Origin of the sequence: Comamonas sp., assembly GCF_036643215.1 — a bacterium.
Classification (GTDB): domain Bacteria; phylum Pseudomonadota; class Gammaproteobacteria; order Burkholderiales; family Burkholderiaceae_C; genus Comamonas.
Genome location: NZ_JAVXSJ010000007.1, coordinates 55,623 through 151,021, shown reverse-complemented (window position 1 = coordinate 151,021; position 95,399 = coordinate 55,623). Strand labels below are relative to the sequence as shown.

Sequence of the window (95,399 nt, the reverse complement as noted above, 5' to 3'; positions counted from 1 at the left end):
ATCCATCCAGATCTTGCCGTCGCGGTCGGACATCGAGGGAACAACAGGGCTCATATAGCCATCCTCTAATGGGTTGTCAGTGGTCGCCGCCGCGGGTTGAGCGGATGGCGCTTGTCTCCTGAGGCAACCATTCTAGAGGGAGGTTTACGTCGGCGTCTGGGTGCTTGTATCAGGTGCGTTCTGGGCTGCATCATCCGTTTGCTGAGGGCGCTGCAGCTCCCACTTCATCAGACGACCATTGACAAACTCGCAGGTCACGGATGAGTTGGTGCCGTCGGTCCAGCGATAGATTTCAGGCGACTGGCCTTCTTCGGACAGTCGCTGGCCTAGCGAACGCGTCATGGCAATCACATGTACCAGCGCGACCTTGGGCCTGAGCTTGACGTTGAGCATCACGGCGCTGCCCACATAGCCAATGGGGCGGTTTGAGGCCTTCTTCATGATGGACATCAGGCGTGTGAAGTGCAGCAGCCCCCACATGATGATGCCGCCGGCCACGGCTGCAACGCCGGGCCAGCTAGCGGACTGATAGGCCGCGATCATCAGCACGATCAAGCCAATGGGAACAAAAATATTGCGCAAATTCATGGGCTTATTGTCTTACGAGGGGGCGGTCCGGCGCTTGCGGACAGTGCGTATGCCCGTGCGACCTGGTCAATTCAAAGATTCATCAAAAACAATAGCTGCTAGCGCTATTGAATGAAGCATTTCAAGTCATTCATGGGTTGATTTACATGAAAGACAAGCGCAAGCAGCTATCAAAAAAGTATCAACCAATGCCCCGCACGATGTTCATGGCTTCGTCCACGCGCTCTACGGCATGAATAGTCAGGCCGGGAATGGGCTTCTTGGGTGTATTGGCCTTGGGGACAACAGCGACAGTGAATCCTAACTTTGCAGCCTCCTTTAAGCGCTCCTGCCCGCGTGGGGCGGGGCGCACTTCGCCAGCCAAGCCGACTTCGCCAAAGGCGATAAATCCTTTGGGTAGTGCCTTGCCGCGCAAGCTGGAAGTGATTGCTAGCATCACTGCCAAGTCAGCTGCAGGCTCATTGATGCGAACACCACCCACGGCATTGACGAATACATCCTGATCGGCACAAGCCACGCCCGCATGGCGGTTCAGCACGGCCAGCAGCATGGCCAGTCGGTCCTTGTCCAAACCCACAGACAGCCTGCGGGCCTGCGGGCCGCCTTGGTCGACCAGTGCCTGAATCTCTACCAGCAGCGGGCGTGTGCCTTCCAGCGTCACCATCACGCAGCTGCCGGGCACGGGCTCGCTGTGCTGGCTTAAAAAGATGGCGCTGGGATTGGTCACGCCCTTGAGGCCTTTTTCCGTCATGGCGAAGACGCCAATCTCGTTGACGGCTCCAAAGCGGTTCTTGATGGCGCGCACCAGGCGGAAATTGCTGTGCGTGTCGCCCTCAAAGTACAGCACCGAGTCCACCATGTGTTCCAGCACGCGGGGGCCGGCCAGCGCGCCGTCCTTGGTCACGTGGCCCACCAGAATGATGGTGATGCCCGTGGTCTTGGCCGCACGCGTCAGGTGCGCTGCACATTCGCGGACCTGGGCCACAGAGCCGGGGGCGGACGAGAGCTGGTCCGAATACACGGTCTGAATCGAGTCGATCACCACCACGGCGGGCTGGGTGGCTTCTACGGTCGCCAGAATTTTTTCCAGCTGAATTTCGGCCAGCACATTGACCTGACTGTTATCCAGCCCCAGCCGACGTGATCGCAGCGCCACCTGTGCGCCGCTTTCCTCGCCCGTCACATACAGCGTGGGCAGGCCAATGCGGTGCAAAGCATCCATGGCTTGCAAAAGAAGTGTGGACTTACCTATTCCAGGGTCTCCGCCAATCAAGACCACGCCACCTTCGACCACGCCACCGCCCAGCACGCGGTCCAGCTCCTCAATACCACTGGGGGTGCGGGCAACGTCTTGTGCCTCGATGGCCGATAGCGGGGTGACCGGCTGGGCATTGGCCAGACCTGCATAGCCTTGCGGTTGGCTCAGCCGGTTTTTGCCGCCCGATGCGGACTCGGCCACGGTCTCGATCAGCGTGTTCCAGGCGCCGCAGCTGGGGCATTTTCCCAACCAGCGCGGGCTGCTGCCGCCGCAGGCATTGCAGGTGAAAGTGGTTTTCTCTTTGGCCATGGGCGGCAACTATACCGATAGCCTTGTGCCCCAATTGCCAGCCTGCAATGCTAAGCGGGCGACAAATTAAAGAGCAAATAACCATGAAAGAAGAAGATTTTTATAACTTCTTCGCATGAGGCCAGTATTTGCGCTACAATTCACTCATCGACACAGACACTGTGTTGCTAACAAATTACCGCGCGATGGAGCAGTCTGGTAGCTCGTTGGGCTCATAACCCAAAGGTCGGAGGTTCAAATCCTTCTCGCGCAACCATCAAAAAAGCCTTCTGGAAACAGAAGGCTTTTTTCGTTGTGGCGGTGAAAAGCCGCCACAACCTAATCCAGAGATACCGAGGAAGCGCCGCCGCGCACCGAGGGTGTCGTCCCCCTCCGGAGCGAAGCTCCAGAGAGGGGGAAGCGGCGAAGCCGCTCAGGGGGAGCTTACGGATACAAACCGCGCATCTCACGGGCGTGAAGGATGCGCTTGCAGGCCACGATGAAGGTGGCGGTGCGCAGCGACACCTTGTTTTCCTGCGCCACGGCCCAGACGCCGGCAAAGGCTTCTTGCATGATGCGCACCAGGCGGGCGTTGATCTCGTCCTCGCTCCAGAAGAAGCTGGAGAAATCCTGCACCCACTCAAAGTAGCTCACGGTCACGCCGCCGGCGTTGGCAATCACGTCGGGCAGCACCAGTACGCCCTTGCCAGTCAGGATGTCATCGGCCTCGGGAGTGGTGGGGCCGTTGGCGCCTTCGATCACCAGCTTGGCCTTGATCTGGTCTGCGTTGTCCTTGGTGATCTGGCTTTCCAGTGCCGCAGGGATCAGGATTTCGCAATCCACGCCCCAGAAGGCCTGGTTGTCGATGCTTTCGCCGCCGCTGAAGCCGCCCACGCCGCCGTTCTTCTGCACATGCTCCAGCAGTGCATTCACATCAAAGCCTGCAGCGTTGTAGATGCTGCCGGTGTGATCTTGCACGGCCACGACCTTGGCACCCGCCTCGGCAAACAGCTTGCCGGCGGTACCGCCCACATTGCCAAAGCCTTGCACTGCCACGCGTGCGCCCTGAATGCTCAGGCCGCTGAGCTTGGCTGCTTCAATACCTACGGTAAACACGCCGCGGCCCGTGGCTTCCACACGGCCCAGCGAGCCGCCCAAGTCCACTGGCTTGCCCGTGACCACGCCTGTGGCCGTAGCGCCGGTGTTCATGGAGTAGGTGTCCATCATCCAGGCCATGATCTGGCCGTTGGTGTTCACGTCAGGGGCCGGAATGTCCTTGGATGGGCCAATCAGCAGGCCGATTTCGCTGGTGTAGCGGCGCGTCAGGCGCTCCAGCTCACCCTTAGACAAGGTGCGCGGATCAACACGGATACCGCCCTTGGCACCGCCGTAAGGCACGTTGACCGCCGCGTTTTTGATGCTCATCCAGGCCGACAGCGCCATTACTTCCGACAGCGTCACATCCTGGTGAAAGCGCACGCCGCCCTTGCCGGGACCGCGGCTCAGGTTGTGTTGCACGCGGTAGCCTTCAAAGTGGGCGATGGTGCCGTTGTCCATCTCGATGGGCACGTCCACGATCAGGATGCGCTTGGGGCGCTTGAGTGTTTCCACCCAGCGGGCCAGCGAACCGAGATAGGGAGTGACCCGATCTACCTGCTGAAGGTAGTTACCCCAGGGGCCGATATGGTCGGAGTTGAGGTAAGAGGGCAGAGCGTGCGCCGAGAAGGGCGCGGAAGAGTCTTTGGCTTGCATGGTGAATGCCTAGTTGACTGAATGTGAGCAAGTACTTTGTGAGTCCTTGCTATCTGGGCTTTCAAGTGTGCGCGTGGCGGGTTTTTCTGTCCAAGGCTTGATGCGAACTGTTCTATGCGTTTTGTGCATAACTGCGTAAAAGGTCAGAATCCTCGGTCAAAAGTGCTGGATTTACGACATGGAAATACGAAATTTGCCATCATCACCCCATGTCTGAAAACAAAGATAGCCATAGCGGCTGGAACGGCCCCGCGCCATTTGCCAACACTCCGCCTATCGGGCTTGCCCCTGAATTGCAGGCGCAAGAAGACGTGCTGCCTGACTGGAATACGCTGTGGCCCGATCTGCCCGAAGACAGCTACGCGGCGGCCGATGCGCTGTGGTGGTCGCGCAAGCTGGGCAAGCCGCAGGCGCTGGGCGCTGATGTGGCGCCGCTGATGGCTGATGAGTTTGATGCCCGTGCCGTGCAAAGCGCACTGGCCCGCACCTGGGGCTGGTGGCCTGCTGACCGTGCACCGCGCTACTGGAAGTCCGGCGGCCCCAGCCGCAATGCTGCGCTGCTGCATGTGCCCCTGCCCGAGAACGGCATTCACCAAGGCGTGGCGCTGGCACCCGTGCCAGAAGCCGTCTTCAATATACGCGGTGCCGAGGCAGAAATCGCCCTGCGCATTGGTCGGGACATCAGTGCCGAACAAGCTGCCGCACTTGATTACGACAGTGCGCTGGCGCTGGTGGATGGCGTGACCGTCGCTGTGGAATGGGTCGATGTGCGCTGGCGCGATGGCCTCAAAGCCCCGGCGCTGGCCTTGTTGGCAGACGGCCAGTGCCACGGCGGGCTGGTGCTGGGCGAATGGCTGCCTGCATCCACCATCACCGGGCGTGACTGGGCCAAGCAGTTGTGTACCGTGAGCGTGAATGGCGGCGAGCCGCAGCGCTTTACCGGCACGCACAGTCTGGGCGACCCCGCCTGGCTACTGCTGGACTGGCTGCAGCATGTGGCGCGTGAATACGGCAGCGTGCCCGCTGGCACGGTGGTGACCACCGGCACCTGGTGCGGCTGCATGCCGCTCAACGCCGGTGACCGTTTTGAGATGCAGTTTGAAGGTCTGGGCCAGCTGGGCTGGCAGTTCTGATCTGCAAAAACAAGAGCGGCTAGCGCCTGTCGAATAAGAGTTTTAGATGCATTTAAATCTGAAACCCATCAACAGCATACGCTAGCCGCTTTTGTTTTAAGAGCGATTGCCCTGCTGCGCTTACTTCACCTTGATCTTGTCCATTGCAGGCGCACCGGGCGGGTACTTCAGATCCAGATTGTTCAGTACCTCGCGGAGCATGGTGGCAATCATCAGGTTGCGGTGCGTTTTTGAATCGGCGGGCACGATGGTCCACGGCGCCCAGGGCGTGTGTGTGGCGGCCAGCAGCTTTTCGTAGGCCTGCTGGTAGTCATCCCACTGGGAGCGCACTTTCAGGTCGCTTTCATCAAACTTCCAGTGCTTGCACGGGTCATCCAGACGCTCTTGCAGGCGCTGGCGCTGCTCGTCTTTGCTGATGTGCAGCATGAACTTGAAGACGATGGTCCCCGTCTCGCTGAGCATGCGCTCGAAGTCGTTGATCTGGGCGTAGCGCTGTGCCTGCTGCTCGGGTGTGATGAAGCCGTTGACCACGGGCACGAGCACATCCTCGTACTGACTGCGGTTGAAGACCACTACCTCACCGGCACCGGGCACCTGCTGGTGAATGCGCCACAGATAGTCGTGCGCCTTTTCCACCTCGGTCGGCGCTTTCCAGCCCACGGTGCGCACGCCCAGCGGCGTCATCTGGCCGAATACGCCGCGCAGCGTGCCGTCCTTACCTGCTGCATCCATGCCTTGCAAAATGACCAGCAGTTTGAAGTTGCGGTCGGCATAAAAAATGTTCTGCAGACCGTCTAGCTCCTTGGCCAGCTGAGCCGCAGTGTCCTTGTCGTGCTGCTTGCCTTTATTGGCTGAAAAGGGTTTGGCTGCGGGGTCAAAATTTTGCAGATTGACAGGCGGGGGCTCTGCGGAGAGGCGACTGTCGCGCGGCTCGCCCGGTTGCCATTGCTGCCAGAGCTTGCGCAGCGCTTTGTTTTGAATCTCGAACGGATAGACGCTGTGTGCAGTCGGCGCTACGACCAGCGCTGCTGCCGAAGTTTTTGTCGGAACTTTTGCTGCGGGCTTGGGTGGCGCTTTGCGGGCTGATTGAGCGGTTGGTTTAGCGACTGATTTAGCGGCCGGTTTTTTGACGGCAGGCGCTGCAGGTGCGGCGGTCTTGGCTGCGTCTACAGATTCACTCGTAGGAAAGGGCAGGCTGGGTTTAGAGGGCTGACGGGGCATACGAAAAACTCCTGTTCAGTGCGAAGGTTCAGTTCGGGTGGATGCTATGAAATATCTAGCTGCAAGCGCTTAAATATTCAGTGCTAAAGCCATTTTTGCCTGTAAACCGGTTCTGTCCATGTCAGTCTTTCCCTGCTTCGCGTTCGCGCAAAAGCTGCACAAAACGCCGCGCGGCAAGGCCTTGTGTGCGTTCTTTGGACCAGACCCAGTCTACAAACAAGGTCGTGCCATTGCTGAGGTTTTGCACCGGTATTTCCATCAACGCACCGGCGCTGATTTGCGCCTCTATCAGCCCCTTGGGCAGCCAGCCCCATGCCATGCCCGCACCGATGAGCGACAGCGCTGCCTGATGGCTGTCTGTGCGCCACAACTGGCGGGCAAATACAAAGCGTGGGTCGGTCTGCTGCGGGTCGCGGCTGGCGACCAGAACCTGCCGTGTGGCGGCTAGTTGCTCTACTGACAGGCGGGCCTGCGGGCCATGCTCGGCCAGTGCCTGCTGCCAGGGGGCGAATTGGGGCGACATCACGGCCACGAGTGTCTCGCGTCCCATTTCCTGAAAGCCCTCGCGGCCATCCATGGCCGGGCGCTCAAAGACCAGCGCCAGGTGGGCGCGGCCTGCGTGCAGCAGCTCCAGCGCATCGGTCTGCGGGGCGGCCAGCACCTCGATCGCAAGGGCCGGAAATTCCTGCACCAACTGGTTCAGCGGCTCGCTCCAATGCGTGGACAAAAGCTCTGGCGCAATGGCCAGCGTCAGCCGCTCCTCCAGCCCCGCGTGCAGGGCTTGTGCCTGCCAGTTCAGCAGCTGCAACTGCTCGGCCAGCAGACGGGCCTGCGGCTCCAGCGCGCGGGCGGCGGCGGTGGGCACAGGCTCGCGGCCACGGCGGTCAAACAGTTGCAAATCCAGCTCGGCTTCCAGCTGGGCAATGGCCATGCTGATGGCGGATGGCACGCGCCCCAGCTTGCGGGCGGCGGCGGAAAACGAGCCTTCATCAAGCACGGCAAGAAACAGGGGAACCTGATCGGCGGTGAATGGCATGGCGTTATCTGTCAGAAAAATTGAAAGGAGATGACTTTTATCTTCAGTTTTCAGAACATACACTGCAGTCCATGTCTCAACAAGCCTCCGCGATGGCATCCGCTTCTTCTTCTGCCGCTCACACTGTTCATTCTTCTTCGGCTGTGCCCCGCAAGGCCACCGGCCTGCAAGGCGCCAAGCGCCGCATCATCTATGTGTCTCTGTACGAGGCGATTGCCATCGCCGTCTCCAGTCTGATCTTTATTGCCATAGGCCAGAAGGCCAGCGACTCCGGCATCATGGCCGTGGCCGCATCGGTGATTGCGATCTGCTGGAACCTGAGTTTCAACCACCTGTTTGAAAAGTGGGAAGCGCGCCAGACTGTCAAGGGCCGCTCCGTGCTGCGCCGCGTGGTGCATGCCATCGGTTTTGAAGGCGGTATTGCCGCCATGCTGATCCCGCTGATGGCCTGGTGGTTCAACATCACGCTGTGGGAAGCTGCGGTGATGGAAGCCGGCCTGCTGGTGTTTTTCATGGTCTACACCTTTGCCTTCAACTGGGCGTTTGACCGCCTGTTTGGTCTGCCCGCATCAGCACAGGCACTGACACAGTAAATTTGTATTGAATAGGCCTCTAGCGCTTGTCCATCAAGCGCAGGCAGCTATAAAAAAAGCGTGTTCCCGGTTGTCGAGAACACGCTTTTTTGTGGACGAAGCCCGTGGCTATCAGCGCAGCAGGCTGAGCATGCCCTGCAGCAGGAAGGCGTTGATGATGTCGATAAAGAACGCGCCGACCAGCGGCACGATCAGGAAGGCCTTGTGCGATGGGCCGTACTGATTGGTAATGGCCTGCATATTGGCCACGGCCGTGGGTGTTGCACCCATGCCAAAGCCGCAGTGGCCGGCGGCCAGCACGGCTGCGTCGTAGTTCTTGCCCATAACACGGAAGGTCACGAAGACCGCATACAGCGCCATGACGACGGTTTGCGCGGCCAGAATAATCATCAGCGGGCCAGCCAGGTCAGTCAGCTCCCACAGCTTGAGCGAGAGCAAGGCAATGGCCAGGTAGATGGACAGTGCAGCGTTGCCGAACACGTCGATGGCGCGGTCAAAGACCTTGAAGCCGAACACATAGTCCAGCACGTTGCGGATGACCACTCCACCGCCCAGTGCCCAGACAAAGGTGGGCAGCTGAACGGCTGTGCCCTTGGTCAGGCCAGTCATGAACTCGGCAAAGGCCAGGCAGGCGGCAAACAGAGCCAGCGTTTCCACAGCGGCATCGGCCGTAATCAGGCGCGGTGCGTTGCTGGGGGATTCGAAGTTGGCCACCTCGCTGCCTTCGCTCACAGTGGGGGAAGCGTCGCGCAGCTGCTCGGACTCGGTCAGCGGCTGGGCCAGCTGGTTGCGGGTGATGAGGCGCTTGGCCAGCGGGCCGCCCAGCAGGCCGCCAATGACCAGACCAAAGGTGGCGCAGGCAATACCCAGCGTGGTGGCGCCGGTCAGGCCGTACTGGCTCTCCAGCACCGAACCCCACGCGCCGGCTGTGCCGTGGCCGCCCACCAGCGTGATGGAGCCTGCGACCAGACCAATCAGCGGATCAAGCCCCAGCAGCGAAGCCAGGCCTACGCCGACGATGTTCTGCACCGTAATGAAGACAACAATCACGCCCAGGAAGATGAACAAGCCCGAGCCGCCTTCACGCAGCTTGCTGAAGTTGGCGCTCAGGCCAATGGACGAGAAAAACACCAGCATGAAGGCCGATTGCAGGCTGCCCTCAAAGCTCAGAGACAGGCCCGTGATCTGGTGCAGGGCGAAGATGGTGGCCGCCACCAGCAGGCCGCCAGAGACGGGCTCTGGGATGTTGAAGTCACGCAGAAAGCGGATGTGCCGTGTCATGAGCTTGCCAAGCAGCAAGACCAGCACGGCCATGATGAGTGTGTAGTACGCGCCGAAGGTCACGTTCATAAAAATCTCCAGAGAATTTCACGCGGCGACTGGGTGAGCTGCCTGAGCGGCGGGCGCAAACGTCTGTGCGTGGGTGAGCACGATGGCCAGCCACCTGAAGGTGATGGTGCCAAGGTCTCAAAAATACGGACTGTCGGTACTTGTCCCGTCATAGCGACAGCGGGGCTGCAAATGCAGTTATCGGCGCCAGTTGGAACGTCGTGCGCGTCGCATGTGGGCGCGCACCATACCCGAAATATGCTTGAAATGAGATGCCTGCATTCGTAGTTGACGAAATCACCTTATGCGCTGCTGATTTTTCGAGGGCAAATGCTTACATCTGGTATAGCAGCGCGTGACAAGACAAGGCGAAGCAAGCTGCTTTGGAGTCATGATTCAGCGCCTCGCCTTAGAATGACGGGCTTCGCCCCGAGGAGCGCTGCAGCTTGTCATCTTCATGCATGACCTGTCAGGCTCGGGGCTGCAGATCCTGCATGCGATCTGCCCGTATGTGCAACGGCGCTCACCTGTTTTCGATTCTGTTTCTGGTTTTCTCACAGGTGAGCTGATGTCTGCTGCTGTTCCCGCTACTGCTGTTTCTTCCGTGCCCCCCATGCGCCTGTCGGGCCTGGAGCCCGTCTTCATTGGCGAGGACACGCTGTTCGTCAACGTGGGCGAACGCACCAACGTCACCGGCTCCAAAGCCTTTGCGCGCCTGATCCTGAACGAGCAGTACGAAGAAGCGCTTGCGGTGGCCCGCCAGCAGGTGGAAAACGGCGCTCAGGTCATCGACGTGAACATGGACGAGGCCATGCTGGACAGCAAGGCCGCCATGGTGCGCTTTCTGAACCTGATCGCCTCCGAGCCCGATATCGCCCGCGTGCCCATCATGGTGGACAGCTCCAAGTGGGAAGTGATTGAAGCCGGTCTGCGCTGCATCCAGGGCAAGGGCATCGTCAACTCCATCTCCATGAAGGAAGGCGTTGACGAGTTCAAGAAGCACGCCAAGCTGGTCAAGCGCTACGGCGCCGCTGCCGTGGTGATGGCGTTTGACGAAAAGGGTCAGGCTGACACCTTTGCCCGCAAGATCGAAATTTGCGAGCGTGCTTATCGCATCCTGGTGGACGAGGTGGGCTTTCCGCCCGAAGACATCATTTTCGATCCGAACATTTTTGCGGTCGCCACGGGCATTGAAGAGCACAACAACTACGGCGTGGACTTCATCGAATCCGTGCGCTGGATCAAGCAAAACCTGCCGGGTGCCAAGGTGAGCGGTGGCGTGTCCAATGTGTCCTTCTCCTTCCGCGGCAACGACCCGGTGCGCGAAGCCATCCACACCGTGTTCCTGTACCACGCGATTGCTGCGGGCATGGACATGGGTATCGTCAATGCCGGCATGGTGGGCGTGTACGACGACCTGGACCCCGTGCTGCGCGAACGCGTGGAAGACGTGGTGCTGAACCGCCGCCCCGATGCGGGCGAGCGCCTGGTGGAAGTGGCCGACACCGCCAAGAGTGGTGCCAAGGACGAGAGCAAGAAGCTGGAATGGCGCGGCACGCCCGACCATCCCAAGACCGTGGGCGAGCGCCTGAGCCATGCGCTGGTGCACGGCATTACCGACTTCATCACCGAAGACACGGAAGAGGCTTACCAGCAGATCGTGGTGCAAGGCGGTGGTCGCCCGCTGCACGTGATTGAAGGCCCGCTGATGGACGGCATGAACGTGGTCGGCGACCTGTTCGGCGCGGGCAAAATGTTCCTGCCGCAGGTGGTCAAATCGGCCCGCGTGATGAAACAGGCCGTGGCCCACCTCGTGCCCTACATCGAAGAAGAAAAGCGCCAGCAAGAAGCGGCGGGCATGGACGTGACCAGCCGCGGCAAGATCGTGATCGCCACCGTCAAGGGCGACGTGCACGACATCGGCAAGAACATCGTTACCGTGGTCTTGCAGTGCAATAACTTCGAAGTCATCAACATGGGCGTGATGGTGCCCTGCCACGAGATTCTGGCGCGTGCCAAGGCTGAGGGCGCGGACATCATCGGCTTGTCTGGCCTGATCACGCCCAGCCTGGAAGAGATGCAATACGTGGCTGGCGAGATGCACAAGGACGACTACTTCCGCATCAAGAAGATTCCGCTGTTGATCGGCGGCGCCACCTGCTCGCGCGTGCACACGGCTGTGAAGATTGCGCCCAAGTACGAAGGCCCGGTGCTGTACGTGCCCGATGCCTCACGCAGCGTGAGCGTGGCCACCAGCCTGCTGGGTGAGAACAAGGACAGCTATCTGGCCGAAGTCGAAGCCGACTACGACAAGGTGCGCACTCAGCACGCCAACAAAAAGAAAACACCGCTCTGGACGCTGGCGCAAATCCGCGCCAATGCCACTGTGGTTAACCACGCACCGGTGGTACCGCGCACCATGGGCCGCCGCGTGTTCAAGAACTTTGACCTGGCCGAGATCGCCCAGTACATCGACTGGGGCCCGTTCTTCCAGACCTGGGATCTGGCAGGCCCTTATCCCGCCATCCTTGATGATGAGATCGTGGGCGAGCAAGCGCGCAATGTGCAGGCCGATGCCAAGGCCATGCTCAAGAAAATCATCGAAGGCCGCTGGTTGCAGGCCAATGGCGTGATGGGCTTGTTCCCTGCCAACCGCGTGGGCGACGACATTGAGTTCTACACCGACGAGTCGCGCAGCGAAGTGCTGATGACCTGGTACGGCATGCGCCAGCAAACGGAAAAGCAGATGGTGGACGGAGTGATGCGCCCCAGCCGTTGCCTGAGCGATTTTGTGGCCACCAAGGAATCAGGCATCAAAGACTACGCAGGCCTGTTCGCTGTGACTGCAGGCATTGGTGCAGAGAAGAAGGACAAGGAATTTGAAGCCGCGCTGGATGACTACAGCGGCATCATGTTCAAGGCCCTGGCTGACCGCTTGGCCGAAGCCTTTGCCGAATGCCTGCACCAGCGCGTGCGCAAGGATTTGTGGGGCTACGCCGAAGATGAAACCCTCAGCAACGAGGAACTCATCAAAGAGCAGTACAAGGGCATTCGCCCCGCTCCCGGCTACCCCGCCTGCCCCGACCACACGGCCAAGATCGATCTGTTCAAGGCGCTACAGGCCGACGACATCGGCATGACGCTGACTGAGAGTCTGGCGATGAACCCTGCATCGAGCGTGAGCGGCTTCTATATCGGCAACCCTGAGGCGGTGTACTTCAACGTGGGCCAGATTGGTGAAGACCAGCTGGCCGATATGGCTGAGCGTCGAGGCATGGATATTGAGGAACTGCGCCGCTTCCTGGCGCCAAACTTGGGTTAATCCGCCGAAGTTTTTTCCGACCATCAAAGGCCACGCATTGCGTGGCCTTTTTTGTTCATTGTGCAGGGCATGGGCTTGCGCAGAAAGCGGTGGGCGCGCCGCTAGCTTTTGGAGAAGAGCTGCTGCCATTGCTCTTCGCCCAGGTCGCAGTGATGGAAGACCAGAGGGGTCAAAGACGTCGGCGGTGTAGGGACGCTGCCGCCAAGCGTGCATGTAAAAAACTGACGGCTTTCCGCTCCTGCGCTGGGTAGAGTGTTTTGCGAGCTCGCGCTCACACCGCTGCGTCTTTGCAGCCTCCAGACCCAGATGGGTGCAGAGAGGTTCAGGCGTTTCTTTCACGACTGCTATCCGACCCATGAGCTCAACCTCTTCTCATCTCACCGTGCTGGAAGCCAGCAACTGGATCAATGGTCAGCGCAGCACCAAAGGTGCACGAAAAAACTCCATCAACCCGGCAACCTACGACGTAATTGGACATTACCCCGACGATGGCCTGGATGCTGCACAGCAGGCCGTCATTGCGGCGAAAGCGGCATTTAGAGAGTCTGCCTGGGCGCATGACAATGAACTGCGTTCTATCGTGCTGGAGCAGCTGGCGCAGGCGTTTGAACGCAACCGTGACCGCCTTCTAGAGGTGCTGGCGCTGGAGAACGGCAAGGTCAAGGGCGAAGCCGCTTTTGAGATTGACATGGTGCCCAGCAAGCTGCGCTATGCCTCGGCCAATGCGCGCCTGGAAGGGGGTCGTGTGGTGACGCCAAAGCCCGGCAGCATCTCCATGATCCTGAAGCAACCCATGGGCGTGGCTGCGGTGATTGCTCCGTGGAATTCGCCCGTGGTGCTGACCATCCGCTCGCTGGCGCCTGCATTGGCGGCAGGTTGCACCACGGTGATCAAGTTGCCGAGCCAGGTAGCACAAACTGCCAGTCTGATGGCCGAGATCATGGCTGAGTCCAAGGACCTGCCCAAGGGCGTGATCAACCTGTTTTTTGAAAGTGGCCCGGAGGGCTCCTCCTATTTGGTTGAGACGCCCGATGTGCAGGCCGTGAGCTTCACCGGCTCCACCCGCACAGGCCGCGCCATCAGCGCGACGGGGGCGGTACACCTGAAGCGATTTGGCATGGAGCTGGGTGGCAAGACGCCGATGATCGTGTTTGAGGATGCGGGCCTGGACGAGGCCCTGCCGACGATTGAGAAAGCCCTGACGGTGTTTGGAGGCCAGTTCTGCATGACGGGCTCGCGCTTGCTGGTGCAGGACACGGTATACGACATCGTGCGTGACCGCATGGCCGAGAGGCTGCGCAATGTCAAACCCGGTCCGGCCTCGGATTCTGAAAGTGACATGGGACCGCTGATTGACCGCTCCAATGTGGAGCGCGTAGATCGCGTGGTCGAGGCTGCGCTGGCTGCTGGTGCCAAAGCCATTGTGCGCGGCGGCCCGATCACCGAGGGGCCGTTGTCCAAAGGTGCTTTCTTCCGCCCAGCTCTGCTGGAGGTGTATGACAACAAGCTGCCGATCATCCAGGAGGAAACCTTCGGTCCGGTGCTGAGTATTCAGCGCTTCAGCACAGAATCACAGGCACTGGAATTGGCCAATGACAACGAATACGGTTTGGCGGCCAGCGTGTGGACGCGTGATGTGGAGCGTTCTTTGCGCATGGCACAAGGGCTGGATGCTGGCTCAGTCTGGATCAATGATTGGGCCAAGGTGTACGACGGCACCGAGGAAGGTGGCTTCAAGCAATCAGGCCTGGGCCGCCTCAACGGATTGGCCGCGATAGAAGACTTCATTGAATACAAGCATGTTGCGCTGAAGACAGGGCTGAACAAATAGCAGATGCAGGGTCTGCGGATCTGAGGAGCTGTCTCTGACAGAGGTTGACAATTCATGCGGGCGAGTCTGTCTCGCACTGGATTTAGAGTGTGCGTTTGATTTTTATTCACTGGTTCTAAGGAGTCGAGATGACACAAGGCACGGATTTGATCGCTAATGCGCTGAAAACCAAGCATCCCAAGGATGTGCTGCAGGCCTTCCTGGTCAACAGCGGCAAGGAAACCGTCAAGCACGCCGCTGAGGCGCTGGTGGCGGAAGATGCGGTCTATATTTCGCTCAATTTTGAGAACCCCGAGCTGGAGCAGATCGAGCCCTGGACTGGCACGCGCAAAGGCCGCCAGATTTACATCGATACCTTCTCCAACGTGGGTACTTATTGGGAAGTGAATGACTTTCAGATCACCGATCTGATCAGCGAAGGTGAGACGGTGGCGGTGTTCGGTCAGTTCACCTACACGTCGGTAGAAATCGGTCACCGCTTCACTTCGCCATTGGCCATCAAGGCCACGGTCAAGGACGGCCTGATCACCTTCTTCCAGTTTATGGAAGATACCTACGCTTCGGCACGCTCCTTCCGTAAGAGCGGCAGCTGGGAAATTCAGAACAACGGGCGCACCATCACGGTGGGGTGAGCTTCGCTCATGCGCATGTGAAAAAGGCAGGCCTCGGGCCTGCTTTTTTTATTCTCTTGCAAGCTTTTGCTAATGCCGTTGGGTCTGTGCTCGGCTGTCTGGATGCGCCAAGTTGCACCGCTGTGGTCGTTGCGCTGGCATGAGTGATTTCATGCAGTTTTTAGCTGAAACCCAATAATGGCAAGCGCTGTAAGCTATTGATTCAGTAGCGATTTCATGCGCCTTAACATTTCCTCGGCCGGTTTGCGATTGGCATGAAACATGCTTTCTATCTGCTCAAAGCAAACAAGCAGGGAGGAAGCGCATGGAATTGGTGCCATTGACTGCCATAGACAAGGCAGATACCGGATGGGTGATGGTCTCGTCAGCATTGGTGCTGCTGATGACTTTGCCGGGCATCGCCTTGTTTTATGCGGGGCTGGTGCGCCGCAAAAATGTGGTCAACACCATGGTTGCCATTTTTGCCGTGGCCTGTGTCGTGACACTGACCTGGTTTGGTCTGGGTTACTCGCTGGCGTTCACTGCGGATTCGCTTTGGCTGGGCAATCTGAGCCGAGCCTGGTTTACGGCTTTGCACTTTGACGGCAAGCGCAATCTGATCTCCGTCAGCCATCTGGCCCCACACCTTCCTGAAGCCGCCTATGCCCTGTTTCAGGCGGCCTTTGCCATCATCACTACATCGCTGATTGTGGGCGCCGTGGTGGAGCGAATGCGCTTTGCTGCATTGCTGTTGTTTGCTGCGCTGTGGAGCGTGCTGGTTTATGCACCGATTGCGCACTGGGTGTGGGAGAGCGGGGGCTGGCTGAACCAATTGGGTGCACTGGACTTTGCAGGCGGTGCCGTGGTGCATGTGAATGCCGGTGTGGCGGCGCTGGTATGCGCCTTCATGCTGGGCCGCAGGCGCGGCTATGGGATGGAAGCATTTGAGCCCAATAGTCTGGGCTGGACGGCGATGGGAACGGCCCTGTTGTTGTTTGGCTGGTTTGGTTTCAACGCAGGCTCGGCACTATCAGCGGATGGGCGTGCGGCACTTGCCTTTGTGGTCACGCTGGTGGCTGCCTCAGCAGGTGGGCTGGCATGGTTGCTGGTCGAATGGCTGATGCGCGGTGCTCCCACCTTGCTGGGCCTGCTCTCGGGCATGGTCGCTGGGCTGGTGGCCATTACTCCGGCTGCTGGCTTTGTGCAGGTGGGCAGTGCGGTGTGGATTGGTCTGATTGCTGGCGCGGTTTGCTTCTGGGGTGCGACCTGGCTCAAGCGTCGTTTAGGCGCTGATGACTCGCTGGACGTGTTTGGCGTGCATGGCGTGGGCGGCATCGCTGGCTCGATCTTGACGGCAGTGTTTGCAGACCCCTTGATTGCGGGCACCGGCACCACCGTGCTCAACCAGTTGATTGCTGTGCTGGCCATAGCGGCTTACAGCGCTGCAGGCACGGCTGTGATCTTGCTGCTGATTCGTGTGCTGATACCGCTGAGAGTGGACAACGTGCAGGAAATAGAAGGGCTGGATATTAGTTTGCATCTGGAGCGCCAGCACTAAATTTGATGGAAGGAGGGCGTATGGAGGACAGCGAAAGAGTGGCCATCGCAGCGCACCTGCATGTGGTGCTGCGTCGCAAGACTGGCCGCGTGACCGATACCGAGTGGATGGCCTGTAACCAGCCTTATGCGCAGGCTATGGTGGAGTTCGCTAGGCACCATGCGAGAGCGCGTCAGGATGGAGAGCTGGAGCGACTGGCGCAGCGGCTGGAGGAAAGCTGGACGGCCCCCAAGCCTCGACCGGCATCTTCACCGCCAGCAGAGGATTCTGTCGCTATGAAGGCTGCCGACATACTGCGCACATCGGCGCGTTATATCGGCGGGCTGCGCTGAGCGGTTGAGTGCAACAAAGCACAAGGCCAGCATTGCCGCTGGCCTTGCATGAGTTGTGCGCCGAACTGCCGTTAGCCGATGTTGATCAGGCGCAAAGCGCTATAAAAAGGAATGGCTCACTTGGCCTTTAGTTCAGCAATATAGGCCTCGCGTGCTTTCACTCCATCAGCGGTGAAATCGGTGAAGACACCGTCTATGCCCAGGCGGTAGTACGCAAGGTATTCCTGTATGGGCTCGCCCTTGAAGATGCCGGCCAGACGGCTGGCTTCGCTGCGGAAGGTGAAGCTGTGCACTACCAAGCCTGCTTTGTGGGCATTGGCAATCAGACCAGTGTCCTTCAAGGTGTTCACATCCTTCAGGCCTGCACCGTCTTTGTAGGGGACGACCGAGTGCGCGATGACCTGAGGCTTCCACGGGCCGATGCCATCGGCATAGGTTTTGATCTCTGCCAGTCCTGCAGGGGTCTGCATGACGGCAAAGGTGCGTGCATCACCGGCCAGTGTCCAGCTGTAGGGGCGACCGCTGATGAAGGTCCACTCGTCGTTGGTGATGTAGCCGACGGAGCCATCCTTGAAGTTGTAGTCATTGCCGTCAATGAGTTGCACGCCCTTGGCCTTCATGCCCGCTTTGCGCAGGTACTTCAGGCTGTCGGGGTCAAAGCTCTGGATGTAGATGGGCGCATCCGGGGTATTGAACCTGTTTTGCTCCAGCAATGCCATCACGGCATCTTCAAACGGGTGGCTGCCCGTGCCGCAGCTGTTGGCGATGGCCTGCTGGTTGTTCCAGTACGGATTTTTGGTCTCTGCATAGACAGAGATGGTGCGGCCTGCGGCCTTGCCTTTGGCTGCTGCGATGTCGATCACATCCTGAGCGCTGATCAGCGGCAGCTTGCCATTCCATTCGGTGGGGCGGTCGGCGCGGTTATCCAGTGTGGTGCCGCCCAGCAGCGTACGCAGCTCATGCAGGGTGAAGTCGGAGATGGACCAGTCGCCGGTGTGATCTTCCCCATCGACGACCAGGGGCTGGAGCACAGACTTCTGGTTGCTCGGGTTGATCAGGTCACTGAGATATTGCGCGGGGCCGTTCTCGGGTGTGGCGGGGTACTTCACGTTGACCAACACGCCAGGGGTGGTGCGCTTGCGTGCGGCGACATAGGAATTGATCTTTGCGACGTCGGCGATATTGGTGCTATCGCTCAGCCAGGCGTTGTGGCGCGCCACCAGAAAACAGTCACGGGTCATGTGCATGTCCAGCTCGATCATGTCAGCGCCCGCATCAATGGCTTTCTCATACGCCATCTGGGTCTGCTCGGGGTACAGGCCCGAGTAGCCCCGGTGGGCGATGACCTGAGGCTGCTTTCCGTCCAGTGTCAAAAACTGCGGCTTAGGCTCTGGTTTGATGGCTGAGCCCCCATTTCCGCCACCGCCGCAGGCTGTCAAGGCAAGCGCAGCAAGCAAGATGAGAGCGGGGGAGGCGGGATGGTTTGGGGTCATGGATGCAATCATGGGTGAGAGGCCTTTGATGCTTGCGGCGTTGTATGAATCCTGAGTGACAGCACCTGAAAACACAAGTGGGAGCATGGCGGAGCCATGCCCCACTTGTGTTGTTCAGAATGAGGCCTCAAAGGCCCAGTTTTTTCGCGACGTAGTCAGCGTCCTTGTCGCCGCGACCTGACAGGTTGACGAGGATGTGCTGATCCTTGCCCAGCTTGGGGGCTTCGCGCATGGCCCAGGCCACGGCGTGTGCGCTTTCCAGCGCGGGGATGATGCCTTCCACGCGCGACAGCGTCATGAATGCATTCAGGCATTCCTGATCGTTCACAGACTGGTAGTCCACGCGGCCGATATCCTTGAGATAGCTGTGCTGCGGGCCCACGCCGGGGTAGTCCAGACCGGAGGCAATGCTGTGCACAGCAGCGGGCGTGCCATCGCCGTTTTCCAGCACATAGCACTTCATGCCGTGAATTTCGCCGGGTTTGCCCATGGTGAGGGTGGCTGCATGGCGGCCGGGTTTGTCCACGCCTTCGCCAGCAGGCTCTACGCCGACCAGATGCACGGCTTCATCCTTGAGGAAGGCCGTGAAGATGCCCATGGCGTTGCTGCCGCCGCCTACGCAGGCCGCCACATGGTTGGGCAGCTTGTCATGCTTGTGCAGGAATTGCTCGCGTGCCTCGCGGCCGACGATGGACTGGAAGTCGCGCACCATCATGGGGAAAGGGTGAGGGCCGACCACAGAGCCAATGGCATAGATGGTGTTGACGGGGTCTTGCAGATAGACCTCAAAGGCGCTGTCCACCGCTTCCTTGAGGGTTGCTGCGCCGCGTGTGACGGGCACCAGCGTGCAGCCCAGAATGCGCATCTTGGTGACGTTGGGGTGCTCTTTTTCGATATCCACCTGACCCATGTGAATCTCGCAGGGAATGCCAACCAGCGCGCAGGCCGTGGCAAGGGCCACGCCATGCTGGCCGGCACCGGTTTCGGCAATCACTTTTTTCTTGCCCATGAACTTGGCCAACAGCGCCTCACCCAGGCAGTGATTGATCTTGTGTGCGCCGGTGTGGTTCAGGTCTTCGCGCTTGAGGTGAATCTGCGCGCCGCCCAGTTGATCGGACAGGCGCTTGGCGTGAAAGATGGGGCTGGGGCGGCCCACATAGTCGGCAAACAGCGAGGCCAGCTCATCCTGAAAATCTTTGCGCTTGACGATCTCTTCGTAGGCTGCAGAAATTTCATCCATGCACTTCTTCAGATCGGGCGGCACCAGCTGGCCGCCATAAGGGCCGAAGAAGCCGCTGGCATCAGGCATGGCCTGTGGGTTGAGAGTCATGACTTGTCTCCTTGTATGTTTTGCAGCAAAGCTGCATTCATAGCACACAGTGGGCCAAACGCACGTGCAGGCAAGCCCGAATGGAGTCCCAGTGAAATAGGCTTGCAGCCCTTTATTGGAAAGCGCCGACAGCTATTGTTTTGATATTTTCAGAGCCAATGTCTTTGGCTGAAACACAATAGAGACATGAAAGCCAGCTCTGCCCGCGACATTGTTTTTACCCACGCTCTGGAAACTGCAGCTCCGCACGAAGCGCTGCCCACGCCAGAGCGTTGCACCGCTATCACGCAGGAATGCCTGCACGCCCAAGGCAATGCCAAAGGCAGTGGCCGCGCCGCCTTTGAGCGTTTTTTACATGAACGTGCCAAACGCGTGATTGCGGCGGCGCAGCTGCCTGCCGATATCCGCGCAGTGGCATTGCAGGGGGCAGGCGTCTCGCGCTGGATGGTGCTGGCCGTCTTGCTGGGGGCGTTTGCACTGGGCTTTGCGGGCCATGCGATTACGGATCCGCACCGTGTGGACCTGCTCTCGCCGTCGTTAATCGGCATTGTTTTGTGGAATGTGCTGGTCTATGTGCTGCTGTTGGTGAACTGGGTGCGCAGCCTTATCAAGCGCAAAAAATCGGTGGTGATGCCGCTTGAGCCCATGCAGGGCCAGACCACACAGGTAGATCAGGCTGCGGCAGCGCCCAGTGGCTGGCTGCAGAAATTGCAAGCCAAAAAATGGAGTGTTTCGCGTGGGACAGGGCTGCGGAAAATGGCGCTGAATTTTGAGCGCAACTGGTGGCAGATCAACCAGCGACCACGCCATGCGCAGTGGGCTTTGACCATCCATCTGGGCGCGGCCATGTTGGCGCTGGGTGCGCTGTCATCGCTGTGGCTGACAGGGCTGACCAACGCCTACCAGGTGGGCTGGGAAAGTACGTTTCTCTCGCCATCCGCAGTGCAGACTTGCCTGAATATTCTGTTTGCTCCCCTGCAGTATCTGCTTGGTACAGCGCCTTGGGCTCTGGCTGACGTCACGGCGCTGCAAGGCTGGGCCCCCAGTGGTGTACCTGCAGTGCCTGCAGGCTTTATGCAGTTTCTGGAGTACCCCACGGTAGGCCAGCTCTGGGTACAGCTCTACAGCCTACTGCTGGGCCTGATGGTGATTGCGCCGCGCCTTGTGCTGGCGCTGTGGCAGGGCGTCAAGGTCTGGTGGCTGAACCAGCATCTGGCTCTGCCGCTGCAGCAGCCCTATTTTCAAAAGCTGCAGCGCGACTGGGCGGGGCGTGCCACCGCCTTGCAAGTACAGCCCTATAGCCTGGATATCACGCCCGAGCGCGAGGCTGCTTTGCACAGCCATGTTGCACAAAACTATGGTGCGGGTGCTCAGCTCACAGTGCTGCCCGCGCTGGCTTATGGATCGCCTTTGTCCGTTGCATCGAATGGCAATGCTCAGCAAGTGCTGTTGTTGAACTTAGCGGCCACGCCTGAGGTGGAAATTCACGGTGCCCTTCTGGCGCAGGTGCTTAACCTCTGGGGGCCGCAGACCGATGTCTGGCTGTGGGCTGCAGACTTTCGCGCCCGCAACACGGGTGCCCCGGCGCGGGTGCAGGAGCGGGAGCAGCTGTGGAAAGAATTTGTACGCAGCGCCGGCCTGAATGCCACCCTGGTGCCTGCTGTAGGAGTTTGAGATGACTGACGGCAATATTCTGGTTCTGGGAGACAACAGCATTCAGTGGTGCCTGCTTTCGCACACCAATATCGGAAAAACCACGCTGACGCGAACCCTGATGGCGGACGATGTGGGTGAGATTGCTGATGCCGCCCATGTGACCAGTCAATCCAAACGCTACCTGCTGCAAAAAACGCAGCAAAACGATGAGCTCTGGCTGTGGGATACACCGGGTTTTGGTGATTCGGTCAGGCTGTACGAACGCTTGCGGCAGCAGGGTAATCCGCTGGGCTGGTTCCTCAGCAATGTCTGGGACCGCTGGCGTGACAAACCGTTTTATCTGAGCCAGCGAGCATTGCTTGCAGCGCGCGACCATGCGGATGTGATGCTGTATCTCGTCAATGCTGCAGAAGACCCGGCGGATGCGGGTTACTGGAGTGCCGAGATGAATATTCTGGCTTGGCTGAACAAGCCAGTCATTGTGCTTCTCAATCAGGTTGGCAGCGACACCACGCAAGCGCAGACGCTGCAGGATTTGCAGCGATGGAAGAAGGCGACGCAAAGCTTTCAGACCGTGGTGCGTGATGTTTTGGTGCTGGATGCCTTTACGCGCAGCTGGTGGCATGAGCGCAAGATGATGCAGAGCATCACGCCGCTGCTGCCGCAGGCCAAACAACCTGCCTATCAGCGCTTGCTGGATCAGCGTGCCCTGCAGCAACAGCAGCGCGAGCAGGCCAACCTTGAGGTCATGGCCGCGCAATTGCTGGCTGCGGCCCGCTTGCATGAACAACTGGAGCCTGAACAAGGGAAGCTGCTGGAGCGTGCCTGGCAGAGTCTGAGCCAGCTCACCAGCAAGCTGGGAAAGACGGCTGCAGATGAAGACAGTTTGAGCGGACCCGCCAAAGCGGCGGTGCAACGCTTGATGCAGAAGCTGCGCCAAGCCGATGTGCAGGCCACTCAGCGCCTGCTTGAGATTCATCAGCTTGACGGCCAAACCGCGAGTCAGATACAGGAGCAGCTACGTAGCCAGCTGAAGATCAATAAGCCCGTAGATGCACAGGCGGCTAGCCTGTGGGGTGCACTGACGGCAGGCGCAGCCACAGGCTTGGGTGCTGACTTGATGGCCGGTGGCTTGACGCTGGGCGCCGGTGCCTTGGTGGGCGCACTGGTCGGTGCCATCACTTTTGGTGGTGCGGCATGGGGTGCGAACAAAATGTTCGATCAGGAAAAGCAGAGTTTTCAGCTCTCGGCGGACTATCTGAACGCCACGGTGAGTCAGGTGCTGCTCAAGTACCTGCTGGTCTCGCATTTTGGCCGTGGCCGGGGCCGCTACACCAGTCCGGCAGCGCCGCAGCAGTGGAGCGATCTGACGCAGACCGTAGTTCAGTCACAGGCTGAACAATGGGCGGCAATCTGGACGCTGGCGCGTGATGACGCAGGTGCTGAATCAGCGACAGAAACGACAACCGAAACAGTGACGGAGGTGCAGCGCGCCACGCATGATCTGTTGCAGCAAAGCTTGCAGCAGATCATGACCAAGCTCTACCCCATGCTGAGTGATGAGGATGCGTTTAAAGGCGAAGAAAGCGCACCGTAAAACGCGCTCCGCCGCGATCTGAAGTATCGGCACTGACATTGCCGCCTTGCGAGGTGACCAAGGCTTTGACGATGGAAAGGCCCAGTCCCGAACCTTCTCTGCGGCGCTTTCCCGGGGCCTGCGCAAAGCGCTGGAAGGGGTGGGCCTGAAGGTCTGCGTCAAGGCCAGGCCCGGCATCGCTGACGCTGAGTGTGACCCAGTGCCGGCCTTGTTGATCGGGCTCGGCGTAGACCTGAATGCCCAGCCAGTGGCCGCTGCTGGCGTGGCGCAGCACATTGCCGATCAGGTTGGTGGTGATCTGGCGCAGTCGGTCTGCATCGGCGCGAATGTCCGTGCTGCCGTCACCGTCCTGCATGGGAAGGTCCAGCGACAAAGCCATGTCGAACTTTTGCAGCTGCGGGTGCAGTTCTTCCACCACCTCGCCAACCAGCGTTGCCAGGTCAATGCGCTCTTTGCGCAGGGACAGCTGCCCTGCATCAGCCATGGAGAGGGTGTGCAGATCGCCCACCAGTCGGCCTAGATGCTCAACCTGGGCCAGCAGCATCTTCATCTCAGATTGGCTGGTGTCGATCACACCGTCGCAGATGGCATGCAGCCTTGCCTGCAGAACGGTCAGGGGGGTGCGTAGTTCGTGAGAGATAGATGCTGTCGTGGCCAGTCGTTCAGCTTCAAATGACTCCAGCGAATCGACCATGCCATTGAAGGCGTCGATCATCTCTGCCATCTCACCATGGGCATTGCCTTTGACTGCGCGGTAGCCCAGTTCGCCACGCTTTACATGGGTGGCGACTTCGACCATGGAGGCCAGTGGGCTGGTGATGCGCCGCGAAATCCAGAATCCCATGGCCATGCCGAAGGGCAGGCTCACAGCAAGACCGATCACCAGAGACCATTTCTCTCCAAAAAGGCGGTCGCCTTCCCAGTATTCAGAATAGATTTGTAAGGCTCTGGGGCTGTCTTCCAGGTCGTGAGACTTCAGTGTTTCCAGCTCGGCCTTGATGGGGCTTGGCAGGTGGCGGTAGAACTCCCGGTACTGCAGCTCAGAAAACGCCAGTACGCCAATGGCCAGAGAGGCAATGGCCAGCAGGACCGCAGCAGTGATCCACAGGCCAAAGCGAACCCAGATGCGGTTCAGTCCCAGGGCCATAGACGGTAACCAATGCCGCGCACGGTTTCGATCAGGCCGTCCTGGCCAGCCAGTTGCAGCTTGCGCCTTAGCTTGGAGAGGTGAGAGTCGATGACGCGCTCCAGCGCATCGCTTTCAGGCAGGCAATTTTCAATCAGGTAAGAGCGTGAAAAGCAGCGCCGTGGCTGGGCGGCCAGGCAGGCCAGAAGGCGAAACTCTGTGAGAGTGAGTGACAGCGAAACAGGATTGCCCTGATCGTCATAAACGGCGGCGCTGTGGGCTTCGACATCAATTTCGATGGGGCCGACACGGAGAGGGGCTGCTACTGGTGCTGGCTTGGCCTGTGTACGGCGCAGCACGGCACGCACGCGTGCTACGACTTCGGGGGGGTTGAAGGGCTTGACCACATAGTCATCCGCCCCCATGCGCAGTGCCAGCAATTTGTCCACATCGTCAGCCAGTGCGGTGACCATGATGACCGGCACATCGCCGTCGCTGCGGATCATCTTCAGCACATCTACGCCATCGACCTTGGGGAGGTGGATGTCGAGCAGCACCAGATCGGGGCGCAACTGGCGAAAGCTCTGCAGCGCTTCTTCTCCGTCATGCGCCATGCGAATGCGCAGGCCGTCGCGTTCCAGATAAGCGCTGAGTACACCGGCGATATTGGGCTCATCCTCGACGACGAGAACCAGAGGTGTCGAAGTGGGCTGAGAAAAGCTTGTCATGGTTTTGTGTGCAGAAAAGTCATGCATCTAGCGGACCCACTGAAACTTGTTATCCAGACATTATGGTCTCAGCGGCTGCAATAAGAAAATGCAGACCGATCTCCATAATTCCTCCATAAATCCTGCAATCAGGCGAAAACTTCTTACCGTTCAATGGCGAAATGGATAGTTGTTTCTGCCTTCCACGGGTTTTCTGGATGAGAACCCATAGCTTGATCTAGCAGCGCTGTGAAATCTCCCTTCCAAGCTTCGCGTCTTCGTATCGGTAGTCTGTGCCTGTGCGCCATGTCATTGCTGGCAGGGTGCGCTGCGCCTATTGAGGTACGACTGGATTCGGGTGCACCAGCGCAGTGGCAGCAAGCATCTGCTCAAAAAATGAGCAATTCCGAGTTGGCGCAATGGTGGCGGGGCTGGAGTGATCCGGCGCTGAATGCTCTGGTTGATGAGGCGTTGGCCCAGAATCTCGATGTGGCGCAGGCCGTTTTGCGGTTGCGTCAGCAGCGTCTGCTGGCGGATACGGCGGGCTCGGCATTTCTTCCCGTAGTTGGCGCTGGAGCGCGAACGCTTCAGGACGTCGCAGCAGTTGATACCTACTTCCATGCCAGCATTGATGTGAGCTGGGACTTGGGCCTGTTTGGTGACGCAGAGGCTGCGCGTCGCTCCGGCTCGGCGAGCGTGCTGGACGCTGCTGCGCAGTTGCACGCAGCGCGGGTGGCCTTGGTGGCCGATGTGGTTCATCGCTATCTCGACATCAGGCTGGCCCAGGTTCAACGCAACCTGGCGCAACAGCAGTTACAACAGGCACAAAGACAACTGCAGCTGCTTGAGATTCGCCGTGATCAACGCCTGACGGATACCCAGACACTGGAGCAGCAGCAATTGCAGCTGCGCACCCAAGAGGCGCAGTTGGCACTGTTGAATGAAAGCCACAAGCGCGCAGCCCATGCATTGGCTGCCCTGTTGGGGCGAGATCGCCCTGAGTCGCTGTGGCTGCAGCCCAAGGCTGATGCGGCGTTGCCCACTTTGCAGGCCATAGAGGTGCTTCCCGCCGATTTGCTGCGAAAACGGCCCGATATTCAGAGTGCTGAAGCTGCTGTAGAGCAGGCTGCTGCCGAGGTAGGTGTGGCCCGCGCCGCTCTCTACCCGCGCCTGATGCTGACGGGTTCGCTGCTGTACTCATACAACCTCACCCGCAATCACCGCTCGACTTCGGACTCCATCCCCATGGTGGGCCCGCAGATTGATATTCCGCTGTTTGACTGGAGCCGCCGCCGTGCGGTTGCCGATGGCAAGGAGCTGGCGCTGCAGTCCAGCATCAAGGCTTATCGGCAGGCGGTGCTCAATGGCATTGCTGAGGCGGAAGGCTCGCTGGCAGCAGTGGCCGCCCAGCAGCAGCGACAGCAATCATTGCTTGCTGCCCAGCAAATTCAGCAATCGCGTGATAAAGCTCAGGCGGTGCGTCAGCAACTCGGCCTGTCCAGTGAGCTGGCCGGTGCTGAAAACGCACGCGCCAGCTTGCAGCTGCAAAGCGAGATGGCAACGGCCAAGGCTGCCGAGGCACTGGCTTATGTCGCACTCTACAAAGCCGTAGGTGCTGCGCCACTGGATCCAGTCGTCACTCAGACTGCCGAGGTGAAGCCTTGATTGCTCTGGCGCGCAAGACGCTGATTCATGAATGGCGGCGCTTTGTCCCATCGGTGTTTGCCGTGGGATTTTCAGGCGTTCTGCTGGCCATGCAGGCAGCGCTTGTGCTGGGGATTTTTGGCTCGGCTGCGGTTTATGTGACGTCCTCATCAGCCGATCTATGGGTTGGCTATCCGGGCACGCAGAGTGTCAACTTCGGCCGCAACATTGGTAGCGATGTGGAAATGCGCTTGCGCATGGATCCTGAAGTGGAGGCGGTGGAGCCTTACGTCTGGGTCGATGGTGACTGGCGCGCTCGCACCCGTGCACAAGGCGCGGCAGGCGGTGGCGTTTCAGTCTATCTGTCGGGCATCAGCGCGATGGATCAATCCATGATGTTCACCAAGGTGCTTACCTCCTGGCAGCGTCAACTGCTGCGCGAGCCGGGTGCCGTGATTGTGGATCGCGCTGATCTGGGCACTCTGGGTGCGCAGGAAGGCAGCGTTGCCTGGATCAACAACCATGCTGTGAAGATCGTGGCGGCCGTCGATGGCCTGCGCGGGCTGGGTGGCGTCAATGTGCTGGCTTCACTCAGCACGGCCCGCGAGATTGCAGAAACCACGGCGGCAAACGGCAGCACCTATTTTGTAGCCCGCCTCAAGCCGGGTGCCAAACCGCAAGAGGCTCAGCTGCGCTTGAGTGAAATCGGCAGCAGCTTTGGCCCTTATGAGGTGTGGACTGCCGATGCCTTTGCCCGGCGTTCGCAGCGCTACTGGATGCTGGACACCGGCGCAGGCGCTGGCGTGCTCTTTATGGCCGTCATCGTGTGTTTGGTGGGCGCAATTGTGACCAGCCAGTCGCTGAAGGCCGTGGTTGCCGGTTCAGCGCGTGAATATGCCGTGCTTAATGCGCTGGGCGTTAGCCGTGCAGCGCTGGGCCGTGTGGTGGTCGAGCAGGCCTGCTGGATTGGCGGTCTGGGCTTTGTGCTAGCGGCCTTGACCAGCGCTGTGCTGCTGAGCGTTGCCGCAACCTATCGCGTGCCGGTAGCTCTCAATATGGCTGCAGTGCTTGCCTGCGCCATTCTGATTGCGGTGCTGTCCCTGCTGTCCGGTTTGGGTGCGATGCGCAGCTTGCTGCGTGCCGACCCGGCCACCTTGCTGCGTTGAGGGTGCAAGCATGCAAGCCATGACGAACGAACGTCCTCATACCCCATCTGCGGCGAACACGGCCGCCCCCAGTCTTGAGGCCGTGCGCCTTGAAAAATCCTTTGTCTCCGGCATCGTTCAGGTGCATGTCCTGCAAGGGCTTTCTGTCAGCCTTCAACCCGGTGAGCTGAGCCTGATATCGGGTCCATCAGGTTGCGGCAAGAGCACTTTGCTGTCGCTCATGTCCGGCCTGCAAAAGCCCGATGGTGGCCGTGCCATGGCGCTGGGGCAGGACTTGGCAAAGATGAGCATTGGCGCACTGGAAAAGTTTCGCCTGCGCCATACGGGCTTTGTCTTTCAGGGCTTCAATCTGTTCCCGGCGCTGACGGCGCTGGAGCAGGTGCAGCTGCCTCTGGGCTATATGGGCCTCAAGAACAGCGAGACATTGCGCCGGGCTAAAGATGCGCTGGATGAAGTTGGCTTGTCGCACCGCAGTCATATGCGTCCCGCGCAGCTCTCCGGCGGTGAAAAGCAGCGCGTCGCGATTGCCAGAGCAATTGCCAAGCAGCCCCAGCTTTTGTTTGCCGATGAGCCCACTAGCGCACTGGATGCGGAAAGCGGCCAGCGCGTCATTGATCTGCTGCACCGTGCGGCTCGCAGCCATGGCACGACGGTGCTGTGCGTCAGTCACGACCCACGGCTGGTGCGCCACGCCGATCGTGTGCTGGGTATGGAAGACGGCGCTATCCGCAGCGACTGGCGCCAGAACAGAGCCCCATCAAGGAATAATTCATGAACCGTAGCCCATTGTGTCTCAGCCTCAGTTCGGGTGTGCCGCTGCTTGCGGCGGCTCTGCTGTCGCTGGGTGGGTGCTCGCCAGCGCAGGATTCTGCATCGCTCGTTTCTGTCGCCGCGGCGCAGGCCAAGCCGCAAAATCAGGTCGCCGTTGCCCGCGGAAAGATTGATGTGGAGGGCGGTTTGCTTGACCTCGCATCACCCGCCGCTGGTGTGGTCCAGCAGTTGCTGATCAAGGAAGGCCAGAGCGTGCAAAAGGGCCAGGTCTTGCTGCGATTGGCCGATGATGCCGCCCGCGCCGATCTGGCCGTAGCCGAATCGGAGCAGCAACTGGCGCAAACCAGGCTCAAGGCCAGGCAAGAGCGTTTGCCTGCACTCAAGACAACGCTGACGCGCTGGCAGGCTGCCGCCAAGCAAGGTGCGGCCGATTTGCAGAATGTGGATGAAGCCGCCCACTCACTGCGCGATGCACAGGCTGAAGTGGATATTGCCGCTGCCGAGGCATCCGTGGCCAAACACAAGGTCGAGCAGTTGCGTGCCCTGCAACAGCGCCACGAGTTGCGTGCGCCTGAGGCCGCAACCGTCATCCGCCTGACGGCCCACGCTGGCAGCATGCTGCAAAGCGGAAGCCCCGTGGCGGTGCTACTGCCCCAGCGCCCACTGATCGTGCGCGCTGAAGTTAACGAGAGCTTTGTGGCTGCCATTCGTGAAGGCATGAAGGCCCATGTTGCCGTGGATGGCGACGGCGGCGCAGCCCGGCTTGAATTTCCATCGGCCACGGTGCTGCGAGTCAGCCCCGTTTACGGCCCGGCGCGTCTGCAGGATGACACCCAGCGCGGCCCGGTACGAGTCGTCGAATCTGTGCTGGTGTTTGACCAGCCACCTGTCAATGCCAAAGTGGGTCAGAACGTGAGGGTCAGCTTCCATGAATAAGCGTATTCAAATTCTTCCTTCGTCCACGGGTACAGCTTTGACGGGCTGGATGGTGCAAAGCGATTTCGACGGCACTATCAGCCTGCTGGATGTGACCGACACCTTGCTCAACCGCTTTGGCAAGCCGGGCTGGCAGGAGCTGGAAGACGCATGGGAGCGTGGTGACATCGGCTCACGCGAATGCATGAAGGGTCAGGTCGCCTTGCTGGATATGAGCGAGAGTGAGCTGCAAACCCATCTGGATACGATTGAGATTGACGGCTACTTCGTCCACTTTGTGCAAGAAGCGAAAGCGCTGGGCATCAAGGTTCAGGTCGTCAGCGACGGCATTGATTACGCCATTCGTCATGTGCTGGAACGCAATGGTCTGGGTGATCTGGAAGTCATCGCCAACCACCTGGTGCAAACCGGTGAGCGCAGCTGGCGCCTTGACTCCCCCTGGGCCAGCAACCACTGTGCACGGGCCAGTGGAAACTGCAAGTGCGAACGTCTGGCAGAGCAACAGGCAGTGCATGGTCGTGTGCTCTACATCGGCGACAGCACCTCAGATTTTTGCGTCTCTGGCAAAGCCGACTTTGTGCTGGCCAAGTACAAGCTCATCGCCTATTGCGAGAGCAATGGCATTGCCCATGCGCGATTTGAGCATTTTGGTCAGGCAACTCAGCTGCTGGAGCAAGTCGTTCTCGGTATGGAGCAAGTGGCATGAGTGCTGCTGATGGTCTGGTTCAGATACAGCAAAGCTCTTTGCAGGAAGTTTGCCTGACGCCCAATGAGTTCGTCATGCCTGGCGAAGGCCCGAATGCGCGCATTGGAGTGCTGCTGATTCACGGCCTGACGGGAACTCCTGCCGAGATGCGCTTGCTGGGAAAGGGCTTGAACAAGCAAGGCTTCACCATCTACGGCGTGCAACTGGCGGGGCACTGCGCAGCGATGGAAGACCTCGTGGCATCACGCTGGACTGACTGGTTGAGCAGTGTGGAGTCTGGCCTGCAGCGCTTTGGCAGACATGTCGATCATGTGGTGGTTGCGGGTCTGTCAATGGGCTCGCTGCTGTCGCTGGCAGTTGCGCAAAAGCACCCGGACAAAGTGGCTGGTGTGGGTGCATTGTCAACCACCTTCCGCTATGACGGCTGGAGCATTCCTTTATACACGCGGCTTGCATTCTTGCTGCCGCTGTTTCGCCTGCTCGGTATTGGCCGCAACAGCGTGTTCATGGAAGCACCGCCTTACGGCATCAAGGATGAAGCCTTGCGCGCCCGCGTTGTGGAGCAGATGAACAGTGGTGATAGCTCTGCCGCTGGCCTGCCGGGCAACCCATGGTGGAGCGTGATTGAGCTGCGAGCACTGTCAACTCATGTGATGAAGAACCTGCCGCAGCTGCGTTCGCCCTGTCTGGTACTGCATGCCAAAGAAGACGATATTTCTTCGGTCAGCAATGCCCATGACATTGAGCGAATTGCCGTGAATGCGAAGGTCGAACTGGTGCTGCTGGACAACTGTTATCACATGATCACCATCGATCGTGAGCGCCGTACCGTGATCGCCAAGCTGAACGAATTCACAGCGCGTATCGCTTATGCGGCAGCGCCTGTCAGGGGTGTGAATGGCCAGTGATCTCTCGCCGCTGGTGGTGACGCTGTGGGTGCTTAATGTGTTGGTAGACAGCGGTGGTCAACTTGCCTTCAAGGCAGCAGCCAGTGAGCCAGGCGATCGCGATGGCATGGCGCGCTGGCGCTTCATGCTGGCCCGCCCCTGGCTGTGGGTAGGCATTGCCTGCTATGTGGCTGAGTTTGTGGTCTGGCTGGCTTTTTTGTCGCTGGTACCGCTGTCAGATGGGGTGTTGCTGGGCTCCATCAACATCGTCGCCATCATGATTCTGGGCCGGGTTCTGTTCCGCGAAAAACTCGCGCCCATGCGGGTGGTGGGCATTGTGCTGGTCTCCATCGGTGTGGCCATAGTGGGACTGCATTGAGATGAAGCGTTTCTACATCATCGGCTTTATGGTGCTCATGGCACTTGACACGCTGGCGCAGCTGAGTTTCAAGATGGCCGGAGAGTCCGCCTTGCCGCTGGAGTTCTCTCCCGCATGGCTGGTTCGCGTGTTTGGGCAGCCCTGGATTTATGGTGCCTTTGTCGGCTATATCGGCGCCTTTTTTACCTGGATGAGTCTGCTCAAACACGCCCCCATCGGGCCCGCGTTTGCAGCTTCGCATCTTGAGATTATTTCGGTGCTGGCCCTCTCGTACTGGCTGTTCAACGAGCCCATTGGCTGGCCGCAAATCATCGGCTGTCTGTTCATCGTGGCGGGCATCATGTGCCTTGCCGTGAGCGAGACCCCTGAGGCTGCAGAACAGACGAGCTGAGATGCGCGAAATCACGATTCCCCCTACGGCAGGCTTGCCGTTGCAATGGGCAGATCTTCTGCCCTGGGGCGCGGATGATTTTGCCGTGCAAATGGCCGTCTGGCTGGGCGTGCAAAGCGTGCAGCTTGAGTGCTCTGGCACTTTGGCACTGATGGTGGCTTTGCGTAGCCTCAAGCGGCTCAGGCCCGAGCGCAGCGAAGTCATTGCACCCGCCTATACCTGCCCGCTGGTGGCGCTGGCTATTGCGCAATGCGGGCTGCAACTGCGTCTGTGCGATCTGCGGGCGGATGCGCTGGATATGGATGCAGATTGCCTTCGCCTGCTGTGCAGTGACAAGACGCTGGCTGTGCTGCCCACACATCTTTGTGGTCGTGCGGCCGATGTGGATGCCGCGTTGCAATGCGCGCGCGTTGTGGGTGCTTATGTGATTGAAGATGCTGCGCAAGCGCTGGGTGCACGCAGCAACGGGAAGTCTGTTGGACTCAAGGGCGATGTGGGCTTTTTCAGTCTGGCCGTGGGCAAGGGTTTGAGTACGTTTGAAGGCGGCGTGCTCATCACGCGTGATGCCGTTTTGCGCGATGTGCTGAGTGCCGCGGGTGCAGAGACCCCATTCAATCTCTGGTGGGAGCTGCGCCGCAGCGTTGAGCTGCTGGGCTATGCCGCGCTCTATCGCCCAGCAGGTCTGCGCATGGCTTATGGCAAGCCACTGGAGCAAGCCTTGTCGCGCGGCAACTGGGTTGAGGCGGCGGGGGATGATTTTGATGACTTCATTCCGCAGCACCGCTTGGGGGCTTGGCGTCAGGCCGTCGGCTCAAAAGCTTTGCGGCGTCTGAGTGCGTTTCAGCAGCAGACCGCTGAGCAAGCCAAAGCACGCGTGGCCCAGCTACGCGCTTGCGGGCTGGACGTGCTGGACGATATCGCTGCAGATTCGCAAGGCGTGTGGCCGGTGATCCTGCTGCGCCTGCCCAGTCAGCAAGTCAGAGATGCCGTGCTGCAAGCCCATTGGGGTGATGGCAGCGGGCTGTCTTTGCCCTTTGTCCACGTGCTGCCAGACTATGGGTGCTACGAACATGTACTGGGTGCAGCGCGCCATGATGATGTGAGCCGGGCGAGAGACTGGGCACAGCGCCTGCTGGCCATCAGCAACAGCCCGTGGCTGGATGATGCACGGTTTGCGCGTGTGCTGGCGAATATTCAGGCTGCTACGCAGGGCTGAGGTTCATCAAAAACAGTAGCTAATTGCGCCTGATAAGTCTAATGTGCAGCTAAGAAATGCTTTGAAGTCGAGATATTTCAAGCGCTATTAGCTTTGATTTTTGCAGCACCTGCCATTTTGACCAAGGGTTCAAATGCATGTCGCAGCAATTTTTTCGGTCAACCGGTCCAGCATGTCAGCTCCTTGAAGCGAGGTGTTGAAAGGTATTAGTGAAGCGCTCTAACTCGTGCTGCTGGCCGCAATTCGCTGCACCAGACGTTGATTCAAGCCATGCTGACCAGCTTGCCAGGCAGCCAGCGCCTCGGCATCAATTTGCGTATCCTGACCGTCGCCTGCACTCATCAGGCGCTTCCACCAAGTGGAATAGTGCCAGGCCGATACATCGCCGGTAATGTCACTTCCGATGATCTGCCCGCGCAGTGCATCTATCAGGTCCATGGCCTGCTTTTCAAGCATCTGGCCCTGATCCCAGTTGGTGCGTACAACCTCGGGTGCGAACACGTCTTTGTCAATGCTCAGATAGGTGTCCTGAGGCCATTCACTCATTTGGAGTGACAGCGCCTGCACCAACTCGGCGATGCTTGAAAAACTGCGAAATGCCTTGCTGGCTCCTATTTTTTTGGACCAGCGGGTGTCAACGCCACAGCTCCAGTAAGTGAGCTTGCCAGCACGTAGTGGACGCAGATAGTTCTCCCAGGCGTGACCAGAACCAATGTCCTGTGAGGTGATGCCCGCCACATGCACTTGCGATACCGCCGGGTGCATGGCCACGCGCCGCACCCATGAGCCGCAATGAACGCCCCAGGGGAAGCGCATATTGTCTGGATGGTTGTCCAGCACAAGCACGCGCAAAGGGTTCTTAGGCGTAAAGCCGCTTTGGGCAATGCAGCGCTCAATCAGCGGCCAGCTCAGGTGGTGAAAGTCACCACTGCCCATGAGTACGGTGCCATGCAGGGGCGGGAGCTTGTCGTGCATGGCGGCAGTAAAGCCTTTGAAGCTGCGCAGGCCGCAGCCAAAGCGCACCAGCTCTTGCCAGTCGGTCAGCGGCAGGCGCAGCTCATGGCTGAGTGGGCCGACCGATCCATCGACGTCCAGAACAACAGGGGGGTGTAGTCGCATCATGCTTTTTGGCCCCATTGGCTATCGTTTTCAAACAGTCTGGAAAAACGTCTTCCCAAGGCCCGCAGCACCGGGTTGCGGATAAAGACCAGGTGCTGCGTCATGGTGAAGCTGGCGCCCAGTTGGGCTTTGACTTCGGGGTCGGTCCAGCCCGCCACATAGTGGCTGAGGCCGCGTTCCCGTGCATATTCGAGATTGACCATCCAGCTCACAAAGTAGAGGTTGGCTGCGCGGGCTGCCGGGTAGGACAGGCCTATGTATTTATCGATCAGTTTGCCGCCGTGTTCAAAGCAAAGGTTCCAGCCCAGCAAAGCACGGCTTTCCAGATCGCGGTATTCAAACACGATGCCGCCGTTGTCCCCATCGCGCAGCAGGTCGGCAAAGAAGGCGCGCGTGAGCTTGTCGAAGTGAATTTCGCTTTGCGCATACACGGCGTCAAACAGCGTGTAGTAGGCGTCTACACGTGCTTCATCAGCAAATGCTGGGCCGGTGGGAATGCGCTTTATGCTCAGCTGATTGCGGCTTTTGAGTTTGCGTTTGAGGCTGCTTCTGCGGTTTTTTGAAAGGCCCGCCAGATACGCATCAAGGCTGGCAAAGGTGATGGGCACATAAGCCAGTGCCTGCCCTTCCAGTGCAATAAAACCTTGCTCTGAAAGCGCTTGAGCGACTTCTCTGGAGAAGCGGTTTTCATCTTCAGAAAGTAGTGGTGATGTCTGCGGAAAATCCTTGACGATGGTCAGCAGGGTGCGACCGGTCATGGCACGCAATTGCTGCGCCAGAGTGCTTGCAGTGACGCCTTGGGGCAGCAGCGCATATTCGCTGACCGTGGTGCCGATAAAGTCGGTTTGCAGCGTGAGCTTTGAACGCAGCCATGGGCCGCCCGGTAACGACAAAAGACGCGCCTTGAGCGCGTCATCTGTAGTGGTCAGCAAGTCAAATGGTGCGGTGAATGCGGGCGCCGGACCGTGGTTCAGCAGCGTAAATCCTTCAGGGGGGTGCTGGGTAAATTGCAGCAGCAGTCCGTCAGGCTCCAGCTGGTTGCGCAAACTTTGCGATGCCATCGCGCTCATTATTGTGTTGAAAATTCCATCATGCCAGCGCAGCCGGCGTGACCCGTGGCAGAGGCGTCAGGCAAGAGCCGCCTCGCTGCGAAAGCGTTGCCCCTCTCCCGCATGGCGAATGCAAAGCGAGAGAGGAGCAGCGGCAAAACCGCTCAGGGGGTTAGCCCTTTTTAGCCTTGGTCAGCAGCTGATCCAGTAGTGCCATGGCTTCGTCGATTTCAGGGCGCGAAATCATCAGCGAAGGCGCGAAGGTGATCACGTTCTTGTAGTAGCCGCCCACGTCCAGCACCAAGCCGCGCTTCTGGCCCTGGTATTCCACACCGCCTTCAAGGCCGATGTCCACCATCTTGTCCAGCAGTGCCTTGTTGGGCGTGAAACCGTCTTCGGTGCAGATTTCGGCGCGCAGTGCCAGGCCCATGCCGTCCACATCGCCGATTTCCTTGTGGCGCTTTTGCAGCTCCTTCAGGCCTTCTAGGAAGTAGGCACCTGATTCGCACACCTGGCGACCGAAGTCCATTTCGTGCGTCATGCGCATCACTTCCAGACCCAGAGCCGTTCCCAGCGGGTTGGAGGCAAAAGTGGAGTGGGTGGAGCCCGGTGGGAACACGGTGGGGTTGATCAACTCTTCACGGGCCCACAGGCCTGACAGTGCGTTCAGGCCGTTGGTCAGTGCCTTAGCGAACACCAGCACATCGGGCTTGATGCCGAAGTTTTCCACAGACCACAGCTTGCCCGTACGCCAGAAGCCCATCTGGATTTCATCGACCACCAGCAGCACGCCGTGGTCGTCCAGCACCTTCTTCAGGCCGGTGAAGAAATTGGCAGGAGGAATGACGTAGCCACCGGTGCCCTGAATGGGCTCGATGTAGAAGGCTGCGTATTCGCACTGGTTGGTCTTGGGGTCCCAGACCGCGTGATATTCGTTCTCGAACTTGCGGGCAAATTCGCGCACGATCGAATCCGCATACTCTTCAGCGGTCATGCCCTTGGGGCGACGGAAGGGGTAGGGGAATGGGATGAATTGAGCGCGGTCGCTGAAGTGGCCGAAGCGGCGGCGATAGCGGTAGCTGGAGGTAATCGATGAAGCACCCAGCGTACGGCCGTGGTAGCCGCCTTCAAAGGCGAACATCAGGCTCTTGCCGCCGGTGGCATTGCGCACCACTTTCAGCGAGTCTTCAATGGCTTGTGCGCCGCCCACGTTGAAGTGCACGCGGCCGTCATTGCCCCACTTGCTCTTGGCGTCTTCGGCGATGAACTTGGCCAGTTCAATCTTGGTCGGGTGCAGGTACTGACTTGCCACCTGGGGCAGCTCTTGCAGCTGCTCGATCATCTTTTGCTCAAGACGCTTGTTCTTGTAGCCGAAGTTGACGGCCGAATACCACATCTGCAGATCGAGGTAGGCGGTGCCTGAGTCGTCGTACATATAGCTGCCATCGCAGCCTGTGAAAATCTTCGGGGGATTGACGTAGTGGACGGTGTCGCCAAACGAGCAGTATTTGGCTTCGTCAGCCAGCAATTGGGCAGTATTGATCACAGCAGAAAACGCTCCGCAAAAAGGAATCCGGTAAACGGTATGCGGCTGCAGTGTGAGGCTGCAATATTTCCGGGCTGTCGAGCATTTGTGTGGAATTTGTGTAGAGCCCGCCGCTGGCGCAACTCCTGCCGCATTGACAGCAAACCGGTGAGCCATCAATCGGATATTGGGGGGTGTGCATTGCCCAATTGGCACTTGGGTATTCGTTCAAACACAGGTAAATTGAGATCAAGTTAATTCACGGTTGATCCATGCGTTTGAACATGACTGCCCGACAGCAGAGGCAGGCTTTATCCATTGTTGCGATGAGTGTGCGCCTGGCAATGGCGCCGGCGGACGGATTGAATCCGGTGCAGCACGAGGCCATGGACGATGCCAGCACGCCGCCGCCCGGTCTCTACTACCTGGGCTATTTCCTCAACTATCGCAGCAACAATCTCCGCACGCCGGTCAGCAATGAGCGCGTGCCCGGCGACGTTCGTGTTGAAAACACCAGCTTTGTGAATCGGCTGATGTGGATAACCGATAGCAAGCTGTTGGGCGCCGATTACGGCATGGAGGTCATCGTCCCCATGGTGCATAGCTCCATGAACTCCAGCACCTATGGACTGGATCGGCATGAATCTGGTGGCTCCGATATCTATCTCAGCCCGTTGATTCTGGGCTGGCACATGCCGCGCTGGGACGTGAGTGCGGGCGCTGGCGTCTGGCTCGATAGCGGACGTGCGGGCGCGCTGGGGCCGGGTCTGGGCTATCAGCGCTACGTGCTCAGCGGCGGCGCTACGTATTACCTGGATGAGGCCAGAGTCTGGTCGACATCAGCCCTGCTGCACTACCAGCGCAATGGCAAAGCTGACCATGGCTGGCGTTTTGGCGATCAGGCCAGCGTGGAATGGGGCGTGGGGCGGCGCTGGGGGCTGCTGCAAGCCGGTGTGGTGGGCTACAGCCGCTGGCAGGTCTCGCGTGACCAGGGGCTGGGGACGCTGGACGGCTATGCGCAAAACCATGCGGTGGGCTTGCAGGCATCCTATATTTTTCTGCCCGCCAAGATGATGCTGCGTGCCGCCTACTACAAGGAATTTGGCACCAAGGCCGCAACCTTGCCCGTCCCCCAGGGCGATCTGCTGCGCCTGACCCTGATCAAGGCGTTCTGAAGCGCTTAGCCGAGCGCAACGACTCTCAGCACCTCGGCACCATATGCATCCAGCTTTTTGGCACCCATGCCGCTCACCCCTTGCAGTTCCTGCAGTGACTGGGGGTTGAGTTCGGCAATCGATGCCAGCGTGGCATCGTGGAAGATCACATAGGCCGGCAGATTGTGCGACTTGGCCACCTCGGCGCGCCAGGCCTTGAGGTTGATGAAGCGCACTTGCGCATCTGGCCCCAGGTTGATGGCGGCTGCATTGGCAGCAGACTTCTTGCTCGGTTTTTTGCTGCGCGATGCGGCAACGGCTTCGCGCAACTGCACCTGTACCTCGCCCTTGAGCACGGCGCGGGAGCCTGCGGCCAGGCACAGGGTGTCAAACACATGGCCGCTGTTTTCACTCACCACCTTGTGCAGGCCCAGCGCGCCTGTGGCCAGCAACTGGCGCATCACGGCGCGCAGTTGTGGCTCTGAGTAATCCTTGCCAATTCCGAAGGTGGAGACTTTCTCGTGGCTGAACTGAGCTACCTTGTCGGTCTCTTTGCCGCGCAACACATCCATGATGTGGCCTGCGCCATAGGTCAGGCCGCTGGCTTCATGCACGCGGAAGATGGTGGACAGCAGCTTGCGCGCAGCGTCCGTGCCATCCCAGAGCGCAGGGGGTTCCAGACAGTTGTCGCAGTTGCCGCAGTGGGTGCGGCCCACGGCCTGCAGCGGCTTGCCGTCCAGACTGGGCTCTTGCCCATATTGCTCGCCAAAATAGGCCAGCAGGCGTATGCGGCGGCAGTCTGTGGCTTCGGCCAAGCCCAGCAGCGCATCGAGCTTGCCGCGCATGACTTGCTTGAACTGTTCTTCGGCCGGGCTCTCGTCAATCATGCGGCGCTGGTTGACCACATCGGAGAGGCCATAGGCCATCCATGCATCGGCAGGCAGCCCATCGCGGCCCGCGCGGCCGGTTTCCTGGTAGTAGCCTTCGATGTTCTTGGGCATGTCCACATGGGCCACAAAGCGCACATCGGGCTTGTTGATGCCCATGCCGAAAGCAATAGTGGCGCACATCACCACGCCTTCTTCGCGCAGAAAACGGTCTTGATGGTTCTGGCGCATTTCCTGCGGCAGACCGGCGTGGTAGGGCAGGGCGTTTATGCCGCTTTGCGCCAGCGTCTGCGCCAGCTCTTCTACGCGCTTGCGTGACTGGCAGTAGACAACTCCTGCTTCGCCCTCATGCTCGCGTTCAATGAAGCGCAGCAGCTGGTTGGTGACGTCTTTTTTCTCGGCAATCTTGTAGCGGATATTGGGGCGGTCAAAGCTGCTGATGAAGTGCTGTGCGGCCTCAAGTTGCAGGCGCTCGATGATGTCGGCGCGCGTCAGCGCATCAGCCGTTGCTGTCAACGCAATACGTGGCACGCTTGCAAAGCGCTGGTGCAGCACCGTGAGGGCGCGGTATTCGGGGCGGAAGTCGTGGCCCCACTGGCTTACGCAGTGCGCCTCATCAATCGCAAACAGTGACAGTTTGCCTTGCGCCAGCAGATCATCCAGCAGGCCGAGGAAGCGCGGCGTGTTCAACCGCTCAGGCGCGACGTACAGCAAGGTGATGTCGCCGCTTTGCAGGCGCAGCTCTACTTCCTGTGTTTCGTCGTAGCTGAGGGTGGAGTTCAGAAAGGCGGCGCTGATACCCGCCTCGTGCAGCGCACCAACCTGATCGTGCATCAGCGCAATCAGCGGCGACACCACGATGGTCACCCCATGGCCGAGCTGCTGGCGCGCAATGGCCGGCACCTGGTAGCACAGCGACTTGCCGCCGCCCGTGGGCATGAGCACCAGCGCATCGCCGCCGTTGATGACATGCGAGACGATGGCCTGCTGGGGGCCACGGAATTGCTCGTAGCCAAAAACGGCTTGCAGAATGGATTGCGCGGAAGACACCGGGTACTCTTGAATTTATAGCTGTTAACGCTTGCTGAATAAGGGCTGAAAGCCAATTTATTCAATAACAACAAGCGTCAAAAATGTGCCCTATTGTGCGCCGCACTCTGGCGTGGCGCACAAGCCGGGTTATGCGCAATCAGGCCGCAGGGGCGATGGTGGAGGGCGAAAAATGCGCATCCAGCTCGTACAGGTCGGCCGGGTAGGTCAGGCGCACAAAGGTGATGGGCAGTCGGCCCGTCCAAGTGCGGCGGTCAATCACCAGGCAGGGGAAGCCGGGGGTAATCTCCAGCCGGGTTGCGTTTTCCTCGCTCGCCGCTTCGGCGCGGATTCGGTGCTCGGCCGAGCTCCACGGCACATGGTTCACCATCCATGAGCTGGGGCTGTGCTCGGTAAACGACTCGTGTTCGGCGTCGGGTACAGATTCAAGGTTAATCAGGCGGTCTTCTATGCAAAAGCGCCGTTGCCCCGCCATGTGCAGACACAGCACATGCACGATAGGGCCGGGCTTGTCCATGCACATGGCTTCCATGTCATCGCGCGTGCTGCGCCGCTGCTTGCGGCTGAGCAACTGGCTGGAGTACTCAAGCCCCATGCCCAGCACCACCTGGCGCAGATCCGGAATTTCCAGCACGGCCGAGCTGGTGTGCGGGCGGGTGACAAAGCTGCCCACTTTGCGCTTGCGCTCCAGCAGGCCGGCCTGAGCCAGCTTGTTCAGCGCCTTGCTCACCGTCATGCGTGAGCATTCGTAGTGGACTGTCAGCTCCATCTCAGAGGGGATGCGGTAGCCGGGCGGCCAGCGGCCACTGAGAATGTTTTGCTCAATCTCGGTGAGAATTTTCCCGTGCAGCGACATGGAGGAGTGTGTGACCATGGGTTGAATTACACCAGCAAATGCGGGTCTGTCACTACAGGGGCGCAAAGTTGCTGCAGATAAGGGATTAAGTATTTCCCAGTGCGTGAGGCCTGTGTCTACCGCGCACAATCGAGTCATCTTCCCGTGTCAACACGCTCCCCGCGAATATTCAGGCCATGGCCCGCCGATCAAGGCGCAGCGCGGCAGCGTGAAAGGTTGCTGATGTCCCAAGAACAATTGATTCAAGAACTGATTTCCACCCTTGGTGCCGACGTGGTGCTGTGCGGCGCCGATGTGCCTGAGCGCTACCACACGGACTGGAGCGGAACGCCGCCCCAGCAGCCGCTGGCTCTGGTGCGCCCGCGTACCACTGAGGAAGTCAGCGCGGCGCTGCGCCTGTGTTCGGCGCACAAGGTGGCGGTGGTGCCGCAAGGCGGCATGACCGGGCTGGCTGGCGCTGCCACGCCCACACAGGGGGCGGTGGCCCTGTCGCTGGACCGCATGAACCGCATTGAAGACATCAACCCCCAGACGGGGCTGATGCAGGTGCAGGCAGGGGTGACGCTGCAGGCCGTGCAAGAAGCCGCTGTGGCCGCAGGCATGGTGTTTGGCGTGGACCTGGGGGCGCGCGGCAGCTGCCAGATTGGCGGTAATGTCTCTACCAATGCCGGTGGCAACGGCGTGCTGCAGCACGGCATGATGCGCGAGCAGGTACTGGGGCTGGAGGTCGTGCTGGCCGATGGGGCGGTGCTGCCCATGCTGCGCCCCATGATCAAGAACAACACGGGCTACGACCTGAAGCAGTTCTTTATCGGCGCTGAAGGAACGCTGGGCGTCATTACCCGCGTTTTGCTGCGCCTGCGCCCCGCACCCAAGGCCACGGCCACCACGCTGGTCGCCATGCCTGACTTTGACACGGCGCTAGCTGTTCTTGGGCGCATGCAATCGCACTTTGGCAACAGCGTGGCGGCGTATGAGCTGATGTGGGACAGCTTTGTACAGGCATCGCTTTCCTGGCTCAAGCTCTCGGCCCCGTTTGCCGAGCGCCACCCCATGCTGGCGCTGATCAATGTAGATGGCAAGAACGAGGCACAACTGCAGGACGATATCCAGCAAGTGCTGGAAGAAGCCATGGAAGCGGGCGAGGTGCTGGATGCCATCGTTGCCCAGTCTGTGGCGCAGGCCCAGCAGCTGTGGAAGCTGCGCGAAGCCCCGGCCGAGCTCAACAACAATATGCACCCGGCCATCAATTTCGACGTGAGCCTGCCGCAGGCCGATATTGGTCGCTTTGCCAATGCCTGCGAAGCCGCTTTCACTGCGCGTTGGCCGCAAAAGCATTCGCTGTACTTCGGCCATGTGGGCGACGGCAATCTGCATGTGTCTGTGGATGGAGCCACCGTGAACGGCGAATGCGATGCCGTAGAAGCTGAGCTGTACCGGCTGGTGGGCGAGTTCAAGGGCAGTGTCTCGGCCGAGCATGGCATTGGTCTGCACAAAAAGCCGTATCTGAGCAACAGCCGCAGCCCTGCCGAAATGGCCGCCATGCGAGCTATCAAGCTGGCGCTGGACCCACTGGGGCTGATGAACCCCGGCAAGGTGTTCGAGCTGTGATGAGTGCATCGATGCCTTCTTTCATCTTTCACCAGGGCCATGCGCCGCTGCTGATCTCCATGCCGCATACCGGCACCTATGTGCCGGGCGACATCGCCGCCAAGCTCACGCCCGAGGGGCGCGAAGTGCATGACACCGACTGGCATATGCCAGCGCTCTTCGACTTTGCCAAGGCGCTGGGCGCCTCCATCCTCGTGGCCACGCATTCGCGCTATGTGATCGACCTGAATCGCTCGCCAGATGGGGCCAGTCTCTATCCGGGCCAGAGCGTGACAGGGCTGTGCCCTGTTGATGGTTTTGATAGCAAGCCCCTCTATGCCAGCAAGGCGGATGAGCCTGATGATGCCGAGATCGCTCGCCGCCGCGAGCTGTACTGGCAGCCCTTCCACGCGCAGCTGCGCGCCGAGCTGGATCGCATCAAACGCCTGCATGGCGTGGCCATGCTGTGGGATGCGCACAGCATTCGCTCAGTACTGCCGCGCTTTTTTGAAGGCAAGCTGCCGGATATGAATTTGGGTACGGCTGACGGCAAGAGTTGCGATGCGGCACTGGCCCAGCAATTGCTGGACATTGCGCAGCAGTCACCCAGCCACACCAGCGTGCTCAACGGCCGCTTTAAGGGCGGCTACATCACGCGCAACTACGGCCAGCCTGAGCTGGGCTTCCACGCCGTACAGCTGGAGATGACTCAGTCCAGCTATATGCAGGAGCAGATGCCTTTTGACTATCTGCCCGGCGTGGCAGACCAGATCAAGCCCACGCTGCAGCAGATGCTGCAGGCCGTGCTGAGTTTTGCACAAAGCCGCTGAATGCTCCGCCTGAGTCTTCTATGATGGGAAGGCCATGACTTACCCCCTGTTTGATACCGAAGTCCGCGACCCGGAAGTTCTGGATAAAGGCGCGGTACTGCTGCGCGGCTTTGCGGCTGCCGAGGCCGAGCGCTGGATTGCCGAGGTGCAGCAGGTTCAGGCCCAGTCCCCGTTTCGCATCATGACCCGGCCCGGCGGCGCGCCGCTATCCGTCGCCATGACCAATTGTGGTGACTGGGGCTGGGTGTCGGATGAAAAGTGCTATAGCTACAGTAGCGTTGACCCATTGTCTGGCAATAGCTGGCCTGCAATTTCTCCATTTCTTTTGCAGCAGGCAGGGCTGGCGGCTGCGCTAGCGGGCTATGCCGGCTTTGTGCCCGATGCCTGCTTGATCAACCGCTACCGGCCCGGTGCCAAGCTCACGCAGCACCGTGATGAAGATGAGGCGGACTTTGCTGCCCCCATCGTTTCGGTTTCGCTGGGTTTGCCCTGCACCTTTCTCTGGGGTGGGTTAACGCGCCAGGACCCGGCCCGGCGACTGGCGTTAACTCATGGCGATGTACTGGTCTGGGGCGGGCCGACGCGGCTGGCCTATCACGGCGTCAATCCGCTCAAGGACGGACGCCATCACCTGCTGGGCGCAGAGCGCTGGAACCTGACCTTTCGCATGGCCAAGCGCGCGTTCTGAGTCTCGCTGGCCGGCAGGGCATCCATCTGCATAGGCGATGCCTGGTCGGCAATGCCCGGCTGGCCTGCAGACCCCGCCAGCTTTCCTACAATGGCGGTCTATGAGCCAGCTGCACACCACCCCCGCCTACACCCGAGCCCAGGATCTGCCTGCCACGCTTGCCAAGCGTCTTGTCATTCTGGACGGTGCCATGGGCACCATGATTCAGCGTTTCAAGCTGGGCGAGGCCCAGTACCGTGGCCAAGGCTATGCCGGTGCCGATGGTGCGGGTGACCGCTTCACGGACTTTGCCCACGACGTCAAGGGCAACAACGAGCTGCTATCGATCACTCGCCCCGATGTGATCAGCGACATCCATGAAAAATACCTGGCCGCTGGCGCCGATCTGATCGAGACCAACACCTTTGGTGCGACCACGATTGCGCAGGATGACTATCACATGGCCGATCTGGCCTATGAGATGAATCTGAAAAGCGCCCAGCTGGCCCGCGCGGCTTGCGACAAGTACAGCACGCCGGGTCACAAGCGCTATGTGGCGGGTGCTCTGGGCCCTACGCCCAAAACCGCATCCATCAGTCCTGATGTGAACGACCCTGCGGCTCGCAACGTCACGTTTGAATCGCTGCGCAAAGCCTATCTGGAGCAGACGCTGGCGCTGATCGAAGGTGGCGCTGACGTGATTCTGGTCGAGACGATTTTCGATACCCTGAACGCCAAGGCCGCGCTGTTTGCGGTGGATGAAGCGTTTGAGCAAACCGGCCAGCTGCTGCCCATCATGATCAGCGGCACAGTAACTGATGCCTCGGGCCGTATTTTGAGCGGCCAGACCGTGACGGCCTTCTGGCACAGCGTGCGCCATGCCAACCCGCTGTCGATTGGCCTGAACTGCGCTTTGGGTGCCACGCTGATGCGCCCCTATGTGCAAGAGCTGGCCAAGGCCGCGCCTGATACCTTCATCAGCTGCTACCCCAATGCCGGCCTGCCCAACCCCATGAGCGACACCGGCTTTGATGAGACGCCCGAGATCACCAGCCGCCTGGTGCACGAGTTCGCGGCCGAAGGTCTGGTCAACATCGTGGGCGGCTGCTGCGGCACTACGCCTGACCACATTGGTGCCATTGCTCAGGCGGTGCAGAGCACCACCACGCGCAAGCTCTTCTATCCGGCTGAAGCCTGATTTCAAGCCAAACAAGGCTCAAGCGCTTATGCATCAAGCGCTTGGAGCTCTGTTTTTGATAGTCGATTTAGCCGATTGGCAGGGCCGCACAATGGCGCAATCCCTGTTTTGCGATTGACTCTGGACTGCCATGACTGAGCCCCTGCGCCCCATCACCCCCGTATTGCCGGTTTCTGTTCCCACGGGGCAGACTCAGGCGACTGTGGGCGCGCTGGCGGCGGTTCCTGCTGCCGCTTTGCCCGCTGCGGGGCAGGTGCAATCCACACAGCCCGCAGCACCTGTGACGAGCAGCGTGCAATGGTCAGCGCAGACCTTGCAAAACCTCAAGCTGCAAGCCTTTGAGCATTTGATTGCTCAGCTGGCCCTGCAAATTCAAGGCAGCCCCGGCGCACCTGCGGCCACATGGCCCACGCAAGGTCTGCCTGCGGCCACGCAACAGTTTTTACAGAACCTGCTGGCGCAGATTCAGGTCACGGTTCAAGGCCAGACTCAGCCCTTGCAATTGCTGGCCGGGCAGCAGGGCTCTGTGGCACTGATGCAGGCTCTGGTTCAGGCGGCTTCAGCGCAATCAGGCTCGACCTCGCCCCGCTTCATTTCACCCAGCTCGGCCTTGCAAACGGCGGCGGCACTGTCGCCCACGGCGGCCGCCGCACTGGAGCAAGCGGGCCGCAGCCCTGCAGTCGCCACAACTGCCCCGCGCCTGCCACTGCTGCAAAACTGGTTGGTGCAGCAAGGCACGCTGCTCACCCCGCAAGGCGAGCGCGGCTTTTCGCTGACGCTGCAAGTGCCTGCCGCATGGGCGCAGGCGGTGGGGGCCGCTGTGCCTTCGCCCTCTCTTTCACCTTCTGCCAGCCCTGCCCAAGGCATGGCTCCTATGCGCTTGCCGGTGGCTGAGCTGTCCGCACTCTCCAGCGGCCCGCTGGCGCTGGTCTTGCAGCCGCAAGGGCCTGCTGCAGGTGCGACTTCAGGGCTTGCTACCAGCGCTTTGCTCTGGCTGGAGCTGCAACCTGTCAGCGCCGCAGCAGCGCAATCGACTCCGGCTCAGCTGGCCGGTCTGCCGCTGGCCATGCCTGCTCCTGCGCTGGCGCAAGAGGTGCAGCAACTGCTGCAAAACAGGTCAGACCCCTGGCTGATGATGGCGGCCGCGCAGGCCGTCAATGCCCTGCCCATACCGCGCCGCAATAGTGAGCACCGCTCGCATTTGTGCATGACGGAAGGTTGCCAGTATCAAGGGCAGGCCCCCTGTGCCCAGCCGTTTTGCAGCGAGATGAATCGCATCTGGACAAGCTCGCGCGTGGCAGCGCCTGCCTGACCTGCACCCTGATCGAAATCGCAGCGATTTTTCCAGGCGCTTGCAGTGATTTTCATCAAGTAAATCAAGAAAAGATTGCTCTTGTTTTTAATCGGCATCGAGCAAAAGTATCCATCTGTAACTCTGTTACATAGATTTTCAAATAACACCTGATTTTTCAGATTTTGAAATAAAAGCGCTTCCTAGAATCTCCGGCTTTATAAGAAGAGGGATCTCATGCAGCACCGATTTAATGCGGCTTTGCTAGGCGCGGTCATGACGGTTTTGGCCGGATGCGGAGGAGGAGAGGATGGAAACTCGGTTTCACAACCGCCGATTGACAACGGCGGTTTGCCCAGCATTCCCCCCCCTGTGATTCCACCTGCAGAGGGTGGCGGTGACAGCGGTGGAAGCAGCGGCGGAGGTGATGATGAAGGCGTGCTTCCCCCTGTCGTGGTCGACCCTTATCCAGAGCCCTTAGGCGGAAAATATGCCTCGCTCAACGCCTTGGGCTTTTACGACCGCGACAAGACCGGTCAGGTCCGTCCCGTCAGAAACGACCTGGCAGGCAGCTTGCCGGCCATGGTGCAGTTTGCCCAGAGTCATACGGTGGATCCAAGCGGCAATACTGCCAAGCACATGCCCACGCTGACCAGTGAGCGCGAAGCCTTGCTGCTGGTCACGCCAGATGTTTCGCTGCAAGGCGTTGAGGAAATTTCAGTGTTTGTTTCCGTGAACGGACTCAGCCTGGGCACGCTGCAACTGCGCCACCCCAACGAGATATTCCGCTCGGACTACAAAAATGGCGATGGCCGCCCCGACTATGTGTATTCACGTCGCGCCTGGTCTGCGGTCCTGCCCTGGGACTGGGTCAAGCCGGGCATGGAGTTGCGGGTCAGCGATGCCAAGGGCCGCACGGGAACCTTGAGCGCCAACGCCATCGAATTTGCCGCGCCTGCAGAGCTGGTGGTGCACAGTATTGAGCTGGGCATGCTGACCGATCCACCATCCAGTGCCGAAGGCCACTGGTTTCTCAATCAGCCTGCCAAGGCCGCGACAGACTACTTCCAGACCGTTCCTCTGGCCAAGCTGACGGCTGCGTATTACGAGTCCATGCGACTGAGCAAGGTCATGGTGGCCAGCGGAGTCATTTACGACACCGCCAGCGCGGTCGATGGTGGCGACTATGTCGGGGATATGCGCGAGAACACCGCCAAGTCCACCTTCAGCACCGGCATCAACCTGGCCAACTTTGGCGTGACCAGTTCCGGCATGGCGTCGCAAAATCAGCCCCAGGTGTTTCAAAGCGCAGTGGCCCACCATGCGCGTGGACTGTATGCGAATGGCGTGCAGGGCCACGGGCTCAGCGGCGGCAACGGCATGCTCACCTTGTACGACACCAAGGGCAATGAGTTCAGCCATGAGATCGGCCATCACTACGGCCTGGGCCACTATCCCGGCGAAAAGGATGGCAATCGTTTCTGGTCTGGTCACCACCATGACAGCGGATGGGGCTATATCGGTTACCGCAAGCGCATGCGCGCCAATCTGCACTGGACCAGAGCCAAGGATGCGGGCCTGTGGGGCATGCCGGTGTTTGAGAATACCTATAGCTTTGCCTCGGATGCCATGTCGGGCGGCGAATATGCGAGTGCGCTGTCCGTTTACACCCACTACACGGGCTATAGCACCCAGACCAAGATTCAACCCAGTCTGGACAAGGCCGTGCTGACCCCGGGCTCCGCTACGGGTTACACCAAGTGGAACGCCAGCACCCGCGCCATGGAGTCCTTCGCTCCGGCGGTGCCGACCAACCAGCCGACGGTCTGGTACAACAGCGCCAGCGGCAAGTTTCTCGCGCCTTCGCTACAGGGTGTGCCGGTCATCACCTTGCTGGGCGGGTACGACCCCGAGACCGATAAAGCGCTGATCTATCCCGCAGCGCGCAGCAACTGGGGCAATGTCTTCAATTTGCCGGCGCAGTCTGTTTCCCAAACTGAAGCCCGTCAGTGCTGGCTGGATGTGAGCTTTGCCAGCCGCAGCCCGCAACGCATTGCCGTGGCAGGCAAGCGCATGCAAACCGGCCTTGTCAACAAGCTGCATGTCAATCTGGCGCAGAGTGATCAGCCCACGGAGGCCAAGCTGTCCTGCCAGACCGGCGCTGCCGCTCCCACCTTGCTCTACTCGCTGCAGATTGCGCAGAATCTGCCGGCCATGGCGCCCCCGGTAACGGTAGGCAAGCAAGCTGGCTACACCGCGATTCGCAAGGTGGAGCTGCCTGAGCTGGAGAAAGCTTTGCTGGCACTGGCGGACAAGAAAGTGCTGACGCTCAGCAGCGCCGACCAGCTTTTGTATGACAGCTATGCCGAGCACGCCCAGGAACTCAGCCCTGCTGCCCGTCAACAGTTCGAGCGCTATGCCGCGCAGCAGCAAAATGCCCAGCGCCTGAATCGCTGGATTGCCCACTACGCCAATCAACTCGATCAGGGCAATACCGCAGCTCAGCTTGCCTTGCTGGCGCTGATTCAGAGGCTGGGCCTGGAAAGCAAGCCTTTGATTCCGGCCGCGCAGTCCATGCTCATGGCCAACGGCAACTGCGTTCAGAAGGTGGGCGCGGAAGTACGGGTGGCAGGCAAGAGTCTGTGCACCGGAGACGCAAACGAGCAGTGGCTTCTGGATGCGCGCGGCAGCATTCGCAGCCGCGCCGATCTAAGTCTGTGCCTGACCGATCAAGGTGGCAGCAATGCCATCAAACTCTCCGCCTGCGAACTAGCCAAGGACAGCCAGGTCTGGGATACCAGTATTGCCAAGCGCATTGCACGTGGCAATCGTTGCCTGGACTTGAACGGCGGCTACCTGACCAACAATGTGGGCACGCTGATCACCTACAGATGCACTGGCGGCAGCAACCAGCAATGGAGCGGTCTGGTGGCGGGCGACAGCCAGGTATTGAGCTTGCTCGATAGCGACAAGGTCCGCTATCTGGAGCCGCTGGCGCGCTTGCAGGCCGGCCCCCAGCCCTGAGCGCTCGCATTTTTGCGCAAGCTCAGCAGCTGAACAGCTGCTGACGACGGGCTGGACTCGCGTCAGACCCGTCTTTCATAATTTCAAGCCTGCCCACTTGCTGGGTAGGCTTTGGATCTCATTGCACCACCCTGCATAGGGTTGTTGCACATCAAGAATCCGGCTGCATTTGCAGCCGTTGTCATTGGGAGCCTGTCTCCCGCCCTCCCCGCCTGCTCTTTCTATGGCCTGTGTGCCGTAGAGCAAGGTCATTTGTTTTTGCAAAGGAATTTCTGCCGCATGCGTCGTAGTCATTGGCTGTCTATCGGTTGTCTCACTGCTCTCTTGTCCCCGCTGCCCGCTGCAGCTCAGTCCCATGTCAGCATCAACGGCCTGGTTGATGGCGGCATTTATCGCGGCTTTGACGGTACGGCTCAGGCTGGCACGATTCAGCGCAGCAATCTGGCCATTGCTGGCTGGGAAGATCTGGGCGGCGGCCTCAAGGCCACGTTTCGCCTGAGCGCACGCTTTGATATCGACACCGGGCGCATGGAAGACCAAGGCAGCAAGCCTTTCTGGCATGACGAATCCACGGTAGGGCTGCAAGGCGGCTTTGGTCATCTGCGCATGGGGCGCGCCTTGTCGGCCATGTGGTCGCAGGACTGGAAGTTTGACCCCTGGGCCAACTTCAACCGCATCTCCTCGCCTGCCTGGTATCAGTGGCACTACCTCACGCCTACCGACCGTTACAGCAACAACGGCGCGGCCGAATACGGGCGCATGGCCAATGGCATTTTTTACGACTCGCCGACTTTCGGTGGCTTCACTTTGCACTTGAGTGCCTCGCCCGAGCGCACTCAGGTGCCCGTGACTTTGCGTAGCGAAGGCCGTGGCTACTCGGCGTCGCTCAACTACGACTCGGACAGCCTGAGCGGCATGCTGGCCTTTGAGCGCAATGGCAGCGGCGACAAGGACACATTTGCGGCAGCCAAGTACCGCTTTGGGGCGGCCGCCGTCATGGCCGCCTGGGACTATTCGCGCGTGGCTCAAACTGCGCTGTCTGCCAAGGCGGTGACGCTGGGCGCTACTTACCAGGTGGGCGCGACCACGCTGAAGGCGGGCTATGGCCGCCAGACCATGCAGGAGCAGACCAACCACTTTTATTCGCTGGGGGCGGACTACGCACTGTCCAAGCGCAGCACGCTGTACGCCAGCATTGGCCGCAAGAGCTATGAGTACGGTGTGGACTCGGGGACTTCGTTTGGCGTGGGCATGGCGCACGCGTTCTGAGGTCGTTTAGCGCCCGCAAGAGTGCTGAACACTGCGGCTGGGAGGGACCCATGAATGGCCCGCAGCTTTTGTAGGAATTAAATCGGCCAGTTTCTGGGCCGGATCTGCCTTTTTTGAAGGGGCGCGCAACGATTTGCGTGCCCCTTATTGCCTTCTGGAGACAAAAAACCGTTAAAAACGCGATTTTTTGTCGCCATCGTCGCTCTTTGTCGGTGATTTTTGAGTGTCGCCGAACTTTGAATGTTGAGAGTTGGCGGCACAAGCGCTGCAGTTACTGCAAGTTATCGGCGGCTGCTTTGAAAAAGGTCTGATTGGCTTCTAAGTTCGCGCAAATCACTCGCAAAGATGATGCATCTTTTGGTAACGTTTGGGGCTGCGACTATTTGCATGTGGCCTCTGTAAGGCATTGATTTTTTTGACCAAAATGCGCTGTATTCCCCCGATTGAGGAGAGACAGCCATGTCCTATAACGAGTCCGAGACCTCTGTGCATTCCAGCGAGGCGCAAGCCGCAGCAGCCTCCACCCAGACCATGCACTGGCATGCGCCCGCCAAGGGCAGTGCCGTGCCTGAGCAGAAGCGCTGGCCTGTGGAGGCGGTGCAGCAACTGCTGGATATGCCGTTTATGGATCTGATGCACCAGGCTCAGACCGTGCACCGCGAAAACTGGCCTGCGGGCGAGATCGAGCTGGCGACGCTGCTGTCGGTGAAGACCGGCGGCTGCCCCGAGAACTGTGGCTACTGCCCTCAGTCTGCGGAGTTTGATACGGGCGTGAAGGCCGAAAAGCTGATGAGCGTGGAGGAAGTCACTCGCGCCGCCAAGGCCGCGCAGGATGCGGGAGCCACACGTTTTTGCATGGGTGCTGCCTGGCGTGCACCCAAGGACCGCGACATCGAAAAGATGAACGAGCTGATTGGTGCCGTAAAGGGGCTGGGCATGCAGACCTGCGCCACGCTGGGCATGCTGCAGCCGCATCAGGCCGAGTCCTTGCGTGATGCGGGGCTGGATTACTACAACCACAACCTCGACACCGCGCCTGAGTACTACAAGGACGTTGTCAGCACCCGCCAGTACCAAGACCGGCTGGATACGCTGGCCGCGGTGCGGGGCGCGGGCATCAGCGTTTGCTGCGGCGGCATCATCGGCATGGGCGAGACAGAAGTGCACCGCGCAGGCTTGATCGCCCAGCTGGCGAATATGGAGCCTTACCCCGAGTCCGTGCCCATCAACAGCCTGGTGCCCGTGCCCGGCACGCCGCTGGCGGACAGTGACCCGGTGGACCCACTCGACTTTGTGCGCGTGATTGCCGTGGCCCGCATCACCATGCCCAAGGCCCGTGTGCGCCTGTCTGCAGGACGCCAGCAACTGGGCGAAGCCGTGCAGACCCTGTGCTTTATGGCGGGTGCCAATTCCATCTTCTATGGCGACAAGTTGCTCGTCACCGGCAACCCCGATGTGGAAGCGGACACCTCGTTGATGCGCAAGCTGGGTCTCAAAGGCCTCAAGACTGCGCAGGCACAGGCCTGATTCATCAGATTTGATAGCTGCTAGCGCTTGATGAATAAGCGCTAGAGGCCTTTTTTATTCAAAAAACCGCTCGCTGGCGCTGGATGGTACCAGCGGCGTTGCGGCGTGCCCTGATGCAGATGAGAGGTCTGCAGGGCGCAGCCTTGCCTGAAAAACAAGCAATCTCCCAAAGGAATTTTTCATGAATACGTCTACCTGTCTGGCCGTCCTGTGCCTGCTGGCTGCGCCGCTGGGCAGTGCGCTGGCGCAGGACTCCAAAGTGCAGATCAGTGGCTTTCTGGACCTTGGCATGTACCGCGACTTTAGCGGCACGGCCCAGCTGGGCACGATTCAGCGCAGCCACGTTACGTTCTCGGGCGAGGAAGGCCTGGGCGGTGGGCTCAAGACCACGTTTCGCCTCAGCCATCGTCTGGAACTGGATTCGGGCCAGAGCGAAGGCAGTGGGCAAAAGCCGTTCTGGCATGGCGAATCGACGGTGGGTCTCAAGGGTGGCTGGGGTCATGTGCGCATGGGCCGCGCTCTGTCTGCCCTGTGGGCGCATGACTGGAAGTTTGACCCCTGGGGCCACATGAACCGCGTGGCTTCATCGGCCTGGTATCAGTGGTTTTATTACGTGCCTACCGATCGCGTCAGCAACAACGGCGCGCCGGAGTTTGGCCGTACCAGCAACGGCATCTTCTACGATTCGCCAACCCTTGGCGGCTTTACCCTGCACCTGAGTGGCTCGCCAGAGCGCACGCAAGGCCCGGGCGGCGGCAAGCCTTATGCCGCATCGCTGGAGTATGCGCAGGGCCCGCTGGCTGGAATGCTGGCGTTTGATCGCAATGGCAGCGGCGATCATGCTTCGTTTGTTGCCGCTAAATATCGCTGGGGTGATACGACATTGATGACTTCTTATGACGACAGCCGCAGGGCACAGAATCAGGGGCGATCACGCGTGATGTCTGTTGGTGCCACGCACAAGCTGGATGCGCAGACCACGCTCAAGACCGGAGTGGGCCGCCAGAAGCTCAATGACGACACCAATCTGTTTTATTCGCTGGGGGCGGACTATGCCTTGTCCAAACGCACCATCTTGTATGCAAACCTCGGGCATCAGCGGCCTGAGCAGAAGGGTTCTAAAACGTCCTTTGGCGTAGGTATGTCGCACGCCTTCTAAATAAAAAGCCGCTGTGATTGCAGCGGCTTTTTGCGGGGGATAGAGGTGGCTTATTTGCCCGCGCCTTCTACGACCTTAGGCACACGCGGGGCAACGGCGCACATCAGCTCATATGCGAGCGTGCCAGCGGCAGCGGCCACTTCGTCGATGGGCAGCACGGTGCCATTGCTGGCCCGGCCCCACAGCGTGACTTCGCTGCCTATCCTGGCTTTGGGCACGGGGCTTAGGTCCACAGCCAGCATGTCCATGCTGACGCGGCCCAGTGTGCGGGTGCGCACGCCGTCCACCAGCACCGGCGTGCCTGTGGGGCAAACGCGGGGGTAGCCGTCTGCATAGCCGCAAGCCACCACGCCAAGGCGCAGGGGCTCTGTGCATTCAAAGCGCGAGCCGTAGCCCACGGTATCGCCCGCGTGCAGCTCTTGTGTGGCGATGATTCTGGATGACAGCGTCATGGCCGGCTCAATTCCCCAGTGCGCCGCATCATGGGCGGGAAAGTCGGGCGAGCTGCCGTAGAGCACGATGCCGGGGCGCACCCAGTCGCAGCGCACATCGCCTTCATCGCCGTGCAGCAAGGTGGCGGCGCTGTTGCTGATGCTGCGCTCGCCGGGCAGGTCAAGGGTGGTGGAATGGAAGACCTGCAGCTGATGGTCCACGCCATGGTCCGCATCGGCGTCGCTGAAGTGGGTCATGAAGGAGATTTCATCGACCTGAGTCAGTGCGTTCAGGCGGGCATATGCCGCACGAAAACGCTCGGGTGTAAAGCCCAGCCGGTTCATGCCGCTGTTCATCTTGAGGAACACGCGGTGGCCGATCTGGGTCTTGTGTGCGGCCAGCCAGTCAATCTGCTCGTCGCAGTGCACGGTATGCCACAGGCCCAGTCGTGAGCAGAGTTCCAGATCACGCGGCTCAAACACGCCTTCGAGCAGCAGAATGGGGCCGCGCCAGCCCAGATTGCGCACGCGCTGAGCCTCTTCAAGGTCCAGCATGGCAAAGCCGTCCGTCGCTCGCAGGCCCTCGAATACGTTCTCGATACCGTGGCCATAAGCGTTGGCTTTGATCACAGACCACAATTTGGCATCGGGTACAGCTTGCTGAACCCGCTCCAGATTGTGGCGAACGGCTTCAGGATGGATGGTGGCAATAATGGGACGGGGCATGGTTTTTCTCAATCAGACCTGTGGGATTCTGGCACTGTCAGCCCAAGCCTGCGTGATATAACCGCCAGTCACTTGCCACAGGGTCTCTTATTTACTCGGCATCGGTCCAGCCGGTGCCAGTTACAGCTAATTCATGAAGCGCGGTTTCTACACCATCATGTCGGCGCAGTTTTTCAGCTCGCTGGCAGACAACGCCTTGTTTGTGACCGCTGTTGAGCTGTTGCGTGCCAATGGTGCCCCTGAATGGCAGCGTGCTGCCCTGGTGCCCATGTTCGCCCTGTTCTATGTGGTTCTGGCGCCTTTCGTCGGCGCATTTGCCGACGCATTGCCCAAGGGCCGGGTCATGCTCATCAGCAACGCCATCAAGGTGGTCGGCTGTCTGATGATGCTCTTTGGTCATCACCCCCTGATTGCCTATGCGGTCATCGGGCTGGGTGCGGCGGCTTATTCGCCGGCCAAATACGGCATCCTGACGGAGCTGCTGCCGGCCTCCCAGCTGGTCAAGGCCAATGGCTGGATTGAGGGGCTGACCATCACCTCCATCATTCTGGGCGTGCTGGTGGGCGGGCAACTGGTCGGGCCGACCATTTCGCACCACCTGCTGACCTTTGACTTCCCGTATTTAGACACCGGCGTGGATACGCCTGCCGAAGCCGCAATTGCCGTGCTGATCCTGATCTATGCGGTGGCGGCCTGGTTCAACTTGCATATCCCGCTGACCGGCGTGAAGATGCGCCCGCTGCGCGAAGACCCGAACAAGAGCCTGTTTGGCAATCTGCTGGGCCTGCTGCCTGACTTCTGGGTCTGCAGCAAGCGCCTGTGGTCGGACAAGCTGGGCCAGATCTCGCTGTCCACCACCACGCTGTTCTGGGGCGCTTCTGGCAACCTGCGCTACATCGTGCTGGCCTGGGGCGCAGCGGCGCTGGGTTACAGCACCACGCAGGCATCGGCGCTGGTGGGTGTGGTCGCCATTGGTACGGCCGTTGGTGCGGTACTGGCTTCTATGCGCATGCGACTGGATAACGCCACGCGCGTCATCCCCATGGGCGTGCTCATGGGCGTGCTCGTGGTCAGCATGATTTACATCGACAACCTCTGGGTGGCCGTGCCTTTCCTCATCCTGCTGGGTGGGCTGGGCGGCTTTCTGGTGGTGCCTATGAACGCGCTGCTGCAGCACCGCGGCCACAACCTCATGGGCGCAGGCCGTTCGATTGCGGTGCAGAACTTCAACGAGCAGTTGGCCATTCTGGCCATGGGCGGCTTCTACAGCCTGTCTACCAAGATGGGGCTGTCGGCATTTGGTGCCATCACCGTGTTCGGCCTGCTGGTGGCGGGCACCATGGTGCTGATTGGTCTGTGGCACTTGAATAACCGCAAAAAATACCCGGCCGAGCTGGACAAACTGCTGGAAGTCGCCCGCCGCGACTGCCACTAAAATCCGCAGCCATGCGGCTGCATTGAATCAAAATTGATAGCTTCTAGCGCTTTGTATATAAGCGTTAGAAGCATTTTTTATGCATAGTCCACTACCTATCGTCGCCCTGCTGCTCAATGCCTTCATCTGGGGGCTGTCATGGTGGCCGTTTCGCCTCATGCACGATGCGGGCCTGCACCCGCTGTGGGCCACGGCGTTCATGTATGCGCTGGTGCTGGTTGGCCTCATCACGCTGCGCCCCGGCGCGCTCAAGCTGGCCTGGCAGTACCCGGTGTTGCTGCTTTTGGCAGCCAGTTCTGGTTTGAACAACGTAGCCTTCAACTGGGCCGTGACCGTGGGTGACGTGGTGCGCGTCATCCTGCTGTTCTACCTCATGCCAGCATGGGCCGTGTTGCTGGCCTGGAAGCTGCTGGGCGAGCGCCCGACGCCCATGGCCTTGCTGCGTCTGCTGCTGGCCTTTGGCGGCGTGGTGCTGGTGCTCTTGCCTGCCGATGCGTCATTGCGCGGCTTGTTTGCGGGTCTGTCGCTGGCCGATGCGTTAGCCGTGTTCGGCGGCTTCATGTTTGCGCTGACCAACGTGCTGCTGCGCCGTTTTCAGAGCATTCCGGCGCAGGCCCGCATGCTGGCCATGTTTGCGGGTTGCATGAGCATGGGGTTGGTCACGGCGCTGGCTGCCAGCAGCGCGGGCATGGTGCCCGGCTTCCCAGCCATTGATGTCAGCTGGTTAGCGGTGGCGCTGGGTCTGGCCGTCTTGCTGGTACTGGGCAACTGGGCGCTGCAGTTTGGTGCGGCCCATCTGCCGTCTGGCGTGACCTCGGTGGTCATGCTGAGCGAGGTGGTGTTTGCCAGCGTCTCTTCGGTGCTCATCGCCCATGAGACACTCTCAGCACGCACGCTGGCAGGTGGCGCGCTCATCATGGGCGCAGCCTTGCTGGCGGCATGGGGCAGATCCTCTAAAAAAGCCGGCTGACCCGTACCGGAGATACAGAGCAAGGACCGACCCGCGCCGAAGGTGTCGTCCCCCGCCCGCAAAGCGAGAGAGGGCGAAGGCGCAAAGCGCCACAGGGGTTAAACAAGCTTCTCGGCAAGGATCAGGTAGCCGGGGACCCACCCCGTCAGCACGCCCTGCACAATGCACAGCCAGCCGGTGGGGCGCTCAATATTCTTCTTGAGTGCCAGCAGCACAAAGAACAAGCCCCAGAGCACGGCCCATGCGCTCCAGTTGATGCCCATCCACCAGTCAAGCCCCGTCTGGGCGCTGGTCAGCGTTTCCAGTGCCACAGGAACGGCGGTAATGGCGATGAACAGGCTGAACCAGCCCAGACCACGACCATCCGCGCCACTGAAGCGGTTGAAGGCAACCCAGAGATAGGTGAAGGCGAACAGCAGGGTCAGCGCGCCGTTCTTGACCGATGCGGCATCGGCGGTCGGCCCAAAAATGCTGGCCAGCCCTATGCATAGCGACACCACGCCCGTGAAGATGTTGATGACCCAGATTTCCTTGTCGGCAATCTTGCCCAGCATCCACAGGCCGTTGAGAAACAGCACCGCACCCACGTAAAACAGCGATAAACCCAGCCACATACCAGTCTCCTTCTTTTCATCCAAAGCCGGGCGGGCAGTTGGTGAAATGAATAAGACCCGCGCACGGCAAACGCCGCCATGCCAGCCTGGGTTGGCAGCACGGAAGCAAAAAACGTCCTCGGGCCTGACTCTGGTGCAGCGTCTGCGCGCCTAGTGTGGCGGCAGTCTGATTACCGGGGCAGGTATGCCGGCAAGGCCCGGCTGGTTCAGCGCGGGCTCTGGCGGTCTTTGATGCAAAAGCTTCTGGCGGCAGAGCTTTTGCGGGCGGCACTTGCGCGGAGCAAGGCCGCTGCCACTATCAGGCGGCGGGCTGGCGGCGGCGAGCGCGCTCCAGCTGCTGGGCTACCTGGCGCGGGTTCATGCCGTACATCTCGGCAAATTCCTGCTCCGAGGTCTGGCCGCTGAGCTGGAAGGAGCGCAGCAGCGCCTCATCCTTGGCGGCGCGGGCATCGGCTTCGGCCAGTGCGTCGGCAACCAGTGCGTTGGTCTTTTCGTCACGGCCTTGCACGCGCTCGGCATATTCTTCGCGAGTGAGGCCAGAGGCTTCATAGGCGATGACGATGCGGTTGCGCAGCTTGGGCATCAGGTCTTCGGGCGTGCGTTGCTGGCGGCGACGGAAGACTTCAATCAGCGCGTGGTGCACATGCTCGGGCAAAGTGGCTTCCACAGGCTGACCGTTCAGGTCATGGCGCTGCTGGCCGCTGGCCATAGCTGCCAGATAGCGGCCGGAGCGTGTGTGCTGCTGCAGTGCGGTCTTGAGCGCCTCTTTTTCCAGCTCGGGGTGAGCGGCAAGCAGGTCTTCAAAAATGCCGCGCTTGAAGGGCACGAGTTGCTCGCCAAACAGGGCAGGGTGCCACTGGGCCAGTTGCTCCAGCAAAGGGTTTTGCGGGCGAGCAGCTTGCTGGCCAGCCTGATTGGGCTGGCGGCCCTGGCCGCCACGGCGCGAGCGCGAACCAGCTTGCTGGTCCTGCTGGTTATTTTGCGGTGTTGCCTGTGGGGCTTGTGGTTCAGACACGATTTCAGTCATGGCAAAGCCCGTGGGCTTGAGGGAGAAAAACCCCTAATCATGCCAGCATTGCAAACTGCAGTGGCAAACGGGGGTGTCGGTCCGTTCTCAGCGACTCGTCAGTGACTGGTCGAGCAGCTCTACCCAGTGCATCACAGGCACCTCGGTGCCGTTTTGCAGGTGCACGATGCAGCCCATGTTGGCAGACAGGATGGCGGCGGGTTTGGCGGGCGCAAAAGGCTCATCCAGCGCAGCAATCTTGCGGTCGCGCAGCTGGTGCGAGATTTCGGGTTGCAGCACTGAATAAGTCCCTGCCGAGCCGCAGCACAGATGGGATTCGGTGCGCGCCACGCGCACGTCAAAGCCTAATTCGCGCAAAGCACCTTCTACGCCGCCGCGCAGCTTCTGGCCGTGTTGCAGTGTGCAGGGCGGGTGATAGGCCACAGGGGCGCTGGGTGTGCTGATCTGGCCCTTGAGCTGGCTGACCAGCTCGGGCAGCATTTGCGGCAGCAGCTCGCTCAGGTCGCGGGTCAGCGTGCTGATGCGCGCTGCCTTGTCAGCGTACTGGGCATCGTGCCTGAGCAGGTGGCCGTATTCCTTGACGGTGGCGCCGCAGCCCGAGGCATTCATCACAATGGCCTCGACAGCGCCGCTTTCCACCAGCGGCCACCAGGCATCGATATTGGCGCGCATCTGCGCCTTGCCGCCCTCCTGGTCGTTAAGGTGAAATTTCACCGCGCCGCAGCAACCGGCGTTGCCCGCAATCACGGTCTGTACGCCCGCCGCATCCAGCACGCGGGCCGTGGCGTAGTTGATGCGTGGCATCATCGCGGGCTGTACGCAGCCCGCCAGCAGCAGTACCTTGCGGGCATGCTCACGTATGGGCCAGACACCGGCATCCTGCGCTGCGGGAATTTTCTCGGCCAGCGATGCAGGTAGCAGGCCCTTTACCGCCCGGCCTGCTTTCAAAGCGGGGGCGAACAGCGGCGAGGTCATGCCTTCTTTGAGTAGCCAGCGTTGCAGTTTTTCACCCGTGGGGCGCGGCACCTGCTCATCCACAATTTTGCGGCCAATATCGACCAGATGGCCGTACTGCACGCCGCTGGGGCAGGTGGATTCACAGTTGCGGCAGGTCAGGCAGCGGTCAAGGTGCTGCTGTGTGGAGCGCGTGGGGGTCTGGCCTTCCAGCACCTGCTTGATGAGGTAGATGCGGCCGCGCGGGCCATCCAGTTCATCACCCAGCGTCTGATAGGTGGGGCAGGTGGCAGTGCAAAAGCCGCAGTGCACGCATTTGCGCAAAATGGCTTCGGCCTCCAGCCCTTCGGGCGTGGCGCGGTATTCGGGGGCGAGATTGGTTTGCATGGGTTGACTCCTGTTCTTACCAATTCGCCGACAGTCGGCCCACGTTGAGAATGCCCGCTGGGTCAAACGCCTGCTTGAGCCGGGCATGCAGCAGGGCCGATGTGCGGCCTGCTGCGCTGCTTTGTGCGTAAGTATCAAAATCGCTTGTAGCGCTTATCTCGCTTGCGCTTTCAGCTCTTAAAAGAGAAGCGGAACCGCCTGCTTCATGGGCCAGTTGCTGCAACGCCTCCGCTGACGAGCGCGGCGCCTGTACCCAGCGCTGTGCGCCATGCCAGTCGATGAACGGGCCTTTGGCTTCTGCTGGCAGTTGCAGCGGCGCATTGGCGGCGGGCACGGACAAACGCCACAGGCAATGGTCGGCAGCGCGCTGCTGAAACCACGGCAGGCTCAGGTCGCGGCTGGCGTTCCAGTCTGCCGCCAGAACTTCACGGTTTGCATCGCTATCGAGCCGCTCGCCTCCCAGTCGCAAAGTGGCGGCCTGCACGGCAGCACGCGCACCGCGCAGGCGCAGGTACAGCGTGCCTTTGCCATCTTCCTCCAGCCAGTTGCTGGCGTTCAGCGGCAGTGGCTGGCCGCCCCAGTGGTTGAGCCAGTCCAGCGCCTGCTTCTGGCTGCAGCTATCAAAGCGCAGTGTGGCCTCGGCCGGTGCCACGGGCAGCACTTTGAGGCTGACTTCGGTAATCACCCCCAGCGTGCCCCAGCTGCCTGCCATGAGGCGGGATACGTCGTAACCCGCCACGTTCTTCATGACCTGGCCGCCGTAGCGCAGCACCTCGCCCTGGCCGTTGATCATCTCCAGCCCCAGCACAAAGTCTCGCACCGCTCCCACATTGGCACGCGCGGGGCCGGACAGACCGGCGGCCACCATGCCGCCCACGGTGCTGGCTGCGCCAAAGTGCGGTGGCTCAAAGGCCAGACACTGGCCCTGGCTTGCGAGCAGAGCTTCCAGCTCCACCAGCGGTGTGCCGGCCAGCGCGGTAACGACCAGCTCGCTGGGCTCGTAGCTGACGATGCCGCTGAGGGCGCGTGTAGAAAGCGGCTCGCCCTGCAGGCGCAGGCCATAGAAGTCTTTGCTGCCGCCACCGCAGATGCGAAGCGGGGTCTTGTCACTGGCAGCGGCGCGTATGCGGTCGCTGATGTCTTTGATGGGGCGGGTGGCTGAATCCATGGCTTGCATGGTAGCTGGGGTACCTGCCTGTCAGCCGTGCATCGCTTTTGATTTTTTTGAAAAGCAGGTGTGAATAAAAAAGCCCCGCAGCTTGCACTGCGGGGCAACGTAATGAAACTGAACCCGTTGAAAGAGACCGTTAGCGCCTCTGGGGGTTAGCGTGTATAGGCGACTTCTCCATGCGAGGTGATGTCCAGACCCTGGCGTTCCGACTCTTCGGAGACACGCAGGCCGACTGTCAGATCTGCAATCTTGTAGGCCACGAAGGAGACAACACCCGACCAGACGATGGTCACCAGCACGCTCTCGACCTGCACCCACACTTGGTGAGCCATGTTGTAGCCTTCGGGCTCGATACCGCCCAGACCCTTGGCGCAGAACACGCCGGTCAGGATGGCACCCAGAATACCGCCCACACCGTGCACGCCGAAGACGTCGCAGACATCGTCCACCTTCAGCAGGCGCTTAAGACCCGAAACACCCCACAAGCACAGAGGGCCGGCGATGATGCCCATGACGATGGAGCCCATGGGGCCGACAAAGCCAGCGGCAGGCGTGATTGTCACCAGACCAGCCACCGCACCCGAGGCAGCACCCAGCATGGAAGCTTTGCCGCGGTGCAGCGCTTCAGCGGTAATCCAGGCAATGGCGGCTGCGCCAGTGGCCAGAATGGTGTTGATGAAGGCCAGACCCGCAATGCCGTTGGCGGCACCGGCGGAGCCGGCGTTGAAGCCGAACCAGCCCACCCACAGCAGGGATGCACCCACCATGGTCAGCGTCAGGCTGTGAGGTGGCAGGGCTTCTTTGCCAAAGCCAATGCGCTTGCCCAGCATGTAGGCACCGACCAGACCGGCGACAGCGGCGTTGATGTGCACCACGGTGCCACCGGCAAAGTCCAGCGCGCCATCGGCACCCAGCAGACCACCGCCCCACACCATGTGTGCCATGGGGATGTAGCTGAAGGTGAACCACAGCACGGAGAAGATGATCACGGCTGCGAACTTGATGCGCTCGGCAAAGGCTCCCACGATCAGCGCCACGGTGATGGCGGCGAAGGTGGACTGGAAGGCCACGAACACATACTCAGGAATGGTCTTGAGCATGGACGACAGCGTGTCAGGCGTGATGCCTATGAGGAACAGCTTGTCGAAGTTGGCGAAGAACTTGCCTTCGCCGCCAAAGGCCAGCGAGTAGCCGTAGATGGCCCACAGCACGGTGATCAGCGAGAAGATCACAAACACCTGTGCCAGCACAGACAGCATGTTCTTGCTGCGCACCAGACCGCCGTAGAACAGCGCCAGACCAGGGATGACCATCAAGATCACCAGCATGGTGGAGGTCAGCATCCAGGCGGTATCGCCCGCGCTCAGGGTGGGCACGGCTTCAACGGCAGCAGCAACCACGGGGGCAGCAGCGGTGGCCGCGGCAGCACCTTCCTGTGCAAAACCAGTCGCGCTGGCAGCCAGCAGACCTAATCCAAGGCCTGCACTTAAAAGTTTCTTGGTCATGGCAATCTTTCTAAAACGGGTTCCAGAGCGGCGGCGACCTTTACAGGGCCGAGTCGCCGGTTTCTCCTGTGCGGATGCGGATTGATTGCTCCAGCGCCTGAACAAAAATCTTGCCGTCACCGATCTTGCCGGTGCGTGCTGCGCCTTCGATGGCTTCGATGGCAGCGTCCACCATGTCGTCGGCAATCGCGGCTTCAATCTTCAGCTTGGGCAGAAAGTCCACGACATATTCCGCGCCACGGTACAGCTCTGTGTGGCCCTTCTGACGACCAAAGCCTTTGACTTCGGTCACGGTGATGCCTTGCACACCGATTTGAGAGAGGGCTTCACGCACTTCGTCGAGCTTGAAGGGCTTGATGATGGCAGTCACCATTTTCATGACGGGCTCCTGAAAAATTAAAAAGTCTTGGAGAGCGTCAAAATCAGACGCGCCTTGTTTACATCGCCAAAGTAGGCTTTCTTGTTGGCACCGGCCACTGCGGCTGCTGCAGTGAAGCCGTCGCCCAGGTCATAGGCACCGCCTACGCTGTAATCCACATAGTTGGGTACACCCAGGTCTTTGATATCGCTGGAGAAATGGGTGTAACCAACTGCAGCTTTCAGTGTCACCTTGGGCATGACTTCCTGGCTGTAGGAGAACTGCAAATAACCGCTGTTGCGGCCCTTCAGGCCAGAGCCCGCCTTGGCGCCCGCCCAGCCGAAATAGTCCTTGGACACGGTGTGCGAGTACTTGGCCGTGAACGGACCGTAGGTGCCGGAGCCATAGATCTCGGTGGTGTTGCCGTTAGCGTTGCCCGAGTACACATAGGTCAGCGCGCCCACGTCCCAGTCCACCTCAGCGGCCTTGAACTTGTAGCCACCGTAGAAATCGGTTTCCAGCGAGTTGCCGGGCAGCCAGTCCACGGAGGAGTTCCAGTTGCCGACATAGAAGCCGCTGTCGCCAAACGCGTAGTCAAAACCACCTTGCAGCGCGGGCTTGACGGCCTTGTTGCGGCTGGAGTCCTGATCCTGGCCACGGAACTTGTAGTTGGTCGTCAGCGCCACGTTGGCGGTGAGTTGCGCATGGGCCCACAGGGGGGAGATCACGGCGCAGGCCAGGGCGGCAGTCTTGGCGAAAGTCTTGAAACGGCGAGCAGCGGGACTAGGCATTCAGGGTTCCTCCGGTTTGAAAATTCTTTTGGACAATCTTTCAAAGCATGGACCGTGCCAAGTCTTGGATAAGCACTGAAAATTCAGAGGATTTATGCAGTTTGCGCAATACAGAAAAGCGGTTGCAGCTATCAATTTAAGATGAACGTGGCTGTTGATGTCTATGCAAATGCCATGCACCAAATTGGAGCTGCTTAAATTTTTAGCACCAATGTTTCTTAACGTAAGCCTTTGTGATTGCACTGTTTTGGTGCAATTCAGGTGAGAAGTGTCCTGCAGGCCATGGCCGCAATCTCTGGCGCCCTTGCCACGGCTTGGCGATACTGGTGCATCGCGTTCCACCAACGAGGTGCCTATGGGTCTGGCTCTGGTTCAAAGTCGTGCCCTGCTCGGTTTGCAGGCACCGAGTGTTACGGTTGAAGTCCATCTGGCCAACGGCTTGCCGTCGTTCACGCTGGTGGGCCTGGCTGATATTGAAGTCAAAGAAGCCCGGGAGCGCGTGCGCGCTGCCATCGTGAATGCGGGGCTGGAATTTCCGAACAACAAAAGAATCACCGTCAACCTCGCCCCGGCAGATTTGCCCAAAGACTCTGGCCGATTCGACCTGCCGATTGCGCTGGGCATTCTGGCCGCCAGTGGGCAGATTGAAGCGGCCAAACTGGCCGACTATGAATTTGCGGGCGAACTGTCTTTGACCGGTGCCCTGCGCCCGGTACGCGGCGCGCTGGCGACGGCGCTGGCTCTGCAACGCCAGCAGCACAACGTGCGGCTGGTGCTGCCGCCCGAAAGCGCGCAGGAAGCGGCTTTTGTTCCTTCCATCGAAGTCTTCAGCGCCCGGCATTTGCTGGATGTGGTCAAGCAGTTCATGGCCCACGATGCGCCGCCACCCGAAGCCGATGAAGAGGCATTGGGTGGCTGGCAACAGGAGCAATCCAGACCTGCGGTGGCTGCGCCGTCAGCGCTGGACCTGCGCGAAGTGCGCGGCCAGATGCAGGCTAAGCGTGCTCTTGAAATTGCAGCAGCTGGCGCTCATGGGGTCTTGATGATCGGCCCGCCGGGCTCTGGAAAATCAATGCTGGCGCAACGCTTTGCGGCCTTGCTGCCTGCCATGACCGATGAAGAAGCACTGGAGGCCGCCGCCATCGCCAGCCTCAGCGGTCGCTTTACGCCAGATCTATGGCGGCAGCGGCCCTTTGCCTCACCCCATCACACGGCCAGCTCGGTGGCGCTGGTCGGCGGTGGCTCGCCGCCCAAGCCGGGTGAAATCTCTTATGCGCATTGCGGAGCGCTGTTTCTGGATGAATTGCCTGAATTCGCCCGCAGCGCTTTAGAGGCCTTGCGCGAGCCGCTGGAGACCGGGCACATCACCGTGGTCCGGGCAGCGCAGCGAGCGGAATTTCCCGCGCGCTTTCAGCTGGTCGCTGCCATGAACCCTTGCCCCTGCGGTTACTGGGGCTCACGCGTGCGGGCCTGCCGTTGCACGCCCGATCAGGTCTCGCGTTATCAGGCTCGCATCAGCGGGCCGTTGCTGGACCGCATTGATCTGCATGTGGAAGTCGCGGCCCTGCCGCCGCAAGAGCTGCTGGCCGCGCCTGAGGGCGAGAGCAGTGCAGCAGTTCAGCAACGGGTCAGCGCGGCGCGTGACAAGGCTTTGCAGCGCCAAGGTTCGTCCAACCACCAGTTGCATGGCGCGCAGCTGGATGCACATCTGCAGCTGGAGCCGCAAGCACTGGCCTTTGCCCACAAAGCCGCAGAGAAGCTGGGCTGGTCCGCACGCGGCACCCACCGGGCCTTGAAGGTGGCGCGCACCATTGCTGATCTGGCAGGCTCGGACTTCATCACGCAAGCGCATGTGGCGGAGGCCTTGCAATACCGCCGCGCCTTGATGCAGCAGTAGGTTTTGCGAACACCCACTGAATCATTGGGCATGATGATGCGGCTGCTGCGTTAACGTTTGGCATTTGACGCATGCCGTCAATTTCTACAGGATTGAGTTTGTGATTCAGCGCCAGGAAATCCCTCTTTTACTCACCGGCTTCATGGCCACACTCAGCGGTGTGGGGCTGGCCCGCTTTGCCTATACGGCGTTGATGCCGCAAATGGTGCATGCCGGCTGGTTCAGCGGCGAGCAGGTGGCTTATCTGGGCGCTGCCAACCTATTGGGCTACTTGATAGGCGCATTGGCCGCCGCGCCACTGGCAGAGCGCATGGGCGCGCTGCGCGTGCTGGTGGCTTGCTGGATTGCCGTGATGCTGAGCTTTGCCGCGTGCAGCCTGCCCCAGCCCATGGCGCTGTTCTTTGTCTGGCGTTTGATCTCTGGCATTGCAGGCGCTGCGCTCATGGTGCTGGGCCCATCGGTCGCCATGTCAGCCGCAGCGCCGCAGCGGCGCGCCACGCTGGGGCCGCTGATGTTTTGCGGCATTGGCGCAGGTGCTTTGCTGGCCGCCACGCTGGTGCCCATGTTTGCGCGCAGCAGCCTGAGCGCCGTGTGGTGGGCGCTGACCGCGCTGTGCGCCGTGGCCCTGTGGTCTGGCTGGCGCGCGGCGCGCCAAATTCACCCCCATGCACCCGTTGCCATTACGCCCACTGCTGCGGTGGCGGTGCCCGCTCGGTCGCTATGGAGTGCAGCCGTTATTCTGGTCTTCCTTGCCTATACCTGCGATGCCTTTGGCTTTGTGCCGCACACCGTGTTCTGGGTGGACTATCTGGACCGAGAGCTGAATCTGGGCGCGGGCTACGCATCCACGCAGTGGGCATTTTTCGGGCTGGGTGCCACGGCAGGGCCGCTGTGCGCCGCCTACTGCGCCACGCGCTGGGGCTGGTGGGGAACGACCACCGGCGCTTACGTCATCAAGGCCGTGGCCATTGGCCTGCCGCTGGTATGGGTGGGGTTTGCGGGACATGCGGTTTCGGGCTTTCTGGTGGGGGCGCTGTCGCCGGGCATGGCGGCCATCACCTCGGGCTATCTCATGCAATTGATAGGTCCTGCTCAGCACAAGAAAATGTGGGGCTACGCCACGGCAGCTTTTGCGTTGCTGCAGGCCACGGCGGGTTATCTGATGGCCTTTATCTACGCGCAGACCGGTAGCTACCGCAGCCTGTTTGTGCTGGGCTGTACTGCCCTGGCGCTGGGCGCACTGCTGGTGGCCTGCAGCCGTCTTGCGCGCAGCCAAACAGTTTGATTTTTGATGAGTAATGCAATGAAAAACACCGCAGCATGGATGACCCGTCTGGGTCTGCAACACCCCATTATTCAGGCCCCCATGGCGGGCACTTCTACACCGCAACTGGCCGCTGCTGTCAGCAATGCTGGCGCACTGGGCTCGGTCGGCATTGGTGCTTATGGCGTTGATCAGGCGCAGCAGCATATTGCGCAGACACAGGCGCTGACCGGCGGCCCATTCAACGTCAATCTGTTCTGCCACCAGACTGCCGCCGCAGACGTGCAGCGCGAAGCCGCATGGCTTGACTATCTGGCACCAGAGTTTGCGCGTCTGGGAGCGCCCCAGCCTGCGGGCCTGCGCCGCATTTACGACTCTGCCGTGGGCAATGCATCGCTGCAGGCCATGTTGCTGGCCCAGAAGCCTGCGGTGGTCAGCTTTCACTTTGGCCTGCCTGAGCAGCACTTTATCGACGCGCTGCGCGCTGCAGGCAGCATCACGCTGGCCTGCGCGACCAGTCTGGATGAAGCACGCCAGATCGAGCAGGCGGGCGTGGATGTCATCGTGGCGCAGGGTATGGAGGCGGGCGGTCATCGCGGCAGCTTTGTGCCTGAAGAAGATCGGCTGATGGGCACTTTCGCACTGGTGCAGATTCTGGCGCGCGAATGCCATCTGCCCGTGGTGGCTGCGGGCGGCATCATGAATGGCGCAGGCATTGCTGCAGCGCTGGAGCTGGGTGCTTGCGCCGTGCAAATGGGCACAGCATTTATTTTGTGCCCGGAGTCCGCCGCCAGCCCCGCTTATCGCTCGCAGTTGCAGGGGCCGGATGCCCATCACACCGCCATTACCGCCGCCATTTCGGGGCGTCCAGCACGCGGCATGTTCAACCGCCTGCACCAGCTGGGCCGCGAGTATGGTCAGCCTTTGCCTGCCTACCCCATGGTTTATGACGCGGGTAAGGCGCTGCATCAGGCAGCCAGCGGGCAAAACAGCAGCGATTACGCCGCGCACTGGGCGGGTCAGGGCGCTCCGCTGGTGCGAGCCATGCCTGCTGCAGAACTGGTGCAGACGCTGGCTCAGGAATTACAGCAATCACTTCAAAAAGTGTAGCTGCCTGCGCTTGATTGCATTGTGCAAAACCGTGTTTTGACTGTGAGTTACCTCTAGTCTGTACAGACGTAGCCAGCAGCCATGGCTTGACCCAAATTCATCCTATCCATAACAAGACGGAGACATGGGATGAGCAAGGCATTGATCTGTGTGGTGACGGGTGCCAGCCGTGGCGTAGGCCGCGGTGTGGCGCTGGCGCTGGGCGCCGCGGGTGGGGTGGTGTATGTGACGGGGCGCAGCGTGAAAGAGGGCGACTCACCCCTGCCTGGCACCGTGGGCCAGACGGCGGCGGATGTGACGGCAGTCGGCGGCACCGGCATTGCCGTGGCCTGTGACCATGGCGACGATGCGCAGGTCGCAGCCCTGTTCGAGCGCGTGCGCCGTGAGCATGGACGGCTGGACATTCTGGTCAACAGCGCGATTGCCATTCCCGATCAGCTGACCGAAGTCGGCCCGTTCTGGAAAAAGCCGCTGACCATGACATCCCTGCTCGACGTGGGCCTGCGCTCCAGCTATGTGGCCTGCCATTACGCCGCAGACTTGCTGATTGCGGCGCGGGGGCTTGTGATCAATATCTCTTCCGCAGGCAGTCGCTGCTATATGCACGGCCCGGCTTATGGCGCAGGCAAGGCCGGTGCGGACAAGATGACTTTTGACATGGCCTACGACTTCAAGCCCGAGGGCGTCAGCGTGGTGGCGCTGTGGCCCGGCCTCGTTAAAACCGAGCGTTCAGAGCGTGTGTGCGCGGCAGAGCCCGATAAATACGGCGACAGCTTTGACACTGCGGAAACCCCGCAATTCATTGGCCGCGTGGTGCTGGCCCTGCATGACGATGCAGACTGTTTGAGCAAACGCTCTGGCGGCGTGTTCTACACCTCAGAGCTGGCCAGCCAGTATGGCGTGCAGGATGTGGATGGTGCCCAGCCCCCATCACCACGCGCCTACTTTGGCGCGCCGCCAGAGTTCAGTGCGGTGGTCGTCGAATAAGCCTGTGTGCTGACAAGACGCAAAAGCAGGACTGGTGTGGCGTCTACACTGCGGCCTTCTTTGTTTCTGCTGTACCTGGTCCGTGTCTGCTACTACTTGCGCCTCCCGCCGCTCCTGTCTGTTTCTCGCTTTCTCGTTTCCTCTGGTGTCGGGCCTTTCGGCCTGCGCCACGACCACCCCTGAACAAAGCCAGGATGCGCTGATTCAGCGCTTTTATCGCTTGATGGCCGCTGGAGACTTCGATGGCTGTATTGCCCTGATCTCGGCGCGCTATATTTCCAAGGAGCAGCTGGCGAGCTTTGACTACAAGCTGCGCCGCATGCTGGCGGGTGCCAAGGGATTGATCGACTCCAAGGGTGGCATGGCCAAGGTGGAGGTGGTGGAGCGGACATTTTCCGCCGATGATCAGGTCACAAAGCTTCGGGTGCTGGTCACGTATGGCAATGGCAGCACCCGTCGCGAGCGCATCAATCTGGTCCAGGAAGACGGTGTCTGGAAAGTGCAGCTGTGATGCGGAGGCGGCAGGGCATGCTCGCCTTGCTGGCGATGCTGGCCTGGAGCAGCCAGAGTCTGGCCGTATCGCTGTTGCCACCGCAGGCCGAGGCCGGCGACCTGCTTTTTCGCCGGGGCACGGAGCAGGTCAGCCATCTGGTGCGGGCCGTGGATGGCGGTGATTTCAGCCATGTGGGCATGCTGATCGGCTCATCCGGACATTGGCAGGTGCTGCATGCCACGCCCTCCGAGCGGCCAGGCCAGCCCGATGCGGTGGTGCTCGATACGCTGGACTTCTTTTTGCAGCCACAACGTACCCAGGCCTACCGGCTCTATCGGGTTGCCGTAGGTCGCGGTGCTCGTCAGCAGGCTCTGGAATGGGCTCTAGCGCAGCAGGGCCAGCCTTTTCAGTTGCAGGGCTCGGAGCAGAGCATTTACTGCACCACCTTGGTCTGGCAGGCCTGGATGCAGGCAGGCGTGAATCTGGAGGTCCTGTTCACACAGCTGGACCTGCCTGTGCTGGGCGGGCGTTATCTGCTGCCCAGCAGCTTGCAGCGCTCGGCGCTGCTGCAGGCTTTGACGCCGCTGCTTCAGGTGCGCTGAGACTTGTCTTCAAACGCCCAGATACTGCTGGCGCACCGCCTTGTCGCTCGCCAGATCGGCCATGCTGGCCTGGTGCACGATCTGCCCTTTTTCCAGCACATAGGCACGGTCAGCCACGACTTCGGCAAACGGCAGGTTTTGCTCGCTGAGCAAGATGCCAATGCCCTGCGCTTTCAGCTCCAGAATCGTGCGGGCCATCTGCTCGACGATCAGTGGGGCCACGCCTTCGGAGGGTTCATCGAGCAGCACCAGATAAGGCTGGCCCATCAGCGTGCGGGCCACGCTCAGCATCTGCTGCTCGCCGCCGCTCATGCGGCCGCCAAGGCGATCCGGCATTTCACCCAGATTGGGGAAAAGCGTGAACAGCTTCTCGGGCGTCCAGTGCGGCACGTCAGCTCCATCAGGCCACTGGCGCTGCTTTTGGCGGCCGACTTCGAGGTTCTCCAGCACCGTCAGTTCGGTAAAAATGCGGCGGTCTTCGGGCACGTAGCCCAAACCGCGCTGGGCAATCTGGTGCGATGCTTTTTTAGCGATCGACTCGCCCATGAAGTCCATCTGCCCCTCGCGTCGCGGCACCAGTGCGGCAATGCTTTTGAGTGTGGTGGATTTGCCCGCGCCGTTGCGGCCCATCAGGGCCACGACTTCGCCACGGCCCACACTCAGGCTCACGCCGTGCAGGATATGGGCGGCACCATACCAGGCGTTGAGGTGCTGAACTTCAAGCAATTTCTGGCTCTGCCCCTTGCCCGTCAATCGCTGGCTGCTATGTATTTGATTCATTTTTGCTTTTCCAGTACGAGGCCTGTACCCAGATAAGCCTGTTGCACACGCTCGTCAGCGCGAATGGCTTGTGGTGTACCTTCCGCCAGCAACTGGCCACGCACCAGCACGGCCACGCGGTCGGCCTGGCCGAACACCACGTCCATGCTGTGCTCGGTAAACAGCACGCCCATCTGCCGCTCCTGCGCGATGCGGCGGGCCAGCTGCATCAGGGCGACGCGCTCGCCCGGGGCCATGCCGGCGGTGGGCTCGTCCATCAGCAGCAACTGGGGCGCATGGGCCAGGGCCATGGCCAGTTCCACCCGCTTCACATCACCGTATGCAAGCGCGCTGCAAGCACGGTCGGCCTGTGCCGTCATACCCACTTGTTCCAGCAGGGCCATCGCCTCAGCGCGGCGGTGGCTGGCGGCGCGGTGCCACCAGCTGAAGATTTTTCGGTCTGCTGACAGCAATGCCATCTGCACATTTTCTGCGACAGTGAGCGAGGTAAACGTCTGCGCAATCTGGAACGTACGACCCACCCCACGGCGCCAGATGGTGCGCGGTGGCAGGCCGGTGATGGGCTGGCCGTTCAGCAGCACCGCGCCGCTGTCAGGCGCAAGTTGCCCGCCCACCATGTTGAACGTGGTGCTCTTGCCCGCGCCGTTGGGGCCGATGAGTGCCAGCAACTCACCGGCTTGCAGGCTGAACGAGACGTTCTGCACGGCTTTCACGCCGCCAAAGGCTTTGCTGATGTTCTGTATTTGCAGCAGGCTCATGGTGCGACCTCTGCTTTGTTTTTAGGAGCTATGCGCGCCCACAGTGCCTGCGCATAACCCGCAATCCCCTGGGGTGCCAGCAGCACCAGAACCAGCATGGTTGCGCCCATCAGCGCGCGCCAGTATTCGGTGTTGCGGGCCACGGTGTCGTGCAGCCAGGTGAAGGCCGCTGCCCCGACCACGGGGCCAGCCAGCGTCTGCACGCCGCCCAGCAGCACCATGACCAGGCTATCCACCGACTTGGTGACGGACATGGAGTCAGGCGCCACGCCGCCCTTGCTGAAGGCGAACAGCGCGCCCGCAAGGCCTGCAAACAGGCCGGAGATGACAAACGCCGTCCACTGCACGCGGCGCACGTCGATGCCAATGGCGTCAGCGCGTAGGGCTGAATCTCGCGTGGCGCGCAGTGCGTAACCCAGCGGTGAGAACAAGATGCGGCGCAGCAGGTACAGACCGATTGCGCACACGCCCAAAGCCAGCCAGTAAAACGCAGCGCCTTGCGATGCCCATTCAGGGGGCCAGACGCCGGTCACGCCATTGCTGCCGCCCGTGAAGTCATCCCACTGAAAGACGATGGCCCAGCTGATCTGGGCAAAGGCCAGTGTCAGCATGGTCAGGTACACGCCTGACAGCCTCACGCAGAACCAGCCGTAGAGCAGGGCTCCGGCAGCGGCCACCAGCGGGCCCAGCAGCAGCGCGGCTTCCATGGGCAGGTTGAGCTGGCGCACCAGCAGTGCCGCGCCATAGGCCCCCAGCCCGAAGTAGGCCGCATGGCCAAACGAGTGCATGCCGCCGGGGCCGAGGATGAAGTGCAAGCTGGCCGCAAACAGTGCGGCGACAAAGATGTCGGTCAGCAGCACGGTGGTGTAGCTGGCTTCGTTGCCAAAGGCCAGCGGCAGCAGCACCAGTGCAGCCAGCAGGGCCAGCCATGCAGCAGATGCGCCACGGCCTGCGGCGCGCAGCGGTTGTTCGGGCTGGCCGCCGCTGCGAGCCAGTGCTTGTGGCTTGCCCAGCAGACCCCAGGGCCGCCAGATCAGCACCACGGCCATGACGAGAAATTCCACCACTAGCGTGAGTTTGGAAAACGAAATTTCCACCCCTGCAATCTCCTGCACACCCAGCCAGATGCACACCGCTTTGAGTTCAGCCACCAGCAGCGCGGCGATGAAGGCACCGGGAATGCTGCCCATGCCGCCCACGACCACAATCACAAAGGCCGCGCCAATGGTGGTCATGTCCATCTCAAGACTGGCAGGCTCGCGCGGCAGTTGCAGCGCGCCAGCAAGGCCTGCCAGCAGCGTGCCCAGCGCAAAAACGGAGGTAAACAACCACGCCTGATTGACGCCTAAAGCGCCCACCATTTCTCGGTCTTGCGTGGCGGCACGCACCAGCGTGCCAAAGCGGGTTTTAGTGAGCAAAAGCGTCAGACCCAGCAATACGCAAGGGCCAACAGCTATCAAAAATAGATCGTAGGTCGGGAACTGGCGGCCCAGAATTTCAACAGAGTCTTCCATGCCCTGCGCACGCGGGCCGAACAACTCTTCAGGCCCCCACAGCCACAGCGATGCATCTTTGATGACCAGCACCAGCGCAAACGTGGCCAGCAGCTGGAACAGCTCGGGCGCTTGATAGATGCGGCGCAGCAACAGCATTTCGGTGAGTGCACCCAGCAGACCGCAGACCAGCGGAGCCAGCAACAGCGCGGGCCAGAAGCCGATATGGGGCGAGAGCACATCCACGCTGCTGTACGCGATGAAGGCGCCCAGCATGTAGAACGAGCCGTGGGCAAAGTTGATGGTGCGGGTGACGCCAAAAATCAGCGACAAGCCCACAGACACCAAAAACAGCGACGATGCGCTGGCCAGACCGTTCAACAACTGGGCCAACAGGCCGGATGCACTCATGCTGCGTAGCTCCTGAAGCTCGACATCGTGATTTCAGAGATGAAAAAAGCCACCTGCGTGATTGCAGGTGGCCCGGTATTTTCGCCCAAGCGTAATCAGTTCGCCGTTGCGGGGCGCAGCTTCTTTACTTCTTCATCGCTGGGCTGGTAGTTTTTGCCGTCGGCATAACGGTAGCTGACCAGTACACCGCGCTTGAGCTTCTCGTCATAGGCAGTCTTGCCGACATAAGCTCCCATGGTGGATTGGTTGTCTTGCGCACGATAGGTGATAGGGCCGAAGGGGGTGGAGACTTCCAGCCCCTTGAAGGCGGCAATCAGCTTTTCGGTATCGGCATCGCCGCCGGTCTTGCGCAGGCCTGCCGCAATCGACTGGATGGCGTTGTAGCCCACGATGGTGCCCAGACGCGGGTAGTCCTTGTACTTGGCCTGATAGGCCTTCAGAAACGCGGCGTGCTCGGGCGTCTTGATGGAGTACCAGGGGTAGCCAGTCACGGTCCAGCCTAGTGGTGCTTCTTTCTTGAGTGGGTCCAGATATTCGGGCTCTGCCGTCAGCAGGCCCACCACCTCGCGGCCTTTGAACAGGCCGCGGGTATTGCCCTCACGCACAAACTTGCCCAGATCGGTGGCAAACAGCACGTTGAAGATGGCGTCTGGCTTGGAGTCAGCCAAAGCTTGAACGACAGAACCCGCATCAATCTTGCCCAGCGCAGGGGCTTGCTCGGCCACAAACTCGATATCTGGCTGCTTGGCCTTCATCAGTGTCTTGAAGGTGGCGATGGCGGATTGGCCGTATTCGTAGTTGGGGTAGACGATGGCCCAGCGCTTTTTCTTGAGCTTGAGCGCTTCCTCCACCAGCATGGCGGTCTGCATATAGGTGGAGCCGCGCAGACGGTAGGTGTAGTGATTGCCGTCGGCCCAGACGATTTTGTCCGTCAGCGGCTCGGAAGCAAGGAAGAAGCGCTTCTTCTGCTTGGCGTAATCCGTCAGCGCCAGACCCACGTGGGAGAGAAAGCTGCCAGTCAGCACATCAATCTTCTCGCGGGCGTACAGCTCCTCGGCGGCACGCACGGCATCGCCGGGGGTGGCGTTGTCATCACGCACGATCAGCTGCAGCTTTTTGCCGCCCACACCGCCTGCGGCGTTGACCTGCTCCACGGCCAGCTCCATGCCTTTTTTGTAGGGCTCCAGGAACGCGGGCTGGGCCTTGTAGCTGTTGATTTCCCCGATCTTGATGACCCCCTGGGCCCACACGGGCGCGGCGGCCAATGCCAGAGCGGGTGCCACTGCGCTAAAACGCAAAGTCATAAGAAACCGCATCGTCATTCTCCTTATCACTAATCAGTATCAAGACATTGAAGCGCAATGTACCTGTTTGCTGCCATTTATCCGACAATATAGGTCTTGTCCCGCTTGGCAATCGGCAGCCGCAGCTGTTAGGCAGTTCACTCTGCAAGCAGCGTTCGCCACCGCATGTCTTCATGGCATATCTGCCGGGCATCCCAGCAACAGCGGGCATTGTTTGTCCCGAATTCATATTTTTGTGTAGACGACCATGAGTGCTTTTCTCGAAGAACGCGTGCTGTCGGTTCACCACTGGACCGACCGTCTTTTCTCCTTCACGACAACCCGCGACACGTCGCTGCGCTTCTCCAACGGCCACTTCACCATGATTGGTCTGAAGGTCGATGGCAAAAACCTGCTGCGTGCTTACTCCATTGCCAGCCCTAACTACGAAGAGCATCTGGAGTTCCTGTCGATCAAGGTGCCTGAAGGCCCCCTGACCTCCAAGCTGCAAAACATCCAGGTAGGCGACACCGTCATCGTGGGTAAAAAGCCCACAGGCACGCTGCTGATCGACTATCTGCTGCCCGGCAAGAACCTGTACCTGATTGGCACCGGCACTGGCCTGGCACCCTGGCTGGCCGTGGCCCGCGACCCCGAGACTTACGAGCGTTTTGACAACGTGGTCGTGGTACACGGCGTGCGTCAGGTCGAAGAGTTGGCCTACCAGGAGCTGTTTGAGAAGGAACTGCCTGAGCACGAGTTCCTGGGCGAAATCGTCAAGGGCAAGCTGCACTACTACCCTACGGTGACGCGCGAGCCTTTCCGTAACCAAGGCCGTATCTCCACGCAGATCAACAACGGCACCTTCCCGCAAAACCTGGGCCTGCCTGATCTGAACCCTGAGACCGATCGCGTCATGCTGTGCGGCAGCCCCGCCATGCTGTCCGAACTCAAGGAGCTGCTGGAGCACCGCGGCTTCAAGGAAGGCAACACCACTACGCCCGGCGACTTTGTTGTTGAACGCGCGTTTGTGGAAAAGTAAGCTCTGCTTTCCCCAAGCAAAAGGCCTGCATCTGCAGGCCTTTTTTGTTGGTGAGTGAAATTGCATAAATTGATAGCGCATGCCGCAATCTACATAAGCGCTGGAGGCCAATTTATATATTTTCCCCGGCGTTGTCCGGCAGATTGCTCACGTCCATGAGCTGGGCCTGCCCTGACCTGCGCCGTGGTGCGAACGGCATGCTGATCTTCACACTGGCCTTGCTGCAGGCCTTGGCCGTGGCAGCTGCAAACAGCAAGATGGCAGAGGTGAAGTAAAACCACATCAGCACCACCACCAGCGAGCCTGCTGCGCCATAGGCCGAGACCACGGCGGCGGTGGACAGATACCAGGCCAGCGCCTGCTTGCCTATGGTGAACAGGGCCGCGCCCATCAGCGAGCCCAGCAGCAGGTACCGGGTGCTGGGCTTGATGCCCCGGCCCATGCGCATCAGCCCCCAGAACAGCAGAGCGGAAATGCCAAAGGAAAGGCTCTCGTTGATCAGCCCCATTACCGGGCCCAGTGGGATGAACTGCAGCTCATCGCTGGCCCATTTGGTGACCATTTGAATGGCAGTGGACAGCACCATGGACACCAGCAGCAAAAAGCCCAGCCCCACCACATAGCTCAGCCCCCACAGGCGCGAGATGGCCATGCCCCACCATGGCCGGTTATCTTGCGGACGGGGTTCTTCGCCCATGGACCAGAGCTTGTCCAGCGAGGCCTGCAGTTCCACAAACACACCGGTTGCGCCCGAGAGCATCGTCACCAGTCCCAGTATGGATGCGAGCGAGCCCTGATGGGCATTCTGGGCGCTGGTCAGTGCGCTCTTGACGACCTGTGCCGCGCGCTCCCCGACCACTCCCTGTATCTGGCTGATCAACGTGCTTTCCACGTAGCTGCGGTCCAGCCACCAGCCCAGCAGGCCCACCACGGCCAGTAGCAGGGGGGCCAGGCTGAGCATGCCGTAGAACGACATGGCTGCGCTCATGCGCAGACCATCGGCCTGCAGCCAGAGCTGCACGGAATCGATCAGCGGCTGCAGCGCGTGGGTCAGTCGCTGCAGTCGGTGTTTCCAGCCGGAGGTTTCATAAGCCATGGGATGAATTCTGGGTGTCGAGAGTGAGGGCTTGTGTCAGCCTATGTCTGCTGGGGCGCAATGGTTGCAATTATTTTTGCATTTCGTGTTTTCAATGCAATGAAATTGACATGGCAAGTGGTTGGTGCAGTTTTAGAGCGTAGCTCCTTTTCTTATTGAGAGTAGTGCTCACATTTTTGAAATAGAAAAAGTCACATCCAGTTTTTCGCTGAAAACGCATCGGTGTTTACGCTAGTCGCCTACGCTGGCGCACTGCCGCGTGATGTAGTTCAATCCGGGCCTGCATCAATCAAATTGCAACCCAATAGCTACAAAAAAGTCCGCCAGCAATGGTCGAGGCGATGAGACACACCTCCATGCACACCACATTCACCCAAGCCTCCCCAGCGGATCGCGTGCTCTGCCCTGCGCTGCGTGAACGTATCATGACCGCCGATGAAGCGGCTAGCCTGATCGAATCTGGCATGACACTGGGCATGAGCGGCTTCACCCCCGCGGGTGCCCCCAAGTCCGTGCCCCAGGCGCTGGCGCGACGCATTGAAGCGCAGAACGCCAACGGCGGCAACTTTCGCATCAGCCTGTGGACGGGGGCATCCACCTCGCCTGAGCTCGATGGAGCGCTGGCCAAGGTGCACGGCATTGAGCGCCGCCTGCCCTACCAGTCCGACCCTACGGTGCGCAAAGAAATCAATGACGGGCGCATGCAATACGTGGACATTCATCTGTCGCACGTGGCGCAGTACGTGTGGTTTGGCTTCCTCGGTCACCTTGATGTGGCGGTGATTGAGGTCGCTGGAATCTTGCCCGATGGCCGCCTGATTCCATCCACCTCGGTGGGCAATAACAAGACCTGGCTGGAGCAGGCCGACAAGATCATTCTGGAAGTCAACAGCGCCCAGCCCGCCGAGCTGGAAGGCATGCACGACATCTACTACGGCGCTGCCGTTCCGCCCAAGCGCAAGCCCATCCCCATGGAACACCCGTTTGACCGCATTGGCGACCCGTATCTGCACTGCGATTTGAGCAAAGTGATTGCCGTGGTGCCTACGCAGCAGCGCGACAAGCTGGCAGCCTTTACGGCGCCCGATGTGGATTCACAGCGCATTGTCGAAAACATCATCGATTTTCTGCAGAACGAGGTGAAGGTGGGCCGCTTGCCGCCTGAACTGCTGCCGCTGCAGTCCGGCGTGGGCAATATCGCCAACGCCGTGCTGGCTGGCCTGAACAAGGGCCCGTTCGACCACCTGAACGCCTATACCGAAGTGCTGCAAGACGGCATGCTGGACATGCTGGAATCCGGCAAGCTCGATACCGCATCCACCACCTCTCTGGCGCTCAGTCCCGAGGCCATGGAGAGGTTTCTGGCCAATATCGAGTTCTACCGTCAGCGCATCATGCTGCGCCCGCAGGAGATATCGAACCACCCCGAGCTGATCCGCCGCATGGGCTTGATCTCCATGAACGCGCTGATCGAAGCTGATATGTATGGCAACGTGAACAGCACGCATGTCATGGGCTCGTCCATCATGAACGGCATTGGCGGCAGCGGCGACTTTGCACGCAACGCTTATCTGTCCATCTTTATGACGCCATCGACGGCCAAGGACGGCAAGATCAGCTGCATCGTACCCATGGTGTCCCACGTCGATCACACCGAGCACGATGTGCAGATTGTGGTGACCGAGCAAGGTCTGGCCGACTTGCGCGGTCTGGCCCCTGTGCAGCGTGCGCGCCTCATCATCGAAAAATGCGTGCACCCCAGCTACAAGGATGCGATGACGGACTACCTGGAGCGCGCTCTTTGCGATGCGCCAGGAAAGCACACGCCACATCTGCTGGGCGAGGCCTATGCCTGGCATCAGCGCTACCTGCAGACGGGCTCCATGCAAGCATGATCGCAGACCGAAGTTCCAAATAGAAAACGCTGCCTAGGCAGCGTTTTTTTATGTTTCTGGCCTGTAGCCAAGACAGGGATTGCATGGCGCGCTACAGATTCAGAAGCGTGATGCGTTGGGCTGCTTCAGGTCACCGGCGCGGGGTTGAACAGCACCAGGGCGTTGTGCAACTTCCACTGCTCTGCCCAAGTCTTCTTTCTGCCGCTGGCCACGTCCAGCATCAGCCTGAACATTTCCCAGCCTATCTCTTCGATGGTGGCTTGGCCGTCGGCAATGCGCCCGGCATTCACATCCATCAGGTCATGCCAGCGGCGCGCCAGATCGCTGCGCGTGGCGACCTTGATCACCGGAACCTGAGCCAGGCCGTAAGGTGTACCTCGGCCCGTGGTGAAGACATGTAGATTCATCCCGGCCGCCAGTTGCAGCGTGCCGCAGATAAAGTCGCTAGCAGGTGTGGCCGCATAGACCAGACCGCTTGCGATGCAGCGATCCGACAGCCTTTGGCCCGGCGACAACACGCCCGTGATGGGGGCGGTGCCGCTCTTGATGATGGAGCCCATGGCCTTTTCGACGATGTTGGAGAGGCCGCCTTTCTTATTGCCCGGCGTGGTGTTGGCGCTGCGGTCCACCTTGCCCTTGTCGAGATAGGCGTCATACCAGGCCATCTCTTCGATCATGGCCTCGGCCACTTCGGGGCTAGATGCGCGCGAGGTCAGTTGGTCAATGCCATCGCGCACCTCGGTCACCTCGCTGAACATCACGGTGGCACCAGCACGCACCAGCAAGTCGGTGCAAAAACCCACGGCCGGGTTGGCCGTGACGCCGCTGAAGGCATCGCTGCCGCCGCATTGCACACCCACGACCAGTGTGCTGGCAGGCACGGTCTCGCGCTGGCGCGCATTGAGCCGCTCCAGATGGGCCTTGGCACGTTCCATGATGGAGTCGATCATGGACATAAAGCCCACGTGGGCCTCGTCCTGCAGGCAGACGACATCCAGCTCTGGTTCGCGTTCATCGACGATGGGAAAACTGCCCGGCGGCAGCAGGCGTTCTGGCTGCAGCTTCTCGCAACCCAGGCTGACCACCATCACCTCGCCGCCAAAATTCGGGTTGTGGCTGATGTTGCGCAGCGTGCGCTGCGGAATCTCGGCACCCACGGCGTCGATGGCCACGCCGCAGCCGTAGCTGTGCTCCAGTCCGACCACGTCATCGACGTTCGGATAGCGCGGCAGCAACTCGGCCTTGATGCGGCTCACAGCAAAGTCAAGCACACCGGCCACGCATTGCACCGTGGTGGTAATGGCCAGGATGTTGCGCGTCCCCACCGTGCCGTTGGCATTGCGGTAGCCCTCGAAGGTATAGCCCTCAAGCGGCAACAAGTCGGGCGGCTTGACCGTGGCAATGGGCAGGCCTTCCAGCGAGCGCGCCTCAGGCATCTGCAGCAAGCGCTCGTGCACCCAGCTGCCGGCCGGAATGGGCTTGAGTGCATAGCCTATGACCACGTTGTAGCGGCGTATCGCACCGCCCTCGGGAATGTCCACCAGCGCCACCTTGTGGGCCTGCGGAACCTTGTCGAGCAGCTCCAGGCCACTGGGCAGCACGGTGCCGGCAGGCAGGCCGCCGTCATTGGCGATGATGGCCACGTTGTCGGCAGGGTGCATGCTGATGGAAAGTGGGGCAGGGGTACTCATGGCAATCTCGTCTCGGTTTTCTATTTCGCTGCCCGCCTGGTGCGCTCCATGCAACCGGCGCGGCCCAACACAGGGACGCCGAGCAAGAGCCGCCTCGGGGCGAGGGCGTCGTCCCCCTACCTCGCGCAGCGAGCAAAGAGGGGGAAGCGGCGCAAGCCGCTCAGGGGGTGTCACTCTGCTTTTATTCCGGCTGCCTTGATCACCTTGGCCCACTTGGCCACTTCGGCCTTCTGGTAGTCGGCCAGCTCAGCTGGCGTCATGCTGGAAGGCAGCATGCCGAAGTTCTTGAGGCGGGCCTGGACTTCGGGGGTGGCGACGATCTTCATGATCTCGGCATGCAGGCGATCCACGACGGGCTTGGGCGTTCCTGCCGGTGCGAACACGGCTTGCCAGGAGCTCATGTCGAAACCTTTTTCGCCGGCCTCGGCAATGGTGGGCACATCGGGCAATGATTCCAGGCGCTTGGAACTGCTCACGGCGATGGGGCGCAGCTTGCCGGACTGGATATGCGGACCGACCACCAGCGCGGTGTCGAACATCATGTCCACCTGTCCGCCGATTACGTCCTGAACGGCCGGGCCGCTGCCCTTGTAGGGCACATGCGTGAACTTGACACCAGTCTGGTAGGCCAGCAGCTCCAGTGCCATGTGGTTGGAGGTACCGCTGCCGGGCGAGGCCGAAGACAAACCGCCCGCGCTCGCCTTGGCCTTGCTGGCGGCCAGTACGTCGGCCAGCGTCTTGTAGGGGCTGGAAGCCGGCACCACGAGGACCAGCGGGCCCGAACCCAGCATGGCCACTGGCGTGAATGACTTGACGGGGTCGTAGTCCAGCTTGGAATACAAGCTCACATTGATGGCATGCGAGCTGATGGTGCCGCCGAGAATGGTGTAGCCGTCGGCTGGTGCGCGCGCGGCCAGGGCCGAGCCCACGCTGCCTCCGGCTCCGCCCTTGTTTTCTATGACCACCGAGGTGCCTAGCGCTTTGCCCAGAGACTGGGAAATCACGCGCGCCAGGGTGTCGGTATTGCCGCCGGGCGGAAAGGGCACCATGTAAATGATGGGCTTGCCCGTAGGCCAGTTGCCCTGAGCCAGGGCGGGCGTGGCAACAAGTGGTGCGCCGAGCAGCAGGGTGCTGGCGGCGAGAGTGCGTTGGATCAGTGTGCGGCGTTGCATGGTGGTTGTCTCCGGTTGGTCGAAAGCGTCTTCTTGCGCTGTGGATGAGGGGCTTAGAAACGGGGCTGCTTGCCCGTGAAGGACGGGTCGTATTTGCGCATCTGCCCCAGGTCATCGCGGTTGCGGATACCGCAGTGCAGATAGTTGTCGTGCAGGCGGGCTAGGGCTTCGCGGTCCAGCGTCACGCCCAGGCCCGGCGTGGTGGGCACGCGCAGGCTGCCTTGCTCGAATTGCAGGCGGCCGCCTTCGACTACCTCTTCGTCCTGCCAGGGGTAGTGGGTGTCGCAGGCATAGGTCAGCAGGGGCACGCTGGCGCACAAATGCGTCATGGCCACGAGGCTCACGCCTAGATGGGAGTTGCTATGCATGGACAGGCCCAGATCGAAGGTGCGGCACAAGGTGGACAGGCGCTGCGTGGCGCGCAGCCCGCCCCAGTAATGGTGGTCGCTGAGCACGATCTTCACGGGGCAGCCCATGTCGGCATTGCGGCGGAATTCGGCAAAGTCCGTCACCACCATATTGGTGGCCAGCGGCACCTCGCACTCGCGCGCCACGGCTGCCATGCCGTCTAGGCCGGGGGCCGGGTCTTCGTAATATTCGAGCACGCCGCGCAGTTTCTGCACGATCTTCAGGCTGGTCTCCACGGTCCAGTTTCCGTTGGGGTCGATACGCAGCGGCAGGCCCGGGAAAGCCTCGGCCAGTGCCAAGATGCCTGCGGCCTCTTGCTCGGGCGGCAGCGTGCCGGCCTTGAGCTTGATGCTCTGAAAACCATACTGGTCGATCATGCGCCGGGCCTGAGCCACCAGTTGCTGCGGCTGCAGCGCTTCGCCCCAGGCGTCGGGGGCGTAAGGCTGGTCCACATGCTCGGCGTACTTGTAGAACAGATAGGCCGAGAACGGCACGCGATCGCGTGCTGCGCCACCCAGCAGATCGACGATGGGGGCCTGGGCCATCTGGCCTTGCAGGTCCAGCATGGCGACCTCGAAGGCGCTGACTACCTTGGCCACGGTCTTGGACACATGGGTGCCCGGTGCCAGCGACACCTGCTGGCCCAGGAATTCCGAGGCCGTCAGCCTGGGCGGAGTGACCAGTGCGGCGACGCGCACTTCCATTTCGTTGAGCGCCCAGGGTGACAGGCCGACCAGGGCCGGGGCCACCTTGGCCAGAGCCTCCAGCATGGGCAGATCGCCATAGCTTTCGTTGATGCCGACCAGCCCCGATGCCGTTTCGATCTCGATGATGGAGCGCAGCGCCCAGGGCTCGTGAATGCCGGCCGCATTGAGCAGCGGCGGATCACGGAAGGCAATGGGCGTGATGCGGATATGGCGAATCTGGTGTGAAGTGCTCATCTTGAGATGGACTGAGGTGGTGGTCAGGTCAGAGGCGGACTGGGTGCTGCCGGGGAGCTGGAATAAGCGGTCTTTGTGGTATGTTGTCGTACAACTAAAAACTATTATCATCAGACCCATGAGCACCCAGACATCGGAATTACCCCAATCTGCCGCTTCCATACTGGTGACAGATGGGTATGCGTTGCGTAGCAAGACCAGTCGCGGCAGCCGCAGCCTGGCGAATCTGCTGGCTGAAGAGTTCGAACACAAGATTCGGCAGGGCTTGCTCAATGAGGGCGAGAAGCTGCCCACCGAGTCCGAACTGGTGCGCAACTACGACGTCAGTCGCACCGTGGTGCGTGAGGCCTTGTCCAAACTGCAGGCCGGCGGCTTGGTTGAAACTCGCCATGGCATCGGTACTTTTGTGCTGCCGGCTCCGGCGCGCCAGAGCCCCATGCTGAGCGCCCATGAGCTGAGTGAATCTGTGGATGTGCTGGCCGTGCTGGAGCTGCGCATCAGCCTGGAAACCGAGGCTGCAGGCTTGGCCGCCCAGCGGCGCAGCGAAGCCCATCTGCGGGTCATGAGCGAGGCCCTGCAAGCGTTTGAGCAGCATTTTGCGCAGGGCCATGACACCGTCAGCCATGATCTGGCTTTTCACCTCAGCATCGCGCAGGCCACGGGCAACCGGTATTTTCAGGACATCCTTCAGCACTTTGGCACGCTGCTGATTCCGCGTAACCGCATTGCCTCCATGGACACACCGGCCCGCGACCCGGACTACCTGCTTCGGGTGAACCGCGAGCATGAAGAGATCTATGCGGCCATCGCCCGCCAGGATGCCGATTCGGCCCGCGCAGCCATGCGCATCCACCTGACCAATTCGCGCGAACGCCTGCGTCTGGCCCAGCGCCTGAGCCAGTCCCGCGAATAGGGCCTGCATGGCCTGCCCTGAGTACAACGGGCGTTGAGGCACCGTCTGCTCAGCGCAGCGATCCATGTGCGGGCCAACTGCCTCTTCTTCATGTGCCTGCAGGCTTGTGACCCGAGTTGCAGCGGCTGGGTTCAAGCTTTCTATATCTATTTAGATAGCGCTCAGCGCTTTATTGATAAGCGGTTCAGCGGTATTTGATGTGATTTTGAGTCGTGTTTCTTCACACTCAAAGTGCATGATTTCTCGTTTACCCCTAGTAAAAATGCCTTGGAAGTGCAAAAACTCTAGTTGTATGATGACTGATCACAACAAGGAGGCACTTCCTCATGGTTCGTCGCTCGCACCTTCTGCGCTCCCTGCTGACCTTGGCGGTTGGCGGCGTGCTGACTTCATCGGTACTTGCTGCCGATGTCTGGCCGGCCAAGCCCATCCGTCTGGTTGTGCCTTACCCTCCAGGAGGCAGCTCCGACATCATTGCCCGCTCCATCGGGCAGCTGATTTCGCAGGAGCTCAAGCAGACCGTGGTGATCGACAACAAGCCCGGGGCCAACGGCAATCTGGGCGCTGAATTCGTCGCACGTGCGCCTGCCGACGGCTATACCTGGCTGCTGTGTGATCTGGGGGCGCTGGCCATCTCGCCCTCGATCTATACCAAGCTCAGCTTTGATCCCTCCAAAGCGCTGCGCGGCGCGGCCATGTTGGCTTACTCGCCTCATATGCTGGTGGTGCATCCATCGGTTCAGGCCAGCAATCTGAAGGAGCTGGTGGAGCTGTCCAAGAAGCAAGATCTGAACTTTGCTGTGACGGCTTCAGGCAGCGCGCCTCATCTGGCCGGGGTGGAGCTGGCTCGCATCACTGGGGCCAAGTGGGTGTATGTGCCCTACAAGGGCGGCGTGCAGTCGGTGCAAGACACCGTGGCAGGCCAGACCCAGGTGCTGATGAACGGCATGCTGGCCACCTATCCCCATGTGCAAAGCGGCAAGCTCAAGCTGCTGGGTATTTCCAAGAACACGCGTATGCCGCTGATTGCGGATGTGCCCACGCTGGCCGAGCAGGGCGCCCAGGGCTTTGCCTCTGGAACCTGGCAAGGCGTTGTGCTGCCAGCCCAGACGCCTGAAGCCGTGGTTCAGCGCGTGCATCAAGTGCTGCTCGGTGCTATCCGCTCGCCAGAAGTGCGAGCGCGCCTGATCGCTCAGGGGGCCGAGGTCATCACGATGACGCCCGCCGAAACCGACAAGTTCTTCAACGCCGAGCGTGCTCGCTGGCGCACGGTGGTTCAAACCGCCAAGTTGCAGCTGGATTGAGCTGCGCCGATCTTCTTTTCTCCTCTTTTTAAGGAATGACCATGTCTCCCCAGTACCTCAAAGAAGTGATGAGCTCAGGCTTGCTGTCCTTTCCCGTGACGGACTTTGATGCCAATGGCAACTTCAATGCCAAGGGCTATGCGGCACGCCTTGAATGGCTCGCCCCCTACGGCGCATCTGCATTGTTCGCGGCAGGCGGCACAGGCGAGTACTTCTCGCTTCACGGTGAGGAATACGGCCAGATTATCAAGACCGCCGTCGACACCTGCCGCGGCAAGGTTCCCATCATTGCCGGCGCAGGCGGCCCCACCCGCACGGCCATCGCACATGCTCAGGAAGCCGAACGACTGGGTGCCCATGGCGTGCTGCTTTTGCCGCATTACCTGACAGAAGCGGGTCAGGAGGGTCTGATCGCGCATGTGGAGCAAGTGTGCAAGAGCGTGGACTTCGGCGTCATTGTCTATAACCGCGACCGCTCCAAGTTCACACCGGAATCGCTGGCCATTCTGGCCGACCGTTGCCCCAACCTTGTGGGCTTCAAGGACGGTGTGGGCAACATCGAAACCATGTCCTCCATCTTCATGAAGATGGGTGACCGCTTCTCGTATCTGGGCGGCCTGCCCACGGCAGAAGTCTATGCCGCTGCCTACAAGGCGCTGGGAACGCCGGTGTACTCCTCCGCCGTCTTCAACTTCATTCCCAAGACGGCGATGCAGTTCTATGAAGCCGTGCGCACCGACGATCAGGCGACACAGCACAAGCTGCTCAAGGAATTCTTCATGCCTTACCTGAACCTCCGCAACCGCACGGAAGGCTATGGCGTCAGCATCATCAAGGCCGGAGCCAAGCTCGTGGGCCATGACGCGGGCCCCGTGCGCGCACCGCTGTCTGACCTCAAGCCCCAGGAGATGGAAGAGCTCAAAGCCCTGATCGACAAACTGGGCCCGCAATAAAAAAATAAAAGCGGTTCGTGGCGGGGCCTGCAAGGCTTCGCCACCTCAAGGAGACAAGCACATGAAAAAAGTACTGATCGCATTGGGTGCCACGCTCGCATTCGTAGCCCAGGCATCCGGCAGCTTTCCCGACAAGCCCGTCAACATCATCGTTCCCTTCCCGGCCGGTGGCTCCACCGATACCGTGGCACGCGCCTTGGCCCTGAGCATGGGCGAGCAGCTGGGCAAGTCTTTCGTGGTGGAGAACCGCCCCGGTGCCACAGGCACCATCGGCGCAGGCGCCGTCAAGCGCGCCCCGGCCGATGGCTATACCTTGCTTGTCGCCTCGCTGGGGCCGTTCGTGGTCACGCCCCATCTGGTCAAAAGCATTCCGTATGACGCGACCAAGGACTTCGACTACATCACCATCCCCGTGCAGGCCCCCAATGTGCTTGTAGCCAGTGCGACGCAAAAGGCACGTAGCGTTGCCGAGGTCGTTGCTGCGCTCAAGGCCAGCCCCGGCAAAGTCAGTTTTGCGAGCTCGGGCAATGGCTCCTCGGACCATCTGTCGGCAGAGCTGTTCTGGCAGCAGACCGGCACCGAAGCCGTTCATGTTCCCTATAAGGGCGGAGCGCCGGCCATCACCGATTTGCTTGGCGGTCAGGTGGATTTTTCCTTCCAGAACGTGAACGCCGTGCTGTCCCATCTGCGTAGCGGAAAGCTGCACGCCATCGCCGTGACCGGCACTCAGCGCTCGCCCGTGCTGCCTGATGTGCCCACGTTGGCCGAGGCTGGCGTCAAGGGTGCAGAGGTGTATTCCTGGCAGGGCATGGCGGCCCCTAAAGGCTTGCCCGCCGACGTGAAGGCCAAGCTGGCCAAAGCGGCCATCGCAGCGGTGCAGCAGCCCGACATCCGCAAGCGCTTTCTGGACCAGGGGCTGGAGATCGTCGCCAACACGCCAGAGGAGTTCACCCGCTTTCAGGTCAAGGAAAACGAACGCTGGAAGCAGCTGATCCAGACCCGCAAGATCACTGCCGATTGAGATAAAAACGGGCAGCGGCATTGCGCCGCTTCCCGCAGCTTTGCAGTGCAGAGCTGCTCAAGTCGATACCCCAAACAACAAGGATTTCCCGGCATGGCGACCTCCCGACCACGCGTACTCCAATACGGCAAGATGCCACTCCCCCAGCTTGATGCCGAACTGGCGCAGGCTTATGAGGTGAGCGTTCTTTCCGAGCAGCCCGACCCCGAGCGCTTTCTGGCCGAGCATGGCTCGCAATTCGAGTATCTGGTCACTTCGGCGGGCATGGGCCTGCCGGCACATGTCGTTGAGGCTTTGCCCAAACTGCATTTTGTGAGCAGCTTTGGCGTGGGCTTTGATTCTTTAGACCGAGAGTCGCTGACGCGTCAGGGGGCTCGCGTGGGCTATACGCCCGGCGTGCTCGATGACTGTGTGGCCGATCTGGCCTTTGCGCTGCTGCTGGATGCGACGCGTGGCCTCAGTGACGCGGACCGCTTTGTGCGCCGTGGTGACTGGGCTCGCAGTCGCTTTGGTATCCGCACGCGGGCCAGCGGCAAGCGTCTGGGCATCTTCGGCATGGGCCGCATCGGCTCCACCGTGGCGCGCCGCGCCTCGGGCTTTGACATGGAAGTGGCCTATTACAACCGCCGCCCTGTCGAAGGCTCTCCTCACCACTATCTGCCCTCGTTGCTGGAGCTGGCGCGCTGGTCCGATTTTCTGGTCATCACCGCTGCTGGCGGCGCGGGCACACAGCACCTGGTCAGCACCGAAGTGCTGGATGCGCTGGGACCGCAAGGCTTTCTGATCAATGTGGCGCGCGGCAGCGTGGTTGACGAAGCCGCTCTGGTTCAGGCCCTCAAACAACAGCGCATCGCCGGTGCAGGCATGGATGTGTTCGAGGACGAGCCCCGCCCCAACCCCGACCTGCTGGCGCTGGACAACGTGGTGCTGGCCCCGCATATCGCCAGCGGCACGCATGAAACCCGCCGCGCCATGGCCGACCTCGTGCTGCGCAATCTGGCGCAGTTCATCGCTTCGGGTGAGCCCGTGGCAGAGGTGCCGTGGTCAGCCGCGCAGCAGACCACCGCCAGCGTCGCATAGTCCTTTTCCCCAAGACCTCTCAAGAGACCTCCATGTCCTCTACCCCGACCATCACCGCAATTGAAGTCATCCCAGTCGCTGGCCGCGACGGTATGCTCATGAACCTCAGCGGCGCGCACGCGCCTTATTTCACGCGCAACATCGTGCTGGTGCATGACAGCGCAGGTCGTACCGGGGTGGGCGAGGTTCCGGGTGGGGAAGGCATACGCCTGGCGCTGGAGGACAGCAAACAGGTGCTGATCGGCCGCTCCATCGGCCAGCACCTGCAGCTGTTGCAAGAAGTGCAAAAGTCGCTGGAAGGTCGTGACACCGGCGGCCGTGGCTTGCAGACTTTCGATCTGCGTATCGGCGTGCATGCGGTCACGGCCATCGAATCTGCGTTGCTCGACCTGCTGGGTCAGCACCTGGGCGTGCCCGTGGCGGCCTTGCTGGGCGAAGGCCAGCAGCGCGAACGCGTGGAAATGCTGGGCTATCTGTTCTTCGTCGGCCCCAGCGACAAGACCGGCCTGGACTACGTCAAGCCCGGCGAAGATAAGCTGGGTCATGACGACTGGACCCAGGTGCGCCACATGACGGCCATGACGCCCGAGACCATCGTGCGCCAGGCCGAGGCTGCCTACGAACGCTACGGCTTTAACGACTTCAAGCTCAAGGGCGGCGTGCTGGCCGGCGAGCAGGAAGTTGAAGCCGTCACCGCGCTGGCCAAGCGCTTTCCCGAGGCCCGCGTCACGCTGGACCCCAACGGTGGCTGGCTACTCAAGGACGCCATCCGCCTGATGCGCGACATGCACGGCGTGCTGGCCTATGCCGAAGACCCCTGCGGTGCCGAAAGCGGTTTCTCGGGTCGCGAAGTCATGGCGGAATTTCGCCGTTCCACCGGCCTGCCCACGGCCACCAATATGGTCGCCACCGACTGGCGCCAGATGGTGCACGCGCTGTCGCTGCAGTCGGTGGACATTCCGCTGGCCGACCCGCATTTCTGGACCATGGCCGGCTCCGTGCGCGTGGGCCAGACCTGCCGCGACTGGGGCCTGACCTGGGGCTCGCACTCCAACAACCACTTCGACATCTCGCTGGCCATGTTCACCCATGTGGCGGCTGCCGTACCCGGCAAGGTCACGGCCATCGATACCCACTGGATCTGGCAAGACGGCCAGTACCTGACCCAGAACCCGCTGCAGATCAAGGGCGGCTTTGTGGAAGTGCCCAAGACCCCCGGCCTGGGCGTGACCGTGGACCGCGCCGCGCTGCAACGCGCCAATGCTCTGTATCTGGAACACGGCCTGGGCGCGCGTGATGACGCCATCGCCATGCAGCACCTGATTCCTGACTGGAAATTCGACAACAAACGCCCTTGCATGGTGAGGTAGTAAACACCCCCTGAGCGGCTTTGCCGCTTCCACCTCTCTCGCTACGCGGGAGGGTGATGACGCCATCGCCGCAAGGCGGCTCTTGCTCGGTGTCTCTGGCCTAGGGCGCGCCAGTTTTTCACGCCGCGCCCTGATCTGAAAAACGCTCTCTTCGCGTTCCTCTTTTTCTTACGGAGAACTTCATGTCCCGCTACGACAACCTCATCAACGGCCAGTGGGTCGAAGGCAAAAACTACGCCCCCAACACCAACCCCAGCGATCTATCCGATGTCATCGGCGAATACGCTCAGGGTGACGCCTCGGATGTGGAAGCGGCCGTTGCCGCAGCCGCAGCCGCTTTTCCAGCCTGGTCGGTCAGCGGCATCCAGGCCCGTTCTGACGCGCTGGACAAAATTGGCTCCGAGATACTGGCCCGCAAGGAAGAGCTGGGCGATCTGCTGGCCCGCGAAGAAGGTAAGACCCGCGCCGAAGGCATTGGCGAAGTGGCCCGTGCCGGTCAGATCTTCAAGTTCTTTGCTGGTGAATGCCTGCGTCTTGCGGGCGAAACCCTGCCTTCGGTGCGCCCCGGCATCGGTGTGGAAATCACCCGCGAACCCGTCGGCGTGGTCGGCCTGATCACCCCCTGGAACTTCCCCATCGCCATTCCGGCCTGGAAGATTGCGCCGGCCCTGGCTTTTGGCAACTGCGTGGTCTTGAAGCCCGCCGATCTGGTGCCCGGCAGCGCCTGGGCGCTGGCCGACATCATCCAGCGCAGCGGCATTCCCGCCGGTGTGTTCAATCTGGTCATGGGCCGTGGCCGTGTGATTGGCGAAGCCTTGGTACAACACCCCGGCATTGCGGCCATCAGCTTTACCGGCTCGGTGGGCGTGGGTCGTGGCATTGCGGCCGCCTGCGTGGCCTCGGGCAAAAAAGTGCAGCTGGAAATGGGCGGCAAGAACCCCCAGATCGTGCTGGATGATGCTGACCTGAACCAGGCCGTAGAGCTGTCGGCGCAAAGCTGCTTTTACTCCACCGGCCAGCGCTGCACGGCGTCCAGCCGTCTCATCGTCACCGACAAAATCTACCCGGCCTTTGTCGAAGCTCTGCAGGCCCGCATGGCAAAAATCAAGGTCGGCGATGCCCGTGCCGCAGGCACCGACATCGGCCCCGTTGTCAGCCAGGCACAGCTGGAGCAAGACCTGTCTTATGTGGAAATTGCCAAGGCCGAAGGTGCTGTACTTGCTTCGGGCGGTGGTCGCGTGGCTTGTCATACCGGAAGCGAAAAGCAAGGCTTCTTCATGCAACCGGCGCTGCTGGTAGACAGCACGCCCAGCATGCGCATCAACCGCGAAGAAGTCTTCGGCCCCGTGGCCAGCGTGATCCGCGTGAGCGACTACGAGGAAGCCCTGGCCGTGGCCAATGACACGGAATTTGGCCTGTCGGCTGGCATTGCCACCACCAGCCTCAAGTACGCCACCCATTTCAAGCGCCATAGCCAGGCCGGTATGGTGATGGTCAATCTGCCCACGGCGGGCGTGGACTACCACGTGCCGTTTGGTGGCCGCAAGGGCTCGAGCTACGGTCCGCGTGAGCAGGGCCGCTATGCCCAGGAGTTCTACACCACGGTGAAAACGGCTTACACCCTAGCCTGATTTGACACCATTTCCTTTTCTCTTTGACCGGGCCTTGAACCCGGTTTTTTTAGGCCCATGTCTGACGGTTTTTTTCAGACAAGCATCTATTTCTTGGGGCGCTTTTCCGACTCGACGGGTACACCACCCGGGCGGTGTAGCAGCTCCAGAAAACGCTGTGCTGCACGACTGATGGGACGATCTTTTCGCACCAAGCTTCCATATGCCTCCAGCTTGCGTCGCATCCGGTAGGGAAGGATATGCAACATGCCATGTGCAGCATTAATTGCGGCCACAGTCTGCGGGATCACGCCCACCATATCGGAGCTACGCACCAGATTCATCGTGGTCAGAATGGAGCCCGTCTCGATCAGCCCTCTTGGCAAGGGACTGCAGTTCTCTCTGAACTCCTGCTCGATCAAGGTTCGCATAGGACTGCCCGGGGGTTGCAGCACCCAGCTATAGGCCTGCAAGGCTTGAAACGTGATTGGCTGCGCCCGTCGTAACGGATGCTCATTGCTTACGATGACCGCCAGGCTCTCATCATCAATCACACGGAAGGTGCAGTTCTCTCCCGCAGCCGTCGTCATGCGGCCCAGCACCACCTCCAGCACCCCTTCCTGCAGCTGCGCCAGCAAGCGGTCACTGGTATCTACCGCTACCTCAACCTCCAGCAACGGCAGCTCCTTCTTGAGCTCCAGCAAAGCCTGGGTCAGTCGCCCCGGCGATGCGGCCATGATGCTACCAATCACCAGACGCCCGGCACTGCCGTGGCGCAGCTCACCAAGCTCACGATTCAACGCTTCGATGTTGCCGCGCAGCGAGTGAAAGTACGCCAAAACCCGTTCACCAGCTTCATTGCGTTGCAAGCGGCGCCCCACCCGCTCGAACAAGGGCTGCCCCAGAGCATTCTCCAGTTCATGCAGCATCTTGGTGGCCGCAGGCTGCGTTAATCCCAACACCGCCGCCGCAGCCCGCAGTGTTTGTCGCTCCTCAATCGCCAGCATCAGAGCCACCTGGCGCATGCGCAAGCGATTCAAAAGCTGTGGAGTGTTGTTCTGTTTGTCAATTGAACCCATGGTTTTGCTTGCTGATTCCTTCAGGTTATCGATTTATCAATAACTTTCAATTTACGTATATCAGAGCTCTCCCTAGGATCGGGGTGCGATGAGATAAAAAACACAGGAGACAACCATGCATAGACGCAATCTGCTTTCAGCCGCCTTGTGCGGTACTTTCCTGCTGTCCTGGCAAGTCCAGGCCCAGGAGTCGAGCAACTGGCCTACCAGACAGGTGCGCATGCTGGTTGGGTCTGCCCCGGGCGGCGGCACGGACGCCATGGCCCGCGCCGTAGCCGATCGGTTGGCGCCACTGCTCAAGCAGCCCGTGGTGGTAGAAAACCGCCCCGGTGTTTCGAACACAATGGCCGTAGACATCACCGCAAAATCTACCGACGGTCACACCATGGTGATGGGCGTGGTCACGGCCCATGCCATTGCCCCGCACCTGCTCAAGCTGGGCTACGACAACAACAAGGATCTGATTCCCGTGGCCTTCGTCGGCTCGGTGCCCAATGTGCTGGTGGTGGGGAATTCGGTCCCCGCCAACGCGGTGGCGGAGTTGGTCAGTATGGCCAAGAAGAACCCCAAGCACATCAACTTTGCCAGCAGCGGTACCGGCAGCACGCAGCATATTGCGGCCGAGGTTTTCAAGGACGCTGCGGGTATTGAAATCACCCATGTCCCTTACAAAGGCAGCGCGGCTGCTCTGGTCGATCTGGTCAGCGGCCAGGTGCAAATGAGCTTTGACACCATGCCCTCGGTGATCGGCCAGATCAAAGCTGGAAAGCTGCGTGCCTTGGCTGTCACCTCGCCCCAACGTAATGCGCAGTTGCCCCAGGTGCCCACCATGGCAGAAGCGGGTCTGGCCAGCGTAGAAATCAGTGCCTGGTACGGCATCTACATGCCGGCCTCCACACCAAAGTCGGTGCAGCAGAAAGTACATGACGAGGTCAATAAGGTCATTGCCATGCCCGAGACAAAAAACCGTCTGGAAGCCGTGGGTGCAGAGCTGCGCCCCATGGCCCAGACTGACTTCGCCACCTTCCACCTGGCCGAATACAAGCGCTTCGGCGACATCATTCGCAAGAACAACATCAAGCTGGACTGAATCATGGTTACCGCTTCCCTTCCCGTCGTCGCCTTGACTCTGGGCGATCCTGCAGGCATAGGTGCAGAACTCATCGCGCGCCTGCTGGCCAAACCCGAAGCCACGCAGCAGGCCAATTTGGTGCTGATCGGCGATGCCTGGCTGTGGGAACAAGGCCAGCGAATTGCCGGCGTACAGGTTGCTACCGTACCCGCGCAGAACCTGGTCGAGGTGCGCCACCGCAACGACGCCCGCCTGCCCGCCTTCATCGCCATGGAGACGGTTTCGTCCACCGATGTGGTGCTAGGCCGGGTCGGTGCAGCGGGCGGGAAATCGGTGCTGCAGGTACTCAACCGCTGCATGGATGCGGCGCTGGCGGGTGACATTGATGCCATCTGCTTCGCACCCCTGAACAAGCAGGCCATGAAGATGGGCGGCCTGCGCCATGAGGACGAGCTGCACCACTTTGCCGAGTACCTAGGGGCCGATGGCTACTTCTGTGAATTCAACACGCTGGGCGATCTGTGGACCTCACGCATCTCCTCGCATGTGCCGCTCAAGGATGTCGCCAGCTACCTGAGCGTGGAGCGTATCGCTCAGGCCGCCGAGCTGATCTACAAGGCCTTGCGCGCCAGCGGCATCGAAGCCCCAAAGGTGGCGATTGCCGGCTTCAATCCGCACAACGGTGACGGCGGCACCTGCGGCCGGGAGGAGATCGACATCATCGCTCCGGCCGTGCAAGCCTTGCAGGCCCGCGACTGGCCCAGCGATGCGCCTTTCCATGGTCCGTTTCCGGCCGACACCATCTTTCTGAAGGCCTTAGCTGGTGAGTACCAGGCCATCGTGACCATGTACCACGACCAGGGCCAGATCGCGATCAAGCTGCTGGGCTTCTCGCGCGGGGTGACGGTGCAGGGCGGCCTGCCTATCCCCATCACGACTCCGGCCCACGGCACGGCCTATGACATTGCCGGTCAGGGCCGCGCCAATGTCGAAGCCACCTGGCAGGCGCTGCAGATTGCTGCTCGCATGGGAACGGCTCACCGCAGCAAACAACAGGCCACGGCCTGACCGACTCCCGCAGGTGACCGCAGTCACTTGTCTTGTACACATTTTTTGTAGAGGTCTTTATGAAGATCAAGTCTGTCCGCGCCCGTGTCTTCCAGTGGAAGGGTAAAACCGTTCCGCCCCAGGGCAACTTCTGCTCCAACGCCATGGATCTGGTGTATTCCAACACCGAGTCCATGAGCACCTTCCGTTTCCATTCTTGGACCGTGGTCGAGATCGAAACCGATGACGGCATCGTCGGTATTGGCAACGTGGCACTGGCACCGAAAATCGCCAAGGCCATCATTGACGAATACCTGGCGCCGCTGGTCATTGGTCAGGACCCCTGGGACTACGAATACCTGTGGCAGCGCATGTACCGCGCCACCCATGCCTGGGGCCGCAAGGGCGTAACCATGGCGGCGATCTCGGCCGTGGATCTGGCGATCTGGGACATTCTGGGCAAGAGCGTGAACAAGCCCGTGTTCAAGCTGCTGGGCGGCCGCACCAAGGAAAAAATCCCTTGCTACTACAGCAAGCTCTATCGCACCGACCTCAAGGAAATGCAGGACGAGGCACAGAAATTTATGGACCAGGGTTTCACTGCCTTCAAGATGCGCTTTGGCTACGGTCCGGCCCATTTGCAGCAGGGCGTGAAGGAGAACCTCAAGTCGGTCGAAGCCATCCGCGAAGTCATCGGCTATGACAACGACCTGATGCTGGAGTGCTATATGGGCTGGAACCTCGAATACGCCAAACGCATGCTGCCCAAGCTGGCCAAGTTCGAGCCCCGCTGGCTCGAGGAGCCCGTGATTGCCGACGACATCGACGGCTACGCCGAGCTGAACAATATGAACATCATTCCGATCTCGGGCGGCGAGCATGAATTCAGCCTGTACGGTTTCAAGCAACTGCTGGACAAAAGGGCGGTTAGCGTCGTGCAGTACGACACCAACCGCGTGGGCGGCATCACGGCCGCACACAAGATCAACGCGCTGTGCGAGGCCTACTCCGTACCCGTGATCCCGCACGCCGGCCAGATGCACAACTACCACCTGACCATGAGCACGATCGCCTCGCCCATGGCCGAGTACTTTCCCATCTTCGATGTGGAAGTGGGCAACGAGCTGTTCTGGTACATCTTCGACGGCGAACCGATTGCCGACAATGGTTTCCTGCAACTCCGGGACGATGTACCGGGCCTGGGCC

At 60.5% G+C, this 95,399-nt stretch carries 81 protein-coding genes, 1 tRNA gene and 1 riboswitch (1 of these 83 only partly in view); of the genes, 49 read left to right on the top strand and 33 right to left on the bottom strand.

Annotation, left to right across the window (positions count from 1 at the left end; all coding sequences use genetic code 11):
• Window positions 1-144: 144 nt before the first annotated feature.
• Window positions 145-588 (bottom strand): glycerate kinase, encoded by a 444-nt coding sequence (locus RSF91_RS07405; protein WP_332567806.1) that lies wholly within the window; start codon window positions 586-588, stop codon window positions 145-147.
• Window positions 589-769: 181 nt separating this feature from the next.
• The gene (gene radA / locus RSF91_RS07400) at window positions 770-2,155 is read right to left on the bottom strand and encodes a DNA repair protein RadA (protein ID WP_332567805.1); all 1,386 of its coding nucleotides are present in this window, start codon (window positions 2,153-2,155) and stop codon (window positions 770-772) included.
• Between the two features lie 179 nt (window positions 2,156-2,334).
• Here radA and RSF91_RS07395 point away from each other — a divergent pair.
• Window positions 2,335-2,411, top strand: a tRNA-Met gene (locus RSF91_RS07395).
• 167 nt (window positions 2,412-2,578) lie between these two features.
• On the opposite strand, the gene RSF91_RS07390 is transcribed toward RSF91_RS07395, so the two are convergent.
• Complete coding sequence (locus tag RSF91_RS07390) at window positions 2,579-3,886, bottom strand: Glu/Leu/Phe/Val family dehydrogenase (RefSeq protein ID WP_332567804.1); 1,308 nt, start codon at window positions 3,884-3,886, stop codon at window positions 2,579-2,581.
• Window positions 3,887-4,095: 209 nt separating this feature from the next.
• Between RSF91_RS07390 and RSF91_RS07385 the strand changes: the two genes are divergently transcribed.
• On the top strand, window positions 4,096-5,019 hold the full coding sequence (locus RSF91_RS07385; RefSeq protein WP_332567803.1) for a fumarylacetoacetate hydrolase family protein: 924 nt from the start codon (window positions 4,096-4,098) through the stop codon (window positions 5,017-5,019).
• A 120-nt stretch (window positions 5,020-5,139) separates the two neighbouring features.
• Here the strand turns inward: RSF91_RS07385 and RSF91_RS07380 are convergent, their stop codons facing one another.
• Both RSF91_RS07380 and RSF91_RS07375 read right to left on the bottom strand, forming a co-directional pair.
• A complete protein-coding gene (locus RSF91_RS07380) occupies window positions 5,140-6,240 on the bottom strand; it encodes a PPK2 family polyphosphate kinase (RefSeq protein WP_332567802.1) in 1,101 nt (366 codons plus the stop codon).
• A 121-nt stretch (window positions 6,241-6,361) separates the two neighbouring features.
• Window positions 6,362-7,276 carry a LysR family transcriptional regulator gene (locus RSF91_RS07375; protein WP_332567801.1) on the bottom strand — a complete coding sequence of 305 codons (915 nt, stop codon included), beginning with the start codon at window positions 7,274-7,276 and terminating at the stop codon, window positions 6,362-6,364.
• Window positions 7,277-7,368: 92 nt separating this feature from the next.
• Between RSF91_RS07375 and RSF91_RS07370 the strand changes: the two genes are divergently transcribed.
• Window positions 7,369-7,869, top strand: coding sequence for a PACE efflux transporter (locus RSF91_RS07370; RefSeq protein WP_332567812.1), 501 nt, complete (start codon window positions 7,369-7,371; stop codon window positions 7,867-7,869).
• Between the two features lie 111 nt (window positions 7,870-7,980).
• Here RSF91_RS07370 and gltS read toward each other — a convergent pair whose 3' ends face one another.
• Window positions 7,981-9,219 (bottom strand): sodium/glutamate symporter, encoded by a 1,239-nt coding sequence (gene gltS / locus RSF91_RS07365; RefSeq protein ID WP_332567800.1) that lies wholly within the window; start codon window positions 9,217-9,219, stop codon window positions 7,981-7,983.
• A gap of 404 nt (window positions 9,220-9,623) precedes the next feature.
• Window positions 9,624-9,730, top strand: a riboswitch (S-adenosyl-L-homocysteine riboswitch).
• A 36-nt stretch (window positions 9,731-9,766) separates the two neighbouring features.
• Here gltS and metH point away from each other — a divergent pair.
• The 5 genes from metH to RSF91_RS07340 all read left to right on the top strand — a co-directional run bounded on the left by metH (window position 9,767) and on the right by RSF91_RS07340 (window position 16,852).
• Window positions 9,767-12,520 carry a methionine synthase gene (gene metH, locus RSF91_RS07360; RefSeq protein ID WP_332567799.1) on the top strand — a complete coding sequence of 918 codons (2,754 nt, stop codon included), beginning with the start codon at window positions 9,767-9,769 and terminating at the stop codon, window positions 12,518-12,520.
• Between the two features lie 355 nt (window positions 12,521-12,875).
• Window positions 12,876-14,351 (top strand): aldehyde dehydrogenase family protein, encoded by a 1,476-nt coding sequence (locus RSF91_RS07355; RefSeq protein WP_332567798.1) that lies wholly within the window; start codon window positions 12,876-12,878, stop codon window positions 14,349-14,351.
• Window positions 14,352-14,479: 128 nt separating this feature from the next.
• Window positions 14,480-14,983 carry a nuclear transport factor 2 family protein gene (locus RSF91_RS07350; RefSeq protein ID WP_332567797.1) on the top strand — a complete coding sequence of 168 codons (504 nt, stop codon included), beginning with the start codon at window positions 14,480-14,482 and terminating at the stop codon, window positions 14,981-14,983.
• Window positions 14,984-15,287: 304 nt separating this feature from the next.
• Window positions 15,288-16,520, top strand: coding sequence for an ammonium transporter (locus tag RSF91_RS07345; protein ID WP_332567796.1), 1,233 nt, complete (start codon window positions 15,288-15,290; stop codon window positions 16,518-16,520).
• Window positions 16,521-16,540: 20 nt separating this feature from the next.
• On the top strand, window positions 16,541-16,852 hold the full coding sequence (locus RSF91_RS07340; protein WP_332567795.1) for a hypothetical protein: 312 nt from the start codon (window positions 16,541-16,543) through the stop codon (window positions 16,850-16,852).
• A gap of 116 nt (window positions 16,853-16,968) precedes the next feature.
• Here RSF91_RS07340 and RSF91_RS07335 read toward each other — a convergent pair whose 3' ends face one another.
• Together RSF91_RS07335 and trpB are read right to left on the bottom strand one after the other, a co-directional pair.
• On the bottom strand, window positions 16,969-18,345 hold the full coding sequence (locus RSF91_RS07335) for a glycerophosphodiester phosphodiesterase family protein (protein WP_332567794.1): 1,377 nt from the start codon (window positions 18,343-18,345) through the stop codon (window positions 16,969-16,971).
• Between the two features lie 127 nt (window positions 18,346-18,472).
• Window positions 18,473-19,675: a tryptophan synthase subunit beta gene (trpB, locus tag RSF91_RS07330; RefSeq protein ID WP_332567793.1), complete on the bottom strand. Its 1,203-nt coding sequence runs from the start codon at window positions 19,673-19,675 to the stop codon at window positions 18,473-18,475.
• A 186-nt stretch (window positions 19,676-19,861) separates the two neighbouring features.
• On the opposite strand from trpB, the gene RSF91_RS07325 reads away from it, so the two are divergent.
• On the top strand, window positions 19,862-21,349 hold the full coding sequence (locus RSF91_RS07325) for a DUF2868 domain-containing protein (RefSeq protein ID WP_332567792.1): 1,488 nt from the start codon (window positions 19,862-19,864) through the stop codon (window positions 21,347-21,349).
• 1 nt (window position 21,350) lies between these two features.
• On the top strand, window positions 21,351-22,928 hold the full coding sequence (locus tag RSF91_RS07320; protein ID WP_332567791.1) for a DUF3482 domain-containing protein: 1,578 nt from the start codon (window positions 21,351-21,353) through the stop codon (window positions 22,926-22,928).
• Here the strand turns inward: RSF91_RS07320 and RSF91_RS07315 are convergent.
• A complete protein-coding gene (locus tag RSF91_RS07315) occupies window positions 22,903-24,075 on the bottom strand; it encodes a sensor histidine kinase (RefSeq protein ID WP_332567790.1) in 1,173 nt (390 codons plus the stop codon). The genes RSF91_RS07320 and RSF91_RS07315 overlap by 26 nt on opposite strands.
• Entirely contained in the window at window positions 24,060-24,809 is a 750-nt protein-coding gene (locus tag RSF91_RS07310) for a response regulator (protein ID WP_442878818.1), read from the bottom strand. The genes RSF91_RS07315 and RSF91_RS07310 overlap by 16 nt, the downstream gene beginning before the upstream one ends.
• 258 nt (window positions 24,810-25,067) lie before the next feature.
• On the opposite strand from RSF91_RS07310, the gene RSF91_RS07305 reads away from it, so the two are divergent.
• Genes RSF91_RS07305 through RSF91_RS07265 form a run of 9 tightly spaced genes read left to right on the top strand, consistent with a single transcriptional unit; the run spans window position 25,068 to window position 32,857 of the window.
• On the top strand, window positions 25,068-26,426 hold the full coding sequence (locus RSF91_RS07305; protein WP_332567811.1) for an efflux transporter outer membrane subunit: 1,359 nt from the start codon (window positions 25,068-25,070) through the stop codon (window positions 26,424-26,426).
• Entirely contained in the window at window positions 26,423-27,571 is a 1,149-nt protein-coding gene (locus RSF91_RS07300; RefSeq protein WP_332567788.1) for an ABC transporter permease, read from the top strand. Before RSF91_RS07305 ends, RSF91_RS07300 begins: the two co-directional genes overlap by 4 nt.
• Window positions 27,572-27,590: 19 nt before the next feature.
• Entirely contained in the window at window positions 27,591-28,346 is a 756-nt protein-coding gene (locus RSF91_RS07295) for an ABC transporter ATP-binding protein (protein ID WP_442878817.1), read from the top strand.
• On the top strand, window positions 28,343-29,278 hold the full coding sequence (locus RSF91_RS07290; protein ID WP_332567786.1) for an HlyD family secretion protein: 936 nt from the start codon (window positions 28,343-28,345) through the stop codon (window positions 29,276-29,278). Before RSF91_RS07295 ends, RSF91_RS07290 begins: the two co-directional genes overlap by 4 nt.
• On the top strand, window positions 29,271-29,984 hold the full coding sequence (locus tag RSF91_RS07285) for an MtnX-like HAD-IB family phosphatase (RefSeq protein ID WP_332567785.1): 714 nt from the start codon (window positions 29,271-29,273) through the stop codon (window positions 29,982-29,984). The genes RSF91_RS07290 and RSF91_RS07285 overlap by 8 nt, the downstream gene beginning before the upstream one ends.
• Window positions 29,981-30,892: an alpha/beta hydrolase gene (locus RSF91_RS07280; RefSeq protein ID WP_332567784.1), complete on the top strand. Its 912-nt coding sequence runs from the start codon at window positions 29,981-29,983 to the stop codon at window positions 30,890-30,892. The genes RSF91_RS07285 and RSF91_RS07280 overlap by 4 nt, the downstream gene beginning before the upstream one ends.
• Complete coding sequence (locus tag RSF91_RS07275) at window positions 30,882-31,250, top strand: EamA family transporter (RefSeq protein WP_332567783.1); 369 nt, start codon at window positions 30,882-30,884, stop codon at window positions 31,248-31,250. Before RSF91_RS07280 ends, RSF91_RS07275 begins: the two co-directional genes overlap by 11 nt.
• A 1-nt stretch (window position 31,251) precedes the next feature.
• Window positions 31,252-31,641: a DMT family transporter gene (locus tag RSF91_RS07270; protein ID WP_332567782.1), complete on the top strand. Its 390-nt coding sequence runs from the start codon at window positions 31,252-31,254 to the stop codon at window positions 31,639-31,641.
• Window position 31,642: 1 nt separating this feature from the next.
• Window positions 31,643-32,857 (top strand): DegT/DnrJ/EryC1/StrS family aminotransferase, encoded by a 1,215-nt coding sequence (locus RSF91_RS07265; protein ID WP_332567781.1) that lies wholly within the window; start codon window positions 31,643-31,645, stop codon window positions 32,855-32,857.
• Window positions 32,858-33,076: 219 nt separating this feature from the next.
• On the opposite strand, the gene RSF91_RS07260 is transcribed toward RSF91_RS07265, so the two are convergent.
• The 3 genes from RSF91_RS07260 to RSF91_RS07250 all read right to left on the bottom strand — a co-directional run bounded on the left by RSF91_RS07260 (window position 33,077) and on the right by RSF91_RS07250 (window position 36,571).
• Entirely contained in the window at window positions 33,077-33,976 is a 900-nt protein-coding gene (locus RSF91_RS07260; protein WP_332567780.1) for a hypothetical protein, read from the bottom strand.
• Window positions 33,976-35,037, bottom strand: coding sequence for a peptidogalycan biosysnthesis protein (locus RSF91_RS07255; RefSeq protein ID WP_332567779.1), 1,062 nt, complete (start codon window positions 35,035-35,037; stop codon window positions 33,976-33,978). Before RSF91_RS07255 ends, RSF91_RS07260 begins: the two co-directional genes overlap by 1 nt.
• Before the next feature lie 160 nt (window positions 35,038-35,197).
• Window positions 35,198-36,571, bottom strand: a complete 1,374-nt coding sequence (locus RSF91_RS07250) for an aspartate aminotransferase family protein (protein ID WP_332567778.1) — start codon at window positions 36,569-36,571, stop codon at window positions 35,198-35,200.
• Between the two features lie 263 nt (window positions 36,572-36,834).
• Here RSF91_RS07250 and RSF91_RS07245 point away from each other — a divergent pair, with 263 nt between their 5' ends.
• A complete protein-coding gene (locus RSF91_RS07245) occupies window positions 36,835-37,725 on the top strand; it encodes a SphA family protein (RefSeq protein ID WP_332567777.1) in 891 nt (296 codons plus the stop codon).
• A gap of 5 nt (window positions 37,726-37,730) precedes the next feature.
• Here the strand turns inward: RSF91_RS07245 and recQ are convergent, their stop codons facing one another.
• Both recQ and hutC read right to left on the bottom strand, forming a co-directional pair.
• Window positions 37,731-39,641 carry a DNA helicase RecQ gene (gene recQ, locus RSF91_RS07240; protein WP_332567776.1) on the bottom strand — a complete coding sequence of 637 codons (1,911 nt, stop codon included), beginning with the start codon at window positions 39,639-39,641 and terminating at the stop codon, window positions 37,731-37,733.
• A gap of 139 nt (window positions 39,642-39,780) precedes the next feature.
• Window positions 39,781-40,515, bottom strand: coding sequence for a histidine utilization repressor (hutC, locus tag RSF91_RS07235; protein ID WP_332567775.1), 735 nt, complete (start codon window positions 40,513-40,515; stop codon window positions 39,781-39,783).
• A gap of 204 nt (window positions 40,516-40,719) precedes the next feature.
• Between hutC and RSF91_RS07230 the strand changes: the two genes are divergently transcribed.
• From RSF91_RS07230 to RSF91_RS07205, 6 genes are all read left to right on the top strand, one after another.
• Window positions 40,720-42,108: an FAD-binding oxidoreductase gene (locus tag RSF91_RS07230; protein ID WP_332567774.1), complete on the top strand. Its 1,389-nt coding sequence runs from the start codon at window positions 40,720-40,722 to the stop codon at window positions 42,106-42,108.
• An 11-nt stretch (window positions 42,109-42,119) separates the two neighbouring features.
• Complete coding sequence (hutG, locus tag RSF91_RS07225; RefSeq protein ID WP_442878816.1) at window positions 42,120-42,917, top strand: N-formylglutamate deformylase; 798 nt, start codon at window positions 42,120-42,122, stop codon at window positions 42,915-42,917.
• A 34-nt stretch (window positions 42,918-42,951) separates the two neighbouring features.
• Complete coding sequence (alkB, locus tag RSF91_RS07220) at window positions 42,952-43,605, top strand: DNA oxidative demethylase AlkB (protein ID WP_332567772.1); 654 nt, start codon at window positions 42,952-42,954, stop codon at window positions 43,603-43,605.
• A gap of 100 nt (window positions 43,606-43,705) precedes the next feature.
• Entirely contained in the window at window positions 43,706-44,782 is a 1,077-nt protein-coding gene (locus tag RSF91_RS07215) for a homocysteine S-methyltransferase family protein (RefSeq protein ID WP_332567771.1), read from the top strand.
• Between the two features lie 130 nt (window positions 44,783-44,912).
• Entirely contained in the window at window positions 44,913-46,094 is a 1,182-nt protein-coding gene (locus tag RSF91_RS07210) for a Fe-S oxidoreductase (RefSeq protein ID WP_332567770.1), read from the top strand.
• A 216-nt stretch (window positions 46,095-46,310) separates the two neighbouring features.
• On the top strand, window positions 46,311-49,097 hold the full coding sequence (locus RSF91_RS07205) for a M66 family metalloprotease (protein ID WP_332567769.1): 2,787 nt from the start codon (window positions 46,311-46,313) through the stop codon (window positions 49,095-49,097).
• A gap of 75 nt (window positions 49,098-49,172) precedes the next feature.
• Here RSF91_RS07205 and RSF91_RS07200 read toward each other — a convergent pair whose 3' ends face one another.
• The gene (locus RSF91_RS07200) at window positions 49,173-49,391 is read right to left on the bottom strand and encodes a hypothetical protein (RefSeq protein WP_332567813.1); all 219 of its coding nucleotides are present in this window, start codon (window positions 49,389-49,391) and stop codon (window positions 49,173-49,175) included.
• Here RSF91_RS07200 and RSF91_RS07195 point away from each other — a divergent pair.
• From RSF91_RS07195 to RSF91_RS07185, 3 genes are all read left to right on the top strand, one after another.
• On the top strand, window positions 49,377-50,366 hold the full coding sequence (locus RSF91_RS07195; RefSeq protein WP_332567768.1) for a porin: 990 nt from the start codon (window positions 49,377-49,379) through the stop codon (window positions 50,364-50,366). The genes RSF91_RS07200 and RSF91_RS07195 overlap by 15 nt on opposite strands.
• Window positions 50,367-50,897: 531 nt before the next feature.
• On the top strand, window positions 50,898-51,893 hold the full coding sequence (bioB, locus tag RSF91_RS07190) for a biotin synthase BioB (protein WP_442878819.1): 996 nt from the start codon (window positions 50,898-50,900) through the stop codon (window positions 51,891-51,893).
• 181 nt (window positions 51,894-52,074) lie between these two features.
• Entirely contained in the window at window positions 52,075-53,052 is a 978-nt protein-coding gene (locus RSF91_RS07185; protein ID WP_332567766.1) for a porin, read from the top strand.
• 50 nt (window positions 53,053-53,102) lie between these two features.
• Here the strand turns inward: RSF91_RS07185 and alr are convergent, their stop codons facing one another.
• On the bottom strand, window positions 53,103-54,209 hold the full coding sequence (alr, locus tag RSF91_RS07180) for an alanine racemase (protein WP_332567765.1): 1,107 nt from the start codon (window positions 54,207-54,209) through the stop codon (window positions 53,103-53,105).
• A 133-nt stretch (window positions 54,210-54,342) separates the two neighbouring features.
• Here alr and lplT point away from each other — a divergent pair, with 133 nt between their 5' ends.
• Window positions 54,343-55,644, top strand: a complete 1,302-nt coding sequence (gene lplT / locus RSF91_RS07175; protein WP_332567764.1) for a lysophospholipid transporter LplT — start codon at window positions 54,343-54,345, stop codon at window positions 55,642-55,644.
• A gap of 79 nt (window positions 55,645-55,723) precedes the next feature.
• The gene (locus tag RSF91_RS07170) at window positions 55,724-56,614 is read left to right on the top strand and encodes a DMT family transporter (RefSeq protein WP_332567763.1); all 891 of its coding nucleotides are present in this window, start codon (window positions 55,724-55,726) and stop codon (window positions 56,612-56,614) included.
• 98 nt (window positions 56,615-56,712) lie between these two features.
• Here the strand turns inward: RSF91_RS07170 and RSF91_RS07165 are convergent, their stop codons facing one another.
• The 7 genes from RSF91_RS07165 to RSF91_RS07135 all read right to left on the bottom strand — a co-directional run bounded on the left by RSF91_RS07165 (window position 56,713) and on the right by RSF91_RS07135 (window position 63,421).
• Window positions 56,713-57,228, bottom strand: a complete 516-nt coding sequence (locus tag RSF91_RS07165) for an AmiS/UreI family transporter (RefSeq protein WP_332567762.1) — start codon at window positions 57,226-57,228, stop codon at window positions 56,713-56,715.
• A 298-nt stretch (window positions 57,229-57,526) separates the two neighbouring features.
• Window positions 57,527-58,255, bottom strand: coding sequence for a ProQ/FinO family protein (locus tag RSF91_RS07160; RefSeq protein ID WP_332567761.1), 729 nt, complete (start codon window positions 58,253-58,255; stop codon window positions 57,527-57,529).
• A gap of 87 nt (window positions 58,256-58,342) precedes the next feature.
• Entirely contained in the window at window positions 58,343-59,596 is a 1,254-nt protein-coding gene (glcF, locus tag RSF91_RS07155) for a glycolate oxidase subunit GlcF (RefSeq protein ID WP_332567760.1), read from the bottom strand.
• A gap of 16 nt (window positions 59,597-59,612) precedes the next feature.
• Window positions 59,613-60,773, bottom strand: coding sequence for a glycolate oxidase subunit GlcE (gene glcE / locus RSF91_RS07150; protein WP_332567759.1), 1,161 nt, complete (start codon window positions 60,771-60,773; stop codon window positions 59,613-59,615).
• A 146-nt stretch (window positions 60,774-60,919) separates the two neighbouring features.
• Entirely contained in the window at window positions 60,920-62,272 is a 1,353-nt protein-coding gene (gene amt, locus RSF91_RS07145) for an ammonium transporter (protein WP_332567758.1), read from the bottom strand.
• Between the two features lie 40 nt (window positions 62,273-62,312).
• Complete coding sequence (glnK, locus tag RSF91_RS07140; protein ID WP_099739816.1) at window positions 62,313-62,651, bottom strand: P-II family nitrogen regulator; 339 nt, start codon at window positions 62,649-62,651, stop codon at window positions 62,313-62,315.
• Between the two features lie 17 nt (window positions 62,652-62,668).
• Complete coding sequence (locus RSF91_RS07135; RefSeq protein ID WP_332567757.1) at window positions 62,669-63,421, bottom strand: TorF family putative porin; 753 nt, start codon at window positions 63,419-63,421, stop codon at window positions 62,669-62,671.
• A 355-nt stretch (window positions 63,422-63,776) separates the two neighbouring features.
• Here RSF91_RS07135 and RSF91_RS07130 point away from each other — a divergent pair, with 355 nt between their 5' ends.
• The 6 genes from RSF91_RS07130 to RSF91_RS07105 all read left to right on the top strand — a co-directional run bounded on the left by RSF91_RS07130 (window position 63,777) and on the right by RSF91_RS07105 (window position 69,774).
• Complete coding sequence (locus RSF91_RS07130) at window positions 63,777-65,318, top strand: YifB family Mg chelatase-like AAA ATPase (RefSeq protein ID WP_332567756.1); 1,542 nt, start codon at window positions 63,777-63,779, stop codon at window positions 65,316-65,318.
• A gap of 100 nt (window positions 65,319-65,418) precedes the next feature.
• The gene (locus RSF91_RS07125) at window positions 65,419-66,603 is read left to right on the top strand and encodes a YbfB/YjiJ family MFS transporter (protein WP_332567755.1); all 1,185 of its coding nucleotides are present in this window, start codon (window positions 65,419-65,421) and stop codon (window positions 66,601-66,603) included.
• Window positions 66,604-66,621: 18 nt separating this feature from the next.
• Window positions 66,622-67,692 carry an NAD(P)H-dependent flavin oxidoreductase gene (locus RSF91_RS07120; protein ID WP_332567754.1) on the top strand — a complete coding sequence of 357 codons (1,071 nt, stop codon included), beginning with the start codon at window positions 66,622-66,624 and terminating at the stop codon, window positions 67,690-67,692.
• A 129-nt stretch (window positions 67,693-67,821) separates the two neighbouring features.
• Window positions 67,822-68,679, top strand: a complete 858-nt coding sequence (locus RSF91_RS07115; RefSeq protein ID WP_332567753.1) for an SDR family NAD(P)-dependent oxidoreductase — start codon at window positions 67,822-67,824, stop codon at window positions 68,677-68,679.
• Between the two features lie 82 nt (window positions 68,680-68,761).
• Entirely contained in the window at window positions 68,762-69,190 is a 429-nt protein-coding gene (locus RSF91_RS07110; protein ID WP_332567752.1) for a DUF4878 domain-containing protein, read from the top strand.
• A gap of 17 nt (window positions 69,191-69,207) precedes the next feature.
• Entirely contained in the window at window positions 69,208-69,774 is a 567-nt protein-coding gene (locus RSF91_RS07105; RefSeq protein WP_332567751.1) for a YiiX/YebB-like N1pC/P60 family cysteine hydrolase, read from the top strand.
• A gap of 9 nt (window positions 69,775-69,783) precedes the next feature.
• Here RSF91_RS07105 and RSF91_RS07100 read toward each other — a convergent pair whose 3' ends face one another.
• From RSF91_RS07100 to RSF91_RS07085, 4 genes are all read right to left on the bottom strand, one after another.
• A complete protein-coding gene (locus RSF91_RS07100) occupies window positions 69,784-70,554 on the bottom strand; it encodes an ABC transporter ATP-binding protein (protein WP_332567750.1) in 771 nt (256 codons plus the stop codon).
• Window positions 70,551-71,312, bottom strand: coding sequence for an ABC transporter ATP-binding protein (locus RSF91_RS07095; protein ID WP_332567749.1), 762 nt, complete (start codon window positions 71,310-71,312; stop codon window positions 70,551-70,553). Before RSF91_RS07095 ends, RSF91_RS07100 begins: the two co-directional genes overlap by 4 nt.
• A complete protein-coding gene (locus RSF91_RS07090) occupies window positions 71,309-73,216 on the bottom strand; it encodes an ABC transporter permease (protein ID WP_332567748.1) in 1,908 nt (635 codons plus the stop codon). The genes RSF91_RS07095 and RSF91_RS07090 overlap by 4 nt, the downstream gene beginning before the upstream one ends.
• Before the next feature lie 95 nt (window positions 73,217-73,311).
• A complete protein-coding gene (locus tag RSF91_RS07085; protein ID WP_332567810.1) occupies window positions 73,312-74,520 on the bottom strand; it encodes an ABC transporter substrate-binding protein in 1,209 nt (402 codons plus the stop codon).
• 247 nt (window positions 74,521-74,767) lie between these two features.
• On the opposite strand from RSF91_RS07085, the gene RSF91_RS07080 reads away from it, so the two are divergent.
• Window positions 74,768-75,541: a ferredoxin--NADP reductase gene (locus RSF91_RS07080; RefSeq protein WP_332567747.1), complete on the top strand. Its 774-nt coding sequence runs from the start codon at window positions 74,768-74,770 to the stop codon at window positions 75,539-75,541.
• Window positions 75,542-75,653: 112 nt separating this feature from the next.
• Here RSF91_RS07080 and RSF91_RS07075 read toward each other — a convergent pair whose 3' ends face one another.
• Window positions 75,654-76,637: a YihY/virulence factor BrkB family protein gene (locus RSF91_RS07075; RefSeq protein ID WP_332567746.1), complete on the bottom strand. Its 984-nt coding sequence runs from the start codon at window positions 76,635-76,637 to the stop codon at window positions 75,654-75,656.
• Window positions 76,638-76,993: 356 nt separating this feature from the next.
• Between RSF91_RS07075 and RSF91_RS07070 the strand changes: the two genes are divergently transcribed.
• Window positions 76,994-78,532, top strand: coding sequence for an acetyl-CoA hydrolase/transferase family protein (locus tag RSF91_RS07070; protein ID WP_332567745.1), 1,539 nt, complete (start codon window positions 76,994-76,996; stop codon window positions 78,530-78,532).
• Window positions 78,533-78,657: 125 nt separating this feature from the next.
• Here RSF91_RS07070 and garD read toward each other — a convergent pair whose 3' ends face one another.
• From garD to RSF91_RS07055, 3 genes are all read right to left on the bottom strand, one after another.
• Entirely contained in the window at window positions 78,658-80,223 is a 1,566-nt protein-coding gene (garD, locus tag RSF91_RS07065) for a galactarate dehydratase (RefSeq protein WP_332567744.1), read from the bottom strand.
• A 170-nt stretch (window positions 80,224-80,393) separates the two neighbouring features.
• A complete protein-coding gene (locus tag RSF91_RS07060) occupies window positions 80,394-81,395 on the bottom strand; it encodes a Bug family tripartite tricarboxylate transporter substrate binding protein (RefSeq protein ID WP_332567743.1) in 1,002 nt (333 codons plus the stop codon).
• Between the two features lie 53 nt (window positions 81,396-81,448).
• On the bottom strand, window positions 81,449-82,744 hold the full coding sequence (locus tag RSF91_RS07055) for a glucarate dehydratase family protein (protein WP_332567742.1): 1,296 nt from the start codon (window positions 82,742-82,744) through the stop codon (window positions 81,449-81,451).
• 118 nt (window positions 82,745-82,862) lie between these two features.
• On the opposite strand from RSF91_RS07055, the gene RSF91_RS07050 reads away from it, so the two are divergent.
• The 7 genes from RSF91_RS07050 to RSF91_RS07020 all read left to right on the top strand — a co-directional run bounded on the left by RSF91_RS07050 (window position 82,863) and on the right by RSF91_RS07020 (window position 91,016).
• A complete protein-coding gene (locus RSF91_RS07050; RefSeq protein WP_442878815.1) occupies window positions 82,863-83,657 on the top strand; it encodes a FadR/GntR family transcriptional regulator in 795 nt (264 codons plus the stop codon).
• Window positions 83,658-83,983: 326 nt separating this feature from the next.
• Window positions 83,984-84,961, top strand: a complete 978-nt coding sequence (locus RSF91_RS07045; RefSeq protein ID WP_332567741.1) for a Bug family tripartite tricarboxylate transporter substrate binding protein — start codon at window positions 83,984-83,986, stop codon at window positions 84,959-84,961.
• A gap of 41 nt (window positions 84,962-85,002) precedes the next feature.
• Complete coding sequence (kdgD, locus tag RSF91_RS07040) at window positions 85,003-85,914, top strand: 5-dehydro-4-deoxyglucarate dehydratase (RefSeq protein ID WP_332567740.1); 912 nt, start codon at window positions 85,003-85,005, stop codon at window positions 85,912-85,914.
• A gap of 61 nt (window positions 85,915-85,975) precedes the next feature.
• Window positions 85,976-86,935 carry a Bug family tripartite tricarboxylate transporter substrate binding protein gene (locus tag RSF91_RS07035; protein WP_332567739.1) on the top strand — a complete coding sequence of 320 codons (960 nt, stop codon included), beginning with the start codon at window positions 85,976-85,978 and terminating at the stop codon, window positions 86,933-86,935.
• A gap of 93 nt (window positions 86,936-87,028) precedes the next feature.
• Complete coding sequence (locus RSF91_RS07030; protein ID WP_332567738.1) at window positions 87,029-88,015, top strand: 2-hydroxyacid dehydrogenase; 987 nt, start codon at window positions 87,029-87,031, stop codon at window positions 88,013-88,015.
• Window positions 88,016-88,047: 32 nt separating this feature from the next.
• A complete protein-coding gene (locus tag RSF91_RS07025) occupies window positions 88,048-89,385 on the top strand; it encodes an enolase C-terminal domain-like protein (RefSeq protein ID WP_332567737.1) in 1,338 nt (445 codons plus the stop codon).
• Between the two features lie 182 nt (window positions 89,386-89,567).
• Window positions 89,568-91,016: an aldehyde dehydrogenase family protein gene (locus RSF91_RS07020; protein WP_332567736.1), complete on the top strand. Its 1,449-nt coding sequence runs from the start codon at window positions 89,568-89,570 to the stop codon at window positions 91,014-91,016.
• 86 nt (window positions 91,017-91,102) lie between these two features.
• Here the strand turns inward: RSF91_RS07020 and RSF91_RS07015 are convergent, their stop codons facing one another.
• Entirely contained in the window at window positions 91,103-92,074 is a 972-nt protein-coding gene (locus RSF91_RS07015) for a LysR family transcriptional regulator (RefSeq protein WP_332567735.1), read from the bottom strand.
• Between the two features lie 115 nt (window positions 92,075-92,189).
• Here RSF91_RS07015 and RSF91_RS07010 point away from each other — a divergent pair, with 115 nt between their 5' ends.
• The 3 genes in view from RSF91_RS07010 to RSF91_RS07000 are tightly spaced (at most 59 nt apart) and all read left to right on the top strand, a layout consistent with a single transcriptional unit that may run on beyond the window.
• Window positions 92,190-93,164, top strand: a complete 975-nt coding sequence (locus RSF91_RS07010) for a Bug family tripartite tricarboxylate transporter substrate binding protein (protein ID WP_332567734.1) — start codon at window positions 92,190-92,192, stop codon at window positions 93,162-93,164.
• A gap of 3 nt (window positions 93,165-93,167) precedes the next feature.
• Complete coding sequence (locus tag RSF91_RS07005; protein WP_332567733.1) at window positions 93,168-94,214, top strand: 4-hydroxythreonine-4-phosphate dehydrogenase PdxA; 1,047 nt, start codon at window positions 93,168-93,170, stop codon at window positions 94,212-94,214.
• 59 nt (window positions 94,215-94,273) lie between these two features.
• Window positions 94,274-95,399: the 5' portion of an L-rhamnonate dehydratase gene (locus tag RSF91_RS07000; protein ID WP_332567732.1), read on the top strand. The gene runs 47 nt beyond the window's last position; the window shows 1,126 of its 1,173 coding nt (coding positions 1-1,126); it begins with the start codon at window positions 94,274-94,276; its stop codon lies beyond the right edge, outside the window.

Bases quoted from the DNA above. Each gene is read 5' to 3' on its own strand.
- RSF91_RS07405 (WP_332567806.1), bottom strand. From the start codon at position 588: ATGAATTTGCGCAATATTTTTGTTCCCATTGGCTTGATCGTGCTGATG.
- radA (WP_332567805.1), bottom strand. From the start codon at position 2,155: ATGGCCAAAGAGAAAACCACTTTCACCTGCAATGCCTGCGGCGGCAGC.
- RSF91_RS07390 (WP_332567804.1), bottom strand. From the start codon at position 3,886: ATGCAAGCCAAAGACTCTTCCGCGCCCTTCTCGGCGCACGCTCTGCCC.
- RSF91_RS07385 (WP_332567803.1), top strand. From the start codon at position 4,096: ATGTCTGAAAACAAAGATAGCCATAGCGGCTGGAACGGCCCCGCGCCA.
- RSF91_RS07380 (WP_332567802.1), bottom strand. From the start codon at position 6,240: ATGCCCCGTCAGCCCTCTAAACCCAGCCTGCCCTTTCCTACGAGTGAA.
- RSF91_RS07375 (WP_332567801.1), bottom strand. From the start codon at position 7,276: ATGCCATTCACCGCCGATCAGGTTCCCCTGTTTCTTGCCGTGCTTGAT.
- RSF91_RS07370 (WP_332567812.1), top strand. From the start codon at position 7,369: ATGGCATCCGCTTCTTCTTCTGCCGCTCACACTGTTCATTCTTCTTCG.
- gltS (WP_332567800.1), bottom strand. From the start codon at position 9,219: ATGAACGTGACCTTCGGCGCGTACTACACACTCATCATGGCCGTGCTG.
- metH (WP_332567799.1), top strand. From the start codon at position 9,767: ATGTCTGCTGCTGTTCCCGCTACTGCTGTTTCTTCCGTGCCCCCCATG.
- RSF91_RS07355 (WP_332567798.1), top strand. From the start codon at position 12,876: ATGAGCTCAACCTCTTCTCATCTCACCGTGCTGGAAGCCAGCAACTGG.
- RSF91_RS07350 (WP_332567797.1), top strand. From the start codon at position 14,480: ATGACACAAGGCACGGATTTGATCGCTAATGCGCTGAAAACCAAGCAT.
- RSF91_RS07345 (WP_332567796.1), top strand. From the start codon at position 15,288: ATGGAATTGGTGCCATTGACTGCCATAGACAAGGCAGATACCGGATGG.
- RSF91_RS07340 (WP_332567795.1), top strand. From the start codon at position 16,541: ATGGAGGACAGCGAAAGAGTGGCCATCGCAGCGCACCTGCATGTGGTG.
- RSF91_RS07335 (WP_332567794.1), bottom strand. From the start codon at position 18,345: ATGACCCCAAACCATCCCGCCTCCCCCGCTCTCATCTTGCTTGCTGCG.
- trpB (WP_332567793.1), bottom strand. From the start codon at position 19,675: ATGACTCTCAACCCACAGGCCATGCCTGATGCCAGCGGCTTCTTCGGC.
- RSF91_RS07325 (WP_332567792.1), top strand. From the start codon at position 19,862: ATGAAAGCCAGCTCTGCCCGCGACATTGTTTTTACCCACGCTCTGGAA.
- RSF91_RS07320 (WP_332567791.1), top strand. From the start codon at position 21,351: ATGACTGACGGCAATATTCTGGTTCTGGGAGACAACAGCATTCAGTGG.
- RSF91_RS07315 (WP_332567790.1), bottom strand. From the start codon at position 24,075: ATGGCCCTGGGACTGAACCGCATCTGGGTTCGCTTTGGCCTGTGGATC.
- RSF91_RS07310 (WP_442878818.1), bottom strand. From the start codon at position 24,809: ATGCATGACTTTTCTGCACACAAAACCATGACAAGCTTTTCTCAGCCC.
- RSF91_RS07305 (WP_332567811.1), top strand. From the start codon at position 25,068: ATGTCATTGCTGGCAGGGTGCGCTGCGCCTATTGAGGTACGACTGGAT.
- RSF91_RS07295 (WP_442878817.1), top strand. From the start codon at position 27,591: ATGACGAACGAACGTCCTCATACCCCATCTGCGGCGAACACGGCCGCC.
- RSF91_RS07290 (WP_332567786.1), top strand. From the start codon at position 28,343: ATGAACCGTAGCCCATTGTGTCTCAGCCTCAGTTCGGGTGTGCCGCTG.
- RSF91_RS07285 (WP_332567785.1), top strand. From the start codon at position 29,271: ATGAATAAGCGTATTCAAATTCTTCCTTCGTCCACGGGTACAGCTTTG.
- RSF91_RS07280 (WP_332567784.1), top strand. From the start codon at position 29,981: ATGAGTGCTGCTGATGGTCTGGTTCAGATACAGCAAAGCTCTTTGCAG.
- RSF91_RS07275 (WP_332567783.1), top strand. From the start codon at position 30,882: ATGGCCAGTGATCTCTCGCCGCTGGTGGTGACGCTGTGGGTGCTTAAT.
- RSF91_RS07270 (WP_332567782.1), top strand. From the start codon at position 31,252: ATGAAGCGTTTCTACATCATCGGCTTTATGGTGCTCATGGCACTTGAC.
- RSF91_RS07265 (WP_332567781.1), top strand. From the start codon at position 31,643: ATGCGCGAAATCACGATTCCCCCTACGGCAGGCTTGCCGTTGCAATGG.
- RSF91_RS07260 (WP_332567780.1), bottom strand. From the start codon at position 33,976: ATGCGACTACACCCCCCTGTTGTTCTGGACGTCGATGGATCGGTCGGC.
- RSF91_RS07255 (WP_332567779.1), bottom strand. From the start codon at position 35,037: ATGGCATCGCAAAGTTTGCGCAACCAGCTGGAGCCTGACGGACTGCTG.
- RSF91_RS07245 (WP_332567777.1), top strand. From the start codon at position 36,835: ATGACTGCCCGACAGCAGAGGCAGGCTTTATCCATTGTTGCGATGAGT.
- hutC (WP_332567775.1), bottom strand. From the start codon at position 40,515: ATGGTCACACACTCCTCCATGTCGCTGCACGGGAAAATTCTCACCGAG.
- RSF91_RS07230 (WP_332567774.1), top strand. From the start codon at position 40,720: ATGTCCCAAGAACAATTGATTCAAGAACTGATTTCCACCCTTGGTGCC.
- hutG (WP_442878816.1), top strand. From the start codon at position 42,120: ATGCCTTCTTTCATCTTTCACCAGGGCCATGCGCCGCTGCTGATCTCC.
- alkB (WP_332567772.1), top strand. From the start codon at position 42,952: ATGACTTACCCCCTGTTTGATACCGAAGTCCGCGACCCGGAAGTTCTG.
- RSF91_RS07215 (WP_332567771.1), top strand. From the start codon at position 43,706: ATGAGCCAGCTGCACACCACCCCCGCCTACACCCGAGCCCAGGATCTG.
- RSF91_RS07210 (WP_332567770.1), top strand. From the start codon at position 44,913: ATGACTGAGCCCCTGCGCCCCATCACCCCCGTATTGCCGGTTTCTGTT.
- RSF91_RS07205 (WP_332567769.1), top strand. From the start codon at position 46,311: ATGCAGCACCGATTTAATGCGGCTTTGCTAGGCGCGGTCATGACGGTT.
- RSF91_RS07195 (WP_332567768.1), top strand. From the start codon at position 49,377: ATGCGTCGTAGTCATTGGCTGTCTATCGGTTGTCTCACTGCTCTCTTG.
- RSF91_RS07200 (WP_332567813.1), bottom strand. From the start codon at position 49,391: ATGACTACGACGCATGCGGCAGAAATTCCTTTGCAAAAACAAATGACC.
- bioB (WP_442878819.1), top strand. From the start codon at position 50,898: ATGCACTGGCATGCGCCCGCCAAGGGCAGTGCCGTGCCTGAGCAGAAG.
- RSF91_RS07185 (WP_332567766.1), top strand. From the start codon at position 52,075: ATGAATACGTCTACCTGTCTGGCCGTCCTGTGCCTGCTGGCTGCGCCG.
- alr (WP_332567765.1), bottom strand. From the start codon at position 54,209: ATGCCCCGTCCCATTATTGCCACCATCCATCCTGAAGCCGTTCGCCAC.
- lplT (WP_332567764.1), top strand. From the start codon at position 54,343: ATGAAGCGCGGTTTCTACACCATCATGTCGGCGCAGTTTTTCAGCTCG.
- RSF91_RS07170 (WP_332567763.1), top strand. From the start codon at position 55,724: ATGCATAGTCCACTACCTATCGTCGCCCTGCTGCTCAATGCCTTCATC.
- RSF91_RS07165 (WP_332567762.1), bottom strand. From the start codon at position 57,228: ATGTGGCTGGGTTTATCGCTGTTTTACGTGGGTGCGGTGCTGTTTCTC.
- RSF91_RS07160 (WP_332567761.1), bottom strand. From the start codon at position 58,255: ATGACTGAAATCGTGTCTGAACCACAAGCCCCACAGGCAACACCGCAA.
- glcF (WP_332567760.1), bottom strand. From the start codon at position 59,596: ATGCAAACCAATCTCGCCCCCGAATACCGCGCCACGCCCGAAGGGCTG.
- glcE (WP_332567759.1), bottom strand. From the start codon at position 60,773: ATGCAAGCCATGGATTCAGCCACCCGCCCCATCAAAGACATCAGCGAC.
- amt (WP_332567758.1), bottom strand. From the start codon at position 62,272: ATGACCAAGAAACTTTTAAGTGCAGGCCTTGGATTAGGTCTGCTGGCT.
- glnK (WP_099739816.1), bottom strand. From the start codon at position 62,651: ATGAAAATGGTGACTGCCATCATCAAGCCCTTCAAGCTCGACGAAGTG.
- RSF91_RS07135 (WP_332567757.1), bottom strand. From the start codon at position 63,421: ATGCCTAGTCCCGCTGCTCGCCGTTTCAAGACTTTCGCCAAGACTGCC.
- RSF91_RS07130 (WP_332567756.1), top strand. From the start codon at position 63,777: ATGGGTCTGGCTCTGGTTCAAAGTCGTGCCCTGCTCGGTTTGCAGGCA.
- RSF91_RS07120 (WP_332567754.1), top strand. From the start codon at position 66,622: ATGAAAAACACCGCAGCATGGATGACCCGTCTGGGTCTGCAACACCCC.
- RSF91_RS07115 (WP_332567753.1), top strand. From the start codon at position 67,822: ATGAGCAAGGCATTGATCTGTGTGGTGACGGGTGCCAGCCGTGGCGTA.
- RSF91_RS07105 (WP_332567751.1), top strand. From the start codon at position 69,208: ATGCTCGCCTTGCTGGCGATGCTGGCCTGGAGCAGCCAGAGTCTGGCC.
- RSF91_RS07100 (WP_332567750.1), bottom strand. From the start codon at position 70,554: ATGAATCAAATACATAGCAGCCAGCGATTGACGGGCAAGGGGCAGAGC.
- RSF91_RS07095 (WP_332567749.1), bottom strand. From the start codon at position 71,312: ATGAGCCTGCTGCAAATACAGAACATCAGCAAAGCCTTTGGCGGCGTG.
- RSF91_RS07090 (WP_332567748.1), bottom strand. From the start codon at position 73,216: ATGAGTGCATCCGGCCTGTTGGCCCAGTTGTTGAACGGTCTGGCCAGC.
- RSF91_RS07085 (WP_332567810.1), bottom strand. From the start codon at position 74,520: ATGACTTTGCGTTTTAGCGCAGTGGCACCCGCTCTGGCATTGGCCGCC.
- RSF91_RS07080 (WP_332567747.1), top strand. From the start codon at position 74,768: ATGAGTGCTTTTCTCGAAGAACGCGTGCTGTCGGTTCACCACTGGACC.
- RSF91_RS07075 (WP_332567746.1), bottom strand. From the start codon at position 76,637: ATGGCTTATGAAACCTCCGGCTGGAAACACCGACTGCAGCGACTGACC.
- RSF91_RS07070 (WP_332567745.1), top strand. From the start codon at position 76,994: ATGCACACCACATTCACCCAAGCCTCCCCAGCGGATCGCGTGCTCTGC.
- garD (WP_332567744.1), bottom strand. From the start codon at position 80,223: ATGAGTACCCCTGCCCCACTTTCCATCAGCATGCACCCTGCCGACAAC.
- RSF91_RS07060 (WP_332567743.1), bottom strand. From the start codon at position 81,395: ATGCAACGCCGCACACTGATCCAACGCACTCTCGCCGCCAGCACCCTG.
- RSF91_RS07055 (WP_332567742.1), bottom strand. From the start codon at position 82,744: ATGAGCACTTCACACCAGATTCGCCATATCCGCATCACGCCCATTGCC.
- RSF91_RS07050 (WP_442878815.1), top strand. From the start codon at position 82,863: ATGAGCACCCAGACATCGGAATTACCCCAATCTGCCGCTTCCATACTG.
- RSF91_RS07045 (WP_332567741.1), top strand. From the start codon at position 83,984: ATGGTTCGTCGCTCGCACCTTCTGCGCTCCCTGCTGACCTTGGCGGTT.
- kdgD (WP_332567740.1), top strand. From the start codon at position 85,003: ATGTCTCCCCAGTACCTCAAAGAAGTGATGAGCTCAGGCTTGCTGTCC.
- RSF91_RS07035 (WP_332567739.1), top strand. From the start codon at position 85,976: ATGAAAAAAGTACTGATCGCATTGGGTGCCACGCTCGCATTCGTAGCC.
- RSF91_RS07030 (WP_332567738.1), top strand. From the start codon at position 87,029: ATGGCGACCTCCCGACCACGCGTACTCCAATACGGCAAGATGCCACTC.
- RSF91_RS07025 (WP_332567737.1), top strand. From the start codon at position 88,048: ATGTCCTCTACCCCGACCATCACCGCAATTGAAGTCATCCCAGTCGCT.
- RSF91_RS07020 (WP_332567736.1), top strand. From the start codon at position 89,568: ATGTCCCGCTACGACAACCTCATCAACGGCCAGTGGGTCGAAGGCAAA.
- RSF91_RS07015 (WP_332567735.1), bottom strand. From the start codon at position 92,074: ATGGGTTCAATTGACAAACAGAACAACACTCCACAGCTTTTGAATCGC.
- RSF91_RS07010 (WP_332567734.1), top strand. From the start codon at position 92,190: ATGCATAGACGCAATCTGCTTTCAGCCGCCTTGTGCGGTACTTTCCTG.
- RSF91_RS07005 (WP_332567733.1), top strand. From the start codon at position 93,168: ATGGTTACCGCTTCCCTTCCCGTCGTCGCCTTGACTCTGGGCGATCCT.